General features: G+C 73.8%; 111 protein-coding genes and 3 pseudogenes (2 of these 114 running past the window's edge). 42 read left to right on the top strand and 72 right to left on the bottom strand.

Annotated elements, in window-relative coordinates; all coding sequences use genetic code 11:
- On the bottom strand, positions 1 to 1078 hold the 5' portion of the coding sequence (locus tag BUE41_RS18215) for an ATP-dependent helicase (protein ID WP_073458333.1). 2219 nt of this gene lie to the left of the window's left edge; the window shows 1078 of its 3297 coding nt (coding positions 1-1078); its start codon is at positions 1076 to 1078; its stop codon lies off the left edge, out of view.
- Between the two features lie 67 nt (positions 1079 to 1145).
- A complete protein-coding gene (locus BUE41_RS18220) occupies positions 1146 to 4460 on the bottom strand; it encodes an ATP-dependent helicase (RefSeq protein WP_327194774.1) in 3315 nt (1104 codons plus the stop codon).
- 42 nt (positions 4461 to 4502) lie between these two features.
- Between BUE41_RS18220 and BUE41_RS31385 the strand changes: the two genes are divergently transcribed.
- Positions 4503 to 5270 (top strand): alpha/beta fold hydrolase, encoded by a 768-nt coding sequence (locus BUE41_RS31385; RefSeq protein ID WP_073458448.1) that lies wholly within the window; start codon positions 4503 to 4505, stop codon positions 5268 to 5270.
- Positions 5270 to 5563, top strand: coding sequence for an MGMT family protein (locus BUE41_RS18230; RefSeq protein ID WP_073458334.1), 294 nt, complete (start codon positions 5270 to 5272; stop codon positions 5561 to 5563). Before BUE41_RS31385 ends, BUE41_RS18230 begins: the two co-directional genes overlap by 1 nt.
- 199 nt (positions 5564 to 5762) lie before the next feature.
- Here BUE41_RS18230 and BUE41_RS32955 read toward each other — a convergent pair.
- Positions 5763 to 6041: pseudogene (locus BUE41_RS32955) on the bottom strand (WHG domain-containing protein); the annotation flags it as partial.
- Between BUE41_RS32955 and BUE41_RS29775 the strand changes: the two are divergent.
- The 6 genes from BUE41_RS29775 (at position 5925) to hutI (ending at position 13227) form a co-directional block, all read left to right on the top strand.
- Complete coding sequence (locus tag BUE41_RS29775; protein ID WP_159444930.1) at positions 5925 to 6218, top strand: NAD(P)H-binding protein; 294 nt, start codon at positions 5925 to 5927, stop codon at positions 6216 to 6218. The pseudogene BUE41_RS32955 and the gene BUE41_RS29775 overlap by 117 nt on opposite strands.
- Positions 6219 to 6401: 183 nt before the next feature.
- A complete protein-coding gene (gene hutH / locus BUE41_RS18240) occupies positions 6402 to 7940 on the top strand; it encodes a histidine ammonia-lyase (protein ID WP_073458336.1) in 1539 nt (512 codons plus the stop codon).
- On the top strand, positions 7940 to 9595 hold the full coding sequence (gene hutU / locus BUE41_RS18245; protein ID WP_073458337.1) for a urocanate hydratase: 1656 nt from the start codon (positions 7940 to 7942) through the stop codon (positions 9593 to 9595). Before hutH ends, hutU begins: the two co-directional genes overlap by 1 nt.
- Positions 9595 to 10761, top strand: coding sequence for an allantoate amidohydrolase (locus tag BUE41_RS18250; RefSeq protein ID WP_200803999.1), 1167 nt, complete (start codon positions 9595 to 9597; stop codon positions 10759 to 10761). Before hutU ends, BUE41_RS18250 begins: the two co-directional genes overlap by 1 nt.
- A 21-nt stretch (positions 10762 to 10782) precedes the next feature.
- Positions 10783 to 12066, top strand: coding sequence for a formimidoylglutamate deiminase (locus BUE41_RS18255; RefSeq protein WP_073458338.1), 1284 nt, complete (start codon positions 10783 to 10785; stop codon positions 12064 to 12066).
- Between the two features lie 18 nt (positions 12067 to 12084).
- Complete coding sequence (gene hutI, locus BUE41_RS18260) at positions 12085 to 13227, top strand: imidazolonepropionase (RefSeq protein WP_073458339.1); 1143 nt, start codon at positions 12085 to 12087, stop codon at positions 13225 to 13227.
- A 4-nt stretch (positions 13228 to 13231) separates the two neighbouring features.
- Here the strand turns inward: hutI and BUE41_RS18265 are convergent, their stop codons facing one another.
- From BUE41_RS18265 to BUE41_RS18315, 11 genes are all read right to left on the bottom strand, one after another.
- Positions 13232 to 14077, bottom strand: coding sequence for a helix-turn-helix transcriptional regulator (locus BUE41_RS18265; RefSeq protein WP_073458340.1), 846 nt, complete (start codon positions 14075 to 14077; stop codon positions 13232 to 13234).
- A 75-nt stretch (positions 14078 to 14152) separates the two neighbouring features.
- Positions 14153 to 14842, bottom strand: a complete 690-nt coding sequence (locus BUE41_RS18270) for a sirohydrochlorin chelatase (protein WP_234997390.1) — start codon at positions 14840 to 14842, stop codon at positions 14153 to 14155.
- Positions 14839 to 15987, bottom strand: coding sequence for a uroporphyrinogen-III synthase (locus BUE41_RS18275; RefSeq protein WP_073458452.1), 1149 nt, complete (start codon positions 15985 to 15987; stop codon positions 14839 to 14841). Before BUE41_RS18275 ends, BUE41_RS18270 begins: the two co-directional genes overlap by 4 nt.
- 8 nt (positions 15988 to 15995) lie before the next feature.
- Positions 15996 to 16337 carry a nitrite reductase small subunit NirD gene (nirD, locus tag BUE41_RS18280; protein WP_143172230.1) on the bottom strand — a complete coding sequence of 114 codons (342 nt, stop codon included), beginning with the start codon at positions 16335 to 16337 and terminating at the stop codon, positions 15996 to 15998.
- The gene (gene nirB, locus BUE41_RS18285) at positions 16334 to 18823 is read right to left on the bottom strand and encodes a nitrite reductase large subunit NirB (protein ID WP_073458341.1); all 2490 of its coding nucleotides are present in this window, start codon (positions 18821 to 18823) and stop codon (positions 16334 to 16336) included. Before nirB ends, nirD begins: the two co-directional genes overlap by 4 nt.
- A gap of 14 nt (positions 18824 to 18837) precedes the next feature.
- The gene (locus BUE41_RS18290; protein ID WP_268794500.1) at positions 18838 to 20244 is read right to left on the bottom strand and encodes an FAD-dependent oxidoreductase; all 1407 of its coding nucleotides are present in this window, start codon (positions 20242 to 20244) and stop codon (positions 18838 to 18840) included.
- 181 nt (positions 20245 to 20425) lie between these two features.
- Complete coding sequence (locus BUE41_RS18295) at positions 20426 to 22471, bottom strand: molybdopterin oxidoreductase family protein (RefSeq protein ID WP_073458343.1); 2046 nt, start codon at positions 22469 to 22471, stop codon at positions 20426 to 20428.
- A gap of 7 nt (positions 22472 to 22478) precedes the next feature.
- Complete coding sequence (locus BUE41_RS18300; protein WP_073458453.1) at positions 22479 to 23843, bottom strand: nitrate/nitrite transporter; 1365 nt, start codon at positions 23841 to 23843, stop codon at positions 22479 to 22481.
- A gap of 261 nt (positions 23844 to 24104) precedes the next feature.
- A complete protein-coding gene (locus tag BUE41_RS18305; RefSeq protein WP_084755370.1) occupies positions 24105 to 24926 on the bottom strand; it encodes a TIGR02569 family protein in 822 nt (273 codons plus the stop codon).
- Between the two features lie 447 nt (positions 24927 to 25373).
- Positions 25374 to 26546, bottom strand: a complete 1173-nt coding sequence (gene moeZ, locus BUE41_RS18310; protein ID WP_073458344.1) for an adenylyltransferase/sulfurtransferase MoeZ — start codon at positions 26544 to 26546, stop codon at positions 25374 to 25376.
- A 5-nt stretch (positions 26547 to 26551) separates the two neighbouring features.
- The gene (locus tag BUE41_RS18315; protein ID WP_073458345.1) at positions 26552 to 27541 is read right to left on the bottom strand and encodes an alpha/beta fold hydrolase; all 990 of its coding nucleotides are present in this window, start codon (positions 27539 to 27541) and stop codon (positions 26552 to 26554) included.
- Between the two features lie 247 nt (positions 27542 to 27788).
- Between BUE41_RS18315 and BUE41_RS18320 the strand changes: the two genes are divergently transcribed.
- The 3 genes from BUE41_RS18320 to BUE41_RS18330 are packed head-to-tail and all read left to right on the top strand — an operon-like array spanning position 27789 to position 31029.
- Positions 27789 to 28619: a hypothetical protein gene (locus BUE41_RS18320; protein WP_073458346.1), complete on the top strand. Its 831-nt coding sequence runs from the start codon at positions 27789 to 27791 to the stop codon at positions 28617 to 28619.
- Positions 28616 to 30319, top strand: coding sequence for an HAD-IC family P-type ATPase (locus BUE41_RS18325; RefSeq protein WP_073458347.1), 1704 nt, complete (start codon positions 28616 to 28618; stop codon positions 30317 to 30319). The genes BUE41_RS18320 and BUE41_RS18325 overlap by 4 nt, the downstream gene beginning before the upstream one ends.
- A 41-nt stretch (positions 30320 to 30360) precedes the next feature.
- Positions 30361 to 31029: a TetR/AcrR family transcriptional regulator gene (locus BUE41_RS18330; RefSeq protein ID WP_073458455.1), complete on the top strand. Its 669-nt coding sequence runs from the start codon at positions 30361 to 30363 to the stop codon at positions 31027 to 31029.
- Here BUE41_RS18330 and BUE41_RS18335 read toward each other — a convergent pair.
- Both BUE41_RS18335 and BUE41_RS18340 read right to left on the bottom strand, forming a co-directional pair.
- Complete coding sequence (locus BUE41_RS18335; RefSeq protein WP_073458348.1) at positions 31017 to 31925, bottom strand: alpha/beta fold hydrolase; 909 nt, start codon at positions 31923 to 31925, stop codon at positions 31017 to 31019. The two genes, BUE41_RS18330 and BUE41_RS18335, sit on opposite strands and share 13 nt — an antisense overlap.
- A 12-nt stretch (positions 31926 to 31937) precedes the next feature.
- Complete coding sequence (locus BUE41_RS18340; RefSeq protein ID WP_073458349.1) at positions 31938 to 32843, bottom strand: AurF N-oxygenase family protein; 906 nt, start codon at positions 32841 to 32843, stop codon at positions 31938 to 31940.
- Between the two features lie 236 nt (positions 32844 to 33079).
- Here BUE41_RS18340 and BUE41_RS18345 point away from each other — a divergent pair, with 236 nt between their 5' ends.
- Complete coding sequence (locus BUE41_RS18345) at positions 33080 to 33703, top strand: TetR family transcriptional regulator (RefSeq protein WP_084755325.1); 624 nt, start codon at positions 33080 to 33082, stop codon at positions 33701 to 33703.
- Positions 33696 to 33989, top strand: a complete 294-nt coding sequence (locus BUE41_RS18350; RefSeq protein ID WP_073458351.1) for a DUF4873 domain-containing protein — start codon at positions 33696 to 33698, stop codon at positions 33987 to 33989. Before BUE41_RS18345 ends, BUE41_RS18350 begins: the two co-directional genes overlap by 8 nt.
- 55 nt (positions 33990 to 34044) lie before the next feature.
- Here the strand turns inward: BUE41_RS18350 and BUE41_RS18355 are convergent, their stop codons facing one another.
- Together BUE41_RS18355 and BUE41_RS18360 are read right to left on the bottom strand one after the other, a co-directional pair.
- Positions 34045 to 34275, bottom strand: a complete 231-nt coding sequence (locus tag BUE41_RS18355) for a DUF3107 domain-containing protein (protein WP_073458352.1) — start codon at positions 34273 to 34275, stop codon at positions 34045 to 34047.
- A gap of 122 nt (positions 34276 to 34397) precedes the next feature.
- Entirely contained in the window at positions 34398 to 35042 is a 645-nt protein-coding gene (locus tag BUE41_RS18360; RefSeq protein WP_073458353.1) for a ferritin-like fold-containing protein, read from the bottom strand.
- Between the two features lie 364 nt (positions 35043 to 35406).
- Here BUE41_RS18360 and BUE41_RS18365 point away from each other — a divergent pair, with 364 nt between their 5' ends.
- The 3 genes from BUE41_RS18365 to BUE41_RS18375 are packed head-to-tail and all read left to right on the top strand — an operon-like array spanning position 35407 to position 39243.
- Positions 35407 to 37104, top strand: coding sequence for a DEAD/DEAH box helicase (locus BUE41_RS18365; protein WP_073458354.1), 1698 nt, complete (start codon positions 35407 to 35409; stop codon positions 37102 to 37104).
- Between the two features lie 17 nt (positions 37105 to 37121).
- Positions 37122 to 38432: an Rv3212 family protein gene (locus tag BUE41_RS30850; RefSeq protein WP_159444931.1), complete on the top strand. Its 1311-nt coding sequence runs from the start codon at positions 37122 to 37124 to the stop codon at positions 38430 to 38432.
- Between the two features lie 31 nt (positions 38433 to 38463).
- The gene (locus tag BUE41_RS18375; RefSeq protein WP_073458356.1) at positions 38464 to 39243 is read left to right on the top strand and encodes an oxygenase MpaB family protein; all 780 of its coding nucleotides are present in this window, start codon (positions 38464 to 38466) and stop codon (positions 39241 to 39243) included.
- Positions 39244 to 39256: 13 nt separating this feature from the next.
- Here the strand turns inward: BUE41_RS18375 and BUE41_RS18380 are convergent, their stop codons facing one another.
- The 6 genes from BUE41_RS18380 to BUE41_RS18400 all read right to left on the bottom strand — a co-directional run bounded on the left by BUE41_RS18380 (position 39257) and on the right by BUE41_RS18400 (position 42728).
- The gene (locus tag BUE41_RS18380) at positions 39257 to 39523 is read right to left on the bottom strand and encodes a hypothetical protein (RefSeq protein WP_143172231.1); all 267 of its coding nucleotides are present in this window, start codon (positions 39521 to 39523) and stop codon (positions 39257 to 39259) included.
- Positions 39520 to 40344 carry a RecB family exonuclease gene (locus BUE41_RS18385; protein ID WP_073458358.1) on the bottom strand — a complete coding sequence of 275 codons (825 nt, stop codon included), beginning with the start codon at positions 40342 to 40344 and terminating at the stop codon, positions 39520 to 39522. The genes BUE41_RS18380 and BUE41_RS18385 overlap by 4 nt, the downstream gene beginning before the upstream one ends.
- Positions 40345 to 40386: 42 nt before the next feature.
- Positions 40387 to 41259 carry a PHP domain-containing protein gene (locus tag BUE41_RS18390; RefSeq protein ID WP_073458359.1) on the bottom strand — a complete coding sequence of 291 codons (873 nt, stop codon included), beginning with the start codon at positions 41257 to 41259 and terminating at the stop codon, positions 40387 to 40389.
- 52 nt (positions 41260 to 41311) lie between these two features.
- Positions 41312 to 41863, bottom strand: a complete 552-nt coding sequence (locus tag BUE41_RS18395) for a PH domain-containing protein (protein WP_073458360.1) — start codon at positions 41861 to 41863, stop codon at positions 41312 to 41314.
- Between the two features lie 2 nt (positions 41864 to 41865).
- Positions 41866 to 42117 carry a hypothetical protein gene (locus BUE41_RS30355; protein WP_143172232.1) on the bottom strand — a complete coding sequence of 84 codons (252 nt, stop codon included), beginning with the start codon at positions 42115 to 42117 and terminating at the stop codon, positions 41866 to 41868.
- Positions 42118 to 42224: 107 nt separating this feature from the next.
- Complete coding sequence (locus BUE41_RS18400; RefSeq protein WP_073458456.1) at positions 42225 to 42728, bottom strand: MaoC family dehydratase; 504 nt, start codon at positions 42726 to 42728, stop codon at positions 42225 to 42227.
- 249 nt (positions 42729 to 42977) lie between these two features.
- Here BUE41_RS18400 and BUE41_RS18405 point away from each other — a divergent pair, with 249 nt between their 5' ends.
- Positions 42978 to 44069, top strand: coding sequence for a magnesium and cobalt transport protein CorA (locus BUE41_RS18405; protein WP_073458361.1), 1092 nt, complete (start codon positions 42978 to 42980; stop codon positions 44067 to 44069).
- Positions 44060 to 45022, top strand: a complete 963-nt coding sequence (locus BUE41_RS18410; protein WP_073458362.1) for a DUF5914 domain-containing protein — start codon at positions 44060 to 44062, stop codon at positions 45020 to 45022. Before BUE41_RS18405 ends, BUE41_RS18410 begins: the two co-directional genes overlap by 10 nt.
- Here BUE41_RS18410 and BUE41_RS18415 read toward each other — a convergent pair.
- The 5 genes from BUE41_RS18415 to BUE41_RS18435 all read right to left on the bottom strand — a co-directional run bounded on the left by BUE41_RS18415 (position 44992) and on the right by BUE41_RS18435 (position 50455).
- A complete protein-coding gene (locus BUE41_RS18415; RefSeq protein WP_073458363.1) occupies positions 44992 to 45915 on the bottom strand; it encodes a DMT family transporter in 924 nt (307 codons plus the stop codon). The genes BUE41_RS18410 and BUE41_RS18415 overlap by 31 nt on opposite strands.
- Before the next feature lie 588 nt (positions 45916 to 46503).
- A complete protein-coding gene (locus BUE41_RS18420) occupies positions 46504 to 47472 on the bottom strand; it encodes a class I SAM-dependent methyltransferase (protein ID WP_073458364.1) in 969 nt (322 codons plus the stop codon).
- The gene (locus BUE41_RS18425) at positions 47469 to 48002 is read right to left on the bottom strand and encodes a YflT domain-containing protein (RefSeq protein WP_073458457.1); all 534 of its coding nucleotides are present in this window, start codon (positions 48000 to 48002) and stop codon (positions 47469 to 47471) included. The genes BUE41_RS18420 and BUE41_RS18425 overlap by 4 nt, the downstream gene beginning before the upstream one ends.
- A gap of 119 nt (positions 48003 to 48121) precedes the next feature.
- On the bottom strand, positions 48122 to 49315 hold the full coding sequence (locus BUE41_RS18430; protein ID WP_073458365.1) for an acyl-CoA dehydrogenase family protein: 1194 nt from the start codon (positions 49313 to 49315) through the stop codon (positions 48122 to 48124).
- A gap of 180 nt (positions 49316 to 49495) precedes the next feature.
- Positions 49496 to 50455, bottom strand: a complete 960-nt coding sequence (locus BUE41_RS18435; RefSeq protein WP_073458366.1) for an HpcH/HpaI aldolase/citrate lyase family protein — start codon at positions 50453 to 50455, stop codon at positions 49496 to 49498.
- A 169-nt stretch (positions 50456 to 50624) separates the two neighbouring features.
- Here BUE41_RS18435 and BUE41_RS18440 point away from each other — a divergent pair, with 169 nt between their 5' ends.
- On the top strand, positions 50625 to 51926 hold the full coding sequence (locus BUE41_RS18440; RefSeq protein WP_073458367.1) for a magnesium transporter MgtE N-terminal domain-containing protein: 1302 nt from the start codon (positions 50625 to 50627) through the stop codon (positions 51924 to 51926).
- A gap of 6 nt (positions 51927 to 51932) precedes the next feature.
- Positions 51933 to 52442, top strand: a complete 510-nt coding sequence (locus BUE41_RS18445; RefSeq protein ID WP_073458368.1) for a DUF1003 domain-containing protein — start codon at positions 51933 to 51935, stop codon at positions 52440 to 52442.
- Here BUE41_RS18445 and BUE41_RS18450 read toward each other — a convergent pair.
- Entirely contained in the window at positions 52420 to 52887 is a 468-nt protein-coding gene (locus tag BUE41_RS18450; protein WP_073458369.1) for a MarR family winged helix-turn-helix transcriptional regulator, read from the bottom strand. The two genes, BUE41_RS18445 and BUE41_RS18450, sit on opposite strands and share 23 nt — an antisense overlap.
- 127 nt (positions 52888 to 53014) lie before the next feature.
- Between BUE41_RS18450 and BUE41_RS18455 the strand changes: the two genes are divergently transcribed.
- On the top strand, positions 53015 to 54160 hold the full coding sequence (locus tag BUE41_RS18455; RefSeq protein WP_073458459.1) for an Mrp/NBP35 family ATP-binding protein: 1146 nt from the start codon (positions 53015 to 53017) through the stop codon (positions 54158 to 54160).
- Between the two features lie 4 nt (positions 54161 to 54164).
- Here the strand turns inward: BUE41_RS18455 and BUE41_RS18460 are convergent, their stop codons facing one another.
- From BUE41_RS18460 to BUE41_RS18485, 6 genes are all read right to left on the bottom strand, one after another.
- Positions 54165 to 55373 (bottom strand): DUF480 domain-containing protein, encoded by a 1209-nt coding sequence (locus tag BUE41_RS18460; RefSeq protein WP_200804000.1) that lies wholly within the window; start codon positions 55371 to 55373, stop codon positions 54165 to 54167.
- A 49-nt stretch (positions 55374 to 55422) separates the two neighbouring features.
- Complete coding sequence (locus tag BUE41_RS18465; protein ID WP_073458370.1) at positions 55423 to 56667, bottom strand: aspartate aminotransferase family protein; 1245 nt, start codon at positions 56665 to 56667, stop codon at positions 55423 to 55425.
- A 153-nt stretch (positions 56668 to 56820) separates the two neighbouring features.
- A complete protein-coding gene (locus tag BUE41_RS18470) occupies positions 56821 to 57507 on the bottom strand; it encodes a GntR family transcriptional regulator (RefSeq protein WP_073458371.1) in 687 nt (228 codons plus the stop codon).
- Between the two features lies 1 nt (position 57508).
- Positions 57509 to 58222 carry a maleate cis-trans isomerase family protein gene (locus tag BUE41_RS18475; RefSeq protein WP_073458372.1) on the bottom strand — a complete coding sequence of 238 codons (714 nt, stop codon included), beginning with the start codon at positions 58220 to 58222 and terminating at the stop codon, positions 57509 to 57511.
- The gene (locus BUE41_RS18480; protein WP_073458373.1) at positions 58219 to 58992 is read right to left on the bottom strand and encodes a maleate cis-trans isomerase family protein; all 774 of its coding nucleotides are present in this window, start codon (positions 58990 to 58992) and stop codon (positions 58219 to 58221) included. The genes BUE41_RS18475 and BUE41_RS18480 overlap by 4 nt, the downstream gene beginning before the upstream one ends.
- A gap of 8 nt (positions 58993 to 59000) precedes the next feature.
- Positions 59001 to 59492 carry a DUF3830 family protein gene (locus BUE41_RS18485; protein WP_073458460.1) on the bottom strand — a complete coding sequence of 164 codons (492 nt, stop codon included), beginning with the start codon at positions 59490 to 59492 and terminating at the stop codon, positions 59001 to 59003.
- A 118-nt stretch (positions 59493 to 59610) separates the two neighbouring features.
- Here BUE41_RS18485 and BUE41_RS18490 point away from each other — a divergent pair, with 118 nt between their 5' ends.
- Both BUE41_RS18490 and BUE41_RS18495 read left to right on the top strand, forming a co-directional pair.
- Positions 59611 to 60567, top strand: coding sequence for a D-2-hydroxyacid dehydrogenase (locus BUE41_RS18490; protein WP_084755328.1), 957 nt, complete (start codon positions 59611 to 59613; stop codon positions 60565 to 60567).
- The gene (locus tag BUE41_RS18495; RefSeq protein WP_073458374.1) at positions 60564 to 61961 is read left to right on the top strand and encodes an amidase; all 1398 of its coding nucleotides are present in this window, start codon (positions 60564 to 60566) and stop codon (positions 61959 to 61961) included. Before BUE41_RS18490 ends, BUE41_RS18495 begins: the two co-directional genes overlap by 4 nt.
- Positions 61962 to 61973: 12 nt before the next feature.
- Here the strand turns inward: BUE41_RS18495 and BUE41_RS18500 are convergent, their stop codons facing one another.
- The 5 genes and pseudogenes from BUE41_RS18500 to sigE all read right to left on the bottom strand — a co-directional run.
- Positions 61974 to 62618: a TMEM175 family protein gene (locus BUE41_RS18500; RefSeq protein ID WP_073458375.1), complete on the bottom strand. Its 645-nt coding sequence runs from the start codon at positions 62616 to 62618 to the stop codon at positions 61974 to 61976.
- A gap of 39 nt (positions 62619 to 62657) precedes the next feature.
- Positions 62658 to 63059 (bottom strand): Sec-independent protein translocase protein TatB, encoded by a 402-nt coding sequence (tatB, locus tag BUE41_RS18505; RefSeq protein WP_073458376.1) that lies wholly within the window; start codon positions 63057 to 63059, stop codon positions 62658 to 62660.
- Between the two features lie 15 nt (positions 63060 to 63074).
- Complete coding sequence (locus BUE41_RS18510) at positions 63075 to 64724, bottom strand: S1C family serine protease (protein ID WP_084755330.1); 1650 nt, start codon at positions 64722 to 64724, stop codon at positions 63075 to 63077.
- A gap of 88 nt (positions 64725 to 64812) precedes the next feature.
- Entirely contained in the window at positions 64813 to 65505 is a 693-nt protein-coding gene (locus tag BUE41_RS18515; RefSeq protein ID WP_084755332.1) for an anti-sigma factor family protein, read from the bottom strand.
- Between the two features lie 73 nt (positions 65506 to 65578).
- Positions 65579 to 66175, bottom strand: a pseudogene (gene sigE / locus BUE41_RS18520) (RNA polymerase sigma factor SigE); the annotation flags it as partial.
- A gap of 249 nt (positions 66176 to 66424) precedes the next feature.
- Between sigE and BUE41_RS18525 the strand changes: the two are divergent.
- Together BUE41_RS18525 and BUE41_RS18530 are read left to right on the top strand one after the other, a co-directional pair.
- The gene (locus BUE41_RS18525) at positions 66425 to 67048 is read left to right on the top strand and encodes an O-methyltransferase (RefSeq protein ID WP_073458379.1); all 624 of its coding nucleotides are present in this window, start codon (positions 66425 to 66427) and stop codon (positions 67046 to 67048) included.
- Positions 67049 to 67123: 75 nt separating this feature from the next.
- A complete protein-coding gene (locus BUE41_RS18530; RefSeq protein ID WP_073458380.1) occupies positions 67124 to 67570 on the top strand; it encodes a DUF6918 family protein in 447 nt (148 codons plus the stop codon).
- A gap of 108 nt (positions 67571 to 67678) precedes the next feature.
- Here BUE41_RS18530 and glgC read toward each other — a convergent pair whose 3' ends face one another.
- Positions 67679 to 68929 (bottom strand): glucose-1-phosphate adenylyltransferase, encoded by a 1251-nt coding sequence (glgC, locus tag BUE41_RS18535; protein ID WP_143172233.1) that lies wholly within the window; start codon positions 68927 to 68929, stop codon positions 67679 to 67681.
- A 192-nt stretch (positions 68930 to 69121) separates the two neighbouring features.
- Between glgC and glgA the strand changes: the two genes are divergently transcribed.
- Positions 69122 to 70273: a glycogen synthase gene (glgA, locus tag BUE41_RS18540; RefSeq protein WP_073458464.1), complete on the top strand. Its 1152-nt coding sequence runs from the start codon at positions 69122 to 69124 to the stop codon at positions 70271 to 70273.
- 286 nt (positions 70274 to 70559) lie between these two features.
- Here the strand turns inward: glgA and BUE41_RS18545 are convergent, their stop codons facing one another.
- On the bottom strand, positions 70560 to 71111 hold the full coding sequence (locus BUE41_RS18545; protein WP_268794502.1) for a CGNR zinc finger domain-containing protein: 552 nt from the start codon (positions 71109 to 71111) through the stop codon (positions 70560 to 70562).
- Between the two features lie 122 nt (positions 71112 to 71233).
- On the opposite strand from BUE41_RS18545, the gene BUE41_RS30360 reads away from it, so the two are divergent.
- Positions 71234 to 71386 (top strand): hypothetical protein, encoded by a 153-nt coding sequence (locus BUE41_RS30360; RefSeq protein WP_200804002.1) that lies wholly within the window; start codon positions 71234 to 71236, stop codon positions 71384 to 71386.
- An 83-nt stretch (positions 71387 to 71469) separates the two neighbouring features.
- Here BUE41_RS30360 and BUE41_RS18550 read toward each other — a convergent pair whose 3' ends face one another.
- The 10 genes from BUE41_RS18550 to dapE all read right to left on the bottom strand — a co-directional run bounded on the left by BUE41_RS18550 (position 71470) and on the right by dapE (position 78375).
- Positions 71470 to 71637: a DUF3117 domain-containing protein gene (locus BUE41_RS18550; RefSeq protein WP_073458381.1), complete on the bottom strand. Its 168-nt coding sequence runs from the start codon at positions 71635 to 71637 to the stop codon at positions 71470 to 71472.
- 145 nt (positions 71638 to 71782) lie between these two features.
- Entirely contained in the window at positions 71783 to 72394 is a 612-nt protein-coding gene (locus BUE41_RS18555; RefSeq protein WP_073458382.1) for a DNA-3-methyladenine glycosylase I, read from the bottom strand.
- Positions 72387 to 72863 (bottom strand): SRPBCC family protein, encoded by a 477-nt coding sequence (locus tag BUE41_RS18560; RefSeq protein WP_073458383.1) that lies wholly within the window; start codon positions 72861 to 72863, stop codon positions 72387 to 72389. Before BUE41_RS18560 ends, BUE41_RS18555 begins: the two co-directional genes overlap by 8 nt.
- Entirely contained in the window at positions 72860 to 73219 is a 360-nt protein-coding gene (locus tag BUE41_RS18565) for a DivIVA domain-containing protein (RefSeq protein ID WP_073458466.1), read from the bottom strand. Before BUE41_RS18565 ends, BUE41_RS18560 begins: the two co-directional genes overlap by 4 nt.
- A 55-nt stretch (positions 73220 to 73274) precedes the next feature.
- A complete protein-coding gene (locus tag BUE41_RS18570) occupies positions 73275 to 74249 on the bottom strand; it encodes a glucosyl-3-phosphoglycerate synthase (RefSeq protein WP_073458384.1) in 975 nt (324 codons plus the stop codon).
- 159 nt (positions 74250 to 74408) lie between these two features.
- Positions 74409 to 75224: a dihydropteroate synthase gene (gene folP, locus BUE41_RS18575; RefSeq protein WP_084755379.1), complete on the bottom strand. Its 816-nt coding sequence runs from the start codon at positions 75222 to 75224 to the stop codon at positions 74409 to 74411.
- A gap of 44 nt (positions 75225 to 75268) precedes the next feature.
- Positions 75269 to 75811 (bottom strand): LOG family protein, encoded by a 543-nt coding sequence (locus BUE41_RS18580; protein ID WP_073458386.1) that lies wholly within the window; start codon positions 75809 to 75811, stop codon positions 75269 to 75271.
- Positions 75812 to 76576, bottom strand: a complete 765-nt coding sequence (locus BUE41_RS18585; RefSeq protein ID WP_073458387.1) for an LOG family protein — start codon at positions 76574 to 76576, stop codon at positions 75812 to 75814.
- Positions 76577 to 76896: 320 nt separating this feature from the next.
- The gene (locus tag BUE41_RS18590; protein WP_073458388.1) at positions 76897 to 77298 is read right to left on the bottom strand and encodes a hypothetical protein; all 402 of its coding nucleotides are present in this window, start codon (positions 77296 to 77298) and stop codon (positions 76897 to 76899) included.
- A gap of 18 nt (positions 77299 to 77316) precedes the next feature.
- Positions 77317 to 78375 (bottom strand): succinyl-diaminopimelate desuccinylase, encoded by a 1059-nt coding sequence (gene dapE / locus BUE41_RS18595; protein ID WP_073458389.1) that lies wholly within the window; start codon positions 78373 to 78375, stop codon positions 77317 to 77319.
- Between the two features lie 44 nt (positions 78376 to 78419).
- Between dapE and dapD the strand changes: the two genes are divergently transcribed.
- Both dapD and BUE41_RS18605 read left to right on the top strand, forming a co-directional pair.
- The gene (gene dapD, locus BUE41_RS18600) at positions 78420 to 79349 is read left to right on the top strand and encodes a 2,3,4,5-tetrahydropyridine-2,6-dicarboxylate N-succinyltransferase (RefSeq protein WP_073458390.1); all 930 of its coding nucleotides are present in this window, start codon (positions 78420 to 78422) and stop codon (positions 79347 to 79349) included.
- 24 nt (positions 79350 to 79373) lie between these two features.
- Positions 79374 to 80315: a CHAD domain-containing protein gene (locus tag BUE41_RS18605; protein ID WP_073458467.1), complete on the top strand. Its 942-nt coding sequence runs from the start codon at positions 79374 to 79376 to the stop codon at positions 80313 to 80315.
- A gap of 7 nt (positions 80316 to 80322) precedes the next feature.
- On the opposite strand, the gene dapC is transcribed toward BUE41_RS18605, so the two are convergent.
- Both dapC and fdxA read right to left on the bottom strand, forming a co-directional pair.
- A complete protein-coding gene (dapC, locus tag BUE41_RS18610) occupies positions 80323 to 81417 on the bottom strand; it encodes a succinyldiaminopimelate transaminase (protein WP_281689306.1) in 1095 nt (364 codons plus the stop codon).
- The gene (fdxA, locus tag BUE41_RS18615) at positions 81414 to 81737 is read right to left on the bottom strand and encodes a ferredoxin (RefSeq protein ID WP_073458391.1); all 324 of its coding nucleotides are present in this window, start codon (positions 81735 to 81737) and stop codon (positions 81414 to 81416) included. Before fdxA ends, dapC begins: the two co-directional genes overlap by 4 nt.
- Before the next feature lie 83 nt (positions 81738 to 81820).
- On the opposite strand from fdxA, the gene BUE41_RS18620 reads away from it, so the two are divergent.
- Positions 81821 to 82780: a GNAT family N-acetyltransferase gene (locus tag BUE41_RS18620; RefSeq protein WP_234997397.1), complete on the top strand. Its 960-nt coding sequence runs from the start codon at positions 81821 to 81823 to the stop codon at positions 82778 to 82780.
- A 221-nt stretch (positions 82781 to 83001) separates the two neighbouring features.
- Here BUE41_RS18620 and BUE41_RS18625 read toward each other — a convergent pair whose 3' ends face one another.
- The 13 genes from BUE41_RS18625 to BUE41_RS18685 all read right to left on the bottom strand — a co-directional run bounded on the left by BUE41_RS18625 (position 83002) and on the right by BUE41_RS18685 (position 97917).
- On the bottom strand, positions 83002 to 83403 hold the full coding sequence (locus BUE41_RS18625) for a hypothetical protein (RefSeq protein WP_143172235.1): 402 nt from the start codon (positions 83401 to 83403) through the stop codon (positions 83002 to 83004).
- Positions 83396 to 84265: an N-acetyl-1-D-myo-inositol-2-amino-2-deoxy-alpha-D-glucopyranoside deacetylase gene (mshB, locus tag BUE41_RS18630; RefSeq protein ID WP_073458393.1), complete on the bottom strand. Its 870-nt coding sequence runs from the start codon at positions 84263 to 84265 to the stop codon at positions 83396 to 83398. The genes BUE41_RS18625 and mshB overlap by 8 nt, the downstream gene beginning before the upstream one ends.
- Before the next feature lie 141 nt (positions 84266 to 84406).
- Entirely contained in the window at positions 84407 to 84793 is a 387-nt protein-coding gene (locus tag BUE41_RS18635; protein ID WP_200804004.1) for a VOC family protein, read from the bottom strand.
- A gap of 6 nt (positions 84794 to 84799) precedes the next feature.
- On the bottom strand, positions 84800 to 86914 hold the full coding sequence (locus tag BUE41_RS32705) for an ABC transporter ATP-binding protein (protein WP_327194775.1): 2115 nt from the start codon (positions 86912 to 86914) through the stop codon (positions 84800 to 84802).
- A gap of 1 nt (position 86915) precedes the next feature.
- Entirely contained in the window at positions 86916 to 87938 is a 1023-nt protein-coding gene (locus BUE41_RS18645; protein ID WP_084755344.1) for an ABC transporter permease, read from the bottom strand.
- 49 nt (positions 87939 to 87987) lie between these two features.
- The gene (locus tag BUE41_RS18650; RefSeq protein ID WP_073458394.1) at positions 87988 to 88920 is read right to left on the bottom strand and encodes an ABC transporter permease; all 933 of its coding nucleotides are present in this window, start codon (positions 88918 to 88920) and stop codon (positions 87988 to 87990) included.
- 102 nt (positions 88921 to 89022) lie between these two features.
- The gene (locus BUE41_RS18655; protein ID WP_073458395.1) at positions 89023 to 90729 is read right to left on the bottom strand and encodes a peptide ABC transporter substrate-binding protein; all 1707 of its coding nucleotides are present in this window, start codon (positions 90727 to 90729) and stop codon (positions 89023 to 89025) included.
- A gap of 273 nt (positions 90730 to 91002) precedes the next feature.
- A complete protein-coding gene (locus BUE41_RS18660; protein ID WP_234997399.1) occupies positions 91003 to 92805 on the bottom strand; it encodes an ABC transporter family substrate-binding protein in 1803 nt (600 codons plus the stop codon).
- 105 nt (positions 92806 to 92910) lie between these two features.
- Positions 92911 to 94833, bottom strand: a complete 1923-nt coding sequence (gene typA, locus BUE41_RS18665) for a translational GTPase TypA (protein WP_234997413.1) — start codon at positions 94831 to 94833, stop codon at positions 92911 to 92913.
- Positions 94834 to 94923: 90 nt separating this feature from the next.
- Positions 94924 to 95421 (bottom strand): hypothetical protein, encoded by a 498-nt coding sequence (locus BUE41_RS18670; RefSeq protein ID WP_073458397.1) that lies wholly within the window; start codon positions 95419 to 95421, stop codon positions 94924 to 94926.
- Between the two features lie 48 nt (positions 95422 to 95469).
- Positions 95470 to 95850: a (deoxy)nucleoside triphosphate pyrophosphohydrolase gene (locus tag BUE41_RS18675; protein WP_073458398.1), complete on the bottom strand. Its 381-nt coding sequence runs from the start codon at positions 95848 to 95850 to the stop codon at positions 95470 to 95472.
- 52 nt (positions 95851 to 95902) lie between these two features.
- A complete protein-coding gene (locus tag BUE41_RS18680; RefSeq protein WP_073458399.1) occupies positions 95903 to 97228 on the bottom strand; it encodes an ATP-binding protein in 1326 nt (441 codons plus the stop codon).
- A gap of 5 nt (positions 97229 to 97233) precedes the next feature.
- The gene (locus tag BUE41_RS18685; RefSeq protein WP_073458400.1) at positions 97234 to 97917 is read right to left on the bottom strand and encodes a response regulator transcription factor; all 684 of its coding nucleotides are present in this window, start codon (positions 97915 to 97917) and stop codon (positions 97234 to 97236) included.
- 126 nt (positions 97918 to 98043) lie between these two features.
- On the opposite strand from BUE41_RS18685, the gene BUE41_RS18690 reads away from it, so the two are divergent.
- The 6 genes from BUE41_RS18690 (at position 98044) to BUE41_RS18715 (ending at position 103387) form a co-directional block, all read left to right on the top strand.
- Positions 98044 to 99051, top strand: coding sequence for a LolA family protein (locus BUE41_RS18690; RefSeq protein WP_073458401.1), 1008 nt, complete (start codon positions 98044 to 98046; stop codon positions 99049 to 99051).
- 37 nt (positions 99052 to 99088) lie between these two features.
- Positions 99089 to 100063: an ABC transporter ATP-binding protein gene (locus BUE41_RS18695; protein WP_200804005.1), complete on the top strand. Its 975-nt coding sequence runs from the start codon at positions 99089 to 99091 to the stop codon at positions 100061 to 100063.
- On the top strand, positions 100060 to 100917 hold the full coding sequence (locus BUE41_RS18700; RefSeq protein ID WP_073458402.1) for an ABC transporter permease: 858 nt from the start codon (positions 100060 to 100062) through the stop codon (positions 100915 to 100917). The genes BUE41_RS18695 and BUE41_RS18700 overlap by 4 nt, the downstream gene beginning before the upstream one ends.
- Before the next feature lie 24 nt (positions 100918 to 100941).
- Positions 100942 to 101238 (top strand): 4a-hydroxytetrahydrobiopterin dehydratase, encoded by a 297-nt coding sequence (locus tag BUE41_RS18705; protein ID WP_073458403.1) that lies wholly within the window; start codon positions 100942 to 100944, stop codon positions 101236 to 101238.
- 17 nt (positions 101239 to 101255) lie between these two features.
- Positions 101256 to 101693: a MarR family winged helix-turn-helix transcriptional regulator gene (locus BUE41_RS18710; RefSeq protein WP_073458404.1), complete on the top strand. Its 438-nt coding sequence runs from the start codon at positions 101256 to 101258 to the stop codon at positions 101691 to 101693.
- A gap of 110 nt (positions 101694 to 101803) precedes the next feature.
- Complete coding sequence (locus BUE41_RS18715) at positions 101804 to 103387, top strand: MDR family MFS transporter (RefSeq protein WP_084755350.1); 1584 nt, start codon at positions 101804 to 101806, stop codon at positions 103385 to 103387.
- 4 nt (positions 103388 to 103391) lie between these two features.
- Here BUE41_RS18715 and BUE41_RS18720 read toward each other — a convergent pair whose 3' ends face one another.
- Positions 103392 to 104180 carry a carbon-nitrogen hydrolase family protein gene (locus BUE41_RS18720; protein WP_073458406.1) on the bottom strand — a complete coding sequence of 263 codons (789 nt, stop codon included), beginning with the start codon at positions 104178 to 104180 and terminating at the stop codon, positions 103392 to 103394.
- A gap of 243 nt (positions 104181 to 104423) precedes the next feature.
- Here BUE41_RS18720 and BUE41_RS18725 point away from each other — a divergent pair, with 243 nt between their 5' ends.
- Positions 104424 to 105497 (top strand): 3-deoxy-7-phosphoheptulonate synthase, encoded by a 1074-nt coding sequence (locus tag BUE41_RS18725; RefSeq protein WP_073458407.1) that lies wholly within the window; start codon positions 104424 to 104426, stop codon positions 105495 to 105497.
- A gap of 535 nt (positions 105498 to 106032) precedes the next feature.
- On the opposite strand, the gene BUE41_RS18735 is transcribed toward BUE41_RS18725, so the two are convergent.
- Positions 106033 to 107208, bottom strand: a complete 1176-nt coding sequence (locus BUE41_RS18735) for an AraC-like ligand-binding domain-containing protein (RefSeq protein WP_073458409.1) — start codon at positions 107206 to 107208, stop codon at positions 106033 to 106035.
- A 211-nt stretch (positions 107209 to 107419) separates the two neighbouring features.
- Here BUE41_RS18735 and BUE41_RS18740 point away from each other — a divergent pair, with 211 nt between their 5' ends.
- Positions 107420 to 109552 carry a molybdopterin-containing oxidoreductase family protein gene (locus BUE41_RS18740; protein ID WP_073458410.1) on the top strand — a complete coding sequence of 711 codons (2133 nt, stop codon included), beginning with the start codon at positions 107420 to 107422 and terminating at the stop codon, positions 109550 to 109552.
- Positions 109553 to 109555: 3 nt separating this feature from the next.
- Here BUE41_RS18740 and BUE41_RS18745 read toward each other — a convergent pair whose 3' ends face one another.
- Positions 109556 to 110512 (bottom strand): SDR family NAD(P)-dependent oxidoreductase, encoded by a 957-nt coding sequence (locus BUE41_RS18745; protein WP_073458411.1) that lies wholly within the window; start codon positions 110510 to 110512, stop codon positions 109556 to 109558.
- 97 nt (positions 110513 to 110609) lie between these two features.
- On the opposite strand from BUE41_RS18745, the gene BUE41_RS18750 reads away from it, so the two are divergent.
- Positions 110610 to 111167 carry a TetR/AcrR family transcriptional regulator gene (locus tag BUE41_RS18750; RefSeq protein WP_234997401.1) on the top strand — a complete coding sequence of 186 codons (558 nt, stop codon included), beginning with the start codon at positions 110610 to 110612 and terminating at the stop codon, positions 111165 to 111167.
- On the opposite strand, the gene BUE41_RS29780 is transcribed toward BUE41_RS18750, so the two are convergent.
- Positions 111164 to 112171, bottom strand: a complete 1008-nt coding sequence (locus BUE41_RS29780) for a GNAT family N-acetyltransferase (RefSeq protein ID WP_234997402.1) — start codon at positions 112169 to 112171, stop codon at positions 111164 to 111166. The two genes, BUE41_RS18750 and BUE41_RS29780, sit on opposite strands and share 4 nt — an antisense overlap.
- A gap of 78 nt (positions 112172 to 112249) precedes the next feature.
- On the opposite strand from BUE41_RS29780, the gene BUE41_RS18760 reads away from it, so the two are divergent.
- The 3 genes and pseudogenes from BUE41_RS18760 to BUE41_RS32960 form a co-directional block, all read left to right on the top strand.
- Positions 112250 to 112897, top strand: a complete 648-nt coding sequence (locus BUE41_RS18760; protein ID WP_143172236.1) for an N-formylglutamate amidohydrolase — start codon at positions 112250 to 112252, stop codon at positions 112895 to 112897.
- Positions 112898 to 112909: 12 nt separating this feature from the next.
- Complete coding sequence (locus BUE41_RS18765; RefSeq protein ID WP_073458413.1) at positions 112910 to 113674, top strand: nucleotidyltransferase domain-containing protein; 765 nt, start codon at positions 112910 to 112912, stop codon at positions 113672 to 113674.
- Positions 113649 to 113897, top strand: a pseudogene (locus tag BUE41_RS32960) (helix-turn-helix domain-containing protein) (it continues 773 nt past the right edge of the window). The gene BUE41_RS18765 and the pseudogene BUE41_RS32960 overlap by 26 nt, the downstream one beginning before the upstream one ends.

The raw sequence follows: 113897 nt of genomic DNA on the forward strand, positions 1-113897 counted from the left end.
GGAAGCTGGTCAGCAGGCCGTACGAGTCGGCCGGGACGCCGTCCGCGACGGGGAAGTCGGTGCGGAACCGCGCCAGGTTGCCCGCACTGGCACCGCGCCAGCCGTAGATCGACTGGCAGGGGTCACCGACCGCGGTGACCGCGGGGTTGTCCGGGCGCACGGGGTCGCCGGGCCGCGTGCCGAACAGGGCCCGCAGCAGCACGCGCTGGGCGTACCCGGTGTCCTGGTACTCGTCGAGCAGCACCGCGCGGTACGTGGCCCGCTCGGCGGCGCCGACCTCGGGATGCGCGTCGGCGACGCGGGCGGCGATCGCGAGCTGATCGGAGAAGTCCACCGCGCGCTCGGCCCGTTTGCGCGCCGCGAACGCTTCCACCAGCGGCAGCAGCGCGGCTCGCTGGCGCTGCATGTCGATCCAGCGCCGGTAGCGCTGCGACGGCTCGGCCCGCTGCCCCTTCGCCCGCGGTGCGTTCGTCAGCTGCTCGATCAGGTGCTCGGCGTGGCGACGCACCTCCTCCGGATCGACGAGGTGCTCCCCCAGCTCACCGGCGAGCGCGAGCACCCGCTCGGTCACGGTGGCCGGCACGATGTCGAGATCCAGATCTTCGCCCCAGCTCGTGACGACGCGGTGGGCGAGCTGCCAGGCGGCCGTCTCCGTCAGCAGCCGGGCGGCGGGCTCAGCCGGCAGCCGCAGCGCGTGCTCGGCCACGAGCCGGCCCGCGTAGGCGTGGTAGGTCGAGATCGTCGGCTCGCCGGCGAGCAGCTGCGCCTTGCGGGCACCGGTCGGGTCCAGGTCGTCGAGCAGCCGGGACCCGGCCAGCCTGCGCAGCCGCGCCCGCACGCGCGCACCGAGCTGCTGCGCCGCCTTGCGGGTGAACGTCAGGCCCAGCACCTGCTCCGGGCGCACCGCCCCGGTCGCGACCAGCCAGACGACGCGGGCGGCCATCGTCTCGGTCTTGCCCGCGCCCGCCCCCGCGACCACCAGTGCCGGGCGCGCCGGCGCGGCGATCACCGCAGCCTGCTCGTCCGTGGGCGGCGGCAGGCCCAGCGCGCGGGCCAGCGCGTGGGGGGTCAGGTCCACCGGCCCGTTCTACACGGCGCACCCCGCCCGGATCGCGCAGGCACACCGGGGACGGTGAACCCGCTGCTCACGGCTGCGGCACGGCGCGGCCGGACTCGTTGACCGGGCAGCTGATGCGCACCGGGCAGCGATCGCAGTCCGGCCCGACGCGGGCGATGAACTGCTCCCCGGACGTCTCGGCCCCACACCGCAGCACCTCCTGCTCCCAGCGGGCCAGGTCGTCCTGCTCCAGCGGCGGCTGTTCCGGGTCCTTCGCCTCGCCACCCGCGCGCTGGTCGGCGACGTAGACCAGCCGCGCCCCGCCCGGCGGGCGGTCCCCGCCGAGCAGCTCGCGGAACGCGCCGAGCGCGGCGGCCAGCTGGTAGACCGCCAGCTGCGGGTGCTCGGCGACGGCCTGCTTGGACAGCGCAGCTCTGCCGGTCTTCACGTCGACGACGACGGGCCGGCCGCTGCGGTCGACCTCCAGCCGGTCGACCCGGCCGCGCAGCCGCAGCCGCGGCCCGACCTCCGGGGTGATGTCGACCTGGACCGGCTGCTCCACGGCGACCAGTCGGAGGCCGTCCTCGCGGCTGCTGCGCACCCAGCCGTCGAACGCGGCGAGCATGCTGCGCACCCGCTCCAGCTCACGCTTGGAGTACCAGGGCGCGCCTGCGTCGAGCCGCCGCCACGCCGCGGCGAGCGCGCCCTCCAGCTCGTGCTTCGCCGCCCCGTTCGCGCTGGCTTGCACGAGCGCGTGCACCAACGACCCGGTGACGGCCGACAGGGTGCCGACCTCGCCGCCGCCGTGTCGCTGCAGCACCCAGCGCAGCGGGCACCGCATGATCATCTCGACGTCGGACGGCGAGACCGGGGTGACCTCGCCGGGCGCCCGCAGCGGCTTCGTGCTCGACACCGGCAGCACCCCGTACCACTCGTCGGGGTGCGCACCCGGCACCCCGGCATCGGCGAGCCGGGCGAGCGCCCGCGCCGCGCGCTGCTGGCGGTCGGGCGGAGCGGTCGGGTCGCAGACCGCACGGCGCAGCTCCCCCACCAGCTCCGGCAGCACGAGCGAGCGGCCCGGCCGGGACACGGGGCGCTCGGCCTGGCCGGCCGGGATCGGGTCGAGCTCGTCGAGGAACCGCGACGGCTGCTCGTCCTCGCCCTGCACCCCGCTGACCAGCAGCGTGTGGCGGGCTCGCGAGCACGCCACGTAGAACAGCCGCCGCTCTTCGGCGAGCACCGGCGCGATCCGCGACACCGCGGGCGAATCCGGGTCGGCCACCCCGGACACCACGTCGACCAGCCGCTCGTTGCCCAGCAGGCTGCCGCGCAGCCGCAGGTCCGGCCAGGCCCCCTCCTGCACGCCGGGCACGGCGACGACCGTCCACTCCCGCCCGCGGGCCGCGTGCGCGGTGAGCAGCGAGACGGCCTCGCCCTGCGGGGCGCCCGGGGCGAGGGTGGTGCTGGGCAGGTCCTGGTCGGTCAGGTACTCGACGAACGACGCCAGGTCCGCGCCCGGCAGCCGGTCGGTGTAGCGGGCGGCCGCGTCGAACAGAGCCAGCACGGCGTCGAGATCGCGATCGGCCGCGGCGCCCACCGGGCCGCCGCGGGCGCTCGCGTCGGCCCAGCGCTGCGCCAGCCCGCTCGCCTGCCAGACCCGCCAGAGCACCTCCTCGGGCGTCTCGCCGTCGCGGGCGGCCTCCCCGGCGATCGCGAGCAGGGTGGCGACCCGGCGCAGCGGCGCGGTGTCGCTCTTCGGCAGCGCGGTGAGCGGATCGGGGCGGCCCGCCACGGCCGCGCGCAGCGCCTGCACCAGCAGCGGATCGGAGGTGAGCCGCTCGGCGCCCTCCGTCTCCGGGAACGGCTCGGTGCCGCCCTCGCCCAGCGCCGCGTGCAGCCGCAGCAGGCCGCGACGCAGCCGGCGCAGCCGCATCGGGTCGGCCGACCCCAGCGGCGAGGTGAGCAGCGCGGTGGCCGCGTCGGCGTCGATCTCCTGTGGTCGGGTGGCGAAGCGCAGCACCATCAGCAGCGGCACCACCGCGGGCTGGCGGGCCAGCGGCAGCTCGTCCGGCGGCGCGGCGATCGGCACCCCGGCGGCCAGCAGCGCCCGGCGCAGCGTGGGCAGCGACCGACGCGCGGACCGGGACAGGACCGCCATCTCCGACCACGGCACCCCGTCCTGCAGGTGGGCGCGGCGCAGCTGGTCGGCCACCCAGCCGGCCTCCTGGGCGGCCGAGGTGAACACGCGCACCTCGACCCGGCCGTCGGGCACGTCCAGATGCGGTGGCGGCATCCGCAGCCGGCCCTCGCCCGAGCCGGGGAGGCGAGCGGCCAGCCGCGCGCAGGCGGTGCGCACCGCCGCGCCGCCGCGGTGATCGACGGAGAGCACCACCGTGGGTGCCTCGATCGCCTGCATCCCCTCCGGGTCGGCGCCGCGGAAGGTGAGCACAGCCTGGTCGGGATCACCCGCGAGCAGGACGGTGGTGGCGGAGGCGCCGAGCACCCGCACCAGCTCCATCTGCTGCGGGTCGAGGTCCTGCGCGTCGTCGACCACGAGGTGGCGCACCCGCTCCCGCTCGGCGGCGAGCAGCTCCGGGTCGGCGGCCAGCGCGTCGAGCGCGGCGGCCACCAGCTCAGCGGCGTCGAGCGCGGGCGCGGTGGCCTGCGGGGCACCCCGGCCCGCGGCTCCGCGCAGCAGCGTGACCTGCTCGTACGTGCGGTAGAACCGGCCGGCGGCCCGCCATTCGTCGACGTCGAACCGCTCACCCAGCTCGTAGAGCTCCTCCGGGCCCAGCCCACGCTCCCCCGCGCGCAGCAGCAGCTCGCGCAGCTCGGCGGCGAACCCGGGCAGCGGCAGCGCCGGCATCAGCCGCTCCGGCCAGCCGGAGTGCGGCACCGCCTGCTCCACCTCCCCGGCGAGCAGATCGCGCACCACCGCGTCCTGCTCCGCGCTCGCGAGCAGCCGCGGCGGCGGATCGCCGTGGCGGGCGGCGTGCAGCCGCAGCACCCCGAACGCGTACGAGTGCACGGTGCGCACCAGCGGCTCGCGCGAGGTGCGCTGCGCAGCACTGGTGTCGCCGTGCACCAGCTCGCCGATGCGGGAGCGCAGCTCGTTCGCCGCCTGGCGGCTGCCGACGAGCACCAGCGTGCGGGTGGGGTCGTCGCCCGCCCGCAGCCGCCGCGCGACCGCCGCGACCAGCACCGTGGTCTTGCCCGTGCCCGGCCCGCCGAGCACGCGCAGCGGGCCCCGCTCGTGCTCGATCACCCGCCGGGCGGCGTCGTCCCACTCCGGCTCGGGCGCGGGCGGCCGAGGACGGCGCACCAGGCCGGGCGCGAGGGCGGCCGGCCCGGGAGGCGGGCGGTGGTCGGTGCGGGGCACGGCGATGATTCGACCACGGGGCACCGACAGAACCGTGCGGCGGCGGCGCCGTGGCACGATCACCGCGTGCCGCTGAACGTCGTCACCTTCGGTCCCGCGTCCGGCCGTCCGGTCTTCGCCCTGCACGGCGTCACCGGGCACGCACAGCGCTGGAAGGTGCTCGCCGCCGCCCTCCCCGACCTGCGCTGGCACGCCGTGGACCTGCGCGGACACGGCCACTCGCCGTGGCCCCCGCCGTGGAGCATCGAGCAGCACGTCGCCGACGCGCTCGCCGTGCTCGACTCGCTCGGCCTCGATCGCACCGCCGTCGTGGGCCACTCGTTCGGCGGCGCGATCGCGCTGCACCTGGCCCGCACGGCACCCGAACGCGTGGAGCGGCTGGTGCTGCTCGATCCCGCGCTGGGCCTCGATCCGCAGGACATGCTGGAGAGCGCGGAGAACACCCGCGCCGACGAGTCCTTCCCCGACCGGGCCGCGGCCCGGGCCGCCAAGGTCGAGGCGTGGGGGCCGGGCGTCCCGGACGAGCTGGTCGACGCCGAGCTGGACGCCCACCTCCACGAGGACGGGGGCCGCTGGCGCTACCGCTTCTGCCGCTCCGCCGTCGTCACGGCGTGGAGCGAGATGGCTCGCCCCGCGGTCGTCCCGCCGCCGGGCATCCCGACGCTGATCGTGCCGGCCAAGCACGCCGACTACGTCTCCCCGGACTGGCTGGCCGACTGCCGCGCCGCGGCCGGGGACGCGCTCACCGTCGTCGAGGTCGACTCAGGGCACATGGTGCACCTGGAGCGCACCGCCGAGGTCGCCGCGGCGGTCGGGCCGTTCCTCGCGGCCTGATGGCGCGCCTCGACGAGGAGACGGTCGAGCGGGTCCGCGCGGTCGTGCGGGAGATCCCGCCCGGCGAGACGGCGACGTACGGCGAGGTCGCCGAGCGCGCCGGCATCCCCGGCCGGGCGCGCCTGGTCGGTCGCATCCTCGCCGAGGACGGGCACGACGTGCCCTGGCACCGGGTGCTGCGCGCCGACGGGACGTGCGCCCCGCACATCGCGGCGGAGCAGAGCGCGCGGCTGCGGGCCGAGGGGATCCTGATGGTGGACGGGCGGCTGCCGAAGGAGCACCGCCGGCGCTGAGCGCGTGCGTCGGGAACCGGCGAAGCGTCCACGGAACCCCCCGCATGCCCGGCCGGCCCGCGAAGGTCGGCTGACCGACCGGTCAGACGCCGTCGGGCCGGAGGCCCCGGTACAGGTTCTCGAGCACCACGTCCAGGAGCTCGTCCGCCGGCCGGGCCACCCCCTTGGCCGCGAACAGGCCGTCCACGAGCAGGACGGCGAAGGCGCGCTGCGAGGCGGCCGCCAGCTCGTCGCCGCGCCGTTCGGTGACGAGCGGATGGGACAGCAGCCGGAACCGGTTCGGGTGTTCGCGGGCGAACTCGACGTAGGCAGCGCCGGCGGCCCGGAGCCGACGCGGACGCGGTCGCCCCGGTGGTGGACGGTGCCGAGCGCACGGTGCCCGGGGGTCGGTCCGGGGCGGGCCCTCGAGCGCACCGGCGGCACGAAGCGGCTGATCGTCGTGTCGGCGCTCGGCGGCCGCGGCAGCAGCGCACAGCAGACGCGGCTCGCCCGCTGGGGCTACCGCCGCGCCGTCGGCGGCGCGCGGTTCGCCGAGGTCGACCGGCAGGAGGAGCTGGTCACGGCGGCGGGCATCCCGGCGACCGTCGTGCGCCCGCCCCGGCTCGACGATCAGCCGACGAGCGGTCACCGCGTCATCACCGGAACCCACCGCTGAACCTGCGGATGCACCGGGCCGATCTCGCGCACTGCCTCGCCGACCTCGCGCTCGGCCCGGCACCGGCGGGAGTGCGCTACCTCACCGTCGCCTCCGCGTGAGTGAGCGGACGCTCACCGATGCGGAGGCCCCCGATCGGCGAGCAACATGGCGACGATGGTCGGTCCGGGGTTGTCTGTACGGATGCATGCTGTCGAGATCGGTCTCGGCCCGGTGACCCCGTCGGACGTCGTGGCCGTGGCGAGGGAAGGGGCCGCAGTGACCCTGTCGGCTGAGGCACTGGCGGAGATCGCGGCGACGCGCAAGGTCGTCGAGGAGCTCGCCGACGACGTCGAACCGCACTACGGCGTGTCGACCGGGTTCGGCGCGCTGGCCACCCGGCACATCCCCGTCGAGCGGCGGGCGCAGCTGCAGCGCAGCCTCGTGCGCTCGCACGCCGCCGGGTCCGGGCCGGAGGTCGAGCGCGAGGTCGTGCGGGCGACGATGCTCCTGCGGTTGTCCACCCTGGCCACCGGCCGGACGGGGGTGCGCCCGGAGACCGCCCGCGCCTACGCGGCCATGCTCTCGGCCGGCATCACGCCGATCGTCCAGGAGTACGGCTCGTTGGGCTGCTCCGGCGATCTCGCACCGCTCGCGCACTGCGCGCTGGCGCTGATGGGCGAGGGCGAGGTCCGCGACGCCCGGGGCGAGCGCCGCCCGGCCGCCGATGCCCTGGCCGAAGCCGGGATCGCACCGGTCACGCTGGCCGAGAAGGAGGGCCTGGCGCTGATCAACGGCACCGACGGCATGCTCGGCATGCTGGTTCTGGCGTGCGCGGACCTGCGGCAGCTGCTGCGGGTGGCCGACATCGCGGCGGCGATGAGCGTCGAGGCCCTGCTCGGCACCGACGCGGTGTTCGCGCCCGACCTGCAGGCCCTCCGCCCGCACCCCGGCCAGGCCGCATCGGCGGCGAACCTGCGGGCGCTGCTGGCCGGTTCGGCGATCATGGCCAGCCACCGCACCCCGGACTGCACCCGCGTGCAGGACGCCTACTCACTGCGCTGCGCACCACAGGTGCACGGCGCGGTGCGCGACACGCTCACGCACGCCGAGACCGTCGCGGCCCGGGAGCTGGCCGCCGCGATCGACAACCCGGTGATCACGCCGGATGGGCGGGTGCAGTCGAACGGCAACTTCCACGGCGCCCCGATCGGCTACGTGCTGGACTTCCTCGCGATCGCGGTGGCCGACCTCGCGGCGATCTCGGAGCGGCGCACCGACCGGTTCCTCGACCAGTCGCGCAGCCACGGCCTGCCGGCGTTCCTCGCCGACGACCCGGGCGTCGACTCCGGTCACATGATCGCCCAGTACACGCAGGCGGGGATCGTCTCCGAGCTGAAGCGGCTGGCCACCCCGGCGTCGGTCGATTCGATCCCGTCCAGCGCGATGCAGGAGGACCACGTGTCCATGGGCTGGGCCGCGGCTCGCAAGCTCCGCCGCGCCGTCGACGGGCTGCGCCGCGTGCTCGCCATCGAGCTGCTCACCGCGGCCCGCGGCATCGACCTGCGCCACCCGCTCGCCCCCGCCCCCGCGACCGGCGCCGTGCGCGACGCGCTGCGCGCCACCGTTCCCGGGCCCGGCCCCGACCGGTACCTGGCCCCCGACATCGAGGCGGCCGTCGCCGCCGTCAGCTCCGGTGCGGTGCTGCGCGCCGCCGAGTCCGCCGCGGGAGGGTTGCAGTGATGGAAGGTGCACGTCCGGTCCGCGCCCCGCGCGGCACGACCCTCACGGCCGGGTCGTGGCAGACCGAGGCTCCGCTGCGGATGCTGCAGAACAACCTCGATCCCGAGGTCGCCGAGCGACCCGACGACCTCGTCGTCTACGGCGGCACCGGACGGGCCGCCCGGGACTGGCGCTCGTTCGACGCGATGGTCCGCACCCTCACCACGCTGCGCGACGACGAGACGATGCTCGTGCAGTCGGGCCGCCCGGTCGGGGTGCTGCGCACCCACGAGTGGGCGCCGCGGGTGCTCATCGCGAACTCGAACCTGGTCGGCGACTGGGCGAGTTGGCCGGAGTTCCGCCGCTTGGAGAAGCTCGGCCTGACGATGTACGGCCAGATGACGGCCGGATCGTGGATCTACATCGGTACCCAGGGGATCCTGCAGGGCACCTACGAGACGTTCGCCGCGGTCGCCGCGAAGCGGTTCGGCGGTACGCTCGCCGGCACCCTGACCGTGACCGGCGGCTGCGGCGGCATGGGCGGTGCGCAGCCGCTGGCCGTCACCCTCAACGAGGGCGTCTGCCTGGTGATCGACGTGGACCCGGCGCGGCTGCAGCGCCGCGTGGAGCACCGCTACCTCGACGAGCTCGCCACCGACCTGGACGACGCGATCACCCGGTGCACGGCCGCGAAGAGGCAGCGGGTGCCGCTGTCGGTGGGGCTGGTCGGCAACTGCGCCACCGTGCTGCCGGAGCTGCACCGCCGCGGAGTCGAGGTCGACATCGTCACCGACCAGACCTCGGCCCACGACCCGCTCTCCTACCTGCCGGAGGGCGTCGACCTCGACGACTGGGCCGACTACGCGGCCAAGAAGCCGGAGGAGTTCACCGACCGGGCCCGCGCATCGATGGCCAAGCACGTCGAGGCGATGGTGCAGTTCCTCGACGACGGTGCCGAGGTCTTCGACTACGGCAACTCCCTGCGCGACGAGGCCCGCAAGGGCGGCTTCGAGCGCGCGTTCGCGTTCCCCGGGTTCGTGCCCGCCTACATCCGGCCGCTGTTCTGCGAGGGCAAGGGCCCGTTCCGCTGGGTGGCGCTCTCCGGCGACCCGGCCGACATCGCGGCCACCGACCGGGCCGTGCTGGAGCTGTTCCCGGACGACGATCGGCTGCGCCGGTGGATCACCGCCGCCGGGGAGAAGGCCGCCCACCAGGGGCTGCCGGCCCGGATCTGCTGGCTGGGCCAGGGCGAGCGGGACAAGGCCGGGCTGCGGTTCAACGAGATGGTCGCCGACGGGCGGCTGTCCGCGCCGATCGTGATCGGCCGCGACCACCTCGACACCGGGTCGGTGGCCTCCCCGTACCGCGAGACCGAGGCGATGGCCGACGGCTCCGACGCGATCGCCGACTGGCCGCTGCTCAACGCACTGGTCAACACCGCGTCCGGGGCGACGTGGGTGTCGATCCACCACGGCGGCGGCGTCGGCATCGGCCGATCGCAGCACGCCGGGCAGGTCACTGTCGCCGACGGCACCCCGCTGGCGGCGGAGAAGCTGGAGCGCGTGCTGACCAACGACCCCGCGACGGGCGTGCTCCGGCACGTCGACGCGGGCTACGAGCGGGCCGCTCAGACGGCGCGCGACCACGACATCCGCGTGCCGATGCAGGAGACCTGATGGCGTCGTTCACCTCGATGTGGGCGGACCTGGAACCGGTGGGCCGGGCGCCGTCCGGCGGCTACCGGCGGTTCGCGCTCACCCGCGAGGACCACACCCTGCGCGAGTGGTTCGCCGGGGAGGCCGCCGCCCGCGGGCTGGAGGTGGTGACCGACCGCGCTGGGAACCAGTGGGCCTGGTGGAACCCCGGCCCCGAACCCGGGATCGCGATCGGCTCGCACCTGGACTCGGTGCCCGACGGCGGCGCGTTCGACGGCCCGCTCGGCGTGGTCTCGGCGTTCGCCGCGATCGACGCGCTGCGCGCCGCCGGGTTCACCCCGGCGCGGCCGGTCGCCGTCACCAACTTCCGGGACGAGGAGGGCGCCCGGTTCGGCGTCGCGTGCGCGGGATCGCGGGTGCTGACCGGGGCGCTCGATCCCGACCGCGCGCGGGCGCTGCGCGACGACGACGGCGTCACGCTGGGCGAGGCGCTCGGCGGGCAGGACCTGGGCCCGGACCCGGAGATGCTGGCGCGGGTGGCCGCGTTCGTCGAGCTGCACGTCGAGCAGGGGCGCGGCCTGGTGGACCTCGGCCGGCCGGTGGCGGTCGGGTCGGGGATCTGGCCGCACGGGCGCTGGCGGGTCGACCTGCCCGGGGAAGCGAACCACGCGGGGACCACGCGGCTGGCCGACCGGCGCGACCCGATGCTCGCCCACGCCGAGCTGGTGCTGGCCGCGCGGGCGGCGGCGACCACCCACGACGCCGTCGCCACCTGCGGCAAGGTGCGTGTCGAACCGAACGGGGTCAACGCGATCCCCTCGCTGGTCACCGGCTGGGTCGACGCCCGCGGGGCCGACGAGGAGCGGGTCCGGGCCGTCGTCGACGAGCTGCGCGAGCTCGCGCAGGCGCACGGTGGACGGATCACCGAGGAGTCGTGGACCGGCCCGACCGAGTTCGATCCGCCGCTCGTCCGCCGCATCGCCGCGCTGCTCGACGACGCCCCCGTCCTCGCCACCGGGGCGGGCCACGACGCGGGCATCCTCGCCGCGGCCGGCGTGCCGACGGCGATGCTGTTCGTGCGCAACCCGACGGGCGTCTCGCACTCCCCCGCCGAGTCCGCGGAGGAAGCGGACTGCCTGGCCGGGGTGGCCGCGCTGGCCGGGGTGGTGGCGGAGCTGGCTGCCTGATGCCGGCCGGGAGGGCGCGCCGTGGTTGAGCGGTACTGGGCCGAGCACGCGCTGCTGCCCGGCGGCCTCGCGGCCGCGGTGGCGTTCGAGATCGCCGACGGGGTGTTCACGGCCGTCACGCCGGGTGCGCCGCGGACCGGAGCCGTGCTGCCCGGCGTGGTGCTGCCCGGGTTGGCGAACGCGCACTCGCACGCCTTCCACCGCGCCCTGCGCGGGCGCACGCACGGGGCCGGCGGCACCTTCTGGACGTGGCGCGAGCGCATGTACGCGGTGGCGCAGCGGCTGGACCCGGACACCTACCTGGCGCTGGCCCGGGCCACGTACGCGGAGATGGCGCTGGCCGGGATCACCGCGGTCGCCGAGTTCCACTACGTCCACCACGCGCCGGGCGGGCGGCCGTACGCCGATCCGTACGCGATGGACCACGCGCTGCGGCAGGCCGCGGCGGACGCCGGGATCCGGCTCACCCTGCTGGACACGTGCTACCTCACCGGCGGCATCGACGCGCCGCTCTCTCAGCCGCAGTTGCGCTTCTCCGACGGCGACGTGGACACGTGGGCCGAGCGGGTCGCGCACGGGCCCGCGGACGGGGTGGCGGTGCACTCGGTGCGCGCAGTCCCCCGGGCCGCGCTGAGGGTCGTCGCCGAGGTGGCCGCGGGCCGGCCGCTGCACGTCCACCTCTCCGAGCAGCCCGCCGAGAACGACGCCTGCCGCGCGGCCTACGGGCTCACCCCGACAGCGCTGCTGGCCGCGGAGGGAGTGCTCGGCCCGGCCACGACCGCCGTGCACGCCACGCACCTGACCGGCGCCGACGTCACCGCGCTCGGCTCGTCGGGCGCTGGGGTGTGCTTCTGCCCCACGACCGAGCGCGATCTCGCCGACGGGATCGGCCCGGCCCGCGCGCTGCACGACGCCGGGGTGGCGTTGTCGCTGGGCAGCGACCAGCACGCGGTGATCGACCTGTTCGAGGAGGCCCGCGCGCTGGAGCTGCACGAGCGGCTGCTGACCCACGAACGCGGCCGGTTCACCCCGGCCCAGCTGCACGTCGCCCTGCACGCGCACGCGGCACTGGGCCGCCCCGACGCCGGCCGCCTCGCCCCGGGCGCCCCGGCCGACCTGGTCGCGGTGCGCACGGACACACCCCGCACCGCCGGAGCCGATCCGGCCCAGATCGTGTTCGCGGCGACCGCGGCCGACGTCGAGACCGTGATCGTCGACGGCGCCGTCGTCGTGCAGGAGGGACGGCACCGCCTCGGCGACGTCGGCCGGCTCGTGCAGGATGCGGTCGCCGCGGTGACCGGCTGAGACGGGAGGGGACCGCGCATGACCGTGCTCTACACCGGCATCGCCGAGCTCGTCACCAACGACCCCGAGCTGGGGGTGCTCACCGACGCCGCGTTCGTCACGGCCGGGGACGTGGTCCTCTGGGTCGGTCAGGCCTCCGCGGCGCCGGCGGCCGACGAACGGGTCTTCCTCGGCGAACGCGCCGTGGTGCCCGGGTTCGTCGACTCCCATTCGCACCTGGTGTTCGCGGGCGACCGCGGCGCCGAGTTCGCCGCGCGCATGGCCGGGCAGCCGTACGACGGCGGCGGCATCGCCGCCACGATGGCCGCCACCCGCGCCGCCTCCGACGCCGAGCTGCGCGCGCTGGTCGCGGCCCGCGTGGCGGAGATGCGCGCCCAGGGCACTACCACCGTCGAGATCAAGAGCGGGTACGGCCTGTCCGTCGCCGAGGAAGCCCGTGCGCTGGCGATCGCCGCCGAGTTCACCTCCGAGACGACCTTCCTCGGCGCTCACGTCGTGCCGCCGGGCGTCGGTCGCGCCGAGTACGTCGACCTGGTCACCGGGCAGATGCTCACCGCCTGCGCGGAGCACGCCCGCTGGATCGACGTGTTCTGCGAGCCGGGCAGCGCGCACGCGTTCGACGCCGACGAGGCTCGCGCGGTGCTGTCCGCGGGCCGCGCCGCCGGCCTCGGCCTGCGGGTGCACGGCAACCAGCTCGGCCCCGGCCCCGGCGTCGCCCTCGCGGTCGAGCTGGGCGCCGCGAGCGTCGACCACTGCACCTACCTGACCGACGCCGACGTCGACGCGCTCGCGAACAGCGACACCGTGGCCACCCTGCTGCCGGGTGTCGAGTTCTCCACCCGCTCCCCCTACCCGGACGCCCGGCGGCTGCTCGACGCCGGCGTCACCGTGGCGCTGGCGACCGACTGCAACCCCGGCACCTGCTACTCGTCCTCGATGCCGTTCATGATCGCCCTGGCGGTGCGGGAGATGGGCATGACGGTCACCGAGGCGCTGTGGGCGGCCACCGCCGGCGGGGCGAAGGCGTTGCGGCGCACGGACATCGGGGTGCTCGCGCCGGGGAAGCGGGCCGACTTCACCGTGCTCGACGCCCCCAGCCACCTGCACCTGGCGTACCGGCCGGGGGTGCCGATCGTCGTCGGCGGGTCGGGACGTCCCTGACCCGTCAGACGGTCAGCTCCTGGGTGCCCAGCACGACCGCCAGCTCCAGCCGGTCCGCGTCCACCGTGGCGGGCTCGGCCGTGTAGACCATGATGCGCAGGTCGTCGTCCCGCACGAGCAGGATGTCGCAGTCGAGCGTCATCCGCCCGACCGACGGGTGCTCGATCGTCTTGCGCCGCGACGGCGCCGCCGGCGCCGTCGCGAGCGGTTGGTCCCACAGCTCGGCGAACCGCGGACTCGCCGCCGCCAGGTCGCGGATCAGCCGGCGCAGCGTCCGGTCCGCCGGGTACCGCGACGCGGTCAGGCGCAGGTCGGCGACGAGCCGGGCCTCGTGCTCGGCGTGCTCCTGCGGGGTGTGCACGACCCGCGACGGGTACCGGGTGATCGCCCGCCAGACGGCGTTGCGCTCCAGCCCCCGCCACGCCGACGTCACCCCCAGCACCGCGTCGTAGGCAGCGTTGGCCTGCACCAACGTCCAGGAGGCGTCGAAGACGGCCACCGGCGTGTGCGACAGCCGATCCAGCATCCGCTGGACGCTCGGGGTGATCCGCGACGGCACGACGTCGGGCCCCGGCGTCACGTGGCCGGCCAGCCGGAACAGCAGATCCCGTTCGGGATCGGCGAGCCGCAGCGCCCGGGCCAGCGCCTCCACGACCTGCACCGACGGCGTGGTCGCCCGGCCCTGCTCCAGGCGCGTCAGGTAGTCGGTCGAGATACCGGCGAGCGCCGCCAGCTCCTCGCGCCGCAGCCCGCTCGCGCGGCGGCGCCTGCCCACCGGAAGACCCACCGACTCCGGGGTCACCCGGTCACGCCACCGCCGGACCGCCCGGCCGAACTCCCATCCGTCCACCAGACCAGTCTGCGCACTTCGGCCGCGGTTGTCCTGGTACCGGTGCTCCTAGGGTGCAGCCCACGCGCAGCATCCCTACGCCGGCCGCACCCTCGGCTCCCCCGCCGCTCGGTGCCGGGCGACGACGAGATCGGCGACGGCGGAGTGCGTCCCGATCGGCGCGCCGACCACGTCCGCCCCGCAGGCATCCAGCCGCTGCTGGAACAGCCCGGGCGCCAGCAGCCACGACGCGATCGCGACCCGCCACGCACCCCCCGCGCGCAGCGCGGCCACGACCTCGGGCACCCGCGGCCCGCCTGCGGCGATCGTCGCGAGCGCGACCGGGCGGCCGAGCAGCAGGCCGAGCCGGCGCGCAGCCTGTGCCGAATCCGCGACGGCGGCCGGGTCGCTCGAGCCGGCGACGGCGAGGACCACCGCGTCACCGGGCCGGTACCCGGCCGCGACCAGCCGCTCCGCCGCGACCTCGACGAGCGCCGGATCGGGGCCGAACGCCTGCCCGACCAGCACGTCCGAACGACCGCACGCCCGGATCTGCGCCGGCACGTCGACGCGCACGTGGTAGCCCGCGGCCAGGAACATCGGCACGGCGGCAGCCGGGCCGGGCAGCTCGCGCAGGGCCTCGGCGATGGTGGGGCCGCGCACGTCGGCGTAGGCGAGCGCCGCCTCACCGGCCGGGAGCCGCTCCCGCACCTGCGCAGCGACGGCCTCCGTGACCCGGGCACCTGCCGGGTCCCGGGTGCCGTGGGCGATCATGAGCAGGTTCACGCGCAGTGCCCTCCTGCCGGTTGGGCCGTCGGGTCGAGGGCCAGGCGGTAGCCGCGCTTGACCACGGTCTGGATGAGCTTGGGCTCGCGCAGGGCCGTGCGCAGGCGGGTCATCGCGGTCTCGACGGCGTGCTCGTCACCGGAGTTGCCGGGCAGCGCCGCCAGCAGCTCGGCCCGGGGCACGACCCGGCCGGGGCGGCGGGCGAGCACCCGCAGCAGCGCCATGCCGGCGGGCGGCACCGGACGCAGCTCCCCGTCGACGAGCACGGCGTGCCCGCGCAGCTCCAGCCGGTGTCCCGCGACCGGCAGCCGCCGGGCACGGGCCGGCATCTCCGCCTCGAGGTGGCGGACCATCGCCCCCAGCCGGGAACGCGCTGGCTGCAGCGTGGGCACGTCGAGGGCCTCCAGGGGTGCCGCCGTCACCGGGCCGACGCACATCACCATCACGTGCCGGCGCATCGCGTCGAGCAGCTGCTCGCGCACCCCGCGCTCGGCGGCGCGGGCCAGCATGCTCACGACGGCCGGGGCGCTGGTGAACGTCAGCACGTCGACGCCGCAGCACAGGACGGCGTCGGTGAGCCGGTCGAGCGGGCCGAGATCGGCGGGCGGCGCCCACCGGTACACCGGCACCTGGACGACGTCGGCCCCGGCCATGGTGAGTGCATCGACCATGTCCGGGAGCGGTTCGCCGTGCAGCTGGACGGCGATGCGCACACCGTCGACGCCGCGGGCGAGCAGGTGGTCGAGCACCTCCGCCGAGGACTCCGACGCCGGCGACCACTCCTCCACCAGCCCGCAGGTGCGGATCTGCCCGCGCACCTTCGGCCCGCGGGCGAGCAGGACGCCCGAGCCGAGGGCAGCCAGCAGCTCGTCGCCGATGCCCCAGCCCTCCGCGGCCTCCACCCAGCCGCGGAACCCGATGCCGGTGGTGGCGACGGTGATGTCGGGCGGGTCCTCGACGAGCCGCCGGGTGGCGGCGTACAGCTCGGCGTCGTCGGCGAGCGGGATCAGCCGCAGCGCCGCCCCGTGCATGATCTGGGCACCGCGGCGCTCCAGCATCGCGGCCAGCTCCTCCGCCCGGCGCGCCGCGGTCACGCCCACGGTGAACCCCGCGAGCGGCGGCACCCCCACGGCGGTCTCGGTCATCGTCAGCGTCACGGCAGCCCGACCTCGACCATCCCGCCGACCACGCGGACCGGGTACGTCGGCACGCTCACTTCCGGGTCGTCGAGGCAGCGGCCGGTGCGCAGGTCGAACGCCTGCTTGTAGACCGGCGAGGCGATCGTGGGGACCCCGCCGCGGTCGCCGACGATGCCGCGGGAGAGCACCCCCGCTCCGGAGAACGGGTCGACGTTGCCGATCGCGTGCACCTGTCCGTCGTGGGTCCGCACGAGCGCCACCTGGGTGTCGCCGAACAGCGCCGCGACGCCGCGCTCCGGCTGCAGCCGCTCCAGCGGGCAGGCGACGAGCCAGCGCACCTGCAGCTGCACGGTCATCGGCGCACCTCCGGCATCCCCACCGGCACCGGTTGGCCGCGCTCGACGCGGGTCCTGATCAACGGGTCCGGGGTGTCGGGCGCGTTGACGAACGAGACGAAGCGGGCCAGCTTCTCCTCGTCCTCCAGCACGCCGCGCCACTCGTCGGAGTAGTTGGCCACGTGCGCTTCCATGGCGGCCTCCAGGTCGGCGCAGATGCCCAGCGCGTCGTCGACGACGACCGCGCGGAGGTGGTCGAGCCCGCCCTCCATGGACTCGATCCACGCCGCGGTCCGCTGCAGCCGGTCGGCGGTGCGGATGTAGAACATCAGGAACCGGTCGATGATCTTGACCAGCGTCTCGGTGTCGAGGTCGCTCGCGAGCAGCTCGGCGTGCCGCGGGGAGAACCCGCCGTTGCCGCCGACGTAGAGGTTCCACCCCTTCTCGGTGGCGATGATCCCGAAGTCCTTGGACCGCGCCTCCGCGCACTCCCGCGCGCAGCCCGAGACCCCTGCCTTCACCTTGTGCGGGGCGCGCAGCCCGCGGTAGCGCAGCTCCAGCACCACGGCCAGCTCCACCGAGTCCTGCACGCCGTAGCGGCACCAGGTGGTGCCGACGCACGACTTCACGGTGCGCAGCGCCTTGCCGTACGCGTGGCCGGACTCGAAGCCGGCGTCGACCAGCCGCCGCCAGATCGCGGGCAACTGCTCGACGCGGGCGCCGAACATGTCGATCCGCTGACCGCCGGTGATCTTCGTGTAGAGCCCGAAGTCCCGGGCGACCTCGCCGATCGCGATCAGCCCCTCGGGCGTGATCTCACCGCCCGGGATCCGGGGCACCACCGAGTACGTGCCGTTGCGCTGCAGGTTCGCCAGGAAGTGGTCGTTGGTGTCCTGCAGGGTTGCCTGCTCGCCGTCGAGGACGTGACCGGTGCCGAGCGAGGCGAGGATCGACGCCACCGCAGGCTTGCAGACGTCGCAGCCGCGTCCGCGCCCGTAGCGGGCGATGAGCTGCGAGAACCTGCGGATGCCGGTGGCCGAGACGATCTCGAACAGCTCCGCGCGGGACCGGTCGAAGTGTTCGCACAGCGCCTTGGAGACCTCGACGCCGGACTCGACGAGCAGCTTCTTCAGCGTCGGCACGCACGATCCGCAGCTCGTGCCCGCCCGGGTGCACGCCTTGATCGCGGGCACGTCGTGGGCGCCGCTCTCGACGGCGGTGCGGATCGCCCCCTTGGAGACGGCGTTGCACGAGCAGATCTGCGCCGAGTCGGGCAGCGCGTCGGTGCCCAGGTCCACCCCGCCCGGGGCGATGAGCGCGACCGGGTCGGCGGGCAGCGGCTGCCCGACCAGCGCGCGCAGTGCCCCGTAGCGGGAGGCGTCGCCGACGAGGATGCCGCCGAGCAGCGTCTTCGCGTCGTCGGAGACGACGAGCTTGGAGTACGTGCCGGCGACCGGATCGTTGACGACGACCTCCAACGCGCCCGGCGTGGTCGCGTGCGCGTCGCCGAAGCTCGCCACATCGACGCCGAGCATCTTCAGCTGCGTCGACGTGTCGATCTCGGCCGGGACCACGGTCGCGCTGCCGCCGACCAGCTGGTCGGCCACCACCTCGGCCATCGCGTAGCCCGGCGCCACGAGCCCGTACGTGCGGCCCTCCAGCGCGGCCACCTCGCCGACGGCCCAGATCGCCTCGTCGTGGGTGCGGCAGCGGGCGTCGACGAGCACCCCGCCGCGCTCCCCGATCGGGAGCCCGGCCCTGCGGGCCAGCTCGTCGGCCGGCCGGATGCCCGCGGAGAAGACGATGACGTCGGCGTCCAGCTCCACGCCGTCGGAGAGCGTCGCGATCAACCGGTCGCGGTCTCGGGTGATCTCGGTGACCGACACCCCGCAGCGCACCTGCAGGTCCTCGGACTCGACGAGCCGCCGCAGCAGCGCTCCACCGCCCTCGTCGACCTGGACGGGCAGGAGCCGCGGCGCGATCTCCACGACCTGCGGCGACAGGCCCAGCAGGCGCAGCGCGCGGGCGGCCTCCAGACCGAGCAGCCCGCCGCCGACGACGACGGCCGAGCGCCGCCCCGGCCGGTCCGCGGCCATCGCCTCGGCGGCCGCGGTGGTGATCGCGTCGAGATCGTCGAGCGTGCGGTAGACGAAGCAGCCGGGCAGGTCGCGCCCGGGCACCGGCGGCACGAACGGCACCGAGCCGGTGGCAAGCACGAGCGCGTCGTAGCGGAACACCCGGCCGGACTCGGTGCGCACGGTGCGCGCGTCCCGGTCGATGCCGACGGCCGGGTCACCGAGGTGCAGCTCGACGTCCAGCTCCGGCAGCGTCAGCTCCTCCGCCGACACCCCGTCGACGTACGACGAGAGCGCCACCCGGTCGTAGGCGGCCCGCGCCTCGGCCCCGACCACGGTGATGCGCCAGGCGCCTGCGGCATCGCGGTCGCGCACGGCCTGGACGAGCCGGTGCCCGACCATGCCGTTGCCGATGACCAGCAGATCCTTCATCGAGTTCCCTCCGCTCACGCCGCGCCCTCGGCGATCGGATCGGGGTCGGCGGCCGCGAGCCAGTCGGCCAGACCGCAGACGGTGTCGGTGCAGCTGCCGCAGCCGGTGCCGGCACGGGTGGCGCGGCGCAGCGCAGCGACGCTCGTCGCCCCCGCGCGCCAGGCCGTGACCAGCGCGGACTTGGTGACGGTGGTGCAGCGGCACACGATCGCCGCACCGGGCAGCCGGCCGGGATCCACGGTGGTCGCGGGCAGGCGGCCGAGCAGCAGCCCGAGCCGGTCGCTGGGTGCCGGCGCGCCGGTGTCGAAGTACTGGACCATCGTCGCCGCGGTCTCCGGCATGCCGATCACAGCACCGCCGACGACGCGGTCACCCTCCATCGCGAGGGCGGCGTAGCGGCCACCGGCCGGGTCGACGAACCGCAGCACGTCCGCGCCCGCGAGTGCGGCGGGCGCACCGACCGCAGCGAGATCGACCCCGCGCGCCTTCAACCGGGTGACCGGGCGGGTGCCGGTGTAGCGAGCGGCCGGGTCGGCGCCGGTGAGCAGGTCGGCCAGCACCGCGGCCTGCTCCCACCCGGGCTGGACGAACCCGGGCACGGCCCCGCGGTGCTGTGCGCAGTCACCGATCGCGTGCACCCGCGGGCGGGAGGTCGCGAGCCGGTCGTCGACGATGATCCCCTGATCGACGATGATCCCCGCGGCTTCAGCCAGCCCGGTCTCGGGACGTACCCCGGTCGCCACGACCAGCTCGTCGGCGGCCAGCACGCTGCCGTCGGCCAGGTGCAGCCCGCCGTCCCACTCCGCGGCGACGGTGTCCAGGCGCACGTCGACGCCGAGCCGCTCCAGAGCCGCTGCCAGCACCTCCCCGCCGAACGGGTCGAGCTGGCGCTCCATCAGGTGCGGCCTGTGGTGCACGAGCGTGACCTTGACGTCGCGCTCGGCCAGCCCGCGGGCGGCTTCGCAGCCCAGCAGACCGCCGCCGAGCACGGCGAACCGCACGCCCGGGCGGGCCCGCTCGACGATCCGCTCGCAGTCGTCGAGATCGCGGAACGGGATGCCCTGCTCGATCCCGGGCACCGGGGGCAGCCGCGGGCGGCTGCCGGTGGCGAGCACCAGGTCGTCGAAGGGCACGTCGCCGTCGGTGGTGCGCAGGACGCCGTCGCCGATCGCGGTGGCGGACACGCCCAGCCGCGCGTCCACGCCCCAGTCCTGCGCCCAGCGCTCGGGCAGCAGGTCGACGGCGGACGGCAGCCCGCCGGCCAGCACGGTCGACAACAGCACCCGGTTGTAGGCGGGCCGTGCCTCGGCTCCCACGACGGTCAGCGCCACCGCCTCGCCGCGCGGGTCCCGCCGCCGGATCTCCTCCACGAGGCGGGCACCGACCATCCCGTGCCCGACCACCACCACCTGCCTCGTCACGGGCCTGACGGTAGGTAGCCGTCGTTACCCTCGTGCGACCTGCGGTGACAGGGGGGTAACACAGCCCGCACATCGGTGAGGGGATTCCGTGAGGTCGACCGGGGTGTGCCGGGCACGACGAAGGCCCGAGCGCCGGGCCGAAGGGGGCCCGGCGCTCGGGCCGGTGAGGTCGGGGATCGGGCTAGCCCGCGGTTCGCTCCGGTTCGATGCGGACCGCGCTGACCTTGAACTCCGGCATCCGGCTCACGGGATCGAGCGCCGGGTTCGTGACGCGGTTCGCGGCCTGGTCGTCGCCGAAGTGGAACGGCAGGAACACGGTGTCGGTGCGCAGCGACGGCACGCACCGCACGCGGGCGCGCACGCTCCCCCGCCGCGACGCGACGCGCGCCCAGTCGCCGTCGGCGAGCCCGGAGCGCGCCGCGGTGTCGGGATGGACCTCGACGAACGCCTCGGGCACGACCGCGACCAGCTCCGCGATGCGCCGGGTCTGCGCGCCCGACTGGTAGTGGGTGAGCACCCGCCCGGTCGTCGCCCGCAGCGGGTAGTCGGGGCACGGCAGCTCCGCCGCGGCCACGTGGTCGACCGGCACGAACCGGGCCCGTCCGTCGGGATGGGCGAACCGGTCGAGGAACAGCCGCGGTGTGCCCGGGTGGTCCTCGGCGGGGCACGGCCAGTGCAGGGCCTCCCCCGCGTCGAGCCGCTCGTAGGTGATCCCGGAGTAGTCGGCGGGCCCGCCCGCGGACGCCGCTCGCAGCTCCTCGAAGACGGCGGCCGGGTGCGCGGGGAACCCGGGCACGCCCAGGTGTTCGGCGAGGCCTGCGACGATCTCCAGGTCGGTGCGCACGCCCGGTGGCGGGGGCAGCGCGCGGCGTCTGCGCAGCACGCGGCCCTCGAGGTTGGTCATCGTGCCCTCCTCCTCGGCCCACTGGGCGACCGGCAGCACGACGTCCGCGGCCCGCACGGTCTCGCCGGGCACGACGTCGGCCACGACCAGCAGGTCGAGCGCCGCGAGCCGCTCGGCGACCGCGCCCGCGTCCGGCGCGGAGACCAGCACGTTCGAGCCGAACACGAGCAGGGCGCGCGGCCCGTCCGGGCGGCCGAGCGCGTTCAGCAGCTCGGTGGCCGACCGGCCCGGCCCGGGCAGCGCGTCCGGGTCCACGCCCCACACCGACGCGACGTGGGTACGGGCGGCGGGATCGGTGATGTGCCGGTAGCCGGGCAGCTGATCGGCCTTCTGGCCGTGTTCGCGGCCGCCCTGCCCGTTGCCCTGTCCGGTGATCGTGCCGAAGCCGGAGCCGGGCCGGCCGGGCAGACCGAGCACGAGCGCCACGTTGATCCACGCCGTGACCGTGTCGACGCCGTGGGCGTGCTGCTCGGCGCCGCGCCCGGTGAGGACGTACCGGTTGCGGGCCCGGGCGAGCAGAGCCACCGCGGCGCGCATGTCCGCGGCGGCCACCCCGCAGACCCGCTCGGCCCGCTCCGGCCACCACTGCGCAGCGATCCGCCACGCCTCCTCGAACCCGGTGGTCCGCTGCGCGACGTAGGCGGTGTCGACGTACCCCTCGACGACGGCGGCGTGCAGCATGCCCAGCGCCAGCACCAGGTCGGTGCCGGGCACCGGCTGCAGGTGCAGCCCGCCGGTGGCGATCGCGCGCTCCGCGGTCGCCGACACCCGCGGGTCCACGACGATCAGCGCGGCCTCACCGAGGTGCCCCATCAGCGGCGGCATCGTCTCGGCCGGGTTGGCCCCGGCGAGCAGCACCACGTCGGCGGCGGCCAGGTCGGTCACCGGGAACGGCAGGCCCCGGTCGATCCCGAACGCCCGGTTGCCCGCCGCCGCGGCCGAGGACATGCAGAACCGGCCGTTGTAGTCGATCTGCGAGGTGCCCAGCGCGACCCGGGCGAACTTGCCCAGCAGGTAGGCCTTCTCGTTGGTCAACCCGCCCGCGCCGAACACCGCCACCGCGTCCGGGCCGTGCTCGGTGCGGATGGCGCGCAGTCGGTCGGCGACGTAGCCGAGCGCGGCGTCCCAGCTCACGGGCTCACCGTGCACGAGCGGGGTGGTCAGCCGCTCGGGGTGGCGCAGCAGCCGGCCCGACGTCCAGCCCTTCTGGCACATGCCGCCGCGGCTGGTGGGGAACTCACGGGCGTCGACCGCGCCCGCCCGGTCGATCCACTGCCCGCACTGCAGTGCGCAGTACGGGCAGTGGGTGGGAGTGCGGGTCACCGGCGGCTCACACCGTCACCAGTTCGGAAGCGCGGGACGTCCGCGTGTACACGGCGTAGGTGACCACCACGGATACGACGTAGAACACGAGGAACGCCCAGAACGCCGGGGTGCCGGACCCGGTCGAGCCGAACGACTCGCGGAACGCCAGGTTGATCAGCAGGCCGCCGAGCGCACCGACCGCGGAGATCAGGCCGATCGCCGCCCCGGAGATGCGCCGCGCGTCGGCCAGCGCCCGCGCCGCCGGCATGCCGTCGGCCATCGCCAGCTGCGCCTTCCGCTGGTAGATCGCCGGGATCATCTTGTACGTCGAGCCGTTGCCGACCCCGGCGAAGAAGAACAGGCCCACGAAGCCCACGGTGAACAGCGCCAGCGAGTCCAGCCCGGACGCGACGATGCAGACCAGGGTGCAGACCGCCATCGCGACGAAGTTCCACAGCGTCACGACCGAGCCGCCGATGCGGTCGGACAGCCAACCGCCGACGGGTCGGACCAGCGATCCGATGAGCGGGCCGAGGAACGTGACGGCCGCGGCCTGCAGCGGCGTGCGGCCGAACTGGTTCTGCAGCACCAACCCGAACGCGAACGAGTAGCCGATGAACGAGCCGAACGTGCCGATGTAGAGGAACGACATGATGTAGGTGTCGCGGTCGCGCAGGGCGAGCTCGGCCGCACCGGTGTCGTTGCGGACGTCGGCGATGTTGTCCATCGCCAGCGCCGAGTAGATCGACACGACGACGATCAACGGGATGTAGACCGCCAGCAGCAGCTTCGGGTACGCGGCCCCGGCCGTGGCGATGACGAGCAGGCCGATCAGCTGGACGACCGCGACGCCGATGTTGCCGCCGCCCGCGTTGAGGCCGAGCGCGAGTCCCTTCCTGCCCTCCGGGTAGAGGGTGTTGATGTTGGCCATGGAGGAGGCGAAGTTGCCGCCGCCGAGGCCCACGAGCACCGCGAGCAGCATGAACACCCAGTACGGCGTGCCCGGCTGCAGCACGAACGCTGCCACGGTGGTGGGGATCAACAGCAGCGCACCGGACAGGACCGTCCAGTTGCGCCCGCCGAACCGCGCCACCGCGAACGTGTACGGGACCCGCAGCACCGAGCCGACCAGCGTCGCGGTGGAGGTGAGCAGGAACTTGCCGGCCGCGTCGACCCCGTACTCCGGGCCCATGAAGAGCACGAAGACGGAGAAGAGCGACCACACCGAGAAGCCGACGTGCTCCACGGCGATGGAGGCCCACAGGTTGCGCTGGGCGACGCGCCGGCCGGTACTGGCCCAGAAGTCGGGATCTTCGGGTCGCCAGTCCGTGAGCCAGCGGCCGCGCAGCACGGTCGCGGGCGGGGACGGGGACTGGTCCGGTGCGGTCAGGGTCACGGGTGCTCCCGGGTGTCGCCATCGGGGAAGGGGTCGACGGCGACGCTAGGCACGGGCGGTTACCGGGCCGTCCGCATCTCGTGACGCCCGCGCAAAGACCCGCTCACTCGCGAGCAGCGCGGCTGTGAGCCCGCTGCGAGCACCCGCCACCCCTCCGCGAAGGCGACGAACGGCACTTTCGTCCACTCTGAGTGGACGAAAGTGCCGTTCGTCGCGTCCTGGCTCCGGGGTTCCGGCGCGCGCGGACTCCGGCTCTCAGACCAGCGCCGACACCAGTCCGGCCGCTCGTTCGAGCCCGGCGAGGGTGCGTGGGCCGCCGTCCGGGTGCTGGGCGTGCAGCACGATGCGGTGCAGCACCGCGCGCAGGAGCATCTGCGGCCACTCCGGCAGGTGGGCCCACCGGTGGATCAGTCCCTCGTCGGCGCCGCCCCAGGCCAGCGCGTCGACCACGATCACCGCAGCGGCCCACGCGGGCGGCCGCCAGCACGGCACCAGATCGACGATCGCCGGCGGGGCGTCGCCGTCGAACAGGACCGCGCCGAACAGCTCGGGGTGCACCACCTGCGGCTCGGCGTGCACGGGCCGGCGGTAGGCGGCGAGGTGATCGAACAGGGCGCCGCCGTGACTGCGGTCGACGGTGACCCGCAGCTCGCCGAACGCGGCGGCGGCCGACCGGGTCACCAGGTCGTCGCGGTTCTCCAGCAGCCGCGGGCGCGGCAGGTCGGCCATCACGGCGTGCAGCTTCTCGGCCACCGCGACGACCTCGTCGTAGCGCGGCTCCAGCGTGCCGGGGACGAACCGGCTGGCCGCCCAGCCGGCGATGACCCAGCGGCCGTCGGAGGAGCGGACCGGCTTCGCGATCCGCACGCCGGGCACCTCCAGCGTGTCGAGCACGCCGGCCGACCAGGCAGCGACGGCGTTGTCCGCGACCGCCCTGATGAGGATGTCCCCGCAGTGCCACGCGCGCCGGCCGGCCCACTCGACCGGCCGCGGCTCGATCTCGTTGACGCCGAACGCGGTCCGGACGTGCGGCGGCAGTCCGGACTGGGCAGTTGCTCGGACGGGCGCAGCAGTCACGACGCGCACGCTACCTGCGGTTGCCGCCCGATCGTGGCAACACACGCGGAAGTGGTCGGGTCGGGTGCCGGATTCACATCACTCGAACAGAGGTGCGATGTGACCTTGGTCGCATACCTCTGCCGCAGCGGACTGCACTCGCAGGCAGCACTGCTCACGAAAGGAGCGCCGGTGCCCGCGATCGCCGCAAGAGCGGCCCGACCGCGTACACCCGGCCCGCCCCACCCGCACCTCACCGAGCACCTCCGCATGGTGACCACAGCGCTCGCGCGCGTCGACGACGGCGGGCGCGCAGCGCCCGAGGGACGAGGGCGCGAGCACCGGAGGAGCCGTCGTCGACGTGAGAGCGCGCGAACTCGCGCTCGGCGATGAACGAGCCGGGCGCGGTCAACGCTGTGCCGTTCGTTGCGAATGGGCACGGACGGAGCCGCCGCCCCGCCCCGCAGCTCAGTAGGTCGGCAGGGACGGGTCGACCTGCTTCGCCCAGGCCAGCACCCCACCGCCGACGTGCACAGCGTCGCGGAACCCGGCCTTGTGCAGGGCGGCCAGCGCGTCGGCCGAGCGGGCACCGGACTTGCAGTGCAGCACGACCGGCTTGTCCTGCGGGATCTCCGCGAGCGCCTCGCCGGAGATGATGCGGTCCTTCGGGATCAGCACCGAGCCCGGGATGCGCACGATCTCGTACTCGTGCGGCTCGCGGACGTCGATGAGGACGAAGTCCTTGCCCGCGTCCATCATCTCCTTGAGCTGCAGCGGCGTGATCGTGTGGTTGGCCGCGGCGGCCTGCGCCTCGTCGGACACCACACCGCAGAACGCCTCGTAGTCGATGAGCTCGGTGACCGGCTTGCTGTCCGGGTCCTTGCGGATCTTGACGGTCCGGTAGCTCATCTCCAGCGCGTCGTAGATCATCAGCCGGCCGAGCAGCGGCTCGCCGATGCCGGTGATCAGCTTGATGGCCTCGTTGACCATGATCGAGCCGATCGACGCGCACAGCACACCCAGCACGCCGCCCTCAGCGCAGGACGGCACCATCCCGGGCGGCGGGGGCTCCGGGTAGAGGTCGCGGTAGTTGAGGCCCTTGCCGTTCGGGGCGTCCTCCCAGAACACCGAGGCCTGGCCCTCGAAGCGGAAGATCGAGCCCCACACGTAGGGCTTGCCGAGCAGCACCGCGGCGTCGTTCACCAGGTAGCGGGTGGCGAAGTTGTCGGTGCCGTCGAGGATCAGGTCGTAGTCGCGGAAGATGTCCAGGACGTTCGACGAGTCGAGCCGCGTCTCGTGCAGCACGACCTTCACGAACGGGTTGACCTCGCGGATGGAGTCGCGCGCCGACTCGGCCTTCGACCGGCCCACGTCCGAGACACCGTGGATGATCTGGCGCTGCAGGTTGGACGAGTCGACGACGTCGAACTCGACGATGCCGAGCGTGCCCACCCCGGCGGCGGCCAGGTAGAGCAGCGCCGGGCTGCCCAGCCCGCCGGCGCCGACCACCAGCACCTTCGCGTTCTTGAGCCGCTTCTGCCCGGTCATCCCGACGTCGGGGATGATGAGGTGGCGGCTGTAGCGCTCGACCTCCTCCTTGGTGAGCTCGGCGGCCGGCTCCACGAGCGGCGGTAGCGCCATGGTCCTCAGGGCTCCTTCTGTCCGGCGTTCTTCGCCAACGTCAACGTGCCGTCACCGCCGGATTCTTCCCACCGGCCCGCGGCAACGTCCTGCCACATCCTCGTCACCGCCGCGGCGACGGCGTGCGGGGCCTCGATGTGCCCCACGTGCCCGACCCCCGGCAGCATCACCAACCGGCCGCGCGTGAGCGCGGCGGTGCGCCGGGCCAGGCTCGGCGACACCAGTCGGTCCTGCTCGCCCCACACCACCAGCGTTGGCACCCTGATCCGCGCCGCCAGCGGCCACGGCGACGGGCCGCGCAGCCAGCTGATCAGCAGCTGCCGGCCGGTCTCCTGGTGCGCTGTGTACGCCCACGGCAGCCGCGCCCGCTCCTCCAGCTCAGCGGCCAGCTCGCGCAGCCGGTGCTCCGGCACGACCGACGGATCGCCGAAGCAGATCCCGACCAGCTGCGCCGCCCGCTCGAGGGCGGTCAGGCCGCCCAGCTCGGCGCGGGCCCGCTTGCCGATCGGCCCCGGCAGCGCGGCCAGCAGCATCCGCGGATCAGCGAGCCGCCGAGGGCTGGGCCGCCGGTCCGGCACGGCCGGCGACACCAGCGTCAGCGTCGCGACCAGCTCGGGACGCCGGGCCGCCACCGACAGCGCGACGAGCCCGCCGAGCGAGTTGCCCAGCAGGTGCACCCGCCGGCCGAGCCCGGCCAGGAAGCACAGCACGGCGTCGGCGTGCCCGGACGGTGTCCAGTCCGGCACGGCGAGCGGGCGGGAGCGGCCGAACCCGGGCAGGTCGATCGCCATGCCCGCGGCGTGCGGGGCGAGCAGGCCGGCCAGGTCGGTCCAGTTGGTGGCCGATCCGGCCAGCCCGTGCACGTAGACCGCCGGGGTCCCGTCCGGGCCCGGGGTCTCGCGCACGTGCAGGGTGACGCCACCCGCGGTGATCTCCCGGCCCGGCCACGGGCCCGCGTACGGGGCCGGGTCCAGGCGCGTGGCGACGTCGGTCACGACGACGAGGATCGCCCAACCGCCCGGTGCACCGCCAGTACCCGGGACCGGACTCACGTCACCCGGTCCGTCCCACCCGGTTCACCCGACCGTGCACGAGTGGCGGGATCCCCCCTCCGGCGCGGTTTCCGGCGCCCTGGCCGGACGTTGGTAGCGGTGGGGGGCTGTGCACACCCCGCGCACACCGAGTGTGCACAGCGAGCGTGCGTGTCGAGTTCCTGCACGGTGCGTGAGGGAGGAGCTGGCGATGACGACGGCGAGCCGGCTGGCCGCGTACGGTGCGGTGCTCACGCTGACCTTCGGCGGCGCGTGGGCGCTCGGCGCCCAGGTCGGCCCGGCGCTGCCGGCCGCCTGGGCCGCCGCCGAGCACGTCCGTCCCGCCGACGATCCGGGATCCCCGGCCGACGCCTCCGGGTACCGGATGGTGCTCGACCCGTCCGCCCCGGCCGGCGAGTTCGCGTTCACCGTCACCGGGCCCGACGGCCGCCCGGTGTCCGGTTCCTCCGGTCCACCCGCGAGCGTGGTCCTCGTCCGCACCGACGGAGGCGCCCACCAGCTGCTCGCGCCGGAGCTCGGCGCCGACCACGTGTGGCGGTCTCCGCTGGCCCCGCTCTCCCCCGGCCTCTACCGCGCGCTGGCCGATCTCACCCCCGGGGGCGGGCCGCGGCTGCAGCTGTCGACCGAGCTGTTCGTGCCGGGCACGCCGCGGCCCGCGCCCACCGGGCTGTCGCGGGTCTGGCAGGGCGACGGCTACCAGGTCCGCCTCGACGGCGATCTCGTGCCCGGCAGCGCCTCACAGGTCTTCGCCACCGTCACCAAGGACGGCGCTGCGGTCACCGATCTGCAGCCGCACCTCGGCGGGTTCGGCGGGCTCGCCGTGCTGCGCCTACCGGATCTGGCCCCGCTCGCCGTGCGCGCGGACGGGCCCGCACCGACGGCTGTGGCCACGACGGGTCCGTCGGTCGCCTTCGTCGTCGACGTCCCGGAGGCGGGCACCTACCGGGTGTACTTCGACTTCCTGCACGACGGAGCCACGCACGGCGCGGCGTTCACCGTGGCCACGCGGGAGGCGCCGTGACCGCCACGATCGATCCGGCCGTCGTGCAGATCGAGCTCGGGCTGGTCGATCCACCCCCGCCGGAGCCACCGCGGGACGTGCCGCCCCCGGACCCGGCCGAGCTGCGCAGGCTGCTGGTCGCCACCGGTCTGGCGCTGCCGGTGGTCGCGCTGGCGACCGTGCCCGCGTGGCAGTTCCCGCAGTGGTCGTGGATCGCGCTCAACCTCGTCGCACCCGTCGCGGTGTGGGGCGCGTGGCCGTTCCACGCCGACGCCGTGCGGAGCCTGCGCCGGGGCCGGCCGTCCCCGGACCTGCTGGTCTCCCTCGCCGCGCTGACCGCGCTCGGCTGGTCGCTGCACGCGCTGCTGACCGGGGCGGGCACGCCGTACCTAGAGGTGGCGGCGGGGGTCCCGGCGCTGGCGCTCGCGGCCCGCTGCGCCGCCGACCGGGCCGCCCGCGTGGCCGGCGCGGGCACCGTGGTGCCGGAGATCGGGCGGATCGCCGGGGTGCTGGTGCCGGTTGTGGTCACGCTCGCCGTCGGGGCGCTCGGCTTCTGGCTGGGCGCAGGCGCGGGGACCGCGGTCGCGGTCCCGGCCGCGCTGGCGGTGCTGGTGGCCGGCTGCCCCGCCGTGCTGGTGCTGGCCGCCCCGGTCGCGCTGCTCACCGGTGCGGAGCGCGCGGCCCGGTCGGGCGCCCGGTTCACCTCGCCGGACGCGCTGGCGGCGGCTCGCCGCGTCGACGCGGTCGTGCTCCCGACGGCCGGGACGCTCACCAGCGGCCGCATGATCGTGCACCGGGTGCGCCCGCTGCCCGGCGGCGTTGCCGGCGAGGCGCTGCGGCTGGCCGGGGCGGTGCACCAGGACTGCACGGACCCGATCGGGTCGGCGCTGGTCGCCGCCGCGATCGCGGAGCACGGCGCGCTGCCCTGCGTCTCCGAGTTCGACCTGCTGCCGGGGCTGGGCGTGCGCGGCCTGGTGTCCGAGCTGGACGGCGACGTCGTGAAGGCCCATGCGGTGCTGGCCGGGCGCCCGGAGCTGCTCACCGCGCACGGCGTCGAGCTGCCCGACGCGCTGGGCGATGCGCTGGCCGCGACCGACGCGGACGGTGCCGTCGGCATCGTGGTCGCCTGGGACGGGCGGGCGCGCGCCGTGATCGCGCTGGTCGCCGATCTGTGCCCGGGCAGCGCGGCCGCGGTGGCCCGGCTGCGGGCCATGGGCGTGCGGCCGGTGCTGGTCACCCGCGACGGCCCGGCGGAGGCGGCCAGGGTGGCCGCGGACGTCGGCATCGCCCGCGAGGACGTGGTCGCGGAGGTGCCGGCCGGGCTGCGCGCCGAGCGCGTGCGCGCGCTGCAGGCCGCGGGCCGGGTCGTCGCGGCGGTCGGCGACGGCCGCGGCGACGCCGCTGCGCTCGCCACCGCCGATCTCGGCATCGCGACCGGATCGGGCGGGGCCCCGCTCGTCCTCTCCTCCGGCGAGTTGCCCCTCGTGGTGGCAGCGCTGCGGCTCGCTCGCCGCGTGGTCGGGACCGTCCGGGTGAACCTCGGCTGGGCGATGGCGGTGCACGCCGCGGCGCTGCCCGCGGCCGCGGTCGGGCTGCTCGACCCGGTGCTCGCCGGGCTGGCGGTCGCGCTGGCCGCGGGTGTCGCCGTGGTGACCGGGCTGGTGTGCCTCGGCGCGCATCGTGACGATCACTCTTCCCCGATCAGGGCTACTGACCGGTAGTGTTGTCGATCGGAGGACTCCGGTCGACGCGGGAGGTGGCTGTGAGCGAGGCACCGGCGGCGCAGCGGGGGGCTCGCCTGACCCGCGGCGCACGGCGGGCGCAGCTGCTCCTCGCCGCGCGGGACGTGTTCGCGGCCCAGGGCTACCACGCCGCCGCGATGGACGACATCGCCGAGCGGGCCGGCGTCAGCAAGCCCGTGCTCTACCAGCACTTCCCCGGCAAGCTGGAGCTCTACCGGGCGCTGCTCACCACCTACGCCGACGAGCTGGTCGCCAGTGTGGAGCGGGCGATCGCCACGACCACCGACAACCAGAAGCGGGTCGAGGCCGCGGTCGGGGCGTACTTCGACTTCGTCGCCAGTGAGGGCCAGGCCTACCGGCTGGTGTTCGAGTCCGACCTGCGCTCCCAGCCGGAGGCGGCCGCCGTCGTCGACAACGCGCTCAGCCGCTGCATCGACGCGATCGCCGATGCCGTCACCGCCGACGCCGGCCTGGACAAACCGCGCGCGAAGCTGCTCGCCGTCGGGTTGGTCGGGCTCAGCCAGGTCGCCGCGCGCTACTGGCTCGACTCCGACGAGGGGGTCCCGCGCGACGAGGCGGTCGCGCTCATGTCGAACCTCGCCTGGCGCGGGCTGTCGTCGCTCCCGCTGGTCGGCGAGGAGCGGAGAGCAGCCGCGCCGGACGCTGCGCAGAACGGTCAGGCCGGCTGATCAGACCGGGCAGGTGCCTGGTCCACCGCCCCGCGGGCGAGCCGCGCGATCGGCGCCGCCACCTCGGCCACCCGCTCGACGGGCAGCATGTGCCCGGCCCCGGGCAGCACGGTCAGCTGCGCCGACGGCAGGGCCGCGTGGATGCGCCGCGCCGCCGCCACCGGGGTGAGCCGGTCGCGGGTGCCGACGAGCACCGCGGTCGGGATGTCGGCGAACGTGGCCAGCGCGGCGTCGCGCTCGTGCGCGTCGAGCGTCGGGCGGAACCCGGCCACGGTCGCTGGCCGGCAGCTCGCGATCACCTCCGCGGTGAGGCGCCGCGCCTGCGCGCTCGGCCGCTCGCCGAGCAGCAGCCACGACAGCGCCGGAGCCAGGGCCCGCGGGCTGGCCAGCCGCGGCTTGGCCAGCCACCGGGACGAGCCGTAGAGGGCCCGCTCGCCGCGCCTGGCCAGCGCCGCGGCGCGCTGCGGCAGGCCGAGCGTGGCCTGGGCCAGCCCGCCGGACGCGGTGGCGACCAGTCCGACGCCGCGCACCCGCTCGAACAGCTGCGGGTGCCGCTCCGCGAGCGCCATCAGCGTCATGCCGCCCATCGAGTGGCCGGCGAGCACCAGCGGACCGTCGGGCGCGAGTGCCGCGATCACCGCGGCGAGGTCGTCGGCGAGCTGCTCCAGCGTCATCGTCGCGGGATCGACAGCGGCCGAGCGACCGTGCCCGCGGTGGTCGGGCCGCAGCACCCGCACGGGCGCCCTGCCGGCGACGAGGGCGCGGGTCACCGGGCCCCAGGTGCGACCGTCGAGCGTCCAGCCGTGGCTGAGCACCACCGTGACCGGGGCCGGGTCCCGGCCGTCGATCTCGACGTGCAGGGGTGCGCCGTCGGCCCCCGCCACCGTGCGTCCCACGGTTCCTCCTGATCAGATGAGGTGTGCGCGCCGCCAGAGGATCTCGGTCGGGCCGCCGATGAGCCCCTGCTCGCGCAGGAACGGCACCAGCTTGCGAGCCGACCAGCGCAGTGTCTCGTGGTAGTGCGGGTTCGCCAGCGCCGTCCTCCGGCCGACGGCGGGTTCGATGCCCACGGACGCGTAGACGTTCGGGTGGACGAGGTCGTGCGCCACGACGTGGGCGATGCGCGCGGTGAGGTAGCGGGCCAGCGCCCGCTGGGCGGCGTTGACCCCCGGCATGATCCGCATCAGCTCCTCGCGGGCGTAGCGGACGTGCCGCGCCTCCTCGGTGACGTGCACCTTGTTGACCATGCGGGTGAGCGGCTGCACGGTCTCGTCCCGCATGGCCTCGCGCTGCAGCTGGTCGAGGATCTCCTCGACGAACAGCGTGCCGGCGAACATCGCCGGGCCGTAGCCGATGGTCTTGAACAGCCTGCCCAGCTCGTGGGTGATCCGGCGCGGGCGGTAGTCGGGCACGCCGAGGCGCTCGTTGAGCCTGCCGAACATCACCGAGTGCCGGCACTCGTCGGCGATCTCGGTGAGCGCGTACTGGATGTGCTTGCTGCGCGGATCGCGGTCGTAGGCGTAGCGCAGCAGCATCTGCATGAGGATGATCTCGAACCACAGCCCGATGCGGGCGACGCTGCACAGCTCGTGCAGCGAGAGGGTGCGGCGCTGCTCCTCGGTCAGGCCGGCCCACAGCTCGGTGCCGTAGAGCGAGATCCGGTGCTGCGGGATGCCCCAGAGGCCCTCGACGAGCGGGGCGTCCCAGTCGATGTCGATCGACGGCTCGTAGGAGCGCTCGAGGGAGGAGCGGAGCAGCCGTTCCGCGGTGGTCTCCCGGTCCTGCACCTTCGCCGATCCTGCGGCTGCGCTCATCGGCGTTCCTCCTTCCGAGGCCGGCACCACCGGCGGACATCGCTGTAACCGCCGGTAACTGTTACCGATGGTACGGTGCCGCGGACCGGGCCGCGCTGTCAAGGACCGCCGGCCATCTCGATACCCGCGACCAGCGTAGACTTGCTGTAACCGGCGGTAACTGTTACGACTGGCGGGTGCCTCCCACGAACACACCGACGGCCCGAGCCGCCCGCCGCGCGGAACGCCGAGCAGAGATGGTCCAGGCCGCGGTGCAGGCCATCCGTCGCCACGGTCCGGGGGTGTCCGTCGCCGAGATCGCGGCGGAGGCGGGCATCACCAAGCCCGTCCTCTACCGGCACTTCACCGATCGCGCCGATCTGCAGCTCGCCGTCGGGCAGGAGGCCGCGGCGATGCTGCTGGCGCGGCTCGAACCAGCGCTGTCCGAGCAGGGGCTGGAGGCCGCCGCCGCCGATCCGCGGCAGTTCATCGCCGACGTCGTCGACGCGTTCCTCGCCAGCATCGAGGAGGAGCCGCACCTGTGGCGGTTCGTCGTGCACCCGACGCTGGAGCGCGCCACCGACAGCGTCGTCGAGGACGCGCGCGAGCAGATCGCGCGCATGCTCGCCACCCTCATCGGCGGCCGGCTGCGCCAGCTGGGCCTGGACTCCGGCGGCGCCGAGGCGTGGGCGCACGGCCTGGTCGGGATGGTGCAGAGCGCGGGCGACTGGTGGCTGGAGCGGCGCACGATGAGCCGCTCCGCGCTGACCGACTACCTCACGACCCTCATCTGGGGCGGCGTGTCGGGCGTGCTGGGGACCGCCGAACCGGCGTCGATCGCACCCCTGCGCGCCGTGGGACAGGAGGACGCACGTGGCTGATGCGCACACCGACGGCTGGTCGGGACCGGCCGTCCTCGTCGTGGACGGCGCGGAGATCGCCGTGCACGCCCTGCTGGACGCGCGCCACGAGCCCGTCGACGGGCGGCTGCACTGGTTCGGCAGGCTGCGCCTCGCCGACGCCCAGGAACGGCCGGACCCGGCCACTGCCGGCGACGTGGAGCTGCGCACCGGGGACGGCAGCGCACGCGGGCGGCTGGGCGAGGTCGATCTCTGGGGCCGCTACCGGATCACCGGGATCGGGCGGCCGCCGTACCGGCTGGACTGATGGCGGCTGGACTGCAGCGGCTGAACTGATGGCGACGGACGGTCCCGCGCCGGGCTCACTGGACGACGAAGCCGACCTTGCGGATCTCCTCCGGGGCGATCTCGACGTAGGCGATCTTGTCCGCCCGCACCACGTACCGGCGGCCCTTCTCGTCGGTCAGGCGCAGGACACCCTCGGAGCCGCCCGCGAGCGCCTCGTCCACCAGCTTCGCGACCTCCTCCGCGGTCTGGTCGCTGGACACCACGAGCTCGCGCGCGCTCTCCGCGATGCCGATCTTGACCTCCACCGGGAACCTCCAGGTCGTGAACGTGCGGGACGATCCGTCGTACGCGGGCCAGGCTAGTCGACCCCCGCGGGTGCGGGTGTCCGCCCTCGGTGAACCCGCCGGCGCGCTGCACCCGCCGTGGTTCAGCCGATGCCGAGCTTGGCCATCCGCTTGCCGTGGTTGGACTGCAGCCGCTTGATGAGCGCGGCGAAGTCACCTGAACCGGAGACGAGCAGCTCCGCCAGCTGGTCCCGCTCGGCCACGATGTGCTGGGCCTGCGTGACGGCCTCACCGAGCAGCCGCCTGCCCCACAGCGCGAGCCGGTCGCGCACGCGCCGGTCCGCCTCGCAGGCCGCGCGCACCTCCCGCTCCGCGAACGCGCCGTGGCCGGTGTCGGCGAGCACCTGCTGCACCAGCTCACCCGTCGGCCCGGGCAGCCACGCGGCCAGCTCGGAGTAGAAGTCGGCCGCCAACCCGTCACCGAGGTAGACCTTGACCAGCGACTCCAGCCAGCTGCGCGGCGCGGTGGAGGCGTGGTAGGCGTCGACCGCGTCCACGAACGGGCGCATCGCGTCCACGACGTCCACGCCCTGCTCGGCCAGCCGGTCCTTGATGAGCCCGAAGTGCCCCATCTCGGCGGCGGCCATCGTCGCCAGCGCGATGCGGCCCTCCAGCGTCGGAGCGGTCCGGGCGTCCTCGGCGAGGCGGTCGAAGGCCGACAGCTCGCCGTAGGCGAGCACGCCGAGGAGGTCGACGGATGCCTCGTCGAGGCCGGCTTCGGTGACCATGTCCCGGAGCCTAACCCCGGCGCGTCAGCGGGCCGGCGGATCGGCGGCCACCCCTCCGTGACCAGGAGCGGGCCCTGAACAGGACGGGAATCACGCCGACGCCCTGGCGTGTGCGGTGTCGCCGGACGGCGGTGGGCGGTACCATGCGATCAGCGCAGCGCCTCACCGGGCGCGCGCCTTACCCGCGGTCACCCGGAGCTCGGTTCCGCTCCAGCCGCAACGACATGGTGCGTGCAGCGCCTCGTTGGTTCTCCCGCTGCGTAGCGAACGGCGGTCCTGAAGAGCCGGCACCGGCATCTGTGCGCGGAGAGAGGCGATCATCCTGTCCGACGACCTGAAGAACTCCACAACAGAGCACGAGGCGGTGGCGCTCGACACCACCGATGAGGGCGCCGAGGAGGCGCGCCCGCTCACGGGCGGCGCCCCGGTCCGCCCCGACTCCCCGACCTTCGCCGAGCTTGGTGTCCGCCCCGAGATCGTGCGGGCGCTCGCCGAAGCCGGCATCGAGCGCACCTTCGCGATCCAGGAGCTGACCCTGCCGCTGGCGCTGGCCGGTGAGGACGTCATCGGCCAGGCCCGCACGGGCATGGGCAAGACGCTCGGGTTCGGCGTGCCGCTGCTGCAGCGGATCGTGCCGCCTGCCGAGCAGCCCGCGGCCACCCCCGAGGGCGAGGTGGCCGACCGCAGCAAGGACGTGCCGCAGGCGCTGGTCGTGGTGCCCACCCGCGAGCTGTGCGTGCAGGTGGCCCATGACCTCGCCGACGCCGGCAAGCACCTGGGCATCCGCGTCGTGGCCATCTACGGCGGCCGCGCCTACGAGCCGCAGCTGGCCGCGCTGCGCAAGGGCGTCGACGTCGTCGTGGGCACCCCGGGCCGGCTGCTCGACCTCGCCGAGCAGCGCCACCTGGTGCTCGGCCGGGTCCGCGAGCTGGTGCTCGACGAGGCCGACGAGATGCTCGACCTGGGCTTCCTGCCCGATGTCGAGCGCATCATGCGGATGCTGCCGGACGACCGGCACACCATGCTGTTCTCGGCCACGATGCCCGGGCCGATCATCCAGCTGTCCCGCACGTTCTTGAACAAGCCCACGCACATCCGGGCCGAGGAGGCTGGGCAGGGCTCCACCCACGAGCACACCCGCCAGCTCGTCTACCGCGCGCACGCACTGGACAAGGTCGAGCTGATCTCGCGGGTGCTGCAGGCCGAGGGCCGCGGCCTCACCATGATCTTCACGCGCACGAAGCGCACCGCGCAGCGTGTGGCCGACGACCTGGCCGAGCGCGGGTTCGCCGCTGCCGCCGTGCACGGCGACCTGGGCCAGGGCGCCCGCGAGCAGGCGCTGCGGGCGTTCCGCTCCGGCAAGATCGACGTGCTGGTGGCCACCGACGTCGCCGCCCGCGGCATCGACGTCAACGACGTCACCCATGTGATCAACTACCAGTGCCCCGAGGACGCCAAGACCTACGTCCACCGCATCGGCCGCACCGGCCGCGCGGGCAAGGCCGGCGTCGCGATCACGCTCGTCGACTGGGACGAGCTGCACAAGTGGGCGCTGATCGACGAAGAGCTCGGCCTGGGCATCACCGAGCCGCGCGAGACCTACTCCACCTCGCCGCACCTCTACACCGACCTGGGCATCCCCGAGGACGCGGGCGGCCGGCTGCCGCTGGCCAAGCGCACCCGCGCCGGGCTGGACGCCGAGTACGTCGACAGCGAGGGCGACCACCACAGCCGGTCGAAGCCGCGCAACCGCCGCCGCCGCGAGGAGGAGGTCACGGCGACGCGGCGCCGTCGGGTCCGCACCCGCACCCGCGGCGGGGCCGTGGTCCGCGCCGCTGACACCGACGGTGCGCCGAGCACGGAGGGCTCTTCCGAGGACCACGAGGCCCGCGAGGCCCGCGTCGTGACCGCCGTGAGCGGTGAGGGCGAGGGATCCGCCGACGGCGCCCCCCGCCGGCGCCGTCGGCGCGGCGGCCGACGTCGCCGCGGCGAGGGTGCTGCCGAGCAGCGCGTCGGCGGCGAGTCCGGGGCCGACCTCGGCAGCGACGCCGCCGCCAGCTGAGCCACCGGCCGGTTCCGGTGCCGACGACGCAGGCCGCGCCTCCGGTGCACCCGCCGGGGAACGGTCCGCGGCGCCCGGCACCGGAACGGCGCACCCGCGGCGACGTGGTGGCCGCCGTGCTGATCGGCGTGCTCCTGCTCGCTGCCGTCACCCTGTTCGGTGCGTCGAGCGACGCCGCCCGCACCACGTCGGAGCCCGCCGCCACGCCGATCCCGCCGCCGCCGGCGCAGGCCACGGCCGTCCCCGCGGCGTTCGCCGAGGCCTGGCGGGCCCCGAGCGACGCGACGGACACCCCGGTCGTGGCCGGCAACGCGGTCGTCACCGGCGACGGGAGCACGGTCAGCGGGCACGTCGCGGCGACCGGGGAGGTCGCCTGGACCTACGCCCGCGATGTGCCGCTGTGCACCGTCGGGTCCGGGTTCGACGCGCTCGCCGACGCGGCGCGGGTGCTCGCGCTCTACCGCAACGGCGAGTGGTGCAGCGAGCTGACCGCGCTGCGGCCGGACACCGGCACCCGCGCCGCGGCCCGCAACCCGGACCTGCGCTCCGACACCGCCCTGATCGGCAACGGCACGCTCGTGGCCGGCACCGGCGTCCGCACGATCGAGGTGATGCGCTACGACCTCGTGCGGACGCTGGAGTACGGGTACCTCGAGGCGCCGGTGAACGAGGGCGCTCAGCCGCGCCCCACCTGCCTGCACACCAGCGCGCTGCTCGGCCCGGACCAGCTGGCCGTGGTCGAGCGCTGCCCAGGTGAGCCGGCTGACCGGCTCACCCTGCTCGATCCCGACGACACCAAGGACGGCAGGCCCGTCGAGCGCTGGTCCGTACCGCTGGCGGCGGCCGGGGCCGGGCTGGTCGCCGTCACCGGGGACCGGGTCGCGGTCGTGCTGCCCGGTCCGGCCCGCATCGTCGTGTTCGACGAGGCCGGCACCCAGGTCGCCGCCGTCCCGGTCGACGTGTCCGACGCCGCGCTCGCCGCGGCTGCGGAACCACCCGCCGGGGTGCCCGCCACCAGCTCGGACGTGCGCCAGCTGACGTGGTGGACCGGCGCCGACACGATCCTGCTCGATCCCGAGTCACTCATCCCGCTGGCCACGGTCGAGGACACGCTGGGCCCCGGCGTCACCTACGGCGACGCCACGCTCGTGCCCGTCCCGGAGGGGCTCGCGGTGGTCGGCCGCAGCGGTGCCGGCAGCGATCCGGTGGTGCGCACGATCCCGGTGGCCCGCGCCGACCGCACCGCCCCGGTGCGGCTGGCCACGCAGGGCGCGGTGCTGGTCGAACAGCGCGGCGACCAGATCGTCGCGCTCGTCCCCGCCCGGTGACGACGCGCGCGCGGTGGGGCACCCTGGCGGCGTGACCACCACGACCGGCTACTTCGCGCCCGGCAGCCCCACGCGGACGGTGATCGGCGATCCGGCCGCTCTCGTCGGCGGGATCAGCGCGCTCTACCTGCAGGCGCTGCACCCGCGGGCGATGGCGGGAGTGCTGGAGCACTCCAGCTTCCCCGACGAGTTCTGGCCGCGGCTGAACCGCACCATCCAGTACGTCACCGCGCTCGCGTTCGCCGACACCGCCACGGCCGACGAGGCGATCGCCCGGGTGCGCCGCATCCACCGGGCGGTCCGCGGCACCGACCCGGTCACCGGTCGGCCGTACGCAGCGGACGATCCCGACCTGCTGACCTGGGTGCACGTGTGCGAGGTCAGTTCGTTCAGCACCGCGGTGCGCCGCGTCGGGGCGATCGACGACGCGCAGGTCGATGCGTTCCTCGCCGAGCAGGTGCGGGCGGCCGAGCTGCTCGGCGCCACCGGCGTGCCGACGAGCCGCGCGGAGGTCGAGGCGTACTTCGGTCGGGTGCGGCCGGAGCTGGTCGCGAGCCCGATCGCCAAGCAGGCGGCACGTCGGCTGCTCGTGCCGCCGATGCCGTGGCGGGTCGCGCTGTTCACGCCCGCGCGGCCGGCGTGGGCGGCGCTGGCGAGCATCGCGATCGGGCTGCTACCGGACTGGGCGCGGCGGATGTACGGGATCCCGGTGCTGCCGGGATCGGACCTGGTGACCGATGCGTCCCTGCGCGCGGTGCGGGCAGCGGCGCTGGCCGCCCGCCGGATCTCCGGCCGCCGCCCGCCGGAGTGAGGCCACCTCGGGCCTAGACGATCCAGGCGAGTGCGAGCAGCAGGACGGTCGTCAGCAGGACGACGGCCGATCCGAGCAGGCCGCGCACCCCCGGGTGCCGGTCGGCGTACCGCTGCGCGGCCACCGCCACGACCGCGGCGACCAGGTGCCCGCCGATGCGGCCGAGGCCCGGCCCGGGTGCGTCGTGGCCGGCCGCGATCAGCCAGGCCAGGCTGAGCGCCAGCAGCATCGCGACGAGGCCGCCGGCCAGCAGCCCCGTGCACCCGCGCACGATCCTCACGCCGGCAACCCCGCCCACGCCGGCTGTTCCGGGGCCGCGGCCCGCCCCTCCGGGCAGTTGCGCCGCATGTCGCACGCACCGCAGCGGGGCCCGGTGCGCGGCGGGAACAGCCGCTCGGGATCGCCGCCCGCCGCCAGCTCGGCGGTGGCGTCGGCGAGCGCCGCGGCCGTCTCCTCCGCGGCGGCCAGGTGCGCGGCGATCGTGTCCGCGTCGTGCTCCCAGGCCGCGACCGTGCCTGTGGGCAGGTGGTGCAGCTCGACCTGGCGGCACGGGCGGCGCAGCGTGCGCTCGGTGGCCAGTGCGTAGAGGGCGAGCGCCGCGGAGTCGCGGGCGTCCTCCGGGGTGGGGCGGCGCCCGGTCTTGTAGTCGACGATCACGTGCTCGCCGCCGCGGCGGTCGATGCGGTCGACGCGGCCCTCGGCGACGATCCGGCCGGTGCTCACGCTGACCCACGTCTCCAGGCCGGCGATCTCGACATCGGCGGGCAGCTCGGCGGCGTAGTCGGCGACCCAGCCGCGCGCCCGGTCGCGGTACTCGGCGGCCTGCTCGGCGTCGCGGAAGCCCTCGCTGGACCAGTGGGCGTCGACGAGCGCGGCGGCCCGGTCCGGGGTGCGCGCCTCGGCGGGCAGGCCGAGCAGGGCGCGCAGGGCGAGGTGGACGACGGCACCGAGCGTGGCGGCCGCCTGCGCGCCGCCGCGGGGCGGGGCCGGGCGGTCGAGGTAGGTCATGCGGTAGCGGCGGCGGCAGTCCGCCCACACCGCGAGCCGCGCCGGGGTGACCCGCACCAGCCGGGGGGTGTCGAAGTCGAGCCCGAGCTGCACACCGCAACGGTAGCCCGCCGCGGGCGCCGTCCCGGTGCGGGATCAGCCGTGCAGGACCGGGATCCCGGTGGCCTGCGCGACCAGCTTCTCCAGCGCCTCGGGATCGGTGGTCTCCGCCGCGATCGGGGTCGTCTTGTTGGTGCCGTGGTAGTCGCTCGATCCCGTCACGACCAGCCCGAGCTCCTCGGCCATCCGGCGCAGCAGCTCGCGGTCCTCCGGGGAGTGGTCGGGATGGTCGACCTCCACACCGGTGAGCCCGATCGCGGCGAGCTCCTCCAGCCGTGACGGCTCGACGACCCGGCCTCGCCGCCGCGCCAGCGGGTGCGCGAACACCGTGACCCCGCCGGCCGCGGTGATCATCTCGATCGCCGTCTCGACGGGGGTGTCCACCTTCGGCACGTAGTAGGGGCTGCCGGTGTAGAGCAGCTCCGCGAACGCCTCGTTCACCGACCCCACCACGCCGGCGGCGACGAGCGCGCGGGCCAGGTGCGGGCGGCCGGCCGAGGCGCCCTCCGGCACGAGCGCCATCACCGTCTCGACGTCGACCGGATAGCCGTCGGCGGCCATGTTCTCGGTGATGCGCCGCAGCCGGGCGTCGCGCTCGCGGCGCAGCCGAGCCTGCTCGGCGACGATCGCCTCGTGCTGCGGATCGAACAGGTAGCCGAGCAGGTGGACCGACACCGGGCGGTCGCCGCGCCCGGTCGGGCTCACGCACGAGAACTCCGAGCCGCGCACCAGCGCCATGCCCGGCCGCAGCGCCGCCGCGGCCTCGTCCCAGCCGCGGGTGGTGTCGTGATCGGTGATCGCGAGCACGTCGACGCCCGCGGCGTGCGCCACCTCCACCAGCCCGGCAGGGGTGTCGGTGCCGTCGGAGGCGGTGGAGTGGGTGTGCAGGTCGATGCGCGGAACGGCCACGGCCCAGGCTAGCCCGTCCGCGGCGCGCGGCTCTGCCGGGTCGTGCGCCGGGTCACCTCCGCCAGCGCGGCCGGGCCAGCATGCCCGTCGCCCGGGTCTTGCCCTTCTCCCCGAACACCAGCTCGGAGAGCGCCTCGTAGACCTCCTCCGGGCGCGGCATGTAGTCGATGCGGTTGAGCGCCTGGATCTGCCCGGCGGACTCGACGATGAGCGTGCCGTAGCCGAGCATGCGCCCGCCGAGGCTGCGCTCGAACGTCAGGTCGGTGACCTTGCCGAGCGGCATCATCCCGACCTTGTGCACGATGAAGCCCTGCGCGAGCATCACGCGCTTGTCGGTGATCACGATGCGCTCGATCCACCACAGGATCGCCAGCCCCGTGAACCGCAGCACGGCCATCAGGGCCAGGTAGAACGTGAGGTTGTCGATCAGGAAGTGGGCAGCCTCGTTACCGGTGGGCGTCAACCGCTCGATGAGCACCATGGCCAGCACGAACAGCGCGGTCTGCACCAGTGGCTTGACCATGTACGCCCAGTGCTGACGCACCCGGATGACTCGCCGCTCCGTGGGGAGCAGGTACTCGTCGATCTCCCGTGGCGCGAGCACCGCTACACGACGGACGTGATGAAGGTGACGATCTGCTCCGCGCCGTCCCGCAGCAGGCCCAGACCGTCGGTCACGAGATTGCCGGCGGTCTGCGGGCGGGTGAACACGAAGAACAGAGCCAGTGCCACCACGATGAGAGTGAGCAGCTTCTTCAAGTCCACCTGACCGCCGATCCCCCGAGGAGTAGCGCCGATTCCCTCGTGCTTTTGTACCGCATCTACGGGGTCGATGGTATCCGGCGCGCGGCCCCGCATCGGGGAGTCCTTGCGCGCCCCGGCGACACGGAACGCAACGCCCTCTACTCCGCCGGTGTGACCCCGTCCGGAGCGCTGCGACCCGACCCGGACGGGGTCCGCCGAGATCAGCTCACCGGGGTCGGGCGGCCCGGCTGCTCGCCGCCGCGCGCCTCGCCGTACGACCGCTTCGGGACCATCACCTTGCGCCGGAACGTGCAGACGACCGTGCCGTCCTGCTTGTAGCCGCGGGTCTCGACGTACACGATGCCGCGGTCGTCCTTCGACTTCGACGGGATCTTGTCCAGTACCTCGGTCTCGCCGTAGATCGTGTCGCCGTGGAAGGTCGGCTTGATGTGCTTGAGCGACTCCACCTCGAGGTTGGCGATCGCCTTGCCCGAGATGTCCGGAACGGACATTCCCAGAAGAAGCGAGTAGATGTAGTTGCCGACCACGACGTTCCGCTTGAACTCGGTGGTCTCCTCCGCGTAGTGCGCGTCCATGTGGAGCGGGTGGTGGTTCATCGTGAGGAGGCAGAACAGGTGGTCGTCGTACTCGGTGACCGTCTTGCCGGGCCAGTGCTTGTAGACCGCCCCGACCTCGAACTCCTCGTAGTACCTGCCGAACTGCAACGCTGTCGCCTCCATCGCCGAGATCGCACTCGTAGCGGTAATCTATCTGTTGGCCCTACGCAGGACGAGGAGGTGAGCGCGGTGCCACAGGCACCCGGATGCAGTAGTCGCCGCGTTCCCGGTCCGGCGGTTCATCGAGGCCACGAGCCGAGCCACTGAGCTCCCAGCCGGTCGGGGACGCACGAACCGTCGATCCCGCGCGCCGCACGCACGTTCGACGCGCGCCCCCGAACGTCTGGAGGTGCTCACGTGCCGCACCTGTCTGCACTCCGCCCGGCCGCGCTGCGCGGCCGCAACACCAACAACGCGCCGCGCATGCTGCGCAAGCCGGCCACCCCGCTGGACGAGCACATCGTCGACTGCGCGGTGTACGTCGACGGTCGCCGTCTGCCCGGCCGGTGGACGCACGAAGGCGCCATCAGCGAGGTCCGCCGCCGCGGCGAGGGCTTCGTCTGGATCGGGCTGCACGAGCCCGAGGAGGAGCAGCTCGCCGGCATCGCGGACGTGTTCCAGCTGCACGAGCTGGCCGTCGAGGACGCCGTGCACGCCCACCAGCGCCCCAAGCTGGAACGGTACGAGGACACCCTGTTCATGGTCCTCAAGACCGTCTGCTACCTCGGCAACTCGGCGCCGCAGACCGAGCACGAGATCGTCGAGACCGGCGAGGTCATGGTGTTCCTCGGCCACGACTTCGTGATCACGGTGCGGCACGGCGACCACACCGGGCTGCGGGACGTGCGGCGCAAGCTGGAGAACGATCCTGAGCAGCTCGCGCTCGGTCCGGCCGCGGTGCTGCACGCGATCGCCGACCACGTCGTGGACACCTACCTCGCCGTCACCGAGACCATCGAGGACGACATCGAGGAGATGGAGCGGCAGGTGTTCTCGCCGCGGTCCTCGATGGACGCCGAGCAGATCTACCTGCTCAAGCGCGAGGTGCTGGAGCTGCGGCGGGCCGTCGTGCCGCTGGGGGTGCCGGTGCGCAAGCTCACCGAGGGGTACAGCTCGCTGGTGCCGCACGAGGTGCGCCAGTACTTCCGCGACGTCGACGACCACCTCAGCACCGCCACCGAGCGCATCGCCGGCTTCAACGAGCTGCTCACCACGCTCGTCGACGCCGTGCTGGCCAAGATCACCATGCGGCAGAACAACGACATGCGGAAGATCACCGCATGGGTGGCCATCATCACGGTCCCGACGATGATCGCGGGCCTGTACGGCATGAACTTCGACAACATGCCCCTGCTGCACGATCCGGCCGGGTACTGGCTGGTCGTGGGCTTCACGGCGATGATCTGCCTGGGCCTGATCCGGTTGTTCCGCCGCAACGAATGGCTGTGACCGGATTCCGGTTCCTGCGCAGGCCCCGCTGGGCCGAGCAGGAACCGACGTGGCGCGACGCGGCGCCCACCGCGATCGAGCAGGCCCTGCGGGCCGCGCTGGCCCGCCCGTCCGGGGGCTGGTACGTCCTCTGCGCCGCGTCCGACGTCCGTCCGGGCAAGGTGTTCGCCCGCACGGTCGCCGGGCGCGAGGTGGTGGCGTGGCGCGGCCCGGGCGGCGCGGTGCACGCCGGGCCCGGCTCCTGCCCGCACCTGGGCGCCCCGCTGTGCGACGCGGCGGTGCACCGCGGCTCGCTGGTGTGCCGCTGGCACGGGCTCGCGCTGGGCCCGCAGGGCCGGCCGGGGTGGCGGGTACTGCCGGTGCACGACGACGGCCTACTGGTGTGGGTGCGGCTCGACGACGTCAGCGGGGAGCCGCCGACCGAGCGGCCCTGCACCGGGCCGCGGCCACCCGCCGACCGCAGCGTGGGCGCCGTCGCGACGATGATCGGCCGCTGCGCCCCGGAGGACGTGCTGGCCAACCGCCTGGATCCCTGGCACGGCGTGTGGCTGCACCCGTACTCGTTCGCGCAGCTCGCCGTGCTCGACCACGATCCGGAGCGGTTCCGGCTCTCGGTCACCTACGCGCTCGGCCGGCGGGTCGGCGTCCCGGTGATCGCCGAGTTCAGCTGCCCCGATCCGCGCACGATCACGATGGAGATCGTCGGCGGGGAGGGGACCGGCAGCGTGGTGGAGACCCACGCCACCCCGCTCGGCGACGGGCCGGACGGGCTGCCGCGCACCGCGGTCATCGAGGCCGTCGTCGCGCACTCGGACCGGAAGGGGTTCGCGCACGCGGTGCGAGCGGCCGCCGCGCTGCGCCCGGCGATGCGGTTCGCGGCGCGACGGCTGTGGCGCGACGACCTCGCCTACGCCGAGCGGCGCTACGCGGTGCGCACGGGCGCGGTGCGGTAGCTCGTCCGGTCCGTCGCAGTGACCAGCACGGCGCCGCAGAGCACGGCCGCGCCGATCCAGCCGGTGATCCCGATCCGGTCGCCCAGCAGCAGGGCGGCCAAGACAGCGGCGGTCACCGGTTCCAGCAGCGCCAGCACCGCCCCGACCCCGGCCGGAGCGGTGCGCAGACCAGCGAAGTAGGCGGTGTACGCCAGCGCCGTCGGCGCCACCGCGAACGCGGCGAGCAGGATCAGCGCCCCGGGCGTCGGGGCGAACGCGAGCCCGCCGGGCAGCAGAGCGGCCACGGGCAGGACGAGCGCACCGCCGACGACGAACGCCGGCCCCACGGTCGCCGAAGCGTCCAGGTCGGCGACCGGGCGCGCTTGCAGCACCGTCATCAGCGCGAACGCGCACCCGGCCGCCGCCGCGGCGAGCAGCCCCGGTCCGAGTTCGCCGCTCGGGCCGACGAGCAGGACGAGCCCGGCCACGGCGGCACCGACGCCGAGCACGGCCCGCGGGCCGATCGGCCGCAGCCGCGCCACCCGCTCCACGACCAGCACGGCGATCGGTGAGCTCCCGATCGTCACCAGCGTCGCGAGGCTGACCGACGTCGTGGCGACGGCGGCGAAGTAGCCGCACTGGAACAGCGCGGCGAGCACCCCGATCACGGCGACCCGCCACCACGCGGCGCGGGACCGCGGGAGGGCACGGCGGACGAGGAGGCCGAGCGCGCACAGCAGCAGGCCGCCGCCGGCGAGCCGGTAGCCGGCGACGGCCACCGCGGACAGCCCGGTGGCGCCGGCCAGCGCCTGACCGAGCAGGCCGCCGGTGCCCCACAGGACGCCGGCGAGGGCGAGCAGGGGAACACCGGAGCGGGCGCGCCCAGGGGTGGACGTGGAAGAGGAGACATGCATCGAGAAGGCACTCCGAAGATCACGGGAACGGACGGGCGCGGACGCAGCGCGGTCCCGTGCGGTCGCGGACGCGCGCGGCTAAGCGCGCGGAGGCGGAGTGCTGAGGAACGTCAGATGCACGGAGGAGACGTTAGCCGGGCGCGGGGACGGCAGCAAAGCCACAGCGCTTCATTGCGCCCAGCTCCTCCGTCGCCGGATCGCCGCTCACGCACCCTGATGTCGACGACGGCTCCTCCAGTGCTCACGCCCTCGTCCCTCGGGCGCTGCGCGCCTCCCCCACCGACGTCGACGCGCGCGAGCAGTGTTCGATTGCGCCCAGCTCCTCCGTCGCCGGATCGCGGCTCGCGCACCCTGATGTCGACGACGGCTCCTCCAGTGCTCACGCCCTCGTCCCTCGGGCGCTGCGCGCCTCCCCCACCGACGTCGACGCGCGCGAGCGCGGTGCTCAACTTCCGGGTGGGGAGCGGTCATGCGCGGTGAGGCCGTCCCGCGGTACGAGGCCGGGCGCCGTGGAGGTGGATCACGTCCACCGGAACTGCGCACCGCCCGGACATGGCCGCGCGGAACCGGCCGACCCGGGACCGCGGGCTACTTCTCCGGGTCGGGCTTGCCCTGCACCGGGATCCCCGACGGCGGTGTGGGCGACTCGTTGCCGAACCCGCTCACCTGCGGCTCGGCGGCCCCGACCTCCGGCGCCGGGGTCTCGGCGGTCTTCTCAGGGGCCACCTCAGCGGCCTTCCCAGCGGCCTTCTGAGCAGTCTCGGGCCCCGCGGGCTCGAGCACCTCGGTCGGTTGCTCCGCCACCCCCTCCGGCACCGCCTCCTCGGGGTTCGGCGGGCGCCGGCCGAGGAAGGTGTGCAGGATGTGCTGCTGCCAGCCGGGCATGGTCTGGTGCAGCACGTCGACGAACCCGCAGGCCTTCATGCGGGTGGTGAGCGCCTCCACCCCGTCGAACTCCATGACGCTGCGCCACAGGTACCGGTAGAGGCCCGCGTCGCCGGTGCGGATCTTGCCGAGCGGGATGATGATCCCCCAGCTGACCAGGCTCCACACGAACTCGGCGCGGAACGAGTCGCGCACGGAGTACTCGTGCAGCGCCAGCGGGGCGCCGGGCTTCAGCAGCCCGAAGAGGGTGCGCAGGGCCGCGTTCGGGTCCTCGACGTTGCGGATCAGGTAGGCGGCGAGGATCCCGTCGAACGGGCCGGTCACGCCGGCCCGTTCGAGGTCCTCGACGTCGCCCTGCACGAAGGTGACGTTGCCGGTCCAGGTCTTGCGCCGGGCCTCGGCGAGCATCTCGCCGGACGCGTCGACCGCGACGACCTCGGCTTCCGGGGCGGCGTCGAGCAGTGCGGCCGTCGACGCTCCGGTGCCGCAGCCCACGTCGAGCAGCCGCATGCCCGCGCCGCCCTTGAGCCCCATGCGCTTGGTGGTGATGCGCAGGTGCTCGTGGTAGTTCCGGTCGGCGCCGACCATCCGGTCGTAGGTGCGCGCGTGCGCGTCGAACGACTTGATCAGACTGGTCGCGTCGACGCGCTTTCCGGCACCCTGAGGGGTCACGCCGGCGAGGTCCCTGAGCCGCTCGTCCCCATGGCCAGCTTGGCCAGGAGCTCGCGGGCCTTCTCCGCGTTGCGCGGCTGGCAGAGCACGTCGTACCGGCCGGCCACGATCTGGCTCGCGGAGGTGAAGTCGCGCCGCCCGCGCGACGCTCCGTAGCCGACGGCCGCGAAGACGAGACCGAACACGACACCGGAGACCACGCCGACCAGGATCGGCCCGAACGCGGACCCGGCCGGGTTGAAGAACGCCAGCAGCAGGCCCACGAAGAGACCGAACCACGCGCCGGACAGCGCACCCGACAGCAGGACCCGGCCCCACGTGAGTCGGCCGATGACCCGCTCGACGAGCATCAGGTCCACCCCGACGATCGTGACGTCCCGGACCGGGAAGTCGGAATCGGCGAGGTGGTCGACGGCGCGCTGCGCCTCCTCGTACGTGGCGTACGAGCCGACGGGCCAGCCGCTGGGCGGGGTGGGCAGGCTGGGCAGTCCGGGTGCGGGCCGCCCAGCCCCGCCGAACGGTGCGGTCACTGGTGCCTCCTCGACGATGGTGCAGACCGCATGGTGTTCACGGTCCTCCATGATGTCAACGTCCCACACTCCGTCGAGGTGCCCGAAAGCTCCCGTTCAGGGCAGCGGTGACGCCCCGCTCAGCGGATCTTGTACTCCCGCAGCAGGCCCCGGCTGATGATCGTCTTCTGGATCTCCGAGGTGCCCTCGCCGATGAGCAGGAACGGCGCCTCGCGCATCAGCCGCTCGATCTCGTACTCCTTGGAGTAGCCGTAGCCGCCGTGGATGCGGAAGGCCTCCTGAGTGACCTCGGCGCAGTACTCGCTGGCGAGCAGCTTGGCCATGCCGGCCTCGACGTCGTTGCGCTGGCCGCTGTCCTTGAGCCGGGCGGCGTTGACCATCATCAGGTGGGCGGCCTCGACCTTCGTGGCCATCTCGGCCAGCTTGAACGCGATGGCCTGGTGCTCGGCGATCGGCTTGCCGAACGTGGTGCGCTGCTGGGCGTACTCGACAGCCAGCTCGAACGCGCGGATCGCGATGCCGCAGGCGCGCGCGGCCACGTTCACGCGGCCGACCTCCACGCCGTCCATCATCTGGACGAAGCCGCCGCCGCGCTTGCCGCCGAGGATCTGTTCGCCCGAGATCCGGAAGCCCTTGAACACCATCTCGGTGGTGTCCACGCCCTTGTAGCCCATCTTGGCGATCTTGCCGGGCACCGTGAGACCGGGAGCGACCTCGCCGTAACCGGTGGGCTTCTCGACCAGGAAGCAGGTCAGGTTCTGGTGCGGCTTGGGCTTGCCCTCGTCGGTGCGCACCAGCACCGCGGTCAGGTTCGAGGTGCCGCCGTTGGTCAGCCACATCTTGGCGCCGTCGATGACGAAGTCGTCACCGTCCTGCACCGCGCGCGTCTTGATCGCGGCCACGTCGGAGCCGAGGTCGGGCTCGGACATGGAGAACGAGCCGCGCACCTCACCGGTGGCCATCTTCGGCAGGTACTTCTGCTTCTGCTCGTCGGTGCCGTGCTGCATGAGCATGTACGCGACGATGAAGTGGGTGTTGATGACCCCCGAGACGCTCATCCAGCCGCGCGCGATCTGCTCCACGACCAGCGCGTAGGTCAGGAGCGACTCGCCGAGCCCGCCGTACTCCTCCGGGATGGTGAGCCCGAACAGGCCCATCTCCTTCATCCCGTCGACGATGTCCTGCGGGTAGGTGTCCTCGTGCTCGAGCGCCGAGGCGTGCGGAATGATCTCCTTGTCCACGAACGTCCTGACCGTGGCCAGGATCTCCTGCTGGACCTCGGTCAGACCGGCGGTCTGGGCGAGCTTTGCCATCGTTCCTCCCGGCGCTGGGCGCCACAACTGGGTCTGTCGGTGCTTGGCATATCGAGCACGGCGAGGTGAATCGTCTCACGGAACGCCGAGCCCGGTCGGTGATCACGGGCGAGGACGCCGTCGACGCACGCCGCGGGCGGTGACGAGGTCATCGTCACCGCCCGCGATCGCCGATGCGGATCAGTCCTCCGGCGGGGTCCAGATCTGCTTGCGCTGCAGGCCGGCAGCGCGCCCCTTCGCGCTGATCACCAGCGCCATCTTGCGGCTGGCCTCGTCGATCATCTCGTCGCCGAGCATCGCTGCGCCGCGCTTGCCGCCCTTCTCCGAGGTGAACCAGGCGTAGGCGTCGAGGATGTTCTCGGCGTGGTCGTAGTCCTCCTGCGTCGGGCTGAACACCTCGTTCGCGGCGTCGATCTGGCCCGGGTGCAGCACCCACTTGCCGTCGAAGCCGAGCGCGGCCGAGCGGGCGGCCACCCGGCGGAACCCGTCGACGTCGCGGATCTGCAGGTAGGGCCCGTCGATGGCCTGCTTGCCGTGGGCCCGGGCGGCCATGAGGATCGACATCAGGATGTGGTGGTAGGCGTCGCCGACGTCGTAGCCGGGCGGCTGCTCCCCCACCACCAGCGACTTCATGTTGATCGAGGCCATGAAGTCGGCCGGGCCGAAGATGATCGTCTCGACGCGGGGCGACGCGGTGGCGATCGCCTCCACGTTGAGCAGGCCCTTGGCGTTCTCGATCTGCGCCTCGATGGCGATGCGACCGACCTCGTAGCCCATCGTCTTCTCGATCTGCGTGAGCAGCAGGTCGAGTGCGACGATCTGGTCGGCCGTCTGCACCTTCGGCAGCATGATGGCGTCGAGGTTGGCGCCCGCGCCCTCGACCACCTCGGTGACGTCGCGGTAGGTCCACTCGGTGGTCCAGTCGTTGACGCGGACGACGCGGATCTTGTCTCCCCAGCCGCCTTCGTTCAGCGCCTGCACGATCGTCTTGCGGGCACCGGGCTTGGCCAGCGGGGCGCAGGCGTCCTCCAGGTCGAGGAAGACCTGGTCGGCGTTGAGGGTGCGCGCCTTGTCGATGAACTTCTGACTCGATCCCGGCACGGCCAGGCAGGAGCGGCGGGGGCGGAGCTGGGAGGTCACAGGCGACTCCTCGTCGAGACGGTTGGGCTCGCGTGTGATGCTGGCACGCGGTGCCGTTCCACGGGGACATGAGGTGATTGGTTTCTCACCCACACAAGGTCACAGGGGTCGTCCGACCGTGCGGTGTGCGCCCCGGGTGGATCACGGTCCTGCCCAATAGGCTCTGGTCATGGGCGGCGAACGACTCTTCGTGGCGCCGATGGTGGGCTTGCCGATCGTCGGCCCCGACGGGGAGCGCATCGGGAAGGTGCGCGATCTCGTCGCGTCGCTGCGCGTCGACACCCAGCCGCCCCGGGTGCTGGGCCTGGTGTGCGAGCTGGCCACCCGGCGGCGGATCTTCATCCCGATGCTGCGCGTGGCCGCCATCGACCCGAGCGCGGTCACCCTCACCACCGGCTCGGTGAGCCTGCGCGGGTTCGTCCAGCGCCCGAACGAGACGCTGGTCGTCGGCCAGCTCATCGACGCCCGCGTGCAGCTGGCGGAGTCGGGCGAGCAGGTCGTGGTCGTCGACGCGGCCATCGAGCAGACCCGCACCCGCGACTGGATCGTGGGGCGGCTCGCGGTGCGCGCGCGGCGCCACGGGCTCGCCCGGCGCGGCCAGGTGCAGGTCGTGCACTGGAGCGCGGTCAGCGGCCTGACGCTCACCGACCGGCAGGGCACCGCCGGGCTGCTCGCGGTGTTCGAGACGATGCGCCCGGCCGACGTCGCGGCCGCGCTGTCGGAGCTACCGCAGAAGCGCCAGTTCGAGATCATCGACGCGCTCGACGACGAACGCCTCGCCGACGTGTTCGAGGAGCTGTCCGAGACCGACCAGCGCCAGCTGATCGCCCACCTGGATCCGCAGCGGGCCGCCGACGTCCTGGAAGCCATGTCCCCCGACGACGCCGCGGACCTCCTGGGCGAGCTGCCCGACGCCGAGCGCGAGCACCTGCTCGGGCGCATGGCCCCCACCGAGTCGGCGCCGCTGCGGCGGCTGCTGTCGTACTCGTCGGACACCGCGGGCGGGCTCATGACCCCGGAACCGATCATCCTGCGCCCCGACGCCACCGTCGCCGAGGCGCTCGCGCACGTGCGCAACCCGGACATCCCGCCGGCGCTGGCCAGCATGGTGTTCGTCTGCCGTCCGCCGACCGAGACCCCGACCGGCCGCTACCTGGGCTGCGTGCACACCCAGCGGCTGCTGCGCGAGGCGCCGTTCGACCTGGTCGCGGGCATCGTCGACACCGATCTGGCGCGGTTGTCGCCGGACGCGACGCTCGCCGAGATCACCCGGTACTTCGCCACCTACAACCTGGTGGCCGGGCCCGTGGTCGACGCGGAGGAGCACCTGCTGGGTGCGGTGACCGTCGACGACGTGCTCGACCACCTGCTGCCCGACGACTGGCGCGACCAGCTGCCCGAGGACGACGACGCGACCGGGGAGCTGGACATCCGCGAGATCACCGCCGCACTGGAGGACCCGACGAGATGAGCAGGGATGCCTGAGGCGGGCCGGCGGCGCCTCGACCAGCCGCGCGCGACCCGTACCCGGCTCGAGTTCGATCCCGAGCGCTTCGCGCGCTTCTCCGAACGGGTCGCCCGGTTCTTGGGCACCGGCCGGTTCCTGGCGATCCAGACCGTGATCGTCGTGTCGTGGATCGCGCTGAACGTGGTGCTGGCGGCGCAGGACCAGTGGGACCCCTACCCGTTCATCCTGCTCAACCTGGCCTTCTCCACCCAGGCCGCGTACGCCGCCCCGCTGATCCTGCTCGCGCAGAACCGGCAGGACGACCGCGACCGCATCGCTCTGGAGGAGGACCGCAGGCGCGCCGAACGCACCAAGGCCGACACCGAGTACCTGGCCCGCGAGCTCGCCGCGCTGCGGCTGGCCGTCGGCGAGATGGCCACCCGCGACTTCCTGCGCGGCGAACTCGACAAGCTGGCGGAGCGACTGGGCGCGGCGGAGCGCCCGCGCAGCGGGAAGGTCAGCCGGCCAGGCGGCGGCTGATCGCCTCCAGCGACATCAGGCTGGATGGGTCGAGTCTGGCCACGAAGTGGCGGTGCACCCCGGTCAGGTGCACCCGGGACGCAGCGCGCAGCCGGGCCAGCCCGGCGTCGGTGAGCCGAGCGGCCACACCGCGCCCGTCGGTGGCGACGGGGCAGCGCGACACCAGCCCCGCCCGCTCCAGCCGGTCCACCAGCCGGGTCACCCCGGAGCGGGACAGCAGCACGGCCTCGGCCAGCTCGGTCATCCGCAGCCGCCGGTCGGGCGCTTCCGCGAGCTGCACCAGCACGTCGTACGCGGCCAGGGACAGGTTCTCCTCCGCCTCCAGCTCGGTCTCCAGCGCCCGCGTGATCGTGGCGTGCGCCCGCAGGAACCAGCGCCAGGAGGCCATCTCGTCGGGCGTCGGCGTACGGCGCTCCACGACCACCCGGTCGGCCACGTCGGTCATCTCGAGTCCCCCCACTCTCTGTTCGAGGTCGAGTCCCCCCGGACTCACTGCGCCCCTGATGCTACGGACGCCGGACCGTCCCGACTACGGACGTAACATGGCAATGACCCGCAACCGGAAGGCACGGATGTCCCCCACCGACAAGACCGGCAACCTCGAGCAGGCCGTGCGCGCCGCGCTCGCCACCGTCGAGGACCCGGAGATCCACAAGCCGATCACCGAACTCGGCATGGTCAAGTCCGTCTCCGTGACCGACGGGGTCGCGCACGTCGGCGTCTACCTGACCGTCGCCGGGTGTCCCATGCGCGACGCCATCACGAAGCGGGTCACCGAGGCCGTTTCCCGGATCGCCGGCATCACCGACGTCCGCGTCGAGCTCGACGTCATGAGCGACGAGCAGCGCGCCGAGCTGCGCCGCAGTCTGCGCGGCGACAGCGCCGACCCGGTGATCCCGTTCGCCCAGCCGGGCTCGCTGACCAGGGTGTTCTGCGTCGCGTCCGGCAAGGGCGGGGTCGGCAAGTCGTCGGTCACGGTGAACCTCGCCGCGGCCATGGCCGCGCGCGGCCTGTCCGTGGGTGTGGTCGACGCCGACATCTACGGGCACTCGATCCCGCGGATGCTCGGCTGCACCGACCGGCCCACCAAGGTCGACAACATGATCATGCCGCCGCAGGCGCACGGCGTGAAGCTGATCTCGATCGGCATGTTCACCGCCGGCAACGACGCGGTGGTCTGGCGCGGCCCGATGCTGCACCGGGCGCTGCAGCAGTTCCTGTCCGACGTCTACTGGGGCGATCTGGACGTGCTGCTGCTCGACCTGCCGCCCGGCACCGGCGACATCGCGATCTCCACGGCGCAGCTCATCCCGAACGCCGAGCTGCTCGTCGTCACCACTCCGCAGACCGCGGCGGCCGAGGTGGCCGAGCGGGCGGGCTCGATCGCACTGCAGACCCGCCAGCGGCTGGCCGGCGTGATCGAGAACATGTCGTGGATGGAGCTGCCCGACGGCACCCGCATGGAGGTGTTCGGCGCAGGCGGCGGCCAGATGGTGGCCGACTCCCTCACCCGCGCCCTCGGCGCACCGGTCCCGCTGCTGGGCCAGGTGCCGCTGGAGCCGAAGCTGCGCGAGTGCGGCGACGTGGGCAACCCGGTGGTGCTCGCGGCGCCGGAGAGCGCGAGCGCCGCGGCGCTGAAGAAGATCGCCGACGGACTGGCCACCAAGTCGCGCGGGCTGGCCGGGATGAGCCTGTCCCTCACCCCGGTCCGGAAGTAGCCGCTCAGCCCGCCTTCCTCCCCAGCACGTAGAGGCGGTCCGTCTGCACCTCGTGCGGCAGCGGGGAGCGCAGGTACCACTCGACGTCCACCAGCCCAGCGCCCCGGACGGCGTCGATCACCTCGTCCGGGTCGTGCAGCACGAAGTCGAGATCCACCGGGGTACCGGCGAGCTCGTCGGCGTGGTGCACAGCCGCGCCGGCGTGGAGCGCGAAGGCGAGCAGCCCGCCGGGAACGAGCAGGCGGGCGAGCCCGGCGATCACCGTGGGCAGCTCGGACGCCGCCATGTGCACGAACGCGTACCAGGCGGTGATGGCCGACCATCCGGCGGCGGCACGCGGCCGCAACATCGTGGTGAGGTCGCCGACCTGGAACTCGACGTCCGGGAAGAGCCGCTTGGCCTCGTCGATCATCGCTGGGGCCAGGTCGATGCCGAGCACCTCCGCCCGCTGGGTGGCCAGCCGGCCCGCGACGTGCCCCGGCCCGGTGCCGACGTCGGCGACCGGGCCGCGGGGCGCCTCGGCGGCGACCCGGTCCAGGAACCAGCAGTCGAACGGCTTGCTGTCGAGCTCGTCGGCGAACTCGAGCGCGTAGCCGGCGGCGGCGGCGTCGTACGCGGCGCGGACCCGGGCGTTGCGGGCCTCCACACCGTCGGCGATGACCACCTCGCGATCGATCTTCGGCGCCTGGGCGGCCACCGTCTCCGGCAGCGGGCCCAGGAGGTGCGCCCACCGCTCCTCCCGCTGCCCCGGCCGTCGCTCCAGCTGGACGACCAGCGGCTCCGGCCGCTCGGCCAGGCCGCGCAGCGTGGCCTCGACCTCGGCGCGGTCGGCGAAGGCGTGCATCCGCGCGGTGCGGGTGCGCAGCTCGCCGACGGCCTGCGGGCCGCGCAGCAGCAGCACGGTCAGCACGGCCACCTCGGCGTCGGACAGGCCGAGCTGCTCCTCCAGCCGCTGGTGGTACTTGAGCACCCGCGAGCCCGCCCCGCTCCACACCGGGCGGATCAGCTCGCGATCGCGCAGCTCCTTGAGCGTGGTCTGCAGGAGCGTGTCGTCGTAGTCCGTGACGGGATCGCGGTTGCTCGTCTGGTTGCACGCCGTGCGCAGCGCGTTGAGCGTGAGGGGATAGCTCGCCGGCACCGTGCGCTGCTTCTCCATCAGCGCCCCGAGCACGCGCTGCTCCACTGCGGACAGCTGCGGTCGCGCTTCGGCCACGCGGGGAGCCTAGTGGCGGTGCGCTGCCGGCGGGAGTGGCCGGACCCGATCAGATCGCGACGGCGCCCCGCCAGAGCTGCACGGCCTCGTCGACCTGATCGGCGGTCACGATCAGCGGGGGGATCATCCGCACGACGTTGCCGTGCGCGCCGCAGGTGAGCAGGAGCAGGCCCAGCTCGGCCGCGCGGGCGTGCGCAGCCTGGGCGGCGGCCGGGTCCGGGGCACCGTCAGGTGTGCAGAACTCGTTGCCGACCATGAGGCCGAGGCCGCGCACGTCCGCGATGCCGGGATGGTCGGCGGCGATCTTGCGCAGCCCCTCCAGCAGCCGTACGCCCTGCTCGGCGGCGTTGGCGACCAGCCCCTCCTCCTCGATGACGTCGAGGGTGGCCAGGGCCGCGGCGCAGGCCACGGCGTTGCCGCCGTACGTGCCGCCCTGCGAGCCGGGGCGGGCCTTCGCCATCAGCGCCGCGGGGGCAGCGATGCCGGAGAGCGGGAAGCCGCTGGCCAGCCCCTTCGCCGTGATCAGGACGTCCGGGGTGATCCCGGCGTGCTCGTGGCCCCAGAACCGGCCCGTGCGCCCGAACCCGGTCTGCACCTCGTCGGCGACGAGCAGGATGCCGTGCGCGTCGGCGCGCTCGCGCAGGCCCTGCAGGAACGCGGGCGGAGTGGGCACGTACCCGCCCTCACCGAGCACCGGCTCGATCACGAAGGCGGCGACGTCCGGCGCGGGCGCGGTCGTGATGAGCAGCCGGTCCAGCTCGCGCAGCGCGAACGCGACGGCCTCCTCCTCGCTCCAGCCGTAGCGGAACGCGTAGGGGAACGGCGCGAACGCGACCCCGCCCATCAGCGGTCCGATGCCCGAGCGGATCTTCGCCCCGGACGATGTGAGCGCAGCGGCCCCCATCGTGCGGCCGTGGAAGCCGCCGTCGAAGGCGATCACGAGCGGGCGCCCTGTGGCGTGCCGGGCCAGCCGGACCGCCGCCTCGACGGCCTCGCTGCCGGAGTTCAGGAAGAAGACGTTGTCCAGCTGGGGTGGCAGGACGTCGCCGAGGCGTTCGGCGAGCTGGAGCAGCGGCTGGTGCATGACGGTCGTGTACTGGCCGTGGATGAGGGTGGCGACCTGTTCCTGCGCGGCCGCGACGACCCTCGGGTGGCAGTGCCCGGTGCTGGTGACGCCGATGCCGGCGGTGAAGTCGAGGTACCGCCGTCCCTCGGTGTCGTAGAGGTGAACGCCCTCGCCGTGGGCGACCTGGACGGGGGTCGCCTGCTGCAGGACCGGGGACAGCGAGGCCATGGCACAGCTCCTCAGTTTGTCGGATTGTCGACAATCCTACTGAAGCATGTACCCCGTGTTCTGAGCAAGCCTGAACCCCGCGTCGAGAACGAGGTTGTGGTGATCAACAGGGCGATTCGATCACCACAGATTCGTTCTCGACGCGGGTTCGCGTCAGGCGGACATGCTCGGCGGGGGCGGGGGCACGGCCGTGGGCGCGAGGATGCGCTCCACCGCGTCGGCCATGTGTGCCTCGAGCAGGGTCGCGAACCGGTTCGGGTCCCCGGCGCGCAGCGCGTCGAGCAGTTCGCGGTGCTCGGCGATCAGCTCGGCCGCGGGCGGCGCGGTCTGCTGCAGCGCCGCCAGGCACATGCGGGTCTCCACGAGCAGCCCGTCGGCCATCCGCCGCAGCCGCGGGCTCCCGGACGCCGCGACGAGCTCGGCGTGGAAGGCGTGATCGGCGTCGGCGAGCGCGACGGGATCGTCCGCGGCCGCCTCCATGCGCGCCAGCGCCCCGGCGAGCCGCATCGCGGCCGCGGCCCGGTCCCCGCCGATGATCAGCATCCCGGCCGCACCCTCGACGGCGGCCCGGGCGATGTACACGTCGCGGACGTCGGCGGCGTCGAGATCGCGGACGAAGATCCCCCGGTTCCGCTCACTGCGCAGCAGACCCTCGGCGACGAGCCGCTGCATCGCCTCGCGCAGCGGGCCCCGGCTCACCCCGAGCCGGCCGGCGAGCTCCACTTCGCCCAGCTGCGTGCCCGGCGGCAGGGATCCGCGCATGATCGCGGCGCGGATGCGCTCGGCCACGAGCTCCGCCGTGCTGCGCTGCGCAACGGGTTCGATGTCCGACAGATCCACGTCACACCGTCCTGAACAGAGCTCCGAATCCGTCCCGGCGCATGGTCCCACCGGCCAGCCGCAGCCCCTGCCACACGCTCACCTGGTTCGCGGTGAGCACCGGCTTGCCGACGCGGTCCTCCAGCTCGTCGAGCAGGCCGATGGTGTGCAGCGCGGTGTCGGGCAGCAGCACGGCCTGCGCGTGCGGGTGGTCGACGGCGGCGGCGAAGTCGAGCACCGCGTCCCGGCCGAGCGTGCCGACCTCGGCGGCCGTGACGATCCCCTTCGCCGACAGGCTCAGCACCTCGATCCCGGCCTTCGCCAGGAACGCCACGAAGCGCTCCGCCACGTCGTCGGGATAGGTGGCGCCGACGGCGACCCGGCCGATCCCGAGGTGCGCGCACGCGTCGGTGAACGCGAACGACGTGCTCGACACCGGCACGCCCGCGACCGCGCCCAGCTCGGCAACCTGCTGCGCGGCGCCGTCCCAGCCGAGGACGAAGCTGCCGGACGTGCACGCCCACACGACCGCGTCGAGCGGGCGCGGCAGCGCGCGCACCCCCGCAGCCAGGACGTCGCCGTCGCCGATGTCGAGCAGCGCGTCGACGCGGTGGGCGTCGACCCGCATCTCGGTGTGCACCAGCGGCAGCCGCGGCCCGCCGAGGAGGCGCTCCGCGAGCGGGTAGTCGTCCTCCGCGGAGAAGCCGGGGTAGAGGATTCCGACGGTCGGGGTCATGCTGCTCCTGGGTTGGTGTCGGGGGTGGCGGGCACACGGCGCAGCAGCGTGCCGCCACCGACGGCGGTGCGCCCGAGCGCGCGCAGCGCCGCCCACATCGTGACCTGGTTGGCGGTGAGCACCGGTTTGCCCAGCACCGCCTCCAGCCCTTCGATCAGGTCGTAGGTGGGCAGGTTCGTGCAGCTGATGAACAGCGCCTCGGCATCGGGATGGTCCACGGCGTTCACGATCCGGACGATCTCATCGTGCGGGACCCGCCAGATGTGCCCGAGCAGGCCCAGTCCCTCACAGGCGACGGTCCGCACGCCGTACTCGGCCAGGAACCCGACGAGCCGGTCGGTCACGGGCTGGATGTACGGGGTGGCCACCGCGACCCGACGCACGCCGAGCAGGGCGAGCGCGTCGATGAGCGCCCCGGACGTCGTGCACGCGGCCGGCGCGCCCACGTCGACCATGGTCCGACGCAGCACGGCCTCCCCCGCCGCTCCGTCGACGAAGCTCCCGGAGGTGCACGCGTAGGCGACCACCCCGGGTTCCGGGGTGAGCACGTCGCGGGTCGCCCGGCGGACGGCCTTGCGGTCACCGCAGGCCACCGCCATCTCGACGGTCATGGGGGTGGTGAAGAACGGCAGCCGGGTGAGGTAGAGCGAGACGTCCTCCGGCACCCAGCGCCACAGCTCGCGGTCGAGCGCGAAGTCGAACGGTGCGACCACGCCGATGCCCTCGTGGACGGGCTCCTGCGCCTGGCCGACCGACAGCTCGGTGGGCACGGCGGCCCCTACTCGGCGTCGATGCGCGAGTACACGAGCCGCTCGCCGACGCTGCCCGAGCGCCACACGTCGTGGCAGGCCTCGGCCATCGCGGGCAGGCCCTCGACGATCGTCGCGAAGACGTTGCCGGGCACCCAGCCCACGTCCCCGTTGATCAGCAGGTTGTTGCGCCCGTAGAAGATCGCCAGGTCGATGCCGCCCGCCTCCGGGTCGATCCCCTGGTCGGCCTTGAAGTCGGCGTCGAGCATCCCGCCGTGGAAGTCGAACGCGCACACGTCGCCCGGGATCGGCGTGACGGTCGGGTTCTCCTGGCCGAGGGAGGCGAAGCGCGGGACGATCGTGTAGACCTCGTTGCGCGCGTACTTGGCGTGCTGGGCGTCCCCGCCGAGCGGCAGCGCGGCCCACACCGCAGCGCAGGTGCGCGGGGCCTGTTTCTCCAGCAGCTCGGCCACGCAGGAGACACCGCGGCGCTCGAGGGCGATGCGGATGTGCTTCGACATGAGGGGGTCACCTCCGACGTCGATCGGGTACACCGCAGCGCCGCGGATTGTTGACAATCATACGAGCGCTTCATAGCGTGTCAAACACCGGCCCGCGCCGTTGGAGAGGATCGTCCGCTTGCCCGTTTCCGCAGTTCAGCGGCATGATCCGCAGATCACCGTCCTCTACCGCGACCACCGCCCTGAAGGCCTCGACCTGGGCGATGCGCGCTTCGTGGATTCCCCGCAGACCCTGGCCGCCGCTCTCCCCGGCACCGAGGTGCTGCTGGTGTGGGACTTCCTGTCCGACGCCGTCCGCGACGCCTGGCCGCACGCGGACACGAGTGCGCTGCGCTGGGTGCACACGGCCAGCGCCGGCGTGGACCGGCTGATCTTCCCCGGGCTCGTCGAGTCGGCCGTGGTCGTCACGAACTCGCGCGGGGTGTTCGACGGGCCGATCGCCGAGTACGTCCTCGGGCTGGTGATCGCGCAGGCGAAGGACTTCGCCACCACGCTCGCGCTGCAGGCCCGCCGGGAGTGGCGGCACCGCGAGACCGAGCGGCTCGCCGGCCGCCGCGCCGTGGTCGTGGGCGGCGGACCCATCGGTGCCGCGATCGCCGGGCACCTGCGCGCGATCGGCCTGCGGGTCGACGTCGTGGGCCGCCGCGAGTTCCCGGACCTGCCCGGACTCCTGCCGGACGCGGACTGGCTGATCCTCGCCGTCCCGCTCACCGACGCCACCCGCGGCATGCTCGACGCGCGCCTGCTCGCCCGGCTCCCCGCCCGCGCCCGGGTGATCAACGTCGGCCGCGGCGCGCTCGTCGTCGAGGAGGATCTGGTGGCGGCGCTGCGCGAGGGCCGGATCGCCGGTGCGGCGCTGGACGTGTTCACCACCGAGCCGCTGCCGCAGAGCTCCCCCTTCTGGGAGCTGCCGAACGTGATCGTCTCGCCGCACATGTCCGGCGACGTCGCGGGCTGGCGCGCCGAGCTGGCGCAGCTGTTCGCCGCCAACCTCGAGCGCTACCGGAGAGGCGAACCCCTCGTCAACATCGTCGACATGCACCTGGGCTACGTGCGGTCGGGAGGCAACCGATGAACCCTGCGGATCTGACCGCGGTCGAGCTGCTCACCGGCTACCGCTCGGGGGAGCTCTCCCCCGTCGAGGCCACTCGGGCCGCGCTCGGGCGCATCGACGCGCACGACGGCACCGTCAACGCGTTCTGCCTGCGCGACGACGACGCGGCGCTGGCCGCGGCCGAGGAGTCGGCAGGGCGCTGGCGGGCCGGCACCCCTGCGGGCCCGCTCGACGGGGTGCCGATCTCGATCAAGGACCTCCTGCTGACCGTCGACCGACCCACCCTGCGCGGCTCCCGCACGATCGATCCCGCGGGTCCGTGGCCGGACGACGCGCCGTCGGTCGCGCGCGTGCGGGAGGCCGGCGCGGTGATCATCGGCAAGACCACCACCCCGGAGTACGGGTGGAAGGGCGTCACCGACTCCCCGTTGACCGGCGCGACCGGCAACCCGTGGGACCCGGCGCGCACCGCGGGCGGCTCGTCCGGGGGCAGCGCCGTCGCGGTCGGGCTCGGCATGGGACCGCTGTCGATCGGCACCGACGGCGGCGGCTCGGTGCGCATCCCCGCCGGGTTCACCGGCACCACCACGATCAAGCCCACCTACGGCCGGGTGCCGGCGTGGCCGGCGAGCCCCTACGGAACGCTCGCGCACATCGGCCCGATGGCCCGCACCGCCGCCGACGCCGCGCTGCTGCTGGACGTGATCAGCGGGTTCGACAGCCGCGATCCGTGGGCGCTCGCCCCCGTGCGCGACGCGGAGGCGGCCATCGGGCAGGCGATCACCGGGAAGCGGATCGCCGTCAGCCGCGACCTCGGCTACGTCGACGTCGACCCGGAGGTCGCGGCGGCGGTCACCGCGGCCGCCGAGGTGTTCGCGGGGCTCGGGGCGCACGTCGAGGAGACCGATCCGGGGTTCACCGACCCGATCGAGGCGTTCGAGACGCTGTGGTTCTCCGGGGCGGCGAAGTCGCTGGAGCACCTCGGCCCCGAACAGCGCGCCCGCATGGACCCCGGGCTGGTGGAGATCGCCGAGCAGGGCGCCCGCTGCACGGCCGTCGAGTACCTGCGCGCGATGGCGGTGCGCAATGAAATGGGCATCCGCATGGGCGAGTTCCACGCGCGCCACGACCTACTGCTCACCCCCACCCTGCCGATCACGGCGTTCGAGATCGGGGTCGAGGTGCCGTCCGGGTGGCCGCACCGGCGGTGGACGACCTGGACGCCGTTCACCTACCCGTTCAACATGACCCAGCAGCCGGCCGCGAGCGTGCCGTGCGGGTTCTCCCGCGCGGGCCTGCCGATCGGGCTGCAGATCGTCGGGCCGCGGCACGCGGACGCGGCCGTGCTCGCCGCCGCCCACGCCTACCAGACCGTGACCGACTGGCACACGCGGCGGCCGCCGCTGCTCGGCTGAACCCGGCGCCGATCAGGTCGCCGCGGCGCTCCTGCGCGGGCGGGTCAGCCAGTTGAGCAGGTTCGGCACCAGCCACCAGACCGCGAACGCCCACGAGCCCACCAGCAGGTAGACCGGCACCGACACGAGGAACCCGATCGCGAACCAGATCGAGGTCCGGTGGCCGCGGGTCGGCAGCCACGGCGGAGCGTCGGCGGTGAACCAGCCCTTGCGGGCGATCGTGCGGATCAGCCAGGCCATCAGCAGCGTCTGCACGGCCTGCGGCACCGCGTAGCAGGCGAAGCTGAGCACCCCCTCGCCCTCGGTGGCGACCTTGGTCAGGAACGGGGTCAGGATGATGACCAGCAGCCACGCCATGTTCTGCCCCACCACGGGGCCGTCGGCCCGGGCGACGTAGCGGAACACCCGGTGGTGGATCGTCCAGTGGTTGCCGATCACGTAGAAGCTGATCAGGAACGCCGCGTACTCGTAGGCGTTCTGCCTCAGCGACTCCATGAGGGCCTCGACCGACTCGAACTCCGGGACGGGGAGATCGATGGCGAGCAGCGTGATCGCGATGGCGATCACCGCGTCGGAGAAGAAGATCAGCCGCTCGGCGGCCTTTCCGGCCGTCGCCTGCTCGGCCGCCTCCCGGGCTGCGGCATCCGCGTCGTCCACGGGCGGAGATTAGCGCCGACCCGGGCCGTCCGGACCGGCTCAGGTGGCGTCGGGATCGATCGGGGGACGCTCGTTCGGGGCCAGCCGCTCGGGCGGCGGTGGGGTGGGCGGGGTCGACTTCGACAGGTTCGGCCCGGACGAGTGGCCGTTCGACCGCAGCCCGAACGGGTCGGGATCGTCGTCGAACAGGGTGCGCTGCACCGCGCGCTTCGGGTTGAAGTCCCGCAGCCCGCGCAGCTCCTCCAACGGCTTGCGCAGCTCGTCGAACTCGGGGCCGAACTCGCGGCGCAGCTGCTCGCGCGCACCGGTGGCGTACTCGCGGACCTGGCGGATCGTCCGGCCCAGCCACGCCGCCGCGGAGGGCAGCCGCTCCGGGCCGAGGATGAACAGGCCGGCAACGATCAGGACGAGGATCTCGCCCCAACCGATGCTGTCGAACATGGTGTCAGCCTAGCTTCAGTCGCTGCCCAGGACGACTGTGACGGTGAGCGGGCGGCCGTCGCGGACGAGCTGGACCGGCACGCTCTCGCCGGGTTCGTGCTCCCGCACGGCCACCACCAGCTCGTCGGCGCCGGCGATCGAGCGCTCGCCGACCTTGACGATGACATCGCCCTCGACGATGCCGGCCGCGGCGGCCGCCCCGCCCTGGGTGACGTTCTGCACCTGCGCGCCGTCGGTGGTGCCGTCGCTGACCGACCGGGCGGCCACCCCCAGCTCGGCGTGCTTCACGGTGCCGCCGCGGATCAGCTCCTCGGCGATCTCGCGGGCGTCGTCGATCGGGATGGCGAAGCCGAGACCGATCGAGCCACCGCTGTCGCCGCTGCCGCGGATCGCGGTGTTGATGCCGACCACCGCGCCCGTCGAGTCGACCAGCGGGCCACCGGAGTTGCCGGGGTTGATCGCCGCATCCGTCTGGACGGCGTCGATCACGGCGTTGGTGTCGGTGCCCTCTCCGGCCAGCCGCACCGGCCGGTGCAGCGCGCTGACGATTCCGGTGGTCACGGTGCTGGCGAGACCGAGCGGCGAGCCGATCGCGATCACGGTGTCGCCGACGGCGAGCGACTCCGCCGAGCCGATGGTGGCGACGACGGGGTTGGCGACGTCGACCTTCACGACAGCGAGATCGGTCTTCGGGTCGCGCCCGACGATCCGCACCGGCACCCGGGTACCGTCGGCGAACACGCCCTCGATCTCCGCGCCCTGCGCGGTCGCAGCCGCGGAGACGACGTGGTTGTTGGTGAGCACGTAGCCGGCGGGGTCGATGACGACACCGGACCCGGTGCCGCCGGTGGTGCCGACCCGGGTCTCGATCGAGATCACCGCGGGCACGACGCGCCGGGCGATGTCGGCCACCGAGCCCGGCGGCCGCTCCTTGCCGGCGTCGACCTGGGTGATCGACGGGTTCCCAGTGGTCAGGCGGCTCGCCCCGTCGGCGGTGAGGCGGCCGACGAGCCCGCCGACTGCTCCGATGGCGAGTGCGATGACCGCCAGCATCGCCAGCGCCTTGGGCTGCACCCGGTCGCCGAACAGCACTTCGCGCAGGCTCAGCCGGGCGCCGGGCGGCCGGGGTGCCTCGGTGGGCTCGGCCGTGGTGCCGGCGGGCGGCGGGCCCAGGGTGACGCCGGCGTCCGGGTCGCGCCACGGATCGGACTCGGCGGCGGCGTCCCAGAACGGTTCCTCGCCCCGCCCGGCGTCGCCGTGCTGGGCGGGGGGCCGCTGCAGAGACTCCTCGTGGCCGCCGGGGCGGCCGAACGCCGCGGCGAGCGCCGCAGGCGGGACGGGGGCGCGGGCCACCACCGACTCCTGCGTGGTCCGGTCCTCCGCGAACCCACCGGTGACCCCGGCGGGGCGGCCGAACACGGCGGCCGCGGCCGGGTCGGCGGGTGGGCGGTCGAGCGGGCGCGGCCCCAGCCGGGGCGGGCCGCCCCCGTTCGTCGAGCCGGTCGCGTCCGGGTGGCCGTCGGTGATCAGCGCGGGAGTCGGCGCGGGAGTCGGCGCAGTGGCCGGTGCAGTGGCCGGTGCAGCGGAGGTTGCCGTCCGATGCGGGACGGTGACGGCCGCGGAGTCCTCGTCGGACGGGGCCACCACGGGGTCACGATCGGTCATCGCGGCGGAACGCTCCTGAGGTCACGAACGGGCTCTGCGTCCCAGGGTGCCGCACCGGTGGTGAAGTCCGCGTGTCGCGGGGCGGCGTTCAGTGGCCCAGCAGCCAGGAGCGGACGCCGTGGTCGTCGAGCACGACCGGGTCGAGGACCAGGTCGCTTGCCGGAGCACCGACGGGGTTGCCGGCCGAGTTGTTCGCGGGGTTGTTCGGGGCGGACAGCCGCAGCCCGGCCTCCGTGGGCGCGTTCGCGCCGCCCAGCACGGGGCCGTTGAACACGCCGCGCTCAGGCGCGGCGGGATCCGGCCCGGGCGCGGCTGCGGAGACGCCGAAGGCGAGCGCACCGAGCGCGAGCCCGGACACGGCGGCGGCGCCGAGCAGCACCCGGCGGTGCGCTCCGCCCTCCCGGTGGTCCCGGGACAGCGGGTGCTGGTTGCGGCCCGGCACGCACTCGGGGCGCAGGACGTCGACCAACTGGCCGTCCGGGGCGACCGCGAGCCCGGCGGGCGGAGGCGGCAGCTCGGCCCGCTCGGGGATCGAGCGGAGCGCGGACAGCAGCGAGGACGGCAGGCAGGGGGTCTCGGCGGTGCGCAGCGCGATGCGGGCGCGGCCGTGCTCGGATACCTGCGCGGCGCACTCCTGGCAGGTGGCGAGGTGCTGGTCGGCCCGGCTGCGCGGGCCGGGGGCGAGCTCGTCGTCGACGTAGGCCGCGACCGCCTCGGTGGACAGGTGGTCGGACCCCCAGTCCGGCAAGGCCACGGAGAACCGGCGACGCGGACTCGTCACGACGTCTCCTCACGGACGCTCGTGCCCGTACCGCGGGCTCGTGCTGTGTCCGACTGTGACCTCGCGCGGTCGGTCACGCCTGAACCTCCTCCAGCACCTGCTTCTCGGCCACCTCGCCGCGCAGCGCGCGCTGGCGCTCCAGCGCGTTGCGCAGTGCAGCCCGGCCACGGTGGATCCTGCTCCTCACCGTACCCAGCTTCACCCCGAGTGTGGCACCGATCTCCTCGTACGACAGGCCCTCCACGTCGCAGAGCACGACCGCCGCACGGAACTCGGGCGGGAGCTCGTCGAGCGCAGCCTGGAGATCGGGATCGAGATGGGTGTCGGAGAAGACCTGCTCCGGCTCGGGGCCGGCGCCCGCGATGCGGTCGGAGTCCTCGGGCAGCGCCTCCATGCGGATGCGCGCCCGGCGCCGGACCATGTCCAGGAACAGGTTCGTCGTGATGCGGTGCAGCCAGCCCTCGAAGGTCCCCGGCTTGTAGGAGGCGAGCGACCGGAACACGCGCACGAAGGTCTCCTGAGTCAGGTCCTCCGCGTCGTGCGGGTTCCCCGTCAGGCGGTACGCCAGCCGGTAGACCCGGTCGGCGTGATCGCGCACGATGTCGTCCCAGCTCGGCGGGGTCCAGTCCGCGCCTTCACCGGGGAGCACCGTGGTGGTCATCCTCGAATCAGTCCTCCTGCGCGGCGGGTCGTGCCACTGGCTAACGACGGCGGGATCCCCCGTGTTCCCGCCCGTCCGACGGCCGACGACCCCGACCGACACCCCAGAGGGTGCCCTATCGGGGTGAACCGCGGGTGAGAGTGTTCTGAGAACAACCTGTGAAACCGCACTCAGATCGGTTGCCCGGCGGGACCCGTCTGCACCGGTCCTGATCAGCTTCCTGATCACCTTCGACGATCACCGCAGTAACCTTCGCGCATGACAGACCGCTGGGTGGACCTCCGCGCCGACGTGGACCGGTTCGTCCCCGAGGACGACGTGCTCGCGGACGCCCGCGAGCAGGCCGCCCGCTGCGGGTGCCGGCCCGTCGCCCCGGCCGTGGGCGCCGCGCTGCGGTTCCTGGCCGCGGCGATCTCCGCGCGGGCGGTCGTCGAGATCGGCACGGGCACCGGGGTCAGCGGGTTGTGGCTGCTGCGCGGCATGGTCGCCGACGGCACCCTGACCTCGATCGACATCGATCCCGAGCGCCAGCGCGCCGCCCGGGCCGCGTTCGTCGCCGCCGGCAACGGCCCGTCGCGGCTGCGGCTCATCAACGGGATGGGCCTGGAGGTCCTGCCCCGGCTCACCGACGGCGGGTACGACCTCGTGTTCGTCGACGCCGCCCCGGCCGACCATCCCCGCTACCTCGACGAGTCGCTGCGGCTGCTGCGCGGCGGCGGCATCGTCGCGATCAACGGGGTGACCCCCGACGGGGGCAACGCAGCAGGTCAGAGCATCGAGGCGGCACAGGAGGTGGCGCGGCGGATGCTCGAGGACGACCGCCTCACGCCCGTTCTCCTTCCGCTGGGTGACGGTTTGCTCACCGCGGTGAAGAGGGTCTGACACGCTTGTAATACGGTCTCGCCCGCACGCCGGTGTCCCCGAAGCCGGCGGCCTTGAGGAAGGACGAGGACCACAGTGACGCAGACCCTGAACGACATCCTGCTGAACCCGGCCAAGCGTGCAGATGTGGTTGCCGACCTGAACGAACTGGTCGGCCAGGAGGTCTCCGAGAAGAGCGGCGTCTCCGGGGCGGCCGTGAAGCTCGGCTACAGCACCGTCACCAAGCTCAAGCCCGGCATCGTCCCCGCCGCTGTGGACAAGATGCTCCCCGACTTCGCCGACGCCCTGGAGCCGTTCTACAAGGAGTTCCAGGCCCAGGGTGGCGACTTCGGCGCGTTCCTCGCCTCGCGGGGTGAGGCCGCGGCCGAGGCGCTGCTGTCGGTGACCGACGCGCGGGCGGCGAAGACCAGCTCGGACGCGATCAAGAAGGCGTACGAGAAGCTGCGCCCGAACGCGCGCAAGAACGTCGAGGAGGCTCTGCCCCGCCTCGGCGCGGTGATCCAGAAGTACGCCCAGGGCTGAGCGTCACACCGGGTCGGGCCTGATCCCCCGGCCGGAATCGCGACGAACGGCACTTTCGTCAGCAACGGTGCTGACGAAAGTGCCGTTCGTAGCTTTCGGGTGCAGGGTTCACAGGGCCGTGGTGCCCTTCCCGAGCACCACCACCCCACCCTGGCTGACGGTGTAGCGGGCCCGGTCGGTAGCGAGGTCGACCCCGACCAGCGCGCCGTCGGGCACCACCACGTTCTTGTCGAGGATCGCGCCGCGCACGACCGCGCCGCGCCCGATCCGGGTGCCCGGCATCACGACCGAGTCGGAGACCTCGGCCCCGGCCTCGATGCGGACGTTCGGGCTGATCACCGAGCGGCGCACGATCGCGCCCGAGATGATCGTGCCGGCCCCGACGATCGAGTCCTGCGCGATCCCGCCCTCCACGAACTTCGCGGGCGGGAACGGCGGCACCGCCGTGGAGATCGGCCAGCGGTCGTTGTAGAGGTTGAAGATCGGGTGCACCGACACCAGGTCGGTGTGCGCCTCGTAGTAGGCGTCGAGCGTCCCGACGTCGCGCCAGTAGCCCGCGTCGCGGTCGGTGGCGCCGGGCACGACGTTGTCGGCGAAGTCGTAGACCGCCGCCTCCCCCTGGGTCACGAGCCGGGGGATGATGTCGCCGCCCATGTCGTGGTCGGAGTCGCCGTCCTCGGCGTCCGCACGCAGCGCCTCGATGAGCACGTCGGTGGAGAACACGTAGTTGCCCATCGACGCGAAGGTGACGTCCGGGTCGTCCGGCACCGACGGTGGATCGGACGGTTTCTCCAGGAACTCGGTGATCTTGCCGGAGGAGTCGGCCGCGATGCAGCCGAACGCCTTCGCCTCCGCCCGCGGCACCCGGATGCCGGCGACCGTGACCCCGGCGCCGCTCTCGATGTGCTGGGCGATCATCTGCGACGGGTCCATGCGGTAGACGTGGTCGGCGCCGAACACCGCGATGTAGTCGGGCCGCTCGTCGTAGACCAGGTTCAGGCTCTGGTAGATCGCGTCCGCGCTGCCGGTGTACCAGCGGCGGCCGAGCCGTTGCTGCGCCGGCACGCTGGTGATGTACTGGTTGAGGATGCTCGACAGCCGCCACGTCGTGGAGATGTGCCGGTCGAGCGAGTGCGACTTGTACTGGGTCAGCACGCAGATGCGGTGCAGACCGCCGTTGACCAGGTTGGACAGGACGAAGTCGATCAGTCGGTAGTTGCCGCCGAACGGGACGGCGGGCTTGGCGCGGTCGGTGGTGAGCGGCCACAGGCGCTTGCCCTCGCCGCCGGCGAGGACGATGCCGAGCACGTTCGGGGAGTACCCGCGCAGGAGCCCACCGGGCACACGAACACCTGTCATCGTGACCACCCCGCGAAGGCGGCAGCTGCGTCTCCGGGCCCCGTCGTCGTCACGAAGGGGACCCTAGTGCGAGCAGTGGCCGGGTGGCCACCGACTGCGACGGCGAAAACAGCGAGCGGCAGGCCGCACCCGGTCGCAGCGTCCGCTGCGCCCCCGTCCGCGTCGCCCGCCCGGGGGACTAGCGTGCTCGCCGTGCGCATCGGTCTGCTCACCCGCGAGTTCCCCCCGGACGTCTACGGCGGAGCCGGGGTCCACGTCGAGCACCTCGCGCCCGCGCTGCGCGAGTTCGTCGACGTCGCCGTCCACTGCTTCGGAGAGCCCCGCGAGGGCGCCACCGCCCACGCCGTGCCCGAGGCGCTCGCTTCCGCCAACCCCGCCCTGCAGACCCTCGGCGTCGACCTGTCGATGGTGGCCGCGCTCGGCGACGTCGACCTCGCCCATTCGCACACCTGGTACGCCAACCTGGCCGGGCACCTCGCCAAGATCCTGCACGGCATCCCGCACGTGGTCACCGCGCACTCGCTGGAGCCGCGGCGGCCGTGGAAGGCCGAGCAGCTCGGCGGCGGGTACCGGCTCTCCTCGTGGGTGGAGCAGACCGCCTACGAGTCGGCCGACGCGGTGATCGCCGTCAGCGCCGGCATGCGCCAGGACGTCCTCGACTGCTACCCCGCCCTGGACCCCGCTCGCGTGCACGTCGTCCACAACGGGATCGACACCCGCTTCTACCACCCCGACCCCGCCCGCGGCGCCGTCGTCGAGGCCGGTGTCGACCCCGAACGACCGATCGTCGTGTTCGTCGGGCGGATCACCCGGCAGAAGGGCCTGGCCCACCTCGTCGCGGCCGGGCACCGCATCGACCCGGCGGCGCAGCTCGTCCTGCTCGCGGGCGCGCCGGACACCCCGGAGATCGCCGAGGAGACCGAGAAGGCCGTCGCCGATCTGCGAGCCGCGCGCGGCAACGTCGTGTGGGTGCGCGGCATGCTGCCCGCCGCGAAGGTGCGGCAGATGCTGTCGGCGGCCACGGTGTTCGTCTGCCCGTCGGTGTACGAGCCGCTCGGGATCGTGAACCTGGAGGCGATGGCCTGCGGCACCGCCGTCGTCGCCTCGGACGTCGGCGGCATCCCCGAGGTCGTCGACGACGGTCGCACCGGGCTGCTCGTGCACTACGACGAGCACGCCGTGGACGAGTTCCGCACCGGCCTGGCCGACGCGGTCAACGCGCTGCTCGCCGACCCCGCCCGTGCGGCGGAGATGGGTGCGGCGGGGCGTGAACGGGCCGTCGCGGAGTTCGCGTGGCGCACCGCGGCGCAGCGAACGGTGGAGATCTACCGCTCGGTCCTGTGAGCCCTCAGAACCGCTGAGGCCGGGCGGGAGTCCCGCGCCCGGCCCCGCGAGTCGCGCGTCCGGTGCGGCGAGTCTCACACCTGGCGCGGCGAGTCACGCATCTGGTCGGCGGCGTTGTGCGATCGGGCCGCCGAGCGGTGCGCGCGGTGACGCGCGTCCGCGGCCGTTCGGCGAACTCGTCCGGCCGCACGCAGGACTCGCCGTCCTGGACGTGGGACTCGCCGGACGAAACACGGGACTCGCGCGACGAGATGCGCGACTCCCAGCCGGGGTACGGGCCGCGCCCCTACGACTGCTTCGCCTTCTCCTTCGCCCGCGCCCGGTGCGCGGCGACGGCGGCGCGGTTGGCGCAGGCCGAGGAGCAGTAGCGGCGGGCCGCGTTGCGGGAGGTGTCGGCGAAGACGCGGTTGCAGCCCTCCGCCGCGCAGCAGCCGTGCCGGTCGATGCCGTACTCCGACACCAGCATCGCCAGGGCGAACGCCGTGGTGGAGCGCAGCCGGTCGACGACGTCGGCCTCCGGCGGAGCGTAGTGCAGGTGCCACGGCTCACCGTCGTGGTCGGACAGGTGCGGTTCGACGCGGACGTCGGCGAGCAGCGCGTTGACCGCGATCGCCGCTTCCCGCACGTCCTTGGCGTCGAAGACGGTGCGCAGCCGGCGGGCCCACGCGCGCAGCGCCGGCTCGACGGAGGCGGGCGCGCGCCGGGCCAGGAAGCCGTGCTCGACGAGGATCGTGCGCAGCGCGTCGGAGGCCTGCGGCTCGTCCTTCGCGGCCGTGACGGCGTTCACGAGGTCGACGGCGGCACCGAGGGCATCACTCCTGTAACCGATGAAGTCCACTAGACCCTTACCTCGCCGTCCACCTCGTGTAATATATGAAGTGCAAACAGATCTTACATCGGGGAAAGGGGGCGCGGCCGATGCGCTGCGCAAGCTGCGGGTGGCCCACGAGCGAGGCGAAGGTGCTGTCGACGCACCGCACGTCGGAAGGGTGGGTGCGCTACCGCCGCTGCATGTGCGGCGCGGTCGCGATCGAGCTGCTCACCCTCACCGGCGAGCCCACCGAGGAGCCCGTCCGGATCGCCGACGCTCGCGAGCGCGTGTTCGCCGGCTGACGACGAGCCACTACACACACCGACGGCGCCGCACTGCTGCCAGAAGCAGCGGTGCGGCGCCGTCGTGTCGGTGCGGACCGGTATCAGCCCACTGCGCCCTTGAGCGCCTCGCTGAGATTGCTCGCCTCCTCGGCGGACATCTCGACGACCAGTCGGCCACCACCTTCGAGAGGGACGCGCATCACGATGCCCCGGCCCTCCTTGGTCACCTCCAGGGGACCGTCACCGGTCCGGGGCTTCATCGCCGCCATCTCCTGCCTCCTCCATCATCATCCAGCCGATGCCGTACTGCGAGCAGGATCGCCGCGCTTGTACGAGACGCGACGGTGATGCTTGCGAACGTCGGGTGCGCGTCCATCTTTCCTCATCGGTCGGTCCGGGGCGCAACCGGCGCGATCACCGGCGCGTTGTTTCACTCGTGCGTCCTCTTGATCTCACCACGTCACCGGGGTCCTGCGCACGCCAGCATGCCGAAACGTGATCGTCGACCATCCCGGTGGCCTGCATGAGGGCGTAGCAGGTCGTGGGCCCGACGAACCGGAAACCGCGCTTCTTCAACGCCTTCGCCATCGCCACCGACTCGGGGGACGTGGCCGGCACGTCGGCGAGCGTGGCGGGCCGCCGGTGCGTGTCCGGCGCGAACGACCACAGCAGATCGTCCAGCGGGGTGTCGAGCGCGACCACCGCACGCGCGTTCGCGATCGTGGCGTCGATCTTCAGCCGGTTGCGGACGATGCCCCGGTCGGCGAGCAGGCGTTCCCGATCGGCGTCGTCGAACGCCGCCACCTTGACCGGATCGAACCCCGCGAAGGCCGCCCGGAACGCCTCCCGCTTGCGCAGGATCGTCAGCCACGACAGGCCGGACTGGAAGGCCTCGAGGGAGATCCGCTCGAACATCGCCTGCACGCCGCGCAGCGGCACCCCCCACTCCTCGTCGTGGTAGGCGACGTAGTCGGGGGCGCTCGTGGCCCACGCACACCGCACGCGCCCATCGGTCGGCTCACCCATCCGCGCCTCGCCCTTCCCCTCGGTGCCGCTCCGCGCACCGCCGGGCCACGGCCCGCAGGGAACGTGCCACACCGGCGCGCAGTGCAGGCCGAACGAGCGGCCAGCCGCCCCGGCCGAGCACCCCGAAGGGCAGGTCGAGCAGCTCCGACCACACGATGCGGGCCCGCTCGGGACCCAGCGGGACGACCTCGAAGACACCGGAGCCACGCACGACCGATCCGGTGTGGCGAACAACACAGCGTCGGGGCGGATCCCACTCCGTGATCACCATCGGATCTCTGACCGAGAGCGGCCCGACCCCGGTGACGGCGGTCAGTGCGGTCCCCGACCGGCGCCCGTCGGTGCCGTCGTCGACGGTGACCCGGGTGGCGAGCATCCACTCGCCCTGCGCGGGCCAGTCCGTGACGACGTCCCAGACGACGCCGGCGGGCGCCGCGACGTCGACGGTGAGCGTGAGCTCCGCGGTCATCGCGACGAGTCCGCCTCGATCCCCGCGTCGGACCGGGAGCGCTCGGCCAGCTCGGCGCGCAGCGCCGCGATCTCCCCCTCGAGCAGGGCGCGCTCGTGGTCCGCGCGGTCCAGCTCGGTGGCGAGCCGGTCGAGCACCCAGTCGACCTCTGCCATCCGGTAGCCGCGGACGGCCTGCGGGAACCGCAGCTCGCGCACGTCGTCCCCGGTCACGCCGTCCACCGGCAGCCGAGTCGGGGTGGCCCCCGGCGCGAGCGGCGGCAGCTCCTCACCCCGGCCGAAGACCAGCGCGGTGATCCCGAAGACCACAGCCGCCACCGCGGCCATGACGACCAGGTAGATCAGCGCTGTCCCCACCTCGTACATCCCACCACGTGGGGCCGACGGTTTCCACGCGCACCACGCCGAGGGGTCAGCCGGCGGCCTCGGGCAGCACGTCGGTCGAGGTCAGGCGGTGGGCGTAGCTCGCGACCTCGCGCATCGGCGGGCGCTCCCCCAGCTGCAGCGGCGTGGTCGTGGGTAGCCACTCGCCGCCGACCTGGACGAACTGCACGAGATCGGCGCCGGCGTCCGCCACGCCGCAGCGGTCCATCGCGGCCGCGAGGATCTGGCGGGCCATGGCGCCCAGCTGCAGCAGCGACCGGTTGCGGTGCTTGCGCACACCGAGGTTGACCTGCGCGATCGCGTCGATGCCGCGGGCGGTGTGCGCGTCGAGCAGCAGCCCGATCTCCACCCCGTAACCGGCGGCGAACGGCAGCGACTCCAGCAGCGCGCGGGTGCCCGCGTACTCGCCGCCGAGGGGCTGCACGATGCCCGCCAGCTCGGGCCGGAACGCCGCCACGAGCGGCCGCACGAGCAGCTCGGTGACCCGACCCCCGCCCGTGTCGGCCTCCTCGGTCTCCAGCCGCAGCGGGCGCCGGTAGAAGCCCTTGACCAGCTCCACACCGGGCTCCAGCAGCAGCGGGCCGAGCAGCGCCGGCACGAAGCCCGGATCGAAGTCGATCAGGTCGGAGTCGATGTAGCAGATGATGTCGCTCGTGGTGGCGGCCAGCGACCGCCACAGGACCTCGCCCTTGCCGGGCACCGGCGGGAACTCCGGGACGACGTCCTCGCGCCGCACGACCCGCGCCCCGGCCGCCGCCGCGACGTCGATGGTGCGGTCCGTCGAGCCCGAGTCGATGACGACCAGCTCGTCCACGAGCGGGTTCGGCCCGTACGTGAAGGGCAGGATCGCGGCGACGATCGCCCCGACGGTCTCCTCCTCGTCCAGCGCCGGGAGCACGACCGCGACCCGGCGGCCGCCCTTGGCGGCGACGAGCTCAGCCGCAGTCCAGTCCGGCTCCTGCCAGGTCCGCCGGGCGAACCAGCTCTCGAGGGCGGCGTCCATCACGTCTCCTCGTCGAAGGGGAAGTCGAGTCGGCCGCACTGCCGACCAGGGGGAACTGCAGCTGCGATCTTCACGGTACGGCCCGAGCGACCGCCGCGCTCCGCGGAAACCCACGATTTACGTCACCGACCCGTTGGACCGATCGGCCCAACCGCCTGCTCACGCCAGGCCACGCACCGTCCGGGCCGGCGGACGGGTCCCCACGATCGACGCCACCATGTCCGTGACGCGCCGTGTCGCGGCCACCTCGTGCACCCGGAACACGCGCGCACCTGCGGCTGCGGCGAGCGCGGTGGCCGCGAGCGTGCCCTCGAGGCGCTCCGTGACCGCGCTGACGCCGAGCGTCTCGGCGACGAAGTCCTTGTTCGACAGCGCCATCAGGACCGGCCAGCCGCATGCCACGAGTTCGTCACACCGCCGCAACAGAGCGAGGCCGTGGAAGGTGTTCTTGCCGAAGTCGTGGGTCGGGTCGACGAGGATCCCCTCCCGCGGCACACCCATCTCGACCAACGCCTCGGCCCGCGTGGTGACCTCGCGGATCACGTCGCTGACCACATCCGGGAAGCGGACGCGGTGCGGACGCTGCCGCGGCGCGGTGCCGCCGGTGTGCGAGCAGACGATGCCGACGCCGTACTCCGCGGCGACCTCCGCGAGCCGCGGATCGGCGCCCGCCCAGGTGTCGTTGAGGAGATCCGCGCCGGCTTCGACCGCGGCCCGCCCCACCTCGGCCCGCCACGTGTCCACGCTGATCACGACGTCCGGGTAGCGCTCGCGGACGGCCGCGACGAACGGCACCACGCGGCGGATCTCCTCCGCGGTGTCCACGACCGGGCCGGGCCCGGCCTTCACTCCGCCGATGTCGATGATGTCGGCGCCCTCGGCCACGACCGCGTCGACCCGCGCCATGGCCGCGTCGTCGGTGAACGTCGCACCGCGGTCGTAGAACGAGTCGGGGGTGCGGTTGACGATGGCCATCACCAGCGCCCGGTCCTGGACCGGGGCGCGCGTCCCGAACTTGATCACCGGCGGCACGCGTCCAGCGCCTCGTCCACGGTCGTGGTCACGATCAGCCGCTCGAGCGCCTCGTCGCGGACGAAGCCCTGGTCACGCAGACCGCGCACCCACTCGAGCAGGCCCGCGTAGTGCCCGTACGGGTCGAGCAGGACGACCGGCTTGTCGTGCATGCGCAGGTAGCCGGAGGTCCACACCTCGAACAGCTCCTCCATCGTGCCCACGCCGCCCGGGAGCGCGACGAAGGCGTCGGCGTGCGCCTCCATGAGCTGCTTGCGTTCCCGCATGGTGTCGCAGATCAGCAGCTCGTCGGCGTCGTGGTCGGCCCACTCGCGCTCGACCATGGCGTGCGGGATGACCCCGATCGTGCGGGCGCCCGCCTTGCGCGCGGCCTCGGCCAGCGCACCCATCATCGCGCTGCGCCCGCCGCCGGAGACCAGCTGCCAGCCGCGGGCCCCGATCGCGGCGCCCACCTCGGCAGCCAGGTCGAGGTAGCGCTGCGGGATGCCCTCGATGGAGGCGCAGTAGACGCACACGGAGAACACGGGCATCTAGTGCGTGTCCTCCCACGCCTTGTAGGCCTCGCGGACGACGGAGACGGCGTCCTCGACGTCGTCGGTGACGTGCAGCAGGGCCAGGTCCTTCTCGCCGATCTTGCCGTTGCCGCACACGGTTTCGGCGATCCAGTCGTAGAGGCCGCCCCAGTACTCCGAGCCCATCAGCACCACCGGGAACTTGGTGACCTTCTTGGTCTGCACCAGGGTCAGCGCCTCGAACAGTTCGTCGAGCGTGCCGAACCCGCCCGGCAGGCAGACGAACGCCTGCGAGTACTTGACGAACATCGTCTTGCGGGCGAAGAAGTAGCGGAAGTTGATCCCGACGTCGACGTAGTCGTTGAGGCCCTGCTCGAACGGCAGCTCGATGCCCAGGCCGACCGACAGCCCGCCGGCCTCCTTGCAGCCGCGGTTGGCCGACTCCATCGCTCCGGGGCCACCGCCGGTGATCACCGCGAACCCGGCCTCGGCCAGCGCGCGGCCCAGCTCGACGCCGAGCGCGTACTCCGGGTGGTCGCGGCTGGTGCGCGCGGACCCGAACACGGTGACCGCGCGGGGCAGCTCGGCGAGGAGGCCGAACCCCTCCACGAACTCGGCCTGGATCCGCAGCACCCGCCACGGGTCGGTGTGCACCCAGTCGCTGGGCCCGCGGGAGTCCAGCAGGCGCTGATCGGTGGTGGTCTCCTCGTTGCGGCGACTGCCGCGCAGCACGACCGGACCGCGCTGCTTCTCCCCGGGCCGCTCTCGCCCGTCTGACGTCATGCGGCCCAGGGTATCCACGGCGGAACGGCCCATCCGGGGAGCGTCCGCACTACTCCGGCGAGCCATGGCCGCCGATCCCGCGGTCGGTGCTCGGCGACGGTCCACCGGCGACGAGTACGGGCTCGTGGGCCGCGGCGGCACCCTCGCCGATGCCCTCACCGAGCTGCTCGGCGGGGGATCGTCGACCGGTCACCGATCGAGCCGGAGCACGCCGTCGCGCGGTGCAGCTCCCGGCAGCCGCACCGCCCGGTGGGCGAGATCTCGATCAGCGGGCAGGACCCGATCCGCTCCTGCCCGGATCGGCAGCGCACCCTGACTCGTCACTCCTCGGCGTCCGGGTACCGCTGCATGTACTCCTCGTAGTGCTGGGCCTTGCACGACCGCTGCAGGATCGCCGTGTCGGCCTGCTGCATGCACTCGTCGAGGGTGAGCCCGATGCCGAAGTCCTCGTCGGGTTCGGAGAGGGTGGTCCACTGGACGACGAGCCCGACCACGATCGCCATGGCGCCGAGCACCGCGCCGACGAGCGCGTGCGGCCGGGGCGCCGATCCGCTGCGCCCGGCCAGCTTCAGGTAGGCGGCGACGCACGCGAGAGCGGCCGCACCGACGACCACCCCGCCCCACCCGGTCCACGAGCTCACCAGGGCCACGGCCCCCAGCCCCAGCCCGAACACGCCCACCGTGCGGGCGGTGTCGGCCGCGGTGCGTTCCTCGCTCGTCACGGCTCACATGATGGCCGATCAGCTCAGGAAGGCCCGCAGGGCCTCCGTGGTGGCCGTGATGAGCTTCGTGTCGACGTGCTCCTCGCGGGTGTGGGCGAGGTTCGGGTCGCCCGGCCCGTAGTTCAGCGCGGGGATGCCGAGCGCGGCGAAGCGGGAGACGTCGGTCCAGCCGTACTTCGCCGTCGGGGTGGCGCCGGTGGCGGCGAGGAACTCCTCGGCCGCCGGGCGGTCCAGTCCCGGCAGCGCGCCCGGGGAGACGTCGACCAGCTCGACCTCGAACCCGGCGAAGACCTCGCGGACGTACGCCTCGGCGGCCTCGGCGCTGCGGTCCGGCGCGAACCGGAAGTTCACGACCACCACGCACTCGTCGGGCACGACGTTGCCGGCCACGCCCCCGCGGATGCCGACGGCCTGCAGGCCCTCACGGTAGAGGCAGCCGTCGATGTCGACCTCGCGGGCCTTGTGCTCGGAGAGCCTGCGCAGCACCTCGCCCGCGGCGTGCACGGCGTTCTCCCCCAGCCAGGAGCGGGCCGAGTGCGCGCGCCGCCCGCGCACGGTGATCTCCACCCGCAGCGTGCCCTGGCAGCCGGCCTCGACGACGCCGTTGGTGGGCTCGCCGAGCAGCGCGAGATCGGCCTCGAGCCAGTCGCGGTGCTCGCGCTCGATGCGGCCGAGCCCGTTCGCGGCCGCCTCGATCTCCTCGCAGTCGTAGAGCACGAGGGTGAGGTCGTAGCGGGGCTCGGTGAGCGTGACGGCGAGATGGGCGAACACCGCGTCGCCCGCCTTCATGTCCGACGAGCCGCAGCCGTAGAGCAGATCGCCCTCGCGCCGGCTGGGCACGTTGTCCGCGATGGGCACGGTGTCGATGTGTCCGGCCAGCAGCACCCGGCGCTCCCGGCCGAGGTTCGTGCGGGCCAGCAAGGCCTGCCCGCAGCGCTGCACCTCCAGGTGCGGGGCCTGCGCCCGCAGCGCGGCCTCCAGCTCGTCGGCGAGCCGCTGCTCGTCGCGCGACACGCTCGGCACGTCCACGAGCGCGGCGGTCAGATCGATCGGGTCGGCGGTGAGGTCGAGTGGCACGGGCCCAGTCAACCAGCGTCGGTCCTGCTGGATACCTTCAGTGCGTGAGCTTCCGTACCGAAGGTGCCTCGGGCACCGGCCTGGCCACCGTGACCGCCGACGGCACGGTCCTCGACGTCTGGTACCCCGCGCCCGCGCTCGGCCCGGACGCCGCCGACACGACCGCCGACCTGGAACCGCTCGCCGGCCACGACGACGTGCGCGGCGTCACCACCCGCGTGATCCGCACCACGATCGCGTCGCTGGCGGACCCACCGGCCGACACGGCGGACGTCTGGCTGCGGCTGCACCTGCTCTCGCACCGGCTGATCCGCCCGCACGAAGCCGACCTGACCAACATCTTCGGGCTGCTCACGAACGTCGTGTGGACCAACCACGGCCCGTGCGCGGTCGAGGGGTTCGAGGTCGTGCGGGCCCGGCTGAAGTCCCGCGGCCCGGTCACCGTGTACGGGGTGGACAAGTTCCCGCGGATGGTCGACTACGTCGTCCCGTCCGGGGTGCGCATCGCCGACGCCGACCGCGTGCGGCTCGGCGCGCACCTGGCCCCCGGCACCACGGTGATGCACGAGGGCTTCGTCAACTTCAACGCCGGCACGCTCGGCACCGCCATGGTCGAGGGCCGCATCTCGGCCGGCGTCGTCGTCGGGGACGGGTCCGACATCGGCGGTGGCGCGTCGATCATGGGGACGCTGTCGGGCGGCGGCAAGGAAGTCATCCGCATCGGCACCGGCTGCCTGCTCGGCGCCAACGCCGGCATCGGGATCGCGCTCGGCGACGACTGCATCGTGGAAGCCGGCCTCTACGTCACCGCCGGCACCCGCGTCACGCTGCCCGACGGCACGGTCACGAAGGCGCTGGAGCTGTCGGGGCAGTCGAACCTGCTGTTCCGGCGGAACTCGCAGACCGGCGCGGTCGAGGTGCTGCCGCGCTCCGGCGGCACCGTGCAGCTGAACACAGCTCTGCACGCCAACTGAGGCCGGGCCGTTACCGTGGCGGTCGTGCTCGACGCCGCCGCGCATCGCCTACGGGTGCCCCTCCCCGAACCCGTCGTCGCGAGTCCCTCCGATCCCCCGGTGCACCACGTCCGCGCCGCGCTCGACCTGCGGCTGCGCGCGCTGCTCGCGCACGAGGAGGGCACCCGCACGGGCGCCGACATCGAGGACCTGCACCAGATGCGGGTGGCGGTGCGGCGGATGCGGGCGAGCCTCAAGGCGGCGCGGCCGCTGCTGGACGCCACCTGGGCCGATGCGCTGCGCGCCGAGCTGGGCTGGCTCGGCGGCGCGCTCGGCCCGGTGCGGGATCTCGATGTGCTGCTCCTGCGGCTGCGCGCTGAGATCGAGGACCTGCCGGGGGGCGAGCGACCCGCGGGCTACCAGCTCGTTGCGGCGCTCGGGGACGAGCACGCCACCGCGCGGGCCGAGATGCTCGCCGCGCTGGACTCGCCGCGCTACCGGGCGCTCGTGGAGCGGCTGGCCGACGCCGTGCGGCTGCCGCTGCCCACCCCGTCGGCCACGCAGGCCCAACCCGAGCTGGCCGACCTGGTGCGCGCCGAGGCCGGGCGGCTGCGCAAGGCAGTGCGCAGAGCCGGCCCCGATCCCGAGGACGCGGTGCTGCACGCGCTGCGCATCCGCGGCAAGCGCGTGCGCTACACCGGCGAGCTGGCGCTGGCCGGGCTGCGCGGCACCCGCACCGGACGCACCGTCAAGAAGCTGCTCGCCGCCACGGCGGAGCTGCAGGAGGTGCTGGGCGACCACCAGGACGCCTGCGTCGCCGAACAGCGCATCCGCCAGCTGCTGGACGGGCTGGGCGAGCTGCCGCCCGCCGAGGTCGTGTTCGTCGGCGGGCGGCTGGTCGAACGCGAACGGGCCCGCGCCCGCCGCCAGCGCAGCCTGTGGTGGGCGGCGTGGGAGCGCGTCGACGAGCTGGTCGGGAAGCTCTGAGGCGCGCTCAACCGGCGAGGCGCTCGGCCGCCGCGGCGATCCGCTCGTCCGACGCCGTCAGCGCGATGCGGACGTGCCGCGCGCCGGCCGGGCCGTAGAACTCCCCCGGCGCCACGAGGATGCCCAGCTCCGCGAACCGATCGACGGTCTTGCGGCACGGCTCGTCGGCCGTGGCCCACAAGTACAGCCCGGCCGTGGAGTGGTCCACCCGCAGCCCGGCCTTCTCGACGGCCGCGCGCAGCGTCTCGCGGCGGCGCGCGTACGTCGCCACCTGGGCCGCGACGTGCTCGTCGTCGTTCGCGGCCGCGGTCATCGCCGCCTGCACCGGCCGCGGCACGATCATGCCGGCGTGCTTGCGCACCTCCAGCAGCGCCGCGACGATCTTCGGGTCGCCCGTCACGAACCCGGCGCGGTAGCCGGCCATGTTCGACGTCTTCGACATCGAGTGCACGGCCAGCAGCCCCTCGTGGGAGCCACCGCAGACCTGCGGCGACAGGATCGACGGCGCGCCGTCGGACAGCGACAGGTAGCACTCGTCCGAGGCGACGATCGCACCGCGCTCACGGGCGAACGCCACCACCTTCGCCATGTGCTCGACCGGCAGCACCTTGCCGGTCGGGTTCGACGGCGAGTTGAGCCAGATCATCGACACCGCGCCGGGACCGATCGCGGTGGTCGAATCCGACCGGACGGGGTTCGCGCCGGCCAGCTTCACGCCCACCTCGTAGGTGGGGTAGGCCAGCTCGGGGATCAGCACCGTGTGCCCGGGGCCCGCACCCAGCAGCGTCGGCAGCCACGCCACGAGCTCCTTGGAGCCGATCGTCGGCAGGATCGCCTGCGGATCGACCGTGACGCCGAAGCGTCGCCGCAGGCTTCCGGCGATCGCCTCCCGCAGCTCAGGAGTGCCGTGCGTGGCCGGGTAACCGGGGTCGTCGGCGGCCGGACCGGCGAGCGCGGCGCGCACGACCGGGGGCACGGGATCGACCGGTGTCCCGACCGAGAGGTCGACGATTCCGCCGGGGTGCGCCCTCGCCCGCTCGGCGGCGCCGGCCAGCGAGTCCCAGGGGAAGTCGGGCAGATCGAACGAGGGGTGCAGCCTCACTCGTGGTTCCGCGGCGGCAGCGACAGGGTGGGCTCCACGTCGCGGTCGATCTTGCCGACCTTGGAGGCACCGCCCGGCGAACCGAGCTCCGCGAAGAAGTCCGCGTTGGCCTTCGTGTACGCCGCCCACTGCTCGGGGACGTCGTCCTCGTAGTAGATCGCCTCGACCGGGCACACCGGCTCGCACGCCCCGCAGTCGACGCACTCGTCGGGGTGGATGTAGAGCTGTCGGGCCCCCTCGTAGATGCAGTCCACCGGGCATTCCTCGATGCACGCCTTGTCGAGGACGTCGACGCAGGGCTCGGCGATCACGTACGTCACGGGGGTGGTCCTCCAGTCGGACTCGCTTTGGACTAGCACACAGTATGTATCGGACGGGGTACGTGCGAGAGGTGGGGGCCGCTGTGAGGAACGACATTCCGGTCAACCTCGACCGGCTCGTCGGCCGCCGGGTGTCGATCCGGCAGCGTGTCGGCGAGCACGGTGGGCGGCCCCGGTTCAGCGACGCTGTGGGCGATCTCACCGCGAGCGCGGCTGGTCTGGTGGTGCACACCCGCCGCGGACCGGTCCGGATCGACCCCGCAGCGGTGGTGGCGGCGCGGGCCGTGCCCCCTGCGGTGCCGCGCCGCGCCGGACTCGCCGCGATCGTCGCGCTGGAGCACCTCTGCGCAGACGCCTGGCCGGCCGCCGTCGACGAGCGGCTGGGCGAGTGGCGGCTGCGCGCCGCGGGCGGCTTCACCGGCCGGGCCAACTCGGCGCTGGCCCTCGGCGACCCGGGGACGCCGGTGCCGGACGCGCTGGCCGCGGTCGTCGACTTCGCCCGCCGGCACGGCATCCGGCCACGGGTGCACGTGCCCGTGGGCTCGCCGTGGGACCGGGCCGTCGAGGACGCCGGGTGGGTGCTGAACGCCGATCACGCGGCGGGTGCCGAGGTCGCGGTGCTCGTCGGGGAGCTGGCGGCGGTCGCCGAGGCTCCGGTCCCGGTTCCGGTCGAGCTGCCGGAGCGACCGGATCCCGAGTGGTTCCGCGAGCCCTACCCGCCCGCGGCCCGGGCGGTCCTCGATCCCGGCGGCACGCCGCCCGTGGGGTTCGGCATCGCCCGGGCGGACGGGCAGGTGGTGGGCCGGGTGCGGGCCTGCCTCGTCGGCGGGCACGTGCACGTGGCGCAGCTGCACACCGCCGAGGCCGCCCGCGGGCGCGGGATCGGCACCGGTCTGCTCGCCGCCGCGGCGACGTGGGGCCTCGAGCGCGGGGCGCAGTGGATGGTGCTTCAGGTGGCGCTGAAGAACTCCGGGGCGCGGTCGCTGTACGCGCGGCTGGGGATGGTGGAGCACCACCGCTACCGCTACCTCACGCCGTGTTGATCGCGCCCGGCTCCCGTGCCGGATCGGGGCTCGCGCGCCTTGGTGTCGACAGCAGTGCGGGATCGCGCTGTGGTCAGGGTCCGGTGGGGCTCGGTCCGGCGCGGGTGGGATGGTCCGGGGTGCGAGGCCTGAGCGCTGGCGCAGCGGATCGCGTCTGCGGGAGCTGCACTCCTGGCTCTCCTGGCGTGGAGACAGCTCTGCTGCCATCACCCGGGCCGCACCTAGAGGTGGCCGTCGCGCTCCCGGCTCCGCCCGGTCGGCAGCCCGTTCTCGTCGAGCAGCACCGAGCGCAGCGCCCACAGCCCCGAGCCGAGCCCGACCAGCACGAACAGCATCGACTGCCAGGTCGGCGGCAGCATCGTGTCCCCGCCCGGCCCGATGAACGCCAGCGCGAACACCGCGATCGCCCAGCCGATGAGCGGGGCCGCGGCGCGCAGCGGGCGCGGGTCCAGCTCGCCTGCGGCGCGGACCAGCCACGGCAGCGACAGCAGCGTCACGACGATGCCGAGCGGCACCGGGATCGCCCCCGCGTACAGCGGGGTGAACAGCAGCCCGAACGCACCGAGCACGGCACCGGTCACGCCGAGCAGAGCGGTGATCGCCGCGTACACGGGATCAGGCACCTCCCGCCAGCAGGTCGTCGGGAGCCGCGACCGTACCGGAGGCCGCGACGAAGCACTCCACCTCCTGGAACGGCTGCGCCACCAGGTTCGACACCGAGTACACGACCGGGCCGCCGTCCTCGCCCCCGGACTGGACGACGATCTGCGTCGCGTGCGCCCGCATCGCCGCCACCCGGGCCGCGCGGTGCGCCGACACGTCGATCCGGGTCGTGACCACGTCGTCCGGGACGCTGGGCAGCTCGTCGGGTTCCGGCAGCCGCAGCGGCGGGGCGACGTGCCCGTCGAGCTCCGCGACGCCCGCGTCGAGCGCGCTGCGCGGTGTGACGACGTGGAACAGCCGGGTGGGCACCCGTTCCACCGCCGCCACGGTGACGTCGTGGGCGCGCACGTGGTCGGGGTGGCCGTAGCCGCCGTCGGCGGCGTAGGTGACGACGGCGTCCGGGCGCAGCTCGTCGAGCACCGCCACCAGAGCGTCCACCTCGTCGGCGAACGCGTCGGGGTGGGCGAACGCGCGCGGGTGCAGCACCTCCGGGGTCGCCGCGCGGGTGCCGTGCCCGGCCAGCGCCATACCGGAGTCGCGCCAGCGGCCGGGGCCGCCGAGGAAGCGGTGATCGGTCACGCCGAGCGCGGCGCACGCGCGGGCCAGTTCGCCGATGCGGTAGCCACCCAGCTGGTCGGCGTGATCGGCGGCGAGCAGCGCCAGCTCCGCCGGGATGACCTCACCCTCCTCGCCGAGCGTGCAGGTCACGAGCGTGACCTCGACGTCGGGCCGGGCCGCGTAGTGGGCGATCGTGCCGCCGGTCGCGAGGGTCTCGTCGTCGGGGTGGGCGTGCACGAACAGCAGCCGCGCGGGAGAGCTCACCCGGCCAACCCTAGGCGGGCGGAGCGGGCGCTCTCCGCCCCGCCCGCCCGTTGAGCTCCAAACGAGCGCCCGTCGCGGCCGACCTCCCCGCGACGTCGAATCGCTCCAGTCCGCGGCGACGTCGTCCGCGAACGCACTGCCCTACCCGGACGCGACCACTTCCACCTCGAACCCATCGGTGTTCTCCAGGTACGCGGCGTAGTGCCCGGACCCGCCCGCCCACGGGTAGCGGTCGGCGAACAGCGGCCGCCAGCCGTGCTCCGGCGCCGCAGCGGCGATCGCGTCGACCGCGGCGCGATCGCCGCCGTGGAACGCGAGGTGGTTGAGCCCGGCGCGCAGCCGGTCGTGCTCCCCGGCCACTGCGGGCGAGCGCTCCACGACGACGTACACGTCGCCGCACCGCCAGGTGCGCCCGGCCGCCCACTCCCGATCCGGTGCCCAGCCGAGCTCGCCCAGCAGCCAGCCCCACTCGGCCACGGCCCGATCGAGGTCGGTGACCCACAGCTCGACGTGGTGCAGACCGTTCACCGCCGCTCAGGCATGCAGCACCTCGCGCGTGCCCGCGTAGTGGCACGCCACCTCGTGCCGCTCCCCGCCGGTGGGCGCAGCGGCCAGCGGCGGCGGCTCCTCGATGCAGCGCTGCTTCTCGGTCTCGGTGAGCTGCTGGTGCTTCCAGCAGCGGGTGCGGAAGCGGCAGCCGCTCGGCGGGTTCGCCGGGCTCGGCACGTCACCGGCGAGCAGGATCCGCTCACGGGTCCGCTCCACCGCCGGGTCCGGGATCGGCACGGCCGAGATCAGCGCCTGGGTGTACGGGTGCTGCGGGCGCTCGAAAAGGTCGTCGCGGTCGGCGATCTCGACGAACTGCCCGAGGTACATCACGGCGACCCGGTCGGAGATGTGCCGCACCACCGACAGGTCGTGCGCGATGAACAGGTAGGTGAGCCCGAACTCGTCCTGCAGCGACTCCAGCAGGTTGAGGATCTGCGCCTGGATCGACACGTCCAGCGCCGACACCGGCTCGTCGAGCACGACGAACTTCGGGTTCAGCGCGATCGCGCGGGCGATGCCGACGCGCTGGCGCTGCCCGCCGGAGAACTCGTGCGGGTAGCGGTCGGCGTGCTCGGGCGAGAGCCCCACGGTCTCCAGCAGCTCGGGGATCGTGTCCTTGGTGAGCTCGCCGCCGAGCAGGTGGTACTTCTCGGTGAGGATCTGGCGGACGGTCAGCCGCGGGTTCAGCGACGCGTACGGGTCCTGGAAGACGATCTGCATGTCCGCCCGGGCCTTGCGCAGCTCCGTGGGCTCGAGCGCGGTGATGTCCTGCCCGCCGATCACGATCTTGCCGGACGTGGGCTCGTGCAGCCGCAGGATCGCCCGCGCGGCCGTGGACTTGCCGCACCCGGACTCGCCGACGATCGACAGGGTCGTGCCCGGCTCGATCTCGAGCGAGAGCCCGTTGACGGCCTGCACCGCCCCGACCGTTCGCGAGAAGAACAGCCCGGAGCGGATCGGGAAGTGCTTGACGAGGTCGGTCACCTCGACGACCGGCGGCGCGCCGGTGCTCGGCGAGCGCTCCGCCGCGGGAGCGACCTCCTTCGGTGCCGCGAGGGCCGCGGCCACCTCGCCCGGGTGCAAGCACGCGTGCAGGTGGTCCGAGCCGGGCGCCATCGGCAGCAGCTGCGGCACCTCGGCGCGGCAGGCCTCGGTGGCGAACGCGCACCGCGGGTGGAACGCGCACCCCGGGGGCACCCGAGACAGGCTCGGCGGCTGGCCGGGGATCGGCTCCAGCTTGGCCGGACGGGCGTGGTCCATGCGGGCGAGGCTGGACAGCAGCCCGTAGGTGTAGGCGTGCCGGGGCGCACCGAAGATCTCGTCGGTCGTGCCGGTCTCGACGATCCGCCCCGCGTACATGACGGCGATGCGATCGGCGTGGCTGGCGACGAGCCCGAGATCGTGGGTGATCAGCACGATCGCGGTGTTGCGGCGCTCCTGCAGCTCCTCGAGCAGCTGCATGATCTGCGCCTGCACGGTGACGTCGAGCGCGGTCGTGGGCTCGTCGGCGAGCAGTACCTTCGGGTCGTTCGCCAGCGCCATCGCGATCATCGCGCGCTGCCGCATGCCGCCGGAGAACTCGTGCGGGTACTGCCGCGCCCGCACGTGCGGGTTCGGGATGCCCACCTCGGCGAGCAGCTCGACGGCCCGCTTGTTGGCCGCCGCTCTGCTGATCTTCTGGTGGGCCCGCACCATCTCGGCGATCTGGTCGCCCACCCGGAACACCGGGTTCAGCGCGGTGAGCGGGTCCTGGAAGATCATCGCGATCTCGTTGCCGCGCAGCTTGCGCTGCTGGGCGTCCGGCAGGTCGAGCAGCGAGCGGCCGTGCAGCAGGACCTGCCCGCTCGGGAAGGTGGCGGGCGGGCTGGGCACCAGCCCGAGGATCGTCATGGCCGAGACGGACTTGCCGGAGCCGGACTCCCCGACGATCGCCAGGGTCTCGCCCGCGTCGACGTGCCAGGAGACGCCGTCGACGGCCTTGACGACGCCGGCCGCGGTCTCGAAGTGCACGCGCAGGTCGCGCACCTCCAGCACGCGCTCGCGCGGCGCGGCGTCGCCCGCCGCGAGGACGTCCTCCTGGGCAGTGGTGAGGTCGGGCACGTCAGTTACCCCCGCGCAGCTTGGGGTCGAGCGCGTCGCGCAGCCCGTCGGCGACGAAGGCGAACGCCAGCGTCGTGATGACGATCGCCATGGCGGGGGCGAGCCAGAGGTGCTCGTTGCCCGGGACGCGGATGAAGTTGTAGCTCTGGGAGATCAGCCGCCCCCACTCGGGCACGTCCGCCGGCACACCGACGCCGAGGAACGACAGCGAGGCCATGGCGACCACGACCACGCCGACGCTGGTGAACGCGTAGACGACGACCGGCGCGATCGCGTTGGGCAGGATGTGCCGCAGCACGATGCGGGTGTCGGAGGCGCCGATCGAGCGAGCCGCCTCGACGTACTCCGACTCGCGCAGCGCCAGCGTCTGCCCGCGCATGAGCCGGGCGCTGGTCGGCCAGCCGAAGATCACCAGCGCGATCACCACCGGCAGCACGCCCTGGCCGAAGATGCGGACCACGAAGATGGCGCCGACCAGCAGCGGGAACGCCAGCAGGATGTCGGTGAAGCGCATGATGACCGCGTCCACCCAGCCGCGCTTGTAGCCGGCCAGCGCGCCGAACGCGACGCCGACGATCACCGACATCAGCATGGTTCCGATGCCGACGACCATCGCCAGCCGCGCGCCGTAGACGAGCGCGGAGTACATGTCCCGCCCCAGGACGTCGGTGCCGAGGATGTGGTCGGCGCTCGGCGGGGCCGTGGTGTTGAGCAGGTTCTGCTCGAACGGGTCGTACGGTGTCAGGAACGGCTGGAAGATCGCCATGAACAGGATGACCGCGACGATGACCAGCCCGGCCACGGCGAGCTTGTTGCGCTTGTAGCGGCTCCAGATGTCGGCCAGCGCGCCCGGCGAGCCGGAGCGGCGGCGGCGCCGGGTGGCCACGGTCTTGCCCTCCACCGCGGACGCGGCGCGCTGATCGGTCTGACCGGCGCTGTGCAGTCCGTCGGGGTCGGCGAACGGCTCCGTCGGCGGGATGCCGGCCGCCGGGGTGCCCTCGGGGGGCGGGGGAAGCGTCGTCATGAGGGATCGCCTCTTGATGTCTTGTGGGACGTCGGGAACGCGGGGCCGGCTAGTCGAGCCGGATCCTCGGGTCCAGGAACGCGTAGAGGATGTCGACGATCAGCGACAGGACCACGAACGCGAGCACCGCGAAGACCACGACCGCCGCGATGATCGGCACGTTGTTGCCGGCGATGGCCCGGAACAGCAGGTACCCGACGCCGTTGTACTGGAAGATCGACTCGGTGATCAGCGCACCGCCCAGCAGCACACCGAGGGAGACACCGAGGTAGGTGACCACGGGGATGATCGAGTTGCGCAGCGCGTGCTTGCCGATCACGACCCGCTCGGACAGGCCCTTCGCCCGTGCCGTGCGGATGTAGTCGGCGCGCAGCACCTCGAGCATCGAGCCGCGCATCAGGCGTGCGACGAACGCGGCGTCCACGATGGCCAGCGTGAACGCCGGCAGCAGCACTTCCTGGTACCACGGCACTTCCGAGCCGAAGGGTCTGGGCACCGCGGGGAACGGTCCCCAGCCGGCCAGGTAGGCCAGGAACACGACGCCGAGCACGAACGTCGGCACGCCGATGGCCACCGTGGAGACCACGGTGACCAGCACGTCGGAGAACGAGTAGCGCTTGACCGCGGCGATGATGCCGGCGATCACGCCGATGATCACGTCGATGAGGATCGCCACGAGCGCCAGCCGCACGGTGTTCGGCAGCACATCGATCAGCATGTCCGCCACGGGCCGGCGCTGGTCGTACTCGACTCCGAGGTTCCCGGTGGCGAGGTTGCCGAGGTAGGTGAAGTACTGCTGGTAGAGCGGCTTGTCGAGGCCGAAGATGGCCCGGTTCTGCTCGGCGATCGCGGGCGGCACCTGCCGGTCGCCGGTCGACGCGAACGGGTCGCCCAGCGCGAAGGTGCCGAGGAAGACGAGCAGCGTGGTGGCGAGTACCACGAGGACGGCCTGGCCGATCCGGCGCAGGATGAACTTGCCCACGAGGACTCCCTTTCTCGGAGAGGACCGTCCTGGTGAACCGTGCGACGCCGGCCGGCGGACGCCCGGGGTCACCGGGGCCCGCCGGCCGGCGTCAGCGACGGATCACTTCAGGAAGATCTGGTCGAACGTCGGGTCCTCGTTGAAGTCCATGTTCACGTTGCCCCACTTGGAGTGGTCCACCAGGCGGAACTGCTGGCGCTGGAACAGCGGGATCACGGCGAGGTCGCGGCCGATCGCGATCCGCTCCGCCTCCTTCCAGAGCTCGTTGCGGGCCGCCTCGTCCTTCGTGGCGGAGGCACGGGCCACCAGCGCGTCGAACTCCGGGTTGGAGTAGCGGCTGTAGTTGTTGCCGGTGACCTTGCCCTCGGCGTCGAGCTTGATCGACGAGGTGGCCATCAGCGGGATCAGGTAGTTGCCGGGCGTCGGGTAGTCGGCGCCCCACGCGAGCCGGTAGAGGCCGGAGGCGCCCTTGGCCTCCATGTTGTTCAGGTGGTCGGTGAACGGAACGCCCTGGTAGTTCACCTTCAGGCCGAGGTTCTGCTCGAGCTGCTGACGCACGGCGGCGGTCCACTCCTCGTGCCCGGCGCCGGTGTTGAACGACAGGTTGATCTCCGTGCCCGGGGTCAGCCCCGCCTTCTCGGCCAGCTCCTTCGCCTTGACCGGGTCGTAGACGCACGCGTCGCACACCCCGGGCTGGTAGGCGTCGGGGAACAGCGACGGCACGATCGAGTCCGCCGGCGCCTGGGCGCCCTTGAACACGCCCTCGGCGATCGCGGCCCGGTCGATCGCCATGGAGACCGCCTTGCGCGCCTCGGGCGAGTTGAGCGGCGGCTCGGCGTTCATCGCGACGAAGTAGTTGATGCCGTTCGTCTTCTTCGACAGCCACTTGCCCTGCGGCTCGAACTCGGCCCGGTTCGGGCCGATCAGCGGCGTGGGCATGCGGGCCCAGTCGAACGTGCCGGCCTTGAAGCCGTCGGTCTCGAGCTGCACGCCGTTCTGCGGGTTGAGGATCGTGAACTCGATCGCGTCGAGGTAGGCCTTCGGGCCCGCGTCGTACTCCTCGAAGCGGACGAGCCGGATGCCCTTGTCGTGCTCCCACTTGCCGTCCATCTTGAACGGCCCGTTGCCGATGGGGGCGTCGGTGTAGTTCGGGTCGCTGGTCGGGCCCACCGCGGCGGGCGCGGGGCTGAGCGCCGGGTGGTTGGTCCGCAGCGGGAACTCGCAGTCGGGCTGGACGAGGTTGACGACCAGCTGGTTGGCGGAGGCGACCTGCACACCGGTCATCTCCGGCGCCTGGCCGGCCTGGAACTCCTCGTAGCCCTGGATCACGTCGAGGTGGTAGGAGACCTCCGAGCCGGAGTTCGGCGCAGCCACCCGCTCCCAGCCGCGCTTGAACGAGGTCGCGTCGACGACCTCACCGTTGTGGAAGTGGGTGTTGGGCTTGAGGTTGAACGTCCACTGGCTGCAGTCGTCGTTGGCCGACCAGTCGGTCGCGACGCCCGGCACGACCGTGCCGTCCGGCTCGACCTGGACCAGGCCGGTGAACAAGGCGTTCGCGACGGAGGTGCCCTCGGACTCCTGCACGTTGTACGGGTCGATGGCCGTCGGCTCGGTGATGCCGAGGCGGAACACCCCGCCCGGTTTGCCGGGCACGACCTCGACCGGCGGCGTCTCCGGGTAGCCGACGCTCGGCTGCGCGGAGCCTCCCTCCGGAGCTCCCTGGTTGCTCCGCTGGGCACAACCCGTGAGCACCATCGCCGCCGCGGCGCCGAGGGCGACCACGGCGAAGCCCGTGCGCGATCTCCTCATGTGGATTCCTTTGAACTCTCTGTTGTCTTCGGCGTCCCGTTCGGACGGCCGATCCACCCCGGTGCGCCCGGCCATGTGCACGGCCGGTGACGCGGACAGCAGGGACCGTAGGAACGGCGGCTACCGGGCGGTAGCAAAGCTCCCCGATCGTGACCAAAGGGTGACTTCCCCGTTGGCCTGAACGGCGGCGCAGATCACGATAGACGGACGCTTGAGTGCGCAACCATCGGGTGCTTGATCGTGACCGAAAGGGGCTGCGATCAGGGACAGTGATCAGGAGGACGGCAGCGGCCGCCACCGCTGCGCGCCGGTGAAGGGCCCGGTCAGCAGCGGGCCCGGGCCCACACCCGTCGCGGCGTCGGACTCGGGCGTGCTCACCACGACGTCGACCGGCTGGAACAGCGGTAGCTCCGCGGCCTGCTCCCACAGGTCCTGCTGCACGGCCTGGGCGAGGTCCGGGCGCGGATCGGGCGTCATGAGCTCGGTCATGAGCGCGTCGAGCAGCGGCTGGCAGAAGCCGGTCGGGCCGGGCACCTGCTCCGGGCCGGTCGCCGAGCCGGACATGCAGCCGAACTCGGACGCGACGGCGGTCGCCGCATCGCCGGCCGCAGGCCGGTTGAGCACCATGAGGTCCACCGCGATCCCGGTGGGCGCGGCGGGGACGGCGGGGGCGGCCTCGGTGGGAGTCGACGTAGGCGTCGCCGCGGTCGCGGGCGCGGCGGCCGGGGTCGCGGTGGCGCCCGAGGTGGGGGCGGCCGACGTCGAGGGTGGGGTCGGGGCCACGGTCTCGGCCGAGTACAGGTCGACGACCGGCGGGGCGACGACGGTGGCCGGGATCCCGGCCCCGCTCAGCTGCCGGGCGACGGCCGCGGCCACGCGGAGATCGCCGGGCCGCTCGGCGCCCGCCCCGATCGTGAGCCGCACGGGCGCGCCGTCGGCCATCCAGGGAGCGGTCGGGGACGTCCGGGTCCAGCCGGCCTGCTGCAGCAGCGCGGCGACCTCGGCGGCGTCGGCGCGCCGTTCGGGGGCGGTCGCCGTGTACCCGGGCTGCGACGGTGCCCGCCCGTACGCGTCGGCCCGCAGCGCCTCCGGTGCGACCTCCGCCCGGATGGCCTCGCGGTCGATCAGTGCGGCGACGGCCTTGCGGGCGGCGAGGTTGCGCAGCGGGCCGGTGTCGGCGCGCAGGCCGAGCGTGACCACCTCGGCGCGGGGCACGGGCTGGGTGCGCGGCGCGGGCTGCAGGCCCACCAGCGCGGTGCGCAGCTCGGGCCCGGCGGTGGTGACGGCGAGATCGATGTCACCGGAGGCGAGGCCCGCGGCGACGTCCTCCGGGTCGAGCCGGCGCAGCACCAGCTCGTCGACGACGGTCGGGGCGTCCCAGTAGAGATCGTTGCGCACCAGCACGATCTCGCCGCGGCCCCGGTCCACGCTGCCGACCTTGAACGGGCCGCCGGAGGCCGGCAGGCCGTTGCGCAGGGCACCGACCCAGGAACCGGGCGCATCCTTGAGCAGGTGGGCGGGCAAGAGCCCGCTGAACAGGTACTGCCAGGCCGGGTAGGGCTCGGCGAACTCGACGTCGACCGCCTTGCCGCCGGCGCGCGAGCGCACCGCGGTGATCAGCCGGTAACCGGCGGCGTCGGCGACCCCCGGCTCGGCGCGCATCCGCTCCCAGAGGAAGACGAAGTCCTCCGCGGCGATCGGTGCGTTCGTCGACCAGGAGGCCTCCAGGTTCAGCTCGTAGCTGACCGTGAAGGGCTCGGACGACGTCACCTTCGCGCTGGTGGCGATCGTGGTGTCCAGCTGCGCCACACCGTTCTCGTCCACTCGGAACACCGAGGGCAGCACCAGCGTGGCCAGGGCCTGGGTGACCGGGGAGACGTCGGCGAGCAGGTGCGGGTTGAACCCGGGCGGGAGGTCGTCGACGCCGACCACGATCTGCGTCGGCGTGCCGGGCTGGGTCGTCGGGGTCGCGGTCGGGGTCGGCGTGACCTCCGGCGGCGGGACGGGCTCGTTCGCGCACGCCGCCGCCACCATCGCGACCAGCGCTAGCAGGACGATCCACGTCCGGCGACCCACGATCACCTCCCCAGCGACGGGTGCGGCCGGGGACCGACCCGCGGTCGGTCCATCCTGCATCAGCGTGCGCAGGAGGCCGGCTCGGGGGTTGTCCCCGGCCGGGGATCAGCCCGAGTTGTTCGCCTTGGCCCGCGCACGCTGGCGCGCGCGCTCCCGCGCGTCCAGCTCCACCTTCCTGATCCGCACCGACTGCGGCGTGACCTCCACGCACTCGTCGGGGGCGCAGAACTCCAGCGACTGCTCCAGGTTGAGGATCGTGGGCGGGGTGAGCTTCACGAACGCCTCCGCCGTGGACTGGCGGATGTTCGTGAGCTTCTTCTCCCGGACGATGTTGACCTCGAGATCGTCGGGCCGGGTGTGCTCGCCGACCACCATGCCGGCGTAGACCATCGTGCCGGGACCGACGAACATCGTGCCGCGGTCGGAGAGCTGGTCGACGGCGTAGGCGGTGACGGCGCCCTCCCGGTCCGCGACGAGGGAGCCGCGCTGGCGGGCGCGGATCTCGCCGACCCACGGCCCGTACCCGTCGAAGACGTGGCTGGCGATGCCGGCGCCGCGGGTGATGGTGAGGAACTCGGTGCGGAAGCCGATGAGGCCGCGCGCCGGCACGCGGTAGTCGAGCCGGACCCGGTTCTCGCCGTGGACCATGTGCACCAGCTCGCCCCTGCGGGAGGCGAGCAGCTGCGTGACGGCGCCCAGCGCATCGGCGGGGACGTCGGCGGTGAGCCGCTCGAACGGCTCGTGCACCGTGCCGTCGACGATCTTGGTGACGACCTCGGGCTTGCCGACCGTCAGCTCGAAGCCCTCGCGGCGCATGGTTTCGACGAGCACGGCCAGCGCGAGCTCGCCGCGGCCCTGCACCTCCCACGCGTCGGGGCGTTCGGTGGGCAGCACGCGGATGCTCACGTTGCCGACGAGCTCGGCGTCGAGCCGGTTCTTGACCTGACGGGCGGTCAGCTTGGTGCCCGGCTGCGGATCGCGGCCGACGAGCGGGGAGGTGTTGATGCCGATCGTGACCGAGATGGCCGGCTCGTCGACGTGGATGCGCGGCAGCGGCACCGGGTCGTCCGGGTCGGCGAGGGTGTCGCCGATCATGACGTCGGGGATGCCGGCGACGGCGACCAGATCGCCCGCCACGGCCTCCTCGGCCGGGACCCGCTCCAGGCCCTCGGTGCGCAGCAGTTCGGTGATCTTGACGCGGGTGGTGCCGCCGTCGGCGGTGCACCAGGCGACCTGCTGGCCGCGGCGCAGCACGCCCGCCCGCACCCGGCAGAGCGCGATGCGGCCGAGGAACGAGCTGGCGTCGAGGTTGGTGACGTGCGCCTGCAGCGGCGCGGTCGGGTCATCGGCGGGCGGCGGAACCGTCTCGGCGATGACGTCGAACAGCGCCTCCAGGCCGGGATCGGCGGGCAGCTCGCCGTCGGCGGGGCGCTGCCGCGACGCGCGCCCGGCCCGGCCGGACGCGTAGACGACCGGGAGGTCGAGCAGCCGCGCGGTGGTGTCCTCGTCGAGCTCCAGCTCGTCGGCCAGTTCGAGCAGCAGCTCGAGGGTCTCGTCGACGACCTCGGCGATGCGCGCGTCCGGGCGGTCGGTCTTGTTGACCACGAGCACCACGGGCAGCGCAGCGGCCAGCGCCTTGCGCAGGACGAACCGGGTCTGCGGCAGCGGGCCCTCGCTCGCGTCGACCAGCAGCAGCACGCCGTCGACCATGGACAGCCCGCGCTCGACCTCGCCGCCGAAGTCGGCGTGGCCGGGGGTGTCGACGACGTTGAGGATCATGTCCCGCCAGCGCACGGCCGTGTGCTTGGCGAGGATCGTGATGCCCTTCTCGCGCTCGAGGTCGCCCGAGTCCATGATCCGGTCGACGGCGGGGCCGCGCGAGGCGATGGCGCCGGACTCGCGCAGCATGGCGTCGACGAGGGTGGTCTTGCCGTGGTCGACGTGCGCGACGATGGCGACGTTGCGCAGGCTCGCACCCGCCTCGCGGTCGCCGCGAGCCCGATCCGCGGTGTCCGCGATGGTGGAAATGCTCACGCCACACGGTATCCCGGGCGCCGCGCCGATCCCCGTGCAGGTGAGCAGCAGCTCAACCGGGTCGTCCCCCCGGTCCCGCGGTGGTCAGCCGGTCCGCGGCCACAGCGCGCCGAGCTGCCCGGCCCGGATGTGCTGGACGTCACGCAGCAGCAGGACACCCGCCGGGCCGAGCTCGACCGCCGCGTCGAGCAGGGTGACGAGCGGCGCGGTGACCCGCAGGCCGCGGATCTCGAGCACCTCGGGCGGCCGACCGGGCTCGGCGACGACCTCCCGGCGCCGCAGCGGACGGCGCCGGTGCGCAGCGGCGACCCGCACCGGCGTGGGCGGGCGCGCGACGATCCCGTACCACCAGGCGGCCGCCACCCCGGTCAGCACGGCGCCGGGACCGGCCCACAGCACGGCCGCGCGCACCCGCAGCTCATCGGGCCCCAGCCCGGGCCGGAGCAGGTAGGTGCGCGGCAGCACCGGCTGCCACGCCCGGGTGCGCACCCGCTCGTCGATGTGCGCGGCGGGGACCCCGGCGGCGATCAGCTGAGCCCGGGTGAGCAGCCCGCGCTGGCGGGCGAGCAGGACGTCGAGCACACCGGATCGGACGGAACCCGCCCGGCCGCGGCTCCCCGGATCCCCCGATCAGCCGAGCAGCCTGCGCAGGTGCGGGACGAGAGCGCGATCGGCCTCCACCCAGGCCAGCCCGTCCAGCTCGTCTGGGCCGATCCAGCGCAGTGCGGCGTGCTCCAGTGCGACCGGCTCCGGGCTGCCCGCGGCCAGCTCCGCCGCGTGGATCCGCAGGACCCCCACCGGCAGCGGGAGATCGGGGCCGACCCGCCCGGTCACGGTCACGAGCGCGCCGAGCTCCTCGTGGCACTCGCGGGCGACGGCGGCCGGCTCGGACTCCCCCGCCTCCACCCGGCCGCCCGGCAGCTCCCAGCGACCGGCCAGCTCCGGCGGGCGGGTCCGCTGGGCCACCAACAGCCGCCCGTCGCGCACCAGCGCAGTTCCCACGACGATCACGGGAGGGATGGTGGCAGGCCGGGGGCGGTGCGGGGCGAGGACGTCCCCCGCCTCAGGGGCTGGGCCAGCGGACTTCGAACCTGGCCCCGCCGGCTCCGGACTCCCCCGCCGAGACGGTGCCCCCGCGCCCGTGCACCAACGCCTCCACGAGCGCCAGTCCCAGCCCCGCACCGCCCCCGGCCTCCGGGTTGAGCCGCACGAACCGGTCGAACACCCGGCGGCGGTCGGCGAGCGGGATACCGGGGCCGTCGTCCTCGACGACGAGTCGCACCCACCGCCCGGCCGGCAGCACCCCGACCCGCACGAGCCCGGCCGCGTACCGCACGGCGTTGCCGATGAGGTTGTCCAGCACCAGCGCGACCTCGGACGGCGTCGCGGCGACCACGGCCGGGGTGGGGGCGGCGAGGGTGATCGCGGGCCCGTCCTCGGGCGCGGTGGAGTGGGCGCGGTCGACCGCTGCGCGCGCCGCGGCCACGAGGTCGACGGGCTGCGCCGGCGGGCGCTGGCCCGAGTCGGCGCGGGCGAGCGCGAGCAGCGCGGAGAGCAGGCTGCTCAGCCGGGCGGCCTCGTCGACGATCGACTTCAGGGTCTCCTCGGCGAGCGCCGGGTCGGGGTGGGCGACGGCGACCTCGGCCTGCGCGCGGATCGCCGCGACCGGCGAGCGCAGCTCGTGCGCGGCGTCGCCGGTGAACCGCTCCAGCCGAGCCACGGCGTCGTCGCGGCGGGCGAGCAGCAGGTTGAACTCGGCGGCGAGCGCGCGCAGCTCGTCGTCGGCGGCCGGCAGGGGCAGCCGCTCCCCCGGCGGCAGGGTGGCCGCGGCCCGGCGGAGGCGGTCGACCGGCCGCAGCGCCGCCCGCGTCGCCGACCACGCCGCGAGCGCCACCACCCCCGCGACCAGCAGCGCGCCGACGAGGAACCAGCTGGCCGCGTTGGCCAGGATCGTCGCCGACCCGACGAGGTCCGCGGAGGCGATCACCACCCGCACCGCCCCGTCGGGGCCGACGGTGGACAGCCCGAGCCAGCGCCGCATGTCGGTGCCGCCCCCGGTGGTCAGCTCCTCACCGCCGGCGATCCGGCGCACCTGCGCGTCGGACAGCGGGAGCGCGGCGCCGCCGTCGACGGGCCGGCCGGCGACGTCGACGATCCGCACACCGGCGATGCGGACCAGCGCGGGATCGACGCCGACGCGCACCGAGTCGGCGACGGAGGAGGCCTTCGCGGCCAGCTCGACGTCGGCCGCGTTGATGACGGTGATGACCAGGAGGCTGCCGCCGAGGCGGGACAGCGCCGCCAGCGCGACGAGCGCGACCACCCCGACGACGAGGGTGATGCGGGTGCGCAGCGACCGGCGGGCCCACCAGTCCCGCAGGGCGGCCACCGGTCTCACGGCGTGCCGACGAGGTACCCGTAGCCGCGCACGGTCTTGAGCAGGTGCCCCGCGCCGACGGCGTCGAGCTTGCGGCGCACGTACCCGACGTAGACCTCGACGACGTTGCGGCTGGCCGCCTGCTCGTCGCCCCACACCATGCGCAGCAGGTCGTCCTTGGCCACGGCGGTGTCGGGCCGGCTGGCCAGCGCGTGCAGCAGCGCGAACTCGCGCGGCGACAGCTCGATGCTCTCCCCCTTCCAGCTGACCGACCGGGAGACCGGGTCGACGACGAGCGGACCGAGCCGAACCCGCTGCCCGGTGCGGCCGAGCGCCTGGTCACGGCGGCGCAGCAGCGCCTTGAGCTGCGCGACGAGCACGACGAACGCGAACGGCTTGACGAGGTAGCCGTCGGCGCCGAGGTCGAGCCCGTCGGCCTGGTCGAACTCGCCGTCCTTCGCCGACACCAGCAGCACAGGGGTGTCGACACCCGCGGCGCGCATCTCCTCCACCACCCGGTAGCCGGACAGCCCGGGCAGGATGATGTCGAGCACGATCGCGTCGAACCCACCGGTGAGTGCGGCCTGCAGCGCGGAGCGGCCGTCGCCCAGCGCGACGACCTCCATGCCCTCGGCAGTGAGCCCGCGGGCGACCGCCGTGCGGATCCCGGGCTCGTCGTCCACCACGAGTACGCGTGCCATGACGACATCGGACGCTACCGCGCATCCGGCCCGGTGCACCTCAGAACACTCTCAGCGACGATGGGTCACGCTTCACCCATGGCTCGTCCCATCCGTCCCGAAAGCCCGACGCTCCCACGGAGGCCCATGCGCAGGTTCGGACGCCCTGTCGCGGCGGCCGTCGCCGTCGCGGGGCTCGTCGGGCTCGGTCTGCTCGCCGTCCCGGCCGGCGCCGGGGCCCAGCCCGAGCTGCCGCCGGTGACGCCGGAGGAGCTGGTGCGATCGGTGCTGGAGGCGAAGCCGGGACCGTTCGCGGGCACCGTGGAGGCCGAGAACGCGCTGGGGCTGCCCGCGCTGCCGGGCCTGCCCGCGGCCGCGGCCGACGGCACCTCGACGGCGCGCGTGTGGGCGGGCGACGAGCGGCAGGGCCGCGTGCAGCTGCCGACGTCCGACAGCGAGCGCACGTTCGTCACCGACGGCGCCACGTTCTGGACGTGGGACTCCGACACCCGCGAGGTCACCACGGGCAGCCGGGCCGCGCAGCCGGGCCGCGGGCCCGCGGTCGACCCGGCCACCGCGGCCGGGGAACTGATCGACCGGCTGGGCGGATCGAGCACGCTCGCGGTCGACGGCACCGCCGAGGTCGCCGGCCGGCCCGCCTACGAGCTGGTGCTCGCGCCGCAGCCGACCGAGCGGACGCTGCTGCGCGAGATCCGCATCGCCGTCGACGCGGAGAAGCGGATGCCGCTGCGGCTGGTCGTGCTGGCCAACGGCTCGCCCGACCCGGCGCTGCGGATCGGCTTCACCGACGTCGCGTTCGGGCCGCAGGATCCGGCCCTGTTCACGTTCACCCCGCCGCCCGGCTCCACCGTGCGCACCGCACCGGCCGAGCGGCCGGGCAACCGCCGCGGCGCGCCGAACGCGCAGGTCCGCACCGTCGGCGACGGCTGGGACGCCGTGCACGTCGCCGAGCGCGGCGCGCAGGCGCCCGGGAACATCCCGGACCTGGATCGGATCGGCACCCGCGTGTCGGGGCCGTGGGGTTCCGGTCGGCTGATCACCTCCGTGGTCGGCTCGGTGCTGGTCACCGACGACGGGCGCATCGCGGCCGGTGCGGTGCCCGAGCAGGTGCTGACGGAGGCGCTCACCCGATGAGCCGACGCCACCCCTGCACTGCGGAGGCCGGGCCGCGGTGACCGCGCACTCGGTGATCGGGCCGGCCGAGACCGGCACCGGACCGGTCGCCACCCCCGCGGCCCGCGTGTCGGGGCTGCGCAAGGTCTTCGGCTCCACCGTGGCGATCGACGGGATCGACCTGGAGGTGCCGGCGGGGTCGGTGCTCGGCATGCTCGGCCCCAACGGGTCCGGCAAGACCACGCTGATCCGGATGCTGCTCGGGCTGACCCGCCCCACCGCGGGCACCGTCGAGCTGCTCGGCCACCCGGTGCCCGCTGCGGCCGACCTGGCACTGCCGCACGTCGGGGCGCTCGTGGAGGGGCCGGGGTTCCACCCGTTCCTGACCGGCCGGGAGAACCTGCGCCGCCTCGCCGCCGCGGAGCCGCTGCTGGCGACGGCGGACATCAGGCCCGCGGTCGCCGCCGCACTGGAGCGGGTCGGGCTCACGGCGGCGGCCGATCGCCGCTACCGCGGCTACTCGTTGGGCATGAAGCAGCGGCTCGGGCTGGCTGCGGCCCTGCTGGTGCCGCGCCGCTTGGTCGTGCTCGACGAGCCGACGAACGGCCTCGACCCGGCGGGCACCCGCGACGTGCGGCGCATCATCGCCGAGCTGCACGCGGCCGGCACCACCGTGATCGTGTCGTCGCACCTGCTGGCCGAAGTGGAAGCGACTTGCACCCACGTCGCGGTGCTGCAGTCCGGCGGACTGGTCGCCACCGGCGAGCTGGCGTCGCTGCTCGCCGCGGGCACCGGCGGGCTGATCGTCGTCACCCCGGAGGCGGACGCGGCTGTGCGCGCCCTGCGCGCCGCGGGCGCCACCGCCTACCGCACGCGGGACGGCGAGCCCGCCGTGGTCGTCTCCGACGACGGGCCGCCGGCGCCGGAGATCATCGCGCTGCTGGTGCGCACAGGGATCCCGGTGCACGAGGCTCGCAGGCGGCGCACCAACCTGGAGGAGCTGTTCGCGCAGCTGACGGAGGACGGATCATGACCGCTGCGACCGCGACCGGTCCCGCAGCGACCGTCCGTGGGGCCCCGCTGGGCAGGCTGCTCGGCGCCGAGCTGCGGTGGGTGCTGCGCCGGCCGCGCACGATCGCGTTCCTCGTGCTGTTCGCGCTGGTGCCGGTGGTCATCGGGGCCGGGGTCGCGATCGCCGACCGCGCCGGGGGGCCGGGCCGCGGCCTGATCGGCGCAGTCGCGGGCAACGGGCTCGTGCTCCCGGTGGCCGCGCTCACCGTGTCGCTGGCGCTGCTGCTGCCGCTGGCTGTGGCGATGGCAGCGGCCGACGCGCTGGCGGGCGAGAGCGCCGCCGGCACGCTGCGCGGGTTGCTCGTGGCCCCGGTCGGCCGGTTGCGGCTGGTCGTGATGAAGGCGTTCGGCGTGCTGGTGGTGGCCGCGGCGGCCACGCTGGTGATCGCGGTGCTCGGCGTGCTGTGCGGGCTGGTGGTCGTCGGCTGGGCGGAGGGCCAGATGGTCACGCTCTCCGGCACGACCCTCGGGTTCGGCGAGGCGATGGGCAGGGTCGCGCTCGCCGCGGCGTGGACGACCGGCCAGCTCCTGGCCGTCGGCGCGGTGGCGCTGGCCGTCTCGTCGCTGACCGAGCACCCGCTGGTGGTGCTCGCCGCGGTGCTCGGCGGGGTGATCGTGTCCGGTGTGCTGGCTGCGATCCCGGCGCTGTCGTGGCTGCAGCCCTACCTGCTGACGACCGGCTGGTCCGCGGGCGCGGACGTGCTACGCGACCCGCTCCCGCTCGACGGGCTGGGCGAGTCGACGCTGCGTGCGCTCTGCTACCTCGTGGTCGGAGCCGGCGTCACCGTCGCCCGGATGCTCCGCCGCGACGCCTGAACCGCGGTGCGGCAGGATGCCGGCATGCCGAAGCTGCTGGACGACGCCTCGATCTCGGCCGCTCTGCAGACGCTGCCGGCGTGGGAGCGCGCCGGCGGCTCGCTGGTGCGCACAGCGCAGCTGCCCAGCTTCCCCGCCGCGATCGCGGTCGTGGACCGGGTCGCGGAGATCGCGGAGGAGGCCGACCACCATCCGGACATCGACATCCGCTGGCGCACGCTGACGTTCCGCTGCTCCACCCACAGCGCGGGCGGCATCACCGAGCTGGACGTCGAGCTGGCGCGCAAGATCGACGAGCAGGTCGCGGCCGCTCAGGGCTGACCTGCGACGATGCTGCGGTGCCCCACGAGGACGTCCTGCCCGCGCTGGAGGAGGAGCTCGCGGCGTTCTGGCGCCGGTCCCGGGCAGCAGGCCGGGAAGCCGCCCGCGAGCTGCACCCCGAGCTCGATCCGGCGGTGTTCCCGCTGATCTCGGTGCTGGGCAGGCGCGGCCCGCTGCGGATGTCGGAGCTGGGTGCGCGGCTGATCCTGGACAAGTCGACGGTCAGCCGGCAGGTCGACACGGCGGAGCGGCTCGGCCTGGTGCGCCGCTCCGTGGACCCGTCGGACGCGCGCGCCCGGCTGGTCGAGCTCACCGAGACGGGCCGGGAGCGCCTCGACGCGGTCCAGGCGCGGCGCCGGGCGGCGTGGAACCGGGCGCTGTCGCAGTGGTCACGCGAGGACGTGGTCACGCTCACCCGGCTGCTCGCCAAGCTGGGTGAGTCCGGGATCGCATGACCCCCACGCACTCGTGGGAATGACCGACGCCCCCGTATGGTTGCAGGTATCAACCAATCGCTCGTGGGGGTTCCGTGACGGCAGCTGCACCATCGATCGACAGCGGGCGCATGACGCGCCGACAGACCCTGGAGGCCCTCTCCGGGATGTTGCTGGCGATGTTCACCGCGTTCCTCTCCTCGACGATCGTGGCGAACGCGCTGCCCACCATCGTCGTCACGCTGCACGGCACGCAGCACCAGTACACGTGGGTCGTCACCGCCACCCTGCTGGCGTCGACCGCGACCACCCCGATCTGGGGCAAGTTCGCCGACCTGTTCGACAAGAAGCTGCTCGTCCAGCTGTCGATCACGATCTTCACCGTCGGCTCGGTGCTGGCCGGGTTCGCGCAGTCGATGGAGACGCTGATCGTCTGGCGCACCCTGCAGGGACTCGGCCTCGGCGGGCTGCAGGCGCTGATCGTCATCGTGATGGCGGCGATCATCAGCCCGCGCGAGCGCGGCCGCTACACCGGTCTGATCGCCACCGTCATGTCGGTGGCGCCGGTGGCGGGCCCGCTGCTCGGCGGGGTGATCGTCGACGCACCGGGCCTGGGCTGGCGCTGGTGCTTCTGGGTCGGCGTGCCGCTGGCCGTCATCGCGCTCGTGGTGCTGCAGCGCACCCTCAAGCTGCCGGTGATCAAGCGCCAGGTCTCCATCGACTACCTCGGCGCGGCCCTGATCGCCGGCGGCGTCAGCGACCTGCTGATCTGGATCACCCTGGCCGGTTCCGACTTCGCCTGGGACTCCCCCACGTCGTTCCTGCTCGCCGGGCTGGGCATCGCCCTGCTGGCCGCCGCGCTGGTCGTCGAGGCCAAGGCCAAGGAGCCGATCATCCCCCTGCGGTTGTTCCGCGACCGCACCACCACGCTGGCCACCATCGGCAGCATCGCGGTCGGGGTGGCGATGTTCGGCGGCGCGGTCTTCCTCGGCCAGTACTTCCAGATCGCCCGCGGCTACTCCCCGACCGTCTCCGGCCTGCTGACCCTGCCGATGATCGTCGGCTCGACGCTGTCCTCGACGCTCTCCGGCATCCTCATCACCCGGTTCGGTCGCTGGAAGCGCTACATCGTCGGCGGCGGTGTGCTGACGCTGGTCGGGTTCGGGCTGCTCGCCACCATCGACCACACGACGGACATGGTGCTGCTCGGGGCGTACCTGTTCCTGCTCGGCTCCGGCATGGGCATGACCATGCAGAACCTCGTGCTCGCCGTGCAGAACTCCGTCGCTGCCCGTGACCTGGGCGCGGCCAGCTCGACGGTGTCGTTCTTCCGCTCGCTGGGCGGCACCGCCGGCGTGTCGGTGCTGGGCGCCGTCCTCGCCAACCACGTCACCGCACTGATCGCGCAGCGGCTGCCGGCGGGATCCGGCTCGGCGGGCCTGGGCGACCTCGCCGACCTGCCTCCGGCGATCGCCACGATCGTGCGCGAGTCCTACGGCGACGCCACCGCGCTGATCTTCCTGGTCTCCGCGGGGCTCGCGCTCGTGTCGCTGATCGCGATCCTGGCCATCCGGGAGGTGCCGCTGCGCACCGAGACCGGCATCGAGCGGGAGCGCGCCGAGGCCGCCGCGGAGGCCGCGCGCACGGCCGCCCAGCAGGCGACGCACCAGACGCCCGCCGCGCGCTCCGCGTCGCCCGAGCCGGGATCGAGCTGACCGGTCAGATCCGCCGGTTCGCCAGGACGGGCACGGTCTTGCGGGCGGCTGCGACGGCTTCCGGGTCGAGATCGGCCAGCAGCAGCGCGGGCTCCCGGTCCAGCTGGGCGACCACCTGCCCGAGCGGTCCGGCCACCAGGCTCGCCCCGATCCCGGCGGGCGCCGAGCCCGGGTCGCGGCCGACCGTGCGCGGATCGGCCTGGTCGCACGCCACGACGTAGGCGGTGGAGTCCAGCGCCCTGGCCCGCACGAGCAGGTCCCACTGCTCGCGCTTGCCCGGCCCGTCGCCCCACGAGGCGGGCAGCACGATCACCTGCGCCCCGTCGGCGGCCAGCAGTTGGAACAGCGCGGGGAACCGCACGTCGTAGCAGGTGGCGAGGCCGACCTGCAGCCCGTCGACGGTGATCGAGACCGGTTTGGCCCCGGGCGCGACCGTGCGCGACTCGGTGAAGCCGAACGCGTCGTAGAGGTGGATCTTGTCGTAGGTCGCGTCGACGCCGGGCCCGGTGGCCAGCAGCGTGTTGTGCACCCGGCCCTCGTCAGCCGGGGTGAACATGCCGACGACCGCGGTGATCCCGGCGTCGGCGGCCGCGGCGCGCACCGCGTTCGCCCACGGGCCGTCGGCCGGCTCCGCGACCGGGCCGAGCGGATGACCGAACGCGCACATCGTCGCCTCCGGGAACACGACGAGCGCCGCGCCGGCCTCGGCCGCTTCGCGGATCCCGTCACGGACCAGGGACAGGTTGTGCACCGGATCGGCGGTCGAGGCGATCTGGGCGACGGCGACGCGCATGCGCCGAGCCTATGCCGAAGCAGTGGCGACCGGCGTGATCCGGGCCTCCACCCGCTCGACGACGACGAACGGTGCGGTAACGTGGAACACGTGCAGCGCTTCTACTACTGGTTTACCCGCCCGGCCCGTGTGGGGTCGGCCGGCGAACCACTGCGCTGACCACCCTGCCCGAGCCGGAAGAGAAGTGCCGGCTCGGCGTCTCCCACGGCGGGTCGGTGCGAGAAGCCCGAAGGAAGCCCGCAGATGTCACCCGTGAAGGCGCAGCCCGCCGTCGCAGCGCTGGACTCCCACCGCACCCTCGCGATCAGCCCGCTGCTGTCCCCGTCCCTGCTGCGCCACGAGCTGCCGGCCGACGAGCTGGTCGCCGACTGCGTCACCCGCTCGCGCGCTGAGGTCGTCGACGTCCTCGACGGCCGCGACGACCGCCTGCTCGTCGTCGTCGGCCCGTGCTCGATCCACGACCCGGTCGCCGCGCTCGACTACGCGCACCGGCTCGCCGCGCGGGCCGAGCAGCTCGCCGACCGCTTGCTCGTGGTGATGCGGACCTACTTCGAGAAGCCGCGGTCGACCGTGGGGTGGAAGGGCCTGGTCAACGACCCCGGCCTGGACGAGTCGTTCGACGTCAACCGCGGTCTGCGCACGGCCCGCGCGCTGCTGCTGGACGTGCTCTCGCTCGGGCTCCCGGTGGGGTGCGAGTTCCTCGACCCGATCACCCCGCAGTACATCTCCGACCTGGTCACGTGGGGCTCGATCGGCGCTCGCACCGCCGCCAGCCAGGTGCATCGCCAGCTGGTCAGCGGGCTGTCGATGCCCGTCGGGATCAAGAACGGCACCGACGGCGACGTCCAGGTCGCGGTCGACGCGGTGCGCGCCGCGTCCACCCGGCACGTGTTCATGGGCATCAACCCGGACGGGCTGGCCGCGCTGATCTCCACCTCCGGCAACCCGGACGCGCACATCATCCTGCGCGGTGGGTCGCGGGGCCCGAACTACGGCGCGGCCGACGTCTCCGCCGCGCTCGACCGGCTCACCGAGGCGGGGCTGCCGCGGCGGGTCATCGTCGACGCGAGCCACGGCAACAGCGGCAAGGACCACGTGCGCCAGGCCGAGGTCGTCGCCGACCTGGCCGCCCGGATCGCCGAGGGCGACCGCGACGTCACCGGGATCATGATGGAGAGCTTCCTCGTGCCCGGCCGCCAGGACCTCGGCCCCGACATGGCCTACGGGCAGAGCGTCACCGACGCCTGCATGGGCTGGGACACCACGTCCGCGCTGCTCGACGAGCTGGCGGCGGCGGTGGCGCGCCGGCGCGGTTGACGGCTCGGCGCGCGGACGGACGTACGGACGGAGGCAGGGACGCCACCCGGGCGTGGCGGCGATCGTGCTGGGCGGCGCGGCGCGGCGCGGGTTGAATGGCGGCGTCTTCCCAGCCCGGTCGTCCCCGGAGGCGCCATGCCCCTGTCCCCCGAGGAGTTCCACGCGCACGTCCTCGCCGCGGCGGACGACGACGGCCGGCTGCCGCTCCCGCCGGTCGCCGAGTGGTACTCGTTCCCGTTCGAGGGGCTGATGCGGGTGCGGCCACTGGCGCCGCCGGTGCCGGAGCCGCCGCGGCAGGGGGCCGACCCGGCCCGCTGCCCGACGTGCGCGCGCCGCGACGAGGGCATCTGGCTCGACGAGCGGTGGCGGTTGGAGCGCGTCGCCGGGGGCGGTCTGCCGCTGCTCCTGGTGCTCTACCCGCGCGACCACCACGATCTCGCCGATCTCCCCGACGCGCTGGCCAGGGAGCTGGGTGTGCTCACGGTGCACGTGGCGCGGGCGATCGAGGCACTGCCGCACGTCGCGCGGGCGCACGTCACGCGCTTCGGGGACGGTGGGGCGCACCTGCACGTGTTCTTCTGGGCGCGCCCGGAAGGACAGCTGCAGCTGCGGGGATCGTGCCTGTCGATGTGGGACGACGTGCTGCCCCGCTACCCGGACGAGCTCGCCGAGGCGGATGCGGCGATGGTGGTGGGCTGGCTGGGAGAAGCGCTCCGTACACGGTGAGCGCCGGGTCACCGCCGCTGCGCCGCCGGTAGCTGGTCGGGGTCTCGCCGTACTCCTGCTTGAACGCGTGGCTGAACGTCGGCAGATCGCCGAACCCGCAGGCCACGGCGATGTCGGTGACCGAGAGGTGGCGGTCGCGCGGATCAGCCAGCCGCCTGCGGGCGTGGGCCAGCCGCAGCTTGCGGATCAGCGCCCCGACGGTCAGCTCGGCCCCGGCGAAGCAGCGGTGCAGGCCGCGCACCGAGATGTAGTGCGCACGGGCGATCGACTCGACGTCGAGCGCCGGGTCCTCGATGTGCTCGGCGATGTAGCGGGCGACCTTGCGGCGCAGGTCGGCCGCCGCGCGCGTGTGCGGCCAGTCGTCGTCGGAGGCGCCCAGCATCGTCGTGACGAACGCGGCCAGCTCGGCGGCGAGCCGGCGCCCGTCGACGTGCTGCGGCGGGCACTGCGCGGTCTCCGCCAGCATCCGCCCGACGAGCGCCCCGAGCCGGTCCGTGCCCAACGGGCGGGCGGTCACCGAGCGGGACCGGTCCGGTGAGATGTCCACCAGATGGCGCGGCCAGGTCAGCACGAGCAGCTTCCACCGGTCCTGCAGGTGCCAGGCGAACGGCCGGTCGGTCTCGTAGAGGACGAACCGGCCGGGCACCAGCTCGGCCTCCCGGCCGTCCTGCTCGACCACCGCCCGGCCGCTGGTGAGCAGGCCGATCTGCAGGTACGCGTCGCCGTCGCGGCTGAGGCGGCGGGTGCGGACGGCGCTCTGCGGCGGCGCGCTCACCTCGGCGACGGACACGGTACCCAGCAGGGTGCTGCGCACCCGGCTGTCGAACGGGCCGTCGAGATCGGGATCGACCACGTCGAGCGCCACGAAGTGGGAACGGAGCAGGTCGCGCCAGTCGTCGAGGCGCGACGCGGTGTCGGTGGCCGTGCAGGGCCCGCCCGCCTGCCCGACGAGCGGGAACGGGCCGACGCGCAGCGCCTCCGTCATGGTGGCCTCGCCTTCCGGCGGGTGGTGGGGTCACATGACCGTTCGACGGTAGGGCCGCTCGGCCCGCGAGGTCCACACATCTGGCACGCAACGACAAGCGCGCCGCCGGCAGCCGGGTCCAGCATGGGCGGGCGACGCGGCCGGGGCGCGCACCCGGGGGCGGGACCCCGACCGCAGGCCGGACCCGAGGTCAGACCCGAGGAGCTGCCGCGTGACCACCACCGAACTGCCGCTGACGCCCACCACGACCACGGTCCGCGCCGCGTGTCCGCACGACTGCCCGGACACGTGCGCGATGCTGGTGACCGTCGAGGACGGCCGCGCCACCGCAGTGACGGGCGATCCCGACCACCCGTTCACCCGGGGCGGGCTGTGCGTGAAGGTCAACAACTACCAGGACAAGACCTACGCCCCGGACCGCCTGCTGCACCCGATGCGCCGCACCGGCCCGAAGGGCAGCGGCCGGTTCGAGCGGATCAGCTGGGACGAGGCCCTCTCCGAGATCGCGGCCCAGTTCAAGGCGCGCATCGCCGAGTACGGCAGCGAGACCGTGATGCCGGTCAGCTACCTCGGCAACCAGGGGATCCTCAACGGGCTGTCCGTCGGCGACGGGTTCTTCCACCGGCTCGGCGCGACCGTCACCGAGCGCACCTACTGCGACTCCGGCGCCTGCACCGCGTACGCGACGACGATCGGGCCGACCGCGGGAGTCGACCCGGAGAGCATCGTCCACTCCCGCTACATCATCCTGTGGGCGACGAACACGATCTCCACGAACCTGCACCTGTGGCCGATCATCGCCGAGGCGCAGCGCAACGGTGCCAAGGTCGTGTGCATCGACCCGATGCGCCACCGCACCGCGCAGCGCGCCGATTGGCACATCCCGATCCGGCCCGGCACCGACGGCGCGCTCGCCCTCGCGATGATGCACGTGATCATCAACGAGGGCCTGACCGACGACGACTACATCGCTCGCCACACCCTCGGCTACGACGAGCTGGTCGAGCGCGTGCAGCAGTACTCGCCGGAGTGGGCGGCGCAGGAGACCGGGATCCCGGCGGACGACATCCGCACGCTGGCGCGCGAGTACGCGACCACGCACCCGTCGATGATCCGCATCGGAGTGGCGGTGGAGCGGCACGCGGGCGGCGGCCAGACGGTGCGCTCGATCGCGTGCCTGCCCGCGCTCGTCGGAGCGTGGCGGCACGTCGGCGGTGGCCTGCTGCAGCTGCCGCTGTGGGCGCACCCGGTGAACTGGCCGGCGTTCATGCTGCCCGAACTGCGCAAGCCCGGCACCCGCGTGGTCAACCAGTTCCTGCTCGGCCGGGCACTCACCGGAGAGCTCGCGCTCGACCCCCCGATCACCGCATTGATGGTCTACAACTCCAACCCGATGGTCGTCTGCCCCGAACAGGACAAGGTGGAGCGCGGGCTGCAGCGCGAGGACCTGTTCACCGTCGTCAGCGAGCACTTCCTGACCGACACGGCGAAGTACGCCGACATCGTGCTGCCCGCGACGACCGCGCTCGAGCAGCACGATCTGATGTTCAGCTGGGGCCACTTCTACGTCACCCTGAACACCCCGGCGATCGAGCCGCTGGGCGAGGCGGTGTCGAACACCGAGCTGTTCCGGCGGCTGTCGCGGGCGATGGGGTTCGAGGACGAGGTGCTGTACCGCTCCGACGAGGAGCTGCTCGCGCAGGCCTACGACTGGTCGGCGCCGGCGATGCAGGGCATCACGCTGGAATCGCTGCGCAGGACCGGCTGGGCGCGGCTCAACCTGCCGTCGAAGGACGAGTACGCGCCGCACCGCGAGGGCAACTTCCCGACGCCGTCGGGGAAGGTGGAGTTCCGCTCCAGCATCCTGGAGGCGCAGGGCAACTTCGTGCTCAACCTGTTCCGCCAGCTCTCCGACGACCACCAGCCGGGCGGCACCGTCGACCCGCTGCCGCACTACATCCCGCCGCGCGAGGGCGGCGAGGTGTACCCGCTCAACCTGCTCTCGCCGAAGTCGCACGCGTACCTCAACTCCAGCGCGGGCGACCAGCCGATGCAGAAGCGCGTGCAGGGCGAGCAGACCCTCACCATCCACCCGCAGGACGCGGCCGAGCGCGGCATCGAGAACGGGCAGTACGTCTGCGTGCGCAACGATCGCGGCCGGTTCCTCGCGCTGGCCAAGGTCAGCGACGAGGTCGCACCCGGCGTGGTCGTGTGCCCGCTGGGGACGTGGCCGAAGAACGCCAAGGACGGTCACACGGTCGCGGCGGTCAACCCGTTCGCGTTCGCCGACCTGGGCAACGCGCCGACGTTCTCGGACACCCGCGTGGAGGTCGAGCCGGTGTAGCCGTCAGCGGACGAGATCGGCCGAGGCGTCCCAGAGCCGCTGGGCGGTCTCGGGATCGACCGCGTGCCGGGCATAGCCGGTGCGGGAGCCCGGCACGTTCTCCTCGGCGATCGCGCAGTCCTCGAAGTACCGCCCGCCGATCCCGGTCAGCTCGGGCGCCGTCGCGACCAGGACCGGCGTGGCGGCGCCCTGGGCGGCCGTCTTCCAGCGCACGGCACCGTCGTAGTCGGCGGTGCCGTGCGGATCACGGCGGTGCGCGGTGCGCACCCCGCCGGGCATCACGGCGTTGGCGGTGATGCCGTCGCCCGCCCAGCGGCGGGTGGCCTCCACGGCGAAGAGCACGGCGGCGGTCTTCGACTGCGCGTACGCCGCGCCCGGGTGGTAGGGGCGGCGGGTGAACTGCAGGTCGTCGAGGTCCACCGGGGCGCGCAGGTGGGCGCTGGAGCTGAGGGTGACGATCCGGGCGTCGCCCGCGGCGGCCAGTGCGGGCCACAGCCCGGTGGCGAGCTTGAAGTGCCCGAGGTGGTTCACGGCGAACTGCAGCTCGTGCCCCCGGGAGGTGCGGAGGAGCGGGCCCGGGACGGCGCTGGCGTTGGCGACGAGCATGTGCAGCGGCCCGTCCCAGGTGCGGACGAAGGCGGCCACCGACTCCAGCTCGGCGAGGTCGACCCTGGCGACCAGGATGTCGGTGTTGCCGGTGCTCTCGACGATGTCGGCGGCCGCGCGCATGCCCGCGTACTCGTCGCGCACGGCGAGCGTGACCGACGCGCCGGCGAGCGCGAGCGCCCTGGCGGTCTCCAGGCCGATGCCGGAGGCGCCGCCGGTGACGACGGCGCGCCGGCCCCGCAGATCGAGGCCCTCGACGACCTCGGAGGCAGTGGAGGTGGCGGTGAATCGGGTGCTTCGGCGCTGGTCGGCGAGGGGGTGGAGGCTTCCGGCCCGATCGGCGAGTGCGGTCATGTCATGCTCCTCCCGCGGTACTCTGGAAGCGGAGGTACCTCCGCTTCCCCTCGTACAAGTGGAGGAACCTCCGGTTAGTTCCCGGGAAGGAGTCATAGTGGCGCCCGTCACACGTCCGCTGCGTGCGGACGCCCGGCGCAACCGGGAATGCCTCCTCGAGACGGCCGCGCGCGCGTTCGCGACGATCGGCCCGGACGTGCCGCTGGAGTCGATCGCGAAGGACGCGGGCGTCGGCATCGGCACCCTCTACCGGCACTTCCCCACCCGGGGCGCACTCATCGAGGCCGTCTACCGCAACGAGCTGTGCAACCTCTGCGAGGCCGCCGCGACGCTGCTGCGCGACCTGCCCGCCGACGCAGCGCTGCGGGCGTGGATGGACCGGTTCGTCGGCTACGTGGCCACCAAGCGCGGACTGGCCGACGCCCTGCGCGCCGTCGCGAGCGCGGGTGAGAACCCGTTCGCCGAGAGCCGCACCCGGCTGCTCACGACCGTGGGCCTGCTGCTGGAGGCCGGGGTGGCGGCGGGCAGCGTGCGCACCGACGTGGCGGCGGAGGACGTGCTGGCCGCCGTGCACGGCCTCACGCTGACGGCCACCGATCCCGAGCAGGCCCACCGTCTGCTCGACCTGCTGATGGACGGTCTGCGCAGCCGCTAGGGAGGCGCGAAGCAGATCGCCGGGACGGCCCCGCCGTCGATCGTGTGCGTGATCTCCCCGACCCGCTGCCAGCCCATCCGCTCGTAGAGCGCGACGGCCGCGGCCTCGCGGGTCAGCACGTCCAGCGCGGGTCGCAGGCCGCGAGCGGCCGCCTCCCGCCACGCCGCGCGCACCAGCCGTTCCCCCAGCCCCTTGCCCCGCTCATCCCGGGCCACGAACAGCCGGCACACGACCGCGACCGGCTCGCCGACCAGCGCGGCCACCGGATCGTCCGGCTCGGGCAGCCGCAGCGCCACGTGCCCGACGACCCCGCCGCCGTGATCGGCCACCCAGGCGCCGATGACGGGCGTGCCGCACAGCCAGTCGCCCAGGTCGTGTTGCATGTGCAGCGGATAGCCGTCGCGGCGGCGCACGTCGCGCAGCACCGCGATCAGCACGGCCACGTCGGCCTCGGCCCGCGGCCGCACCACGATCTCGACCGTGCCCGCGTGGCGCAGGTCGGCGACGTGGTGGCGCAGCTCGTGCGCGGCGTTGCGCACCAGCCAGCGCGCAGTGCGCTCCTCGCCGGGGAACCGGGTGACGGTGTGCGCCCAGTCGTCCGCACCGAGGCGCCCGATCTCCTCGACCAACCCCGCCACCGCGCGGTGCAGCTCGTCGAGCACCGCGGCGGGATCGGCCTCGGCGTAGCGGAAGCGCTGGGCGCGCAGATCGGCGAGCATCGGCTCGGCCACCGGCCGATCCTCGGTGCGCGCCCGGTGCAGGCGGATCGTCGAGGTGATCGCGACGTCGCGCAGATGGCACAGGTACTCCAGCGGCGACCACGTGCCCGGGTCGGGCGCCACCCGCAGCCGGTGCGGCGGCACCTCGGTCAGCGCCGCGGCGGCCGCGGCCGAGGCCTCCGCCACCGTCGCGGTGGCGGCCTCGACCGTCAGTTCGGCGTACGCGAGCCCGCACGACGGGCAACGATGGTCCTCGGCGGGCAGCGGCGGCACCGGCGCGTGCACCCGACCGACCATAGCCCGTGCCGGGCGCGCCGACGAGTGACTCGGGCGCGGACCCGGTTCGCCGCGTTAGCGTTGACCGTGGTCACGGCCCGATCCGGCGTTCCCGACGTCGGCGCGCTGCGCGCGCTCGGCGGGATGCGCGGCGTCGTGGAGCACGGGCCGACCGGCGGCTGGGAGACCACGGCGGGCCACGGCGTCGTCCTGTCCGCCCCGCACGAGGTGGACCACGTCCGCGACGGCGCCGAGAAGCGCGCCGAACGCGGCACAGGTCGGCTCGCGTTCGCGCTGGCCAGAGCGGTCGGCGCGGCGGGGATCCGCACGCACGGCCCGCAGGCCGCAGACCCGAACTGGGACACCGGACACCCCTACACCGCGCGGCTGGCCCGGCTCAGCCCCGACGCGCCGGTCGTGGACCTGCACATGATGCGCGACCGCGGCGTGGAGGTGTGCGTCGGACTCGGGCCGGTGCCTGACCTCGCCGACGGGCTGTGGCAGCCGCTCGTCGAGGAAGCGGTCGCCGCCGGCCTGCGGACAGCGGTGAACTGGCCGTTCCCGGCGCGCAAGCGCACCGTCACCGCGGCGCTGCAGCGCGCCGGGCGGCGCGCCGTGCAGGTGGAGCTGACCTGGGACTGCTACGACCCCACCCACCCGTCGATGCCGCTGGCCTACCTCGCCCTGCTGCGGGCGGTGCAGCGCATCGCGGCTGCGGAACACGGACCCCGCTGAGACCATCCGACGATGGACGACGCCGTGTTCCTCGACCACGTGACCGAGCGGCTCGCCGCCCTCCCGCACGTCGAGGCCGTCGCGCTCGGCGGGTCTCGCGCCCAGGGCACGCACCGCCCGGACAGCGACTGGGACCTCGCGATCTACTACCGCGGCCCGTTCGACCCGCAGGACCTGCGCGACCTCGGCTGGCCCGGTGAAGTCTCCCCGATCGGCGGCTGGGGCGGCGGGGTCTACAACGGCGGCGCGTGGCTGGAGATCGACGGCCGGCACACCGACGTGCACTACCGCGATCTCGACGTCGTCGAGCACGAGATCGCCGAGGCGCGAGCCGGCCGGGTGCGCATCGAGCACCTGCTGTTCCACCTCGCCGGCATCCCCACCTACCTGATCGTCGCCGAGGTGGCGATCAACCGGGTGCTGCACGGCAGCCTGCCCGTCGTCGACGAGTACCCGGCCGCGCTGCGCGCCGCCGCCCGGCGGGCGTGGTGGCAGAGCGCGGCGATGACCCTCGACTACGCCACCGGGCACGCGGCGCACGGCAGGGTCGCCCAGGTCGCGGGGCTCGTCGCCCAAGCGGCCACGCAGGCCGCGCACGCGGTGCTGGCTGCGCGGGGGGAATGGGTGACGAACGAGAAGACGCTGCTCACCCGGGCCGGGTTGCGCGGGGTCGACGAGCTGCTGGCCGGGCTGGCGCCGGATCCGCCGCGGTTGACGTGGGTGATCGGGGCGGCGCGGCGGCTGTGCGCGGATGCGGTGGCGGCGGCGGCCCGATGAATCGCCGGCGGGCGGCGAGACTCGTGGGCATGCCCACGTTCGCCCGCCGCACGTACGAACTGCTGGACCCGATCTGCCTGGTCACCTACTCCGCCGAGGAGCCGGCGGAGGAGCCGGCCGCGTTGGGGGGGCACCGGACTCACTGGGACGGTTACTCCGTCGCGCGGGCCTTCCCGCTGGGGCGGTGCCGGCCGCGGCCGTGGCCGTGGCCGCAGCGATCTAC

It is taken from the genome of Pseudonocardia thermophila (assembly GCF_900142365.1).
GTDB classification, from domain to species: Bacteria; Actinomycetota; Actinomycetes; order Mycobacteriales; family Pseudonocardiaceae; genus Pseudonocardia; species Pseudonocardia thermophila.

Excerpts from the sequence above, each read along its gene's own strand:
- BUE41_RS18230 (WP_073458334.1), top strand. The coding sequence starts at position 5,270 with ATGGCGCGCCTCGACGAGGAGACGGTCGAGCGGGTCCGCGCGGTCGTG.
- hutH (WP_073458336.1), top strand. The coding sequence starts at position 6,402 with ATGCATGCTGTCGAGATCGGTCTCGGCCCGGTGACCCCGTCGGACGTC.
- hutU (WP_073458337.1), top strand. The coding sequence starts at position 7,940 with ATGGAAGGTGCACGTCCGGTCCGCGCCCCGCGCGGCACGACCCTCACG.
- BUE41_RS18250 (WP_200803999.1), top strand. The coding sequence starts at position 9,595 with ATGGCGTCGTTCACCTCGATGTGGGCGGACCTGGAACCGGTGGGCCGG.
- hutI (WP_073458339.1), top strand. The coding sequence starts at position 12,085 with ATGACCGTGCTCTACACCGGCATCGCCGAGCTCGTCACCAACGACCCC.
- BUE41_RS18275 (WP_073458452.1), bottom strand. The coding sequence starts at position 15,987 with ATGACCGAGACCGCCGTGGGGGTGCCGCCGCTCGCGGGGTTCACCGTG.
- nirD (WP_143172230.1), bottom strand. The coding sequence starts at position 16,337 with ATGACCGTGCAGCTGCAGGTGCGCTGGCTCGTCGCCTGCCCGCTGGAG.
- nirB (WP_073458341.1), bottom strand. The coding sequence starts at position 18,823 with ATGAAGGATCTGCTGGTCATCGGCAACGGCATGGTCGGGCACCGGCTC.
- moeZ (WP_073458344.1), bottom strand. The coding sequence starts at position 26,546 with ATGGCGCTACCGCCGCTCGTGGAGCCGGCCGCCGAGCTCACCAAGGAG.
- BUE41_RS18320 (WP_073458346.1), top strand. The coding sequence starts at position 27,789 with ATGACGACGGCGAGCCGGCTGGCCGCGTACGGTGCGGTGCTCACGCTG.
- BUE41_RS18340 (WP_073458349.1), bottom strand. The coding sequence starts at position 32,843 with ATGAGCGCAGCCGCAGGATCGGCGAAGGTGCAGGACCGGGAGACCACC.
- BUE41_RS18345 (WP_084755325.1), top strand. The coding sequence starts at position 33,080 with ATGGTCCAGGCCGCGGTGCAGGCCATCCGTCGCCACGGTCCGGGGGTG.
- BUE41_RS18360 (WP_073458353.1), bottom strand. The coding sequence starts at position 35,042 with ATGGTCACCGAAGCCGGCCTCGACGAGGCATCCGTCGACCTCCTCGGC.
- BUE41_RS30355 (WP_143172232.1), bottom strand. The coding sequence starts at position 42,117 with ATGCGGGGCCGCGCGCCGGATACCATCGACCCCGTAGATGCGGTACAA.
- BUE41_RS18410 (WP_073458362.1), top strand. The coding sequence starts at position 44,060 with ATGGCTGTGACCGGATTCCGGTTCCTGCGCAGGCCCCGCTGGGCCGAG.
- BUE41_RS18415 (WP_073458363.1), bottom strand. The coding sequence starts at position 45,915 with ATGCATGTCTCCTCTTCCACGTCCACCCCTGGGCGCGCCCGCTCCGGT.
- BUE41_RS18430 (WP_073458365.1), bottom strand. The coding sequence starts at position 49,315 with ATGGCAAAGCTCGCCCAGACCGCCGGTCTGACCGAGGTCCAGCAGGAG.
- BUE41_RS18440 (WP_073458367.1), top strand. The coding sequence starts at position 50,625 with ATGGGCGGCGAACGACTCTTCGTGGCGCCGATGGTGGGCTTGCCGATC.
- BUE41_RS18445 (WP_073458368.1), top strand. The coding sequence starts at position 51,933 with ATGCCTGAGGCGGGCCGGCGGCGCCTCGACCAGCCGCGCGCGACCCGT.
- BUE41_RS18450 (WP_073458369.1), bottom strand. The coding sequence starts at position 52,887 with ATGACCGACGTGGCCGACCGGGTGGTCGTGGAGCGCCGTACGCCGACG.
- BUE41_RS18455 (WP_073458459.1), top strand. The coding sequence starts at position 53,015 with ATGTCCCCCACCGACAAGACCGGCAACCTCGAGCAGGCCGTGCGCGCC.
- BUE41_RS18465 (WP_073458370.1), bottom strand. The coding sequence starts at position 56,667 with ATGGCCTCGCTGTCCCCGGTCCTGCAGCAGGCGACCCCCGTCCAGGTC.
- BUE41_RS18475 (WP_073458372.1), bottom strand. The coding sequence starts at position 58,222 with ATGACCCCGACCGTCGGAATCCTCTACCCCGGCTTCTCCGCGGAGGAC.
- BUE41_RS18485 (WP_073458460.1), bottom strand. The coding sequence starts at position 59,492 with ATGTCGAAGCACATCCGCATCGCCCTCGAGCGCCGCGGTGTCTCCTGC.
- BUE41_RS18495 (WP_073458374.1), top strand. The coding sequence starts at position 60,564 with ATGAACCCTGCGGATCTGACCGCGGTCGAGCTGCTCACCGGCTACCGC.
- tatB (WP_073458376.1), bottom strand. The coding sequence starts at position 63,059 with ATGTTCGACAGCATCGGTTGGGGCGAGATCCTCGTCCTGATCGTTGCC.
- BUE41_RS18510 (WP_084755330.1), bottom strand. The coding sequence starts at position 64,724 with ATGACCGATCGTGACCCCGTGGTGGCCCCGTCCGACGAGGACTCCGCG.
- BUE41_RS18525 (WP_073458379.1), top strand. The coding sequence starts at position 66,425 with ATGACAGACCGCTGGGTGGACCTCCGCGCCGACGTGGACCGGTTCGTC.
- glgC (WP_143172233.1), bottom strand. The coding sequence starts at position 68,929 with ATGACAGGTGTTCGTGTGCCCGGTGGGCTCCTGCGCGGGTACTCCCCG.
- BUE41_RS18550 (WP_073458381.1), bottom strand. The coding sequence starts at position 71,637 with ATGGCGGCGATGAAGCCCCGGACCGGTGACGGTCCCCTGGAGGTGACC.
- BUE41_RS18555 (WP_073458382.1), bottom strand. The coding sequence starts at position 72,394 with ATGGGTGAGCCGACCGATGGGCGCGTGCGGTGTGCGTGGGCCACGAGC.
- BUE41_RS18560 (WP_073458383.1), bottom strand. The coding sequence starts at position 72,863 with ATGACCGCGGAGCTCACGCTCACCGTCGACGTCGCGGCGCCCGCCGGC.
- BUE41_RS18570 (WP_073458384.1), bottom strand. The coding sequence starts at position 74,249 with ATGGACGCCGCCCTCGAGAGCTGGTTCGCCCGGCGGACCTGGCAGGAG.
- folP (WP_084755379.1), bottom strand. The coding sequence starts at position 75,224 with ATGGCCATCGTCAACCGCACCCCCGACTCGTTCTACGACCGCGGTGCG.
- BUE41_RS18580 (WP_073458386.1), bottom strand. The coding sequence starts at position 75,811 with ATGCCCGTGTTCTCCGTGTGCGTCTACTGCGCCTCCATCGAGGGCATC.
- BUE41_RS18585 (WP_073458387.1), bottom strand. The coding sequence starts at position 76,576 with ATGACGTCAGACGGGCGAGAGCGGCCCGGGGAGAAGCAGCGCGGTCCG.
- BUE41_RS18645 (WP_084755344.1), bottom strand. The coding sequence starts at position 87,938 with ATGACGACGCTTCCCCCGCCCCCCGAGGGCACCCCGGCGGCCGGCATC.
- BUE41_RS18655 (WP_073458395.1), bottom strand. The coding sequence starts at position 90,729 with ATGAGGAGATCGCGCACGGGCTTCGCCGTGGTCGCCCTCGGCGCCGCG.
- BUE41_RS18685 (WP_073458400.1), bottom strand. The coding sequence starts at position 97,917 with ATGGCACGCGTACTCGTGGTGGACGACGAGCCCGGGATCCGCACGGCG.
- BUE41_RS18690 (WP_073458401.1), top strand. The coding sequence starts at position 98,044 with ATGCGCAGGTTCGGACGCCCTGTCGCGGCGGCCGTCGCCGTCGCGGGG.
- BUE41_RS18700 (WP_073458402.1), top strand. The coding sequence starts at position 100,060 with ATGACCGCTGCGACCGCGACCGGTCCCGCAGCGACCGTCCGTGGGGCC.
- BUE41_RS18705 (WP_073458403.1), top strand. The coding sequence starts at position 100,942 with ATGCCGAAGCTGCTGGACGACGCCTCGATCTCGGCCGCTCTGCAGACG.
- BUE41_RS18715 (WP_084755350.1), top strand. The coding sequence starts at position 101,804 with ATGACGCGCCGACAGACCCTGGAGGCCCTCTCCGGGATGTTGCTGGCG.
- BUE41_RS18720 (WP_073458406.1), bottom strand. The coding sequence starts at position 104,180 with ATGCGCGTCGCCGTCGCCCAGATCGCCTCGACCGCCGATCCGGTGCAC.
- BUE41_RS18725 (WP_073458407.1), top strand. The coding sequence starts at position 104,424 with ATGTCACCCGTGAAGGCGCAGCCCGCCGTCGCAGCGCTGGACTCCCAC.
- BUE41_RS18735 (WP_073458409.1), bottom strand. The coding sequence starts at position 107,208 with ATGACGGAGGCGCTGCGCGTCGGCCCGTTCCCGCTCGTCGGGCAGGCG.
- BUE41_RS18745 (WP_073458411.1), bottom strand. The coding sequence starts at position 110,512 with ATGACCGCACTCGCCGATCGGGCCGGAAGCCTCCACCCCCTCGCCGAC.
- BUE41_RS18765 (WP_073458413.1), top strand. The coding sequence starts at position 112,910 with ATGGACGACGCCGTGTTCCTCGACCACGTGACCGAGCGGCTCGCCGCC.